This window comes from Rhodococcus sp. IC4_135 (assembly GCF_011602025.1).
Taxonomy (GTDB): Bacteria; Actinomycetota; Actinomycetes; order Mycobacteriales; family Mycobacteriaceae; genus Rhodococcus_F; species Rhodococcus_F baikonurensis.
The window spans coordinates 1-115,343 of record NZ_JAAOLG010000017.1 but is presented as its reverse complement, the minus strand read 5'-3'; the positions used below and the strand labels follow the sequence as shown (position 1 = coordinate 115,343).

At 62.6% G+C, this 115,343-nt stretch carries 97 protein-coding genes, 1 tRNA gene and 1 riboswitch (1 of these 99 running past the window's edge); of the genes, 29 read left to right on the top strand and 69 right to left on the bottom strand.

All coding sequences use genetic code 11. From position 1 onward, the window contains the following. The 9 genes from argF to G8767_RS24875 form a co-directional block, all read right to left on the bottom strand. Window positions 1-462, bottom strand: the start of a protein-coding gene (gene argF, locus G8767_RS24915; protein WP_095973315.1) for an ornithine carbamoyltransferase. The gene continues 489 nt to the left of window position 1, outside the view; the window shows 462 of its 951 coding nt (coding positions 1-462); its start codon is at window positions 460-462; its stop codon lies beyond the left edge, outside the window. After that, window positions 459-1,658: an acetylornithine transaminase gene (locus G8767_RS24910; protein ID WP_095973316.1), complete on the bottom strand. Its 1,200-nt coding sequence runs from the start codon at window positions 1,656-1,658 to the stop codon at window positions 459-461. Before G8767_RS24910 ends, argF begins: the two co-directional genes overlap by 4 nt. Beyond that, window positions 1,655-2,578: an acetylglutamate kinase gene (argB, locus tag G8767_RS24905; RefSeq protein WP_166812416.1), complete on the bottom strand. Its 924-nt coding sequence runs from the start codon at window positions 2,576-2,578 to the stop codon at window positions 1,655-1,657. Before argB ends, G8767_RS24910 begins: the two co-directional genes overlap by 4 nt. Then, window positions 2,575-3,825: a bifunctional glutamate N-acetyltransferase/amino-acid acetyltransferase ArgJ gene (gene argJ / locus G8767_RS24900; protein WP_166812450.1), complete on the bottom strand. Its 1,251-nt coding sequence runs from the start codon at window positions 3,823-3,825 to the stop codon at window positions 2,575-2,577. Before argJ ends, argB begins: the two co-directional genes overlap by 4 nt. 20 nt (window positions 3,826-3,845) lie before the next feature. Next, window positions 3,846-4,916, bottom strand: coding sequence for an N-acetyl-gamma-glutamyl-phosphate reductase (gene argC, locus G8767_RS24895; RefSeq protein ID WP_124569790.1), 1,071 nt, complete (start codon window positions 4,914-4,916; stop codon window positions 3,846-3,848). 38 nt (window positions 4,917-4,954) lie between these two features. Further along, window positions 4,955-5,473 (bottom strand): hypothetical protein, encoded by a 519-nt coding sequence (locus tag G8767_RS24890; RefSeq protein WP_240952743.1) that lies wholly within the window; start codon window positions 5,471-5,473, stop codon window positions 4,955-4,957. Window positions 5,474-5,537: 64 nt separating this feature from the next. Continuing rightward, window positions 5,538-6,473: an SDR family oxidoreductase gene (locus G8767_RS24885; RefSeq protein WP_095973320.1), complete on the bottom strand. Its 936-nt coding sequence runs from the start codon at window positions 6,471-6,473 to the stop codon at window positions 5,538-5,540. Continuing rightward, window positions 6,470-7,381, bottom strand: coding sequence for a bile acid:sodium symporter family protein (locus G8767_RS24880; RefSeq protein WP_095973321.1), 912 nt, complete (start codon window positions 7,379-7,381; stop codon window positions 6,470-6,472). The genes G8767_RS24885 and G8767_RS24880 overlap by 4 nt, the downstream gene beginning before the upstream one ends. Further along, window positions 7,381-8,700 (bottom strand): NAD(P)/FAD-dependent oxidoreductase, encoded by a 1,320-nt coding sequence (locus tag G8767_RS24875; RefSeq protein ID WP_166812414.1) that lies wholly within the window; start codon window positions 8,698-8,700, stop codon window positions 7,381-7,383. Before G8767_RS24875 ends, G8767_RS24880 begins: the two co-directional genes overlap by 1 nt. Before the next feature lie 56 nt (window positions 8,701-8,756). Here G8767_RS24875 and G8767_RS24870 point away from each other — a divergent pair, with 56 nt between their 5' ends. Next, window positions 8,757-9,821: an Lrp/AsnC family transcriptional regulator gene (locus G8767_RS24870; RefSeq protein ID WP_166812412.1), complete on the top strand. Its 1,065-nt coding sequence runs from the start codon at window positions 8,757-8,759 to the stop codon at window positions 9,819-9,821. 57 nt (window positions 9,822-9,878) lie between these two features. On the opposite strand, the gene pheT is transcribed toward G8767_RS24870, so the two are convergent. From pheT to infC, 6 genes are all read right to left on the bottom strand, one after another. Further along, window positions 9,879-12,365: a phenylalanine--tRNA ligase subunit beta gene (pheT, locus tag G8767_RS24865; RefSeq protein WP_166812410.1), complete on the bottom strand. Its 2,487-nt coding sequence runs from the start codon at window positions 12,363-12,365 to the stop codon at window positions 9,879-9,881. 60 nt (window positions 12,366-12,425) lie between these two features. Then, entirely contained in the window at window positions 12,426-13,496 is a 1,071-nt protein-coding gene (gene pheS / locus G8767_RS24860; RefSeq protein ID WP_003944109.1) for a phenylalanine--tRNA ligase subunit alpha, read from the bottom strand. A gap of 173 nt (window positions 13,497-13,669) precedes the next feature. After that, window positions 13,670-14,500: an RNA methyltransferase gene (locus G8767_RS24855; protein WP_166812408.1), complete on the bottom strand. Its 831-nt coding sequence runs from the start codon at window positions 14,498-14,500 to the stop codon at window positions 13,670-13,672. A gap of 23 nt (window positions 14,501-14,523) precedes the next feature. Continuing rightward, the gene (gene rplT / locus G8767_RS24850) at window positions 14,524-14,913 is read right to left on the bottom strand and encodes a 50S ribosomal protein L20 (RefSeq protein WP_003944011.1); all 390 of its coding nucleotides are present in this window, start codon (window positions 14,911-14,913) and stop codon (window positions 14,524-14,526) included. A gap of 63 nt (window positions 14,914-14,976) precedes the next feature. Then, window positions 14,977-15,171, bottom strand: a complete 195-nt coding sequence (gene rpmI, locus G8767_RS24845; protein WP_003944043.1) for a 50S ribosomal protein L35 — start codon at window positions 15,169-15,171, stop codon at window positions 14,977-14,979. Between the two features lie 43 nt (window positions 15,172-15,214). After that, a complete protein-coding gene (gene infC / locus G8767_RS24840) occupies window positions 15,215-15,907 on the bottom strand; it encodes a translation initiation factor IF-3 (protein WP_003944008.1) in 693 nt (230 codons plus the stop codon). A gap of 369 nt (window positions 15,908-16,276) precedes the next feature. Here infC and G8767_RS24835 point away from each other — a divergent pair, with 369 nt between their 5' ends. Then, on the top strand, window positions 16,277-16,645 hold the full coding sequence (locus G8767_RS24835) for a DUF1844 domain-containing protein (protein WP_166812406.1): 369 nt from the start codon (window positions 16,277-16,279) through the stop codon (window positions 16,643-16,645). Window position 16,646: 1 nt separating this feature from the next. Beyond that, window positions 16,647-17,063 (top strand): DUF1801 domain-containing protein, encoded by a 417-nt coding sequence (locus tag G8767_RS24830; RefSeq protein ID WP_166812404.1) that lies wholly within the window; start codon window positions 16,647-16,649, stop codon window positions 17,061-17,063. A gap of 5 nt (window positions 17,064-17,068) precedes the next feature. On the opposite strand, the gene G8767_RS24825 is transcribed toward G8767_RS24830, so the two are convergent. Further along, window positions 17,069-17,773: a WYL domain-containing protein gene (locus G8767_RS24825; RefSeq protein ID WP_166812402.1), complete on the bottom strand. Its 705-nt coding sequence runs from the start codon at window positions 17,771-17,773 to the stop codon at window positions 17,069-17,071. Between the two features lie 86 nt (window positions 17,774-17,859). Here G8767_RS24825 and G8767_RS24820 point away from each other — a divergent pair, with 86 nt between their 5' ends. Then, entirely contained in the window at window positions 17,860-18,567 is a 708-nt protein-coding gene (locus G8767_RS24820) for an alpha/beta hydrolase (protein WP_166812400.1), read from the top strand. A 71-nt stretch (window positions 18,568-18,638) separates the two neighbouring features. Here the strand turns inward: G8767_RS24820 and uvrA are convergent, their stop codons facing one another. Next, complete coding sequence (gene uvrA, locus G8767_RS24815) at window positions 18,639-21,599, bottom strand: excinuclease ABC subunit UvrA (RefSeq protein WP_200318120.1); 2,961 nt, start codon at window positions 21,597-21,599, stop codon at window positions 18,639-18,641. A gap of 174 nt (window positions 21,600-21,773) precedes the next feature. On the opposite strand from uvrA, the gene G8767_RS24810 reads away from it, so the two are divergent. Then, window positions 21,774-22,460, top strand: coding sequence for an MBL fold metallo-hydrolase (locus G8767_RS24810; protein ID WP_166812396.1), 687 nt, complete (start codon window positions 21,774-21,776; stop codon window positions 22,458-22,460). 28 nt (window positions 22,461-22,488) lie between these two features. Here G8767_RS24810 and G8767_RS24805 read toward each other — a convergent pair whose 3' ends face one another. Next, the gene (locus tag G8767_RS24805; protein WP_346843034.1) at window positions 22,489-23,088 is read right to left on the bottom strand and encodes a DUF2716 domain-containing protein; all 600 of its coding nucleotides are present in this window, start codon (window positions 23,086-23,088) and stop codon (window positions 22,489-22,491) included. Between the two features lie 245 nt (window positions 23,089-23,333). Here G8767_RS24805 and G8767_RS24800 point away from each other — a divergent pair, with 245 nt between their 5' ends. The 3 genes from G8767_RS24800 to G8767_RS24790 all read left to right on the top strand — a co-directional run bounded on the left by G8767_RS24800 (window position 23,334) and on the right by G8767_RS24790 (window position 27,226). Next, the gene (locus G8767_RS24800) at window positions 23,334-24,266 is read left to right on the top strand and encodes a DoxX family protein (protein WP_166812394.1); all 933 of its coding nucleotides are present in this window, start codon (window positions 23,334-23,336) and stop codon (window positions 24,264-24,266) included. Window positions 24,267-24,398: 132 nt separating this feature from the next. Beyond that, the gene (locus G8767_RS24795) at window positions 24,399-26,681 is read left to right on the top strand and encodes an ATP-binding domain-containing protein (RefSeq protein WP_095973334.1); all 2,283 of its coding nucleotides are present in this window, start codon (window positions 24,399-24,401) and stop codon (window positions 26,679-26,681) included. A gap of 83 nt (window positions 26,682-26,764) precedes the next feature. Then, window positions 26,765-27,226, top strand: coding sequence for a DUF732 domain-containing protein (locus G8767_RS24790; protein ID WP_166812392.1), 462 nt, complete (start codon window positions 26,765-26,767; stop codon window positions 27,224-27,226). A 1-nt stretch (window position 27,227) separates the two neighbouring features. On the opposite strand, the gene G8767_RS24785 is transcribed toward G8767_RS24790, so the two are convergent. The 3 genes from G8767_RS24785 to uvrB form a co-directional block, all read right to left on the bottom strand. Then, complete coding sequence (locus G8767_RS24785) at window positions 27,228-27,680, bottom strand: universal stress protein (RefSeq protein ID WP_003944055.1); 453 nt, start codon at window positions 27,678-27,680, stop codon at window positions 27,228-27,230. A 188-nt stretch (window positions 27,681-27,868) separates the two neighbouring features. Continuing rightward, window positions 27,869-28,744 carry a hypothetical protein gene (locus G8767_RS24780; RefSeq protein WP_095973336.1) on the bottom strand — a complete coding sequence of 292 codons (876 nt, stop codon included), beginning with the start codon at window positions 28,742-28,744 and terminating at the stop codon, window positions 27,869-27,871. Between the two features lie 45 nt (window positions 28,745-28,789). Continuing rightward, a complete protein-coding gene (uvrB, locus tag G8767_RS24775) occupies window positions 28,790-30,952 on the bottom strand; it encodes an excinuclease ABC subunit UvrB (RefSeq protein ID WP_124569807.1) in 2,163 nt (720 codons plus the stop codon). A gap of 86 nt (window positions 30,953-31,038) precedes the next feature. Between uvrB and G8767_RS24770 the strand changes: the two genes are divergently transcribed. Further along, entirely contained in the window at window positions 31,039-31,557 is a 519-nt protein-coding gene (locus G8767_RS24770; RefSeq protein WP_166812390.1) for a DUF402 domain-containing protein, read from the top strand. A gap of 4 nt (window positions 31,558-31,561) precedes the next feature. Here the strand turns inward: G8767_RS24770 and coaE are convergent, their stop codons facing one another. Next, window positions 31,562-32,776 (bottom strand): dephospho-CoA kinase, encoded by a 1,215-nt coding sequence (gene coaE / locus G8767_RS24765; RefSeq protein ID WP_124569809.1) that lies wholly within the window; start codon window positions 32,774-32,776, stop codon window positions 31,562-31,564. 159 nt (window positions 32,777-32,935) lie between these two features. Between coaE and G8767_RS24760 the strand changes: the two genes are divergently transcribed. Next, window positions 32,936-33,151, top strand: coding sequence for a hypothetical protein (locus G8767_RS24760; RefSeq protein ID WP_003944056.1), 216 nt, complete (start codon window positions 32,936-32,938; stop codon window positions 33,149-33,151). Between the two features lie 175 nt (window positions 33,152-33,326). Here G8767_RS24760 and rpsA read toward each other — a convergent pair whose 3' ends face one another. Continuing rightward, window positions 33,327-34,814 carry a 30S ribosomal protein S1 gene (gene rpsA / locus G8767_RS24755; RefSeq protein ID WP_019748632.1) on the bottom strand — a complete coding sequence of 496 codons (1,488 nt, stop codon included), beginning with the start codon at window positions 34,812-34,814 and terminating at the stop codon, window positions 33,327-33,329. 337 nt (window positions 34,815-35,151) lie between these two features. On the opposite strand from rpsA, the gene G8767_RS24750 reads away from it, so the two are divergent. After that, complete coding sequence (locus tag G8767_RS24750; protein ID WP_166812388.1) at window positions 35,152-35,997, top strand: class I SAM-dependent methyltransferase; 846 nt, start codon at window positions 35,152-35,154, stop codon at window positions 35,995-35,997. 3 nt (window positions 35,998-36,000) lie between these two features. Here G8767_RS24750 and G8767_RS24745 read toward each other — a convergent pair whose 3' ends face one another. The 4 genes from G8767_RS24745 to G8767_RS24730 form a co-directional block, all read right to left on the bottom strand. Then, window positions 36,001-36,762 carry an amino acid ABC transporter ATP-binding protein gene (locus tag G8767_RS24745; RefSeq protein ID WP_277346907.1) on the bottom strand — a complete coding sequence of 254 codons (762 nt, stop codon included), beginning with the start codon at window positions 36,760-36,762 and terminating at the stop codon, window positions 36,001-36,003. After that, on the bottom strand, window positions 36,759-37,715 hold the full coding sequence (locus G8767_RS24740; protein WP_166812387.1) for an amino acid ABC transporter permease: 957 nt from the start codon (window positions 37,713-37,715) through the stop codon (window positions 36,759-36,761). The genes G8767_RS24745 and G8767_RS24740 overlap by 4 nt, the downstream gene beginning before the upstream one ends. Then, window positions 37,715-38,587 (bottom strand): ABC transporter substrate-binding protein, encoded by an 873-nt coding sequence (locus tag G8767_RS24735; protein WP_166812442.1) that lies wholly within the window; start codon window positions 38,585-38,587, stop codon window positions 37,715-37,717. The genes G8767_RS24740 and G8767_RS24735 overlap by 1 nt, the downstream gene beginning before the upstream one ends. A 206-nt stretch (window positions 38,588-38,793) precedes the next feature. Beyond that, on the bottom strand, window positions 38,794-39,891 hold the full coding sequence (locus G8767_RS24730) for an isocitrate/isopropylmalate family dehydrogenase (RefSeq protein WP_124569811.1): 1,098 nt from the start codon (window positions 39,889-39,891) through the stop codon (window positions 38,794-38,796). On the opposite strand from G8767_RS24730, the gene G8767_RS24725 reads away from it, so the two are divergent. After that, on the top strand, window positions 39,857-40,432 hold the full coding sequence (locus tag G8767_RS24725) for a 2'-5' RNA ligase family protein (protein ID WP_206029736.1): 576 nt from the start codon (window positions 39,857-39,859) through the stop codon (window positions 40,430-40,432). The two genes, G8767_RS24730 and G8767_RS24725, sit on opposite strands and share 35 nt — an antisense overlap. Here the strand turns inward: G8767_RS24725 and G8767_RS24720 are convergent. Further along, window positions 40,377-41,306, bottom strand: a complete 930-nt coding sequence (locus tag G8767_RS24720; RefSeq protein WP_166812385.1) for a DMT family transporter — start codon at window positions 41,304-41,306, stop codon at window positions 40,377-40,379. The two genes, G8767_RS24725 and G8767_RS24720, sit on opposite strands and share 56 nt — an antisense overlap. Before the next feature lie 213 nt (window positions 41,307-41,519). Between G8767_RS24720 and G8767_RS24715 the strand changes: the two genes are divergently transcribed. Further along, window positions 41,520-42,515, top strand: a complete 996-nt coding sequence (locus G8767_RS24715; protein WP_166812383.1) for a helix-turn-helix domain-containing protein — start codon at window positions 41,520-41,522, stop codon at window positions 42,513-42,515. A 74-nt stretch (window positions 42,516-42,589) separates the two neighbouring features. Next, complete coding sequence (gene trxA / locus G8767_RS24710) at window positions 42,590-42,961, top strand: thioredoxin (protein WP_003944106.1); 372 nt, start codon at window positions 42,590-42,592, stop codon at window positions 42,959-42,961. A gap of 75 nt (window positions 42,962-43,036) precedes the next feature. Here trxA and polA read toward each other — a convergent pair whose 3' ends face one another. Beyond that, window positions 43,037-45,784 (bottom strand): DNA polymerase I, encoded by a 2,748-nt coding sequence (gene polA / locus G8767_RS24705; RefSeq protein WP_095973345.1) that lies wholly within the window; start codon window positions 45,782-45,784, stop codon window positions 43,037-43,039. 303 nt (window positions 45,785-46,087) lie between these two features. Between polA and G8767_RS24700 the strand changes: the two genes are divergently transcribed. From G8767_RS24700 to G8767_RS24685, 4 genes are read left to right on the top strand one after another with little or no spacing between them, the layout of a single operon-like run. Continuing rightward, window positions 46,088-47,374 carry a branched-chain amino acid ABC transporter permease gene (locus G8767_RS24700; RefSeq protein ID WP_206029749.1) on the top strand — a complete coding sequence of 429 codons (1,287 nt, stop codon included), beginning with the start codon at window positions 46,088-46,090 and terminating at the stop codon, window positions 47,372-47,374. Window positions 47,375-47,379: 5 nt separating this feature from the next. Then, window positions 47,380-48,369 (top strand): branched-chain amino acid ABC transporter permease, encoded by a 990-nt coding sequence (locus G8767_RS24695; RefSeq protein WP_003944088.1) that lies wholly within the window; start codon window positions 47,380-47,382, stop codon window positions 48,367-48,369. After that, on the top strand, window positions 48,362-49,390 hold the full coding sequence (locus G8767_RS24690; RefSeq protein ID WP_166812381.1) for an ABC transporter ATP-binding protein: 1,029 nt from the start codon (window positions 48,362-48,364) through the stop codon (window positions 49,388-49,390). Before G8767_RS24695 ends, G8767_RS24690 begins: the two co-directional genes overlap by 8 nt. Then, on the top strand, window positions 49,387-50,193 hold the full coding sequence (locus G8767_RS24685; RefSeq protein WP_166812379.1) for an ABC transporter ATP-binding protein: 807 nt from the start codon (window positions 49,387-49,389) through the stop codon (window positions 50,191-50,193). Before G8767_RS24690 ends, G8767_RS24685 begins: the two co-directional genes overlap by 4 nt. A gap of 71 nt (window positions 50,194-50,264) precedes the next feature. On the opposite strand, the gene G8767_RS24680 is transcribed toward G8767_RS24685, so the two are convergent. After that, window positions 50,265-51,596 carry an ABC transporter substrate-binding protein gene (locus G8767_RS24680; RefSeq protein ID WP_003944031.1) on the bottom strand — a complete coding sequence of 444 codons (1,332 nt, stop codon included), beginning with the start codon at window positions 51,594-51,596 and terminating at the stop codon, window positions 50,265-50,267. A gap of 216 nt (window positions 51,597-51,812) precedes the next feature. After that, entirely contained in the window at window positions 51,813-52,430 is a 618-nt protein-coding gene (locus G8767_RS24675) for an ANTAR domain-containing response regulator (protein ID WP_003944029.1), read from the bottom strand. Window positions 52,431-52,537: 107 nt separating this feature from the next. Between G8767_RS24675 and G8767_RS24670 the strand changes: the two genes are divergently transcribed. Continuing rightward, window positions 52,538-52,614, top strand: a tRNA-Leu gene (locus G8767_RS24670). A gap of 73 nt (window positions 52,615-52,687) precedes the next feature. Continuing rightward, entirely contained in the window at window positions 52,688-53,338 is a 651-nt protein-coding gene (locus tag G8767_RS24665) for a hypothetical protein (RefSeq protein WP_166812377.1), read from the top strand. A 164-nt stretch (window positions 53,339-53,502) separates the two neighbouring features. Here the strand turns inward: G8767_RS24665 and G8767_RS24660 are convergent, their stop codons facing one another. Beyond that, window positions 53,503-54,414 (bottom strand): tetrahydrofolate dehydrogenase/cyclohydrolase catalytic domain-containing protein, encoded by a 912-nt coding sequence (locus G8767_RS24660; protein ID WP_166812436.1) that lies wholly within the window; start codon window positions 54,412-54,414, stop codon window positions 53,503-53,505. 37 nt (window positions 54,415-54,451) lie between these two features. Continuing rightward, a riboswitch (ZMP/ZTP riboswitch) is annotated at window positions 54,452-54,532 on the bottom strand. Between the two features lie 174 nt (window positions 54,533-54,706). Here G8767_RS24660 and G8767_RS24655 point away from each other — a divergent pair. Continuing rightward, entirely contained in the window at window positions 54,707-55,210 is a 504-nt protein-coding gene (locus G8767_RS24655) for an SRPBCC domain-containing protein (RefSeq protein ID WP_003944006.1), read from the top strand. Window positions 55,211-55,243: 33 nt separating this feature from the next. Here G8767_RS24655 and G8767_RS24650 read toward each other — a convergent pair whose 3' ends face one another. The 12 genes from G8767_RS24650 to G8767_RS24595 form a co-directional block, all read right to left on the bottom strand. Continuing rightward, window positions 55,244-56,125, bottom strand: a complete 882-nt coding sequence (locus G8767_RS24650; RefSeq protein WP_166812375.1) for an acyl-CoA thioesterase II — start codon at window positions 56,123-56,125, stop codon at window positions 55,244-55,246. Beyond that, window positions 56,126-57,544: a pyruvate kinase gene (gene pyk / locus G8767_RS24645; RefSeq protein WP_003944038.1), complete on the bottom strand. Its 1,419-nt coding sequence runs from the start codon at window positions 57,542-57,544 to the stop codon at window positions 56,126-56,128. Window positions 57,545-57,626: 82 nt separating this feature from the next. Beyond that, window positions 57,627-59,129 (bottom strand): glutamate synthase subunit beta, encoded by a 1,503-nt coding sequence (locus tag G8767_RS24640; protein ID WP_166812373.1) that lies wholly within the window; start codon window positions 59,127-59,129, stop codon window positions 57,627-57,629. Further along, on the bottom strand, window positions 59,122-63,600 hold the full coding sequence (gene gltB / locus G8767_RS24635) for a glutamate synthase large subunit (RefSeq protein ID WP_166812370.1): 4,479 nt from the start codon (window positions 63,598-63,600) through the stop codon (window positions 59,122-59,124). The genes G8767_RS24640 and gltB overlap by 8 nt, the downstream gene beginning before the upstream one ends. Before the next feature lie 132 nt (window positions 63,601-63,732). Then, window positions 63,733-64,641, bottom strand: a complete 909-nt coding sequence (locus tag G8767_RS24630; protein WP_166812434.1) for a TM2 domain-containing protein — start codon at window positions 64,639-64,641, stop codon at window positions 63,733-63,735. Window positions 64,642-64,770: 129 nt separating this feature from the next. Beyond that, a complete protein-coding gene (locus G8767_RS24625; protein ID WP_124569821.1) occupies window positions 64,771-65,196 on the bottom strand; it encodes a TM2 domain-containing protein in 426 nt (141 codons plus the stop codon). Beyond that, window positions 65,193-66,296, bottom strand: coding sequence for a prolipoprotein diacylglyceryl transferase (gene lgt / locus G8767_RS24620; RefSeq protein WP_346843033.1), 1,104 nt, complete (start codon window positions 66,294-66,296; stop codon window positions 65,193-65,195). The genes G8767_RS24625 and lgt overlap by 4 nt, the downstream gene beginning before the upstream one ends. Beyond that, window positions 66,293-67,096 (bottom strand): tryptophan synthase subunit alpha, encoded by an 804-nt coding sequence (trpA, locus tag G8767_RS24615; protein ID WP_003944010.1) that lies wholly within the window; start codon window positions 67,094-67,096, stop codon window positions 66,293-66,295. Before trpA ends, lgt begins: the two co-directional genes overlap by 4 nt. Further along, the gene (gene trpB / locus G8767_RS24610) at window positions 67,093-68,442 is read right to left on the bottom strand and encodes a tryptophan synthase subunit beta (protein WP_124569822.1); all 1,350 of its coding nucleotides are present in this window, start codon (window positions 68,440-68,442) and stop codon (window positions 67,093-67,095) included. Before trpB ends, trpA begins: the two co-directional genes overlap by 4 nt. Before the next feature lie 74 nt (window positions 68,443-68,516). Further along, window positions 68,517-69,326: an indole-3-glycerol phosphate synthase TrpC gene (trpC, locus tag G8767_RS24605; RefSeq protein ID WP_003944016.1), complete on the bottom strand. Its 810-nt coding sequence runs from the start codon at window positions 69,324-69,326 to the stop codon at window positions 68,517-68,519. Window positions 69,327-69,451: 125 nt separating this feature from the next. Continuing rightward, window positions 69,452-70,099: a TIGR02234 family membrane protein gene (locus tag G8767_RS24600; protein ID WP_301179041.1), complete on the bottom strand. Its 648-nt coding sequence runs from the start codon at window positions 70,097-70,099 to the stop codon at window positions 69,452-69,454. 56 nt (window positions 70,100-70,155) lie between these two features. After that, window positions 70,156-71,742: an anthranilate synthase component I gene (locus G8767_RS24595; RefSeq protein WP_095973277.1), complete on the bottom strand. Its 1,587-nt coding sequence runs from the start codon at window positions 71,740-71,742 to the stop codon at window positions 70,156-70,158. A 57-nt stretch (window positions 71,743-71,799) separates the two neighbouring features. On the opposite strand from G8767_RS24595, the gene G8767_RS24590 reads away from it, so the two are divergent. After that, entirely contained in the window at window positions 71,800-72,258 is a 459-nt protein-coding gene (locus tag G8767_RS24590) for a peroxiredoxin (RefSeq protein ID WP_020907928.1), read from the top strand. A gap of 21 nt (window positions 72,259-72,279) precedes the next feature. Here G8767_RS24590 and G8767_RS24585 read toward each other — a convergent pair whose 3' ends face one another. Next, on the bottom strand, window positions 72,280-73,062 hold the full coding sequence (locus tag G8767_RS24585; protein WP_166812368.1) for a class III extradiol ring-cleavage dioxygenase: 783 nt from the start codon (window positions 73,060-73,062) through the stop codon (window positions 72,280-72,282). 175 nt (window positions 73,063-73,237) lie between these two features. Here G8767_RS24585 and G8767_RS24580 point away from each other — a divergent pair, with 175 nt between their 5' ends. Beyond that, a complete protein-coding gene (locus G8767_RS24580; RefSeq protein WP_030536759.1) occupies window positions 73,238-73,747 on the top strand; it encodes a MarR family transcriptional regulator in 510 nt (169 codons plus the stop codon). A gap of 25 nt (window positions 73,748-73,772) precedes the next feature. Here the strand turns inward: G8767_RS24580 and G8767_RS24575 are convergent, their stop codons facing one another. Beyond that, entirely contained in the window at window positions 73,773-75,311 is a 1,539-nt protein-coding gene (locus tag G8767_RS24575; RefSeq protein ID WP_166812366.1) for an FAD-binding protein, read from the bottom strand. 198 nt (window positions 75,312-75,509) lie between these two features. Here G8767_RS24575 and G8767_RS24570 point away from each other — a divergent pair, with 198 nt between their 5' ends. Beyond that, window positions 75,510-76,100, top strand: a complete 591-nt coding sequence (locus G8767_RS24570) for a TetR family transcriptional regulator (protein ID WP_166812364.1) — start codon at window positions 75,510-75,512, stop codon at window positions 76,098-76,100. Here G8767_RS24570 and G8767_RS24565 read toward each other — a convergent pair. The 20 genes from G8767_RS24565 to G8767_RS24470 form a co-directional block, all read right to left on the bottom strand. After that, window positions 76,097-76,564 (bottom strand): hypothetical protein, encoded by a 468-nt coding sequence (locus tag G8767_RS24565; RefSeq protein ID WP_124569827.1) that lies wholly within the window; start codon window positions 76,562-76,564, stop codon window positions 76,097-76,099. The two genes, G8767_RS24570 and G8767_RS24565, sit on opposite strands and share 4 nt — an antisense overlap. Beyond that, window positions 76,561-77,097 (bottom strand): hypothetical protein, encoded by a 537-nt coding sequence (locus tag G8767_RS24560; RefSeq protein ID WP_234036745.1) that lies wholly within the window; start codon window positions 77,095-77,097, stop codon window positions 76,561-76,563. The genes G8767_RS24565 and G8767_RS24560 overlap by 4 nt, the downstream gene beginning before the upstream one ends. Continuing rightward, window positions 77,064-78,383 (bottom strand): MlaD family protein, encoded by a 1,320-nt coding sequence (locus G8767_RS24555; RefSeq protein WP_166812362.1) that lies wholly within the window; start codon window positions 78,381-78,383, stop codon window positions 77,064-77,066. Before G8767_RS24555 ends, G8767_RS24560 begins: the two co-directional genes overlap by 34 nt. Continuing rightward, window positions 78,380-79,513 (bottom strand): MCE family protein, encoded by a 1,134-nt coding sequence (locus tag G8767_RS24550; RefSeq protein WP_206029735.1) that lies wholly within the window; start codon window positions 79,511-79,513, stop codon window positions 78,380-78,382. The genes G8767_RS24555 and G8767_RS24550 overlap by 4 nt, the downstream gene beginning before the upstream one ends. Next, window positions 79,510-80,772 (bottom strand): MCE family protein, encoded by a 1,263-nt coding sequence (locus G8767_RS24545; protein ID WP_166812428.1) that lies wholly within the window; start codon window positions 80,770-80,772, stop codon window positions 79,510-79,512. The genes G8767_RS24550 and G8767_RS24545 overlap by 4 nt, the downstream gene beginning before the upstream one ends. Then, window positions 80,772-81,794, bottom strand: a complete 1,023-nt coding sequence (locus G8767_RS24540) for an MCE family protein (RefSeq protein ID WP_234036747.1) — start codon at window positions 81,792-81,794, stop codon at window positions 80,772-80,774. The genes G8767_RS24545 and G8767_RS24540 overlap by 1 nt, the downstream gene beginning before the upstream one ends. Beyond that, window positions 81,791-82,813, bottom strand: a complete 1,023-nt coding sequence (locus G8767_RS24535; RefSeq protein WP_166812360.1) for an MlaD family protein — start codon at window positions 82,811-82,813, stop codon at window positions 81,791-81,793. The genes G8767_RS24540 and G8767_RS24535 overlap by 4 nt, the downstream gene beginning before the upstream one ends. Next, on the bottom strand, window positions 82,810-83,979 hold the full coding sequence (locus G8767_RS24530; protein ID WP_166812358.1) for an MCE family protein: 1,170 nt from the start codon (window positions 83,977-83,979) through the stop codon (window positions 82,810-82,812). The genes G8767_RS24535 and G8767_RS24530 overlap by 4 nt, the downstream gene beginning before the upstream one ends. 9 nt (window positions 83,980-83,988) lie before the next feature. Then, on the bottom strand, window positions 83,989-84,861 hold the full coding sequence (locus tag G8767_RS24525; protein ID WP_003944051.1) for an ABC transporter permease: 873 nt from the start codon (window positions 84,859-84,861) through the stop codon (window positions 83,989-83,991). Then, complete coding sequence (locus G8767_RS24520) at window positions 84,858-85,571, bottom strand: ABC transporter permease (RefSeq protein ID WP_085989611.1); 714 nt, start codon at window positions 85,569-85,571, stop codon at window positions 84,858-84,860. Before G8767_RS24520 ends, G8767_RS24525 begins: the two co-directional genes overlap by 4 nt. A 61-nt stretch (window positions 85,572-85,632) precedes the next feature. Then, complete coding sequence (locus tag G8767_RS24515) at window positions 85,633-86,886, bottom strand: cytochrome P450 (RefSeq protein WP_166812354.1); 1,254 nt, start codon at window positions 86,884-86,886, stop codon at window positions 85,633-85,635. Window positions 86,887-86,939: 53 nt separating this feature from the next. Then, window positions 86,940-88,577 carry an acyl-CoA synthetase gene (locus G8767_RS24510; RefSeq protein WP_166812352.1) on the bottom strand — a complete coding sequence of 546 codons (1,638 nt, stop codon included), beginning with the start codon at window positions 88,575-88,577 and terminating at the stop codon, window positions 86,940-86,942. A gap of 26 nt (window positions 88,578-88,603) precedes the next feature. Next, on the bottom strand, window positions 88,604-89,851 hold the full coding sequence (locus G8767_RS24505) for a hypothetical protein (RefSeq protein ID WP_166812350.1): 1,248 nt from the start codon (window positions 89,849-89,851) through the stop codon (window positions 88,604-88,606). 5 nt (window positions 89,852-89,856) lie between these two features. After that, window positions 89,857-90,408: a nuclear transport factor 2 family protein gene (locus G8767_RS24500; protein WP_166812348.1), complete on the bottom strand. Its 552-nt coding sequence runs from the start codon at window positions 90,406-90,408 to the stop codon at window positions 89,857-89,859. A 58-nt stretch (window positions 90,409-90,466) separates the two neighbouring features. Continuing rightward, window positions 90,467-90,658: a ferredoxin gene (locus G8767_RS24495; RefSeq protein WP_095973305.1), complete on the bottom strand. Its 192-nt coding sequence runs from the start codon at window positions 90,656-90,658 to the stop codon at window positions 90,467-90,469. A 2-nt stretch (window positions 90,659-90,660) separates the two neighbouring features. After that, window positions 90,661-92,055 carry a cytochrome P450 gene (locus G8767_RS24490; protein WP_124569836.1) on the bottom strand — a complete coding sequence of 465 codons (1,395 nt, stop codon included), beginning with the start codon at window positions 92,053-92,055 and terminating at the stop codon, window positions 90,661-90,663. Then, on the bottom strand, window positions 92,052-92,858 hold the full coding sequence (locus G8767_RS24485) for an SDR family oxidoreductase (protein ID WP_095973289.1): 807 nt from the start codon (window positions 92,856-92,858) through the stop codon (window positions 92,052-92,054). The genes G8767_RS24490 and G8767_RS24485 overlap by 4 nt, the downstream gene beginning before the upstream one ends. Continuing rightward, entirely contained in the window at window positions 92,858-94,063 is a 1,206-nt protein-coding gene (locus tag G8767_RS24480; RefSeq protein ID WP_019748682.1) for a cytochrome P450, read from the bottom strand. Before G8767_RS24480 ends, G8767_RS24485 begins: the two co-directional genes overlap by 1 nt. Then, the gene (locus G8767_RS24475; RefSeq protein WP_095973308.1) at window positions 94,060-94,626 is read right to left on the bottom strand and encodes a TetR/AcrR family transcriptional regulator; all 567 of its coding nucleotides are present in this window, start codon (window positions 94,624-94,626) and stop codon (window positions 94,060-94,062) included. The genes G8767_RS24480 and G8767_RS24475 overlap by 4 nt, the downstream gene beginning before the upstream one ends. A gap of 136 nt (window positions 94,627-94,762) precedes the next feature. Then, window positions 94,763-95,620, bottom strand: coding sequence for a mycofactocin-coupled SDR family oxidoreductase (locus tag G8767_RS24470; RefSeq protein WP_095973291.1), 858 nt, complete (start codon window positions 95,618-95,620; stop codon window positions 94,763-94,765). A gap of 201 nt (window positions 95,621-95,821) precedes the next feature. Between G8767_RS24470 and G8767_RS24465 the strand changes: the two genes are divergently transcribed. The 5 genes from G8767_RS24465 (at window position 95,822) to G8767_RS24445 (ending at window position 101,038) form a co-directional block, all read left to right on the top strand. Beyond that, window positions 95,822-97,288, top strand: coding sequence for an aldehyde dehydrogenase (locus tag G8767_RS24465; protein WP_166812346.1), 1,467 nt, complete (start codon window positions 95,822-95,824; stop codon window positions 97,286-97,288). 47 nt (window positions 97,289-97,335) lie between these two features. Continuing rightward, entirely contained in the window at window positions 97,336-98,085 is a 750-nt protein-coding gene (locus G8767_RS24460) for an SDR family oxidoreductase (RefSeq protein WP_166812343.1), read from the top strand. After that, window positions 98,082-99,026 (top strand): NAD(P)-dependent oxidoreductase, encoded by a 945-nt coding sequence (locus G8767_RS24455; protein WP_166812341.1) that lies wholly within the window; start codon window positions 98,082-98,084, stop codon window positions 99,024-99,026. Before G8767_RS24460 ends, G8767_RS24455 begins: the two co-directional genes overlap by 4 nt. Next, window positions 99,023-99,484, top strand: coding sequence for a carboxymuconolactone decarboxylase family protein (locus tag G8767_RS24450; protein ID WP_095973295.1), 462 nt, complete (start codon window positions 99,023-99,025; stop codon window positions 99,482-99,484). Before G8767_RS24455 ends, G8767_RS24450 begins: the two co-directional genes overlap by 4 nt. A gap of 87 nt (window positions 99,485-99,571) precedes the next feature. Further along, on the top strand, window positions 99,572-101,038 hold the full coding sequence (locus G8767_RS24445) for an FAD-dependent oxidoreductase (protein WP_166812339.1): 1,467 nt from the start codon (window positions 99,572-99,574) through the stop codon (window positions 101,036-101,038). 10 nt (window positions 101,039-101,048) lie between these two features. On the opposite strand, the gene G8767_RS24440 is transcribed toward G8767_RS24445, so the two are convergent. The 3 genes from G8767_RS24440 to G8767_RS24430 form a co-directional block, all read right to left on the bottom strand. Beyond that, complete coding sequence (locus G8767_RS24440; protein WP_166812337.1) at window positions 101,049-101,870, bottom strand: GNAT family N-acetyltransferase; 822 nt, start codon at window positions 101,868-101,870, stop codon at window positions 101,049-101,051. A 102-nt stretch (window positions 101,871-101,972) separates the two neighbouring features. Continuing rightward, complete coding sequence (locus G8767_RS24435) at window positions 101,973-102,995, bottom strand: alpha/beta hydrolase family protein (RefSeq protein WP_166812335.1); 1,023 nt, start codon at window positions 102,993-102,995, stop codon at window positions 101,973-101,975. Between the two features lie 86 nt (window positions 102,996-103,081). Beyond that, window positions 103,082-115,343, bottom strand: a 12,262-nt coding sequence (locus G8767_RS24430; RefSeq protein WP_166812333.1) for a non-ribosomal peptide synthetase, incomplete at its 5' end; no start/stop codon positions are given.

The window sequence follows — 115,343 nt, the reverse complement described above, 5'->3', positions numbered from 1 at the left end:
GAGCTTCAATCCCTTGAGCTCACCCTTCTGCTCGATCAGCGTTTGCAGATCGGCCAGAACCTGACAGGGATGAAATTCGTCGGACAACGCATTGACGATGGGAATCGTTGCACCCGTTGCCATTTGCTCCAAGCGCTTCTGGCCGAACGTGCGCCACACGACGGCGTCGACATAACGGGAGAGTACGCGTCCGGTGTCCGCCAACGTCTCTTCACGACCGAGTTGGGTACTGCGCCCGTCGACGACGACAGCGTGGCCGCCCATCTGCGCAATGCCCATCTCGAACGAGAAACGTGTACGCGTCGAGTTCTTCTCGAAGATGACGCCGACTCCGCGAGGACCCTCGAGTGGACGCCGAGCGAACGGGTCCTTCTTGAGAATCGCAGCGAGTTCCAGAACTTCGGCCTGCTGCGCCGGAGTCAGATCGTCGTCCCTGAGAAAGTGTTTCACCACGGTAGTCACTTCTCCCCCGGCTGGTCAGCCGATAGTGCACTGTCGAAGATGGCAGGTAGTGCTGCCACGAAGGTTTCGGCCTGCTCATCGGTAAGGATGAGCGGCGGCGCCAACCGGATCACTCCGGGTTGCGCTGCATTCACAAGGTACCCGGCTTCGCGCGCGGCATTTTCCACCGCGGGCGCCACGTCCTCGGTCAGCACGACACCCAGCAACAGTCCTGATCCCCGTACGTAGTCGACCAACGGATGGCCCAGATCTTCGATGCCCGCCGAGATCGATTTACCCAAGCTGTCGGCGCGTGAGATCAGGTCTTCCGCTGCAATGGTTTTCAGCACGGCAAGCGCCGCCGCAGCGCACACCGGGTTGCCACCGAACGTCGTACCGTGCTTGCCCGGTCCGAACAACTCTGCCGTTGCCCCGGTCGCGATGCAGGCGCCGATCGGCATTCCGCCGCCGAGTCCCTTCGCGAGAGTGATGACGTCCGGGACGATGCCGACTGCCTGATGTGCGTAGAACCAGCCGGTCCGGCCGATGCCGGTCTGCACTTCGTCGAGCACGAGAAGTGCACCGCGCTCGGCGGTGATCCGCCGAGCCTCGACGAGGTATCCCTCGGGTGGCACCACGACGCCGCCCTCACCCATGATCGGTTCGAGGAACACAGCGGCGGTGTCGGAATCGACGGCCTGCTCGAGTGCCTCGACATCGCCGTACGGCACGAACTCGACACCGGCGGGCATCGGCTCGAACGGCGCCCGCTTGGCCGGCTGACCCGTCAGCGCGAGTGCCCCCATCGTGCGACCGTGGAAGGAGCCTTCGGCCGCGATGATCTTCTTCCGGCCGGTGGCACGAGCGAGCTTGAAGGCAGCCTCGTTCGCCTCGGTACCGGAATTGCAGAAGAAGGCGCGCCCGCTCACGTTGCCGAGATGAGCGAGCAGCTGCTCCGCCAACTCGACGACCGGCTCGCTGGCGTACAGGTTGGAAACATGGCCGAGTGTCGACAACTGAGTAGTGACGGCTTCGACGACGGCCGGATGTCCGTGTCCGAGGATGTTGACGGCGATTCCAGCCAGGAAGTCGACGTACTGCTTGCCGTCGGCATCGGTGAGTACAGCGCCGTCACCGCGGACGAGAGCAACCCGGGGTACGCCGTAATTGTTCATCAGCGAAGCGGACCACCGCTGCTGCAGATCGATCGTGCTCATGAGGTAGCTCCCTGCTGGGGACCGGCGACCGAGGAACCCGGCACGACCATCGTGCCGATTCCTTCACCGGTGAAAAGTTCGAGTAGGACTGAATGTTCGAGCCGGCCGTCGATCACGTGCGCCGACGGCACACCTCCGCGCACCGCGCGAAGGCAGGCCTCCATCTTGGGCACCATGCCGGCATCGAGACTCGGCAACAACTGGGCAAGGGCGTCGGTGTCGATCTCGGTGGCCAGCGAGGATCGGTCCGGCCAATCGGTGTACAGACCTTCGACGTCGGTGAGGACAACGAGCTTCTCGGCACCGATCGCCTCGGCCAGTGCGGCAGCAGCGGTATCGGCGTTGATGTTGTGGACGACACCGTCGGCGTCGGGTGCGATGGTCGAGACCACCGGAATACGTCCTGCCGCAATGAGATCGAGGACCGCATCCGGGTTCACGGTGGTGACGTCTCCGACAAGACCGATGTCGGTCTGCTCCCCCTCGACCGCAACAGTGCGTCGAGTAGCGGTGAACAGGTGCGCATCTTCACCGGAGATGCCGACCGCGTACGGGCCGTGCGCGTTGATCAGGCCCACGAGTTCACGGCCGACCTGACCGAAGAGCACCATCCGCACGACGTCCATCACCTCGGGCGTCGTCACACGGAAACCACCGCGGAACTCACCCTTCATGCCAAGGCGTGCCAGCATCGCGTTGATCTGCGGGCCACCGCCGTGCACGACGACGGGATGGATACCGACAGTCCGCAGAAACGCCATGTCGGCGGCAAATGCCGTTTTCAGCTTCTCGTCGATCATGGCGTTTCCGCCGTATTTGACCACGACGACCTTGTCTCGGAATCTCTGCAGCCACGGCAACGCGTCGGCGAGGACATGCGCTTTCTGATGCTCGCTGATCACGGGATACGTCTCGGTCATGACGAGTACGCCGAGTTCTCTTCGACGTAGGCGTGCGAGAGGTCGGTGGTGCGAATGCTCACGGATTCGTTGCCGATTCCCAGATCGATGTCGAGTTCGATGTCGATCCCGCTCAGGTCCACCTCACGTGCTCCCGGAGCACCGACGCCGTCGATGCAGACGGGACTCCCGTTGAAGGACACACTGATTCGATCGGGATCGAGCTCGATGGGAGCGATACCCACTGCTGCGAGAACGCGGCCCCAGTTGGGATCGGATCCGAAAAGCGCTGTCTTGACCAGGCTGTCGCGGGCGATGGTCCGGGCGCCGATCAGCGCGTCGGACTCGGATGCTGCACCGCGCACCGTCACCTTGACCCGCTTGGTGACGCCCTCGGCGTCTGCCATCAACTGATCGGCGAGATCGTCACACACGGCCAGTACTGCGGCGTTGAGTTCGTCCTGGGTCGGAGTGACACCGCTGGCGCCGGACGCCAACAGCAGCACCGTGTCGTTGGTCGACGTGGCGCCGTCGACATCGAGGCGATCGAAGCTCAGGTGAGTAGCGGCGCGCAGAGCGGTATCGAGCTGCTCGGCCGTTGCGACAGCATCTGTCGTGACGACACACAGCATCGTGGCCAGCGCAGGCGCAAGCATGCCCGCGCCCTTGGCCATTCCGCCTACGTTCCACTTGTTGGCGTGGTGCAGCGACGCCTGCTTCGGAACAGTGTCGGTGGTCATGATCGCGTATGCCGCGTCGGTGCCGCCGGAGATTCCGCCGGCAAGCTCGTGGACCACCTCGGTGACACCGGGGATGAGCTTGTCCATGGGCAAGCGGTCGCCGATGAGTCCGGTCGAACAGACTGCGACCTCGATCGCGCCCGTCTCGGTTCCCCAATTGCTCAGTGCCGACGCAACTTCCTCGGCAGTCTTGTGTGCGTCCTGGAATCCGCCCGCGCCGGTACATGCGTTTGCGCCGCCCGAGTTGAGCACGACCGCGCGCAGCTTGCCCGTCTTCAAAACCTGCTGCGACCACAGCACCGGAGCGGCCTTGACCTTGTTCAGAGTGAAGACGCCGGCAGCAGCCAGATCGGGTCCCTCGTTGAGCACCAAAGCGAGGTCCGACTTGCCGCTCTTCTTGATACCGGCAGCAATTCCGGCACCGCGGAATCCGGCAGGTGCGGTGACGCCCTGTGTGCGGAGCAGACGTCCCCCGGCGACGTGAACCACGTCTGCAACGGTCGCGTCAGGCTCGGTTGCGTTGTCGATCTGCTGCGGATTGTCGGTGCTCACGGAGCTACTCCCACGGTAGAGAGACCTGCGGTCTCGGGTAGGCCAAGGGCAAGGTTCATCGATTGCACAGCGCCACCGGCGGTGCCCTTGGTGAGATTGTCGATTGCCGAGATGACAACGAGCTGACCGGCGTCGGCGTCCACGGTGACCCCGATCTGCACGGCGTTGGATCCGATCACGGCGCCGGTCTGCGGGAAGACGCCGGCAGGCAGCACATGAATGAACGGCTCGTCGTTGTATGCCTTCTCGTAGATTTCGCGTGCCTGCTCTTCGGTCGCGGTGGTGGCTGCCGTGCAGGTCGCAAGGATGCCGCGCGGCATGGGCGCGAGGACCGGAGTGAAGGAGACACTGATGTCCTTGCCGCCTGCGGCCGAGAGATTCTGAATGATCTCAGGGGTGTGGCGATGGACGCCGCCGACGCCGTACGCGCGGACGGAGCCCATGACCTCGGAACCCAGCAGATCAGCCTTCGGTGCCCGGCCGGCGCCCGAAGTGCCACTGACCGCAACCACGTTCACGTGTGAGTCCACGATCCCCGCGGCAACGGCGGGGGCCAGCGCGAGGCTCGCTGCCGTCGGATAGCAGCCCGGAACGGCGATGCGGGTGGCGCCTACCAATTTCTCACGGGCACCGGGCAACTCAGGAAGACCGTAGGGCCAGGTGCCGGCATGAGCGCTCTTGTAGTACTTCTCCCAGGCTGCGGAATCCTGCAGCCGGAAGTCCGCGCCGCAGTCGATGATGACCGTCGATTCGGGTAGCAGCTTGGCGTACTGAGCCGAATTTCCGTGTGGGAGACCGAGGAAGACGACGTCGTGACCCGAGAGGATTTCGACAGTGGTCTCTTCGAGTACCCGCGACGAGAGAGGGAGCAAGTGCGGGTGATGCTCACCGAGCGTCGAACCGGCGTTGCCACCGGCGGTCAGCGAACCGATAACCAGACTGCCGTCGGCATAGGAGGGGTGCCCGAGAAGCAGACGCAGAACCTCACCACCGGCGTACCCACTGGCGCCGGCAACGGCGACTCTGATCGGCTTGCGTGCGTGCTCGGTCGTACCACCTTCAGTCATGTCAAACAGTATGCATCATTGTGCATCGGAATGCATAATTACTTACCCATGGATCGCCGGATCTCCTCGAGCTTGGCTTTTGCTGCCTTCTGGCGCTCGTCCCACTGCTCGTTGACCGTTTTCCCGGCGGGACTCTCGTGTGCCAATTCGGCCGAACCTGTGGAAGTACCGAAGCGTCCCTCTATCTTCTCCCGAACACGGTCGAAAGTGGGGACTCCCCCTTCGGTGTAGTCGGGTTCGGGAATTCTCGGATCAGTCGCAAGTACCACCGGGACGTCGATGATCTCGTCGACCTCCACAACGGTATCGGGCAGTTCGACTTCTTCTGCGTCGGTGATCGTGTCCTCGTCCGCGTCCTCTACACGGTTCGGCTCGAGGCTCGCGGCAGCAATGTCCACCACGGAAAGAAGGACCGACAGGCTCGGACGACGCTCGACCACTGCGCGGACCACCGCGAGGAAGTCCTTGTCGTCGAGTGCACTCGCAGCTTCGACTACCTGGCGCACGGACCCGTCATGTTCGGCCCCATCATGTGCGGACCCATCAATTCGTGACACTGTCAGTCCCTTCTCGAAACTCCGACGGACAACTCCGATCCTTCCACGACCGTCCGTCGAAGGGTCAGCGTGAGGCGAGGTAAGCGGCAAACGCGTCCTCGCTCGAATATTCGGGGACGTATCCGAACTGTTCCTTGAGCCGCCGATTGTCGAGAACGGGTCGGTACTGGAGAAATCCGACCCGCTCCGGACCGTGCTCCGTTACGCCCAATCGCCGTCCGACGCGTAGAACGCCTCGCAACAACCATGCAGGAAGCGTCACCGTTCTCTTTCCCATCCGGTAAGCCAACTCGTCGATTGTCAACGCACCGTCGCCCGCGACATTGAAGATGCCAACCTGGTTTCCGGTCACAGCCTCCGCGAAAGCGCCCGCGACATCGGTGTGCCAGACGAACACGAAGGGGCTGTCGCTCCCGGCTACCTTGAGCAGCTTGCGGCGATCGAACAACGCGGTGATCTGATTGTCGACGCTCTCACCCAAGATCGTGCCGATCCGGAAGACAACTTGTTCCAACTCCGGGTATTCGACGCGATATTCGGCGAGCATCTCTTCGACCAGGCGTTTGTGCCGACTGTAAGTGAATTCGTCGTTGCCTCGGACAGGTACGTCTTCGGTGATCCACGGTGGGTTGTCGGAGTAGTAGCCGTACGCCGCTCCCGACGAAGACACGACGATCCGTCCAACCCCGTGTTCGACGCAGGCCGCGAGCACGTTTCGTGTCCCGTCGACATCGACGCGGTACTCCTGCTCGGCTGTCGTGTTCTTTCCGGGATTCACGATGGACGCAAGATGGATCACGACGTTCGGTCGGTACTCACCGAACACCCTCCCCAATTCTGCGGGGTCGCAGACGTCCGCTCGAACGCGGTGGACGCGATCGTCCGGCGTTGCCTTGACCGTGAGGTCGGCACAGACGACGGAGACGCCCTGTGCGATCAGTGCGTCGATGACAGCGGTACCCAGGAACCCGTTCCCGCCCGTTACGAGTGCGACGGTCATGCCGGTACCGCCTTTCGGGCGCGTCGCTTGGACCAGATCGTGGCCAGAGCCAACCCGGCGATGATGTCCCAGATCCCCCACCAGCCGGCCACGACGGCCATGCCACCGAGCCCGTCGAAGAACGTGAACACCAGACCGAGCCCCAGTCCGGCATTGCGGATGCCGACCTCGAACGAGACTGCGCGACGGCTGTATTCGTTCAACCCGGTGACGGCGCCGCAGAAGTATCCCAGCGCGAGGGCAACCGAGTCGTGCAAGAAGACCGCGAGCAGTACCACCCCGATGTAGTCGACGAAGTACGACGCATTCCCCGACACTCCCGCGACGATGAAGATCAACAACGCCACCAACGAACCGTTTTTCACCCACGGCTGCGCTTTCGCGGCGATCTCCGGGAACTTTCGCGCCGTCCAGATGCCGAGAACGAACGGCACTCCGATGATCAGGGCGATCTGCGCGACCATCTCGAGTGCATTCAGATCGACGGACTGCAACAGAGCGTCGGTCTCCGGGCGTCGACTCCCCCAGAACGCGAGATTGAGCGGCATGAGGAATATTGCGAGGACGTTCGACACCGCCGTCATGGACACCGAAAGCGCGACGTCGCCGCCCGCCCGGTGAGTCAGGACGTTCGAGATGTTCCCTGGCGGGCAGCACGCCACCAGGATCATGCCGAGTGCTACCGACGGAGCCGGCGAGAGAATCAGCGTCAGGAGAAATGTCACTGCCGGCAAAAGCAGGAACTGGGCAGCGATACCTACCGCCATCGCCTTGGGTTTGGTGAGCGCACGACGAAAGTCGTCGACCGAGGTGTCGAGGGCGATCCCCAGCATGATCGCGGCAAGCACCACGTTGAGGATCATCAACGACCCCGGGTTGAAATTGAGAACCACGTCGTCGATCGGCATCACTGCCCTCCCTTCGCCAGAGCAGTGTCGAGCAGTCCGATGTGTCGCGTGATCGCTGATCGGTAGGCGTCCTTGTTCACGTAGTAGGCCATTCGTCCCAGCTTCAGGTACTTGTATCCCCCGGACAGATCGGGAGGAGGACCCGCCGCCGCGACCGAGAATTCCTGCGCCGCGGCAGGGGCTTCGGTACGTGCGGTGATCAATTTGGCCACCAACTCGGCCTGCTCGAAACGGCCCTGCCACCCGAGCCCGGAGGCTTCCACCATCCCGAGTACGAAGAGATTGTCGTGGCGCCGACTCGCGAGGTTGAGGAACAGGTCAGGGGCAGCGCCCGACCAGCCCAACTCGTCACGCTCGATGAAGGGGTAGTCGAGGTGATACCCCGTGGCGCACAGAACGAGGTCGTACGCGGCGGACGAACCGTCGACAAAATGAACCGTCCTGCCGTCGAACCGGTCGATGTCGCCGCGCACGTGAACATCACCGTGCCCGAGGTGGTGCAGGATCAACGAGTTCACTACCGGGTGTGATTCGTAGATCTTGTAGTCCGGTGCCGGAAATCCGAACCGCACCGGATCTCCCGTGAACTGCTTGAGCACCATTGTGTCGACGCGTTGTTTGATCCACGGCGGCAACGGCTTTCCCTGATTCAAGGTGTCCGAAGGCCGGCCGAACAGATACTTGGGAACAAAGTAGTAGCCTCGCCGAACGCTCAGGTCGACGGATTCGGCGTGATGGACGGCGTCCACTGCGATGTCGCATCCACTGTTGCCCGCTCCGATGACCAGCACCCTCTTGCCGCGGAAGATCTCGGGGCTGCGGTACTGGCTCGTATGCATCAAAGTGCCGGTGTACTCGCCCTGAAACGTCGGCATATTCGGCTTCGACAGCGTTCCGTTCGCGATGATCACGCCTCGGTACCGCGCGACTGTCGTCTCACCGCTGCGACTGCGCGTGGTGACCTGCCACAGCGAATCGACGGGCGAGACGTCGACGACAGTAGTACCGAAGGTGAAGTGCCTGCGAAGATCGTGGGTGTCAGCGTAGTCACGGAAATATTCGGCCAGTTCGACGTGGCTCGGGTAGTCGGCGACGGAATCTGCCATCGGGAACTCCGCGAACGCGGTAGTGGTCTTCGACGAAATGAGGTGCGCCGACTCGTAGACGGTGCTGTGCGGATTGTCGATGTCCCAGAGCCCACCGACGTTGTCGTGGCTCTCGAAGCCGTCGAACGCTATGCCGGCCCGATCGAGGTTTCGCGCGCCGGCCAATCCAGACGGGCCCGCTCCGATCAGCGCGTACTTGTCCTCTGTCATCATCCGTCGAGCGTCGCAGATAGTTCGAATCTTGCAGCGATGTGCCGGATAATGACGTTATGAGCGCACTCGATGCCGACAACGATCGCGGGATAGATGAAATCGATCTGAGGATAATCAATGCGCTACAGCTCGCACCGCGATCCACGTGGCTTTCGTTGGCCGGCCCACTCGAACTCGACGCCGCGACTCTCGCCCGGCGTTGGAATCGACTGTCCGAATCGTCGTTGGCCTGGGTCACGGTCACTCCGGGGCCACAGGTGCTGGCCGGCATCGTCACAGCGATCATCGAAATCGATTGCTCCCCTGCACTTCTCGATGCCATCTCGTCACATCTGACTGGGTTGGCCCACGCCGTGACCATCGAAGCGTCAACGGGTAGAGCCGATCTGCTCGTCACGGCCGGTACTGCGGACTTGGCGTCGATGGCGCGCTTCATCTCCGAAGAGGTCGCAACGATCGACGGCGTACTGGGGACACGAACCTCGATCATCACACGCTGGTTCACCGAAGGTGGGCGATGGAGACTCAATGCGTTGGCACCGTCCGAGAAGGGTGTGCTGACCACCAGCGAAAACCGTAGTGCCGTACGCGCTCGGCCGACCGGGATTTCCGAACAGGATCGCAAGGTTCTGACCATGCTCGCCTACGACGGGCGCACTCCCATGAAGGACCTGGCCGACGCGATCGGTATAAGTTCGGCTGCGTGCAAACGCCAGATCGACCGGCTCACGTCTTCGGGGTTGGTGGCGCTGCGGTGTGAATTCGCGCGGCCACTGGCCGGACTTCCCGTTCTCGCCACCCTGTGGTGCCGCGTCGAACCCGAACTGCTCGATACAGCGGGCCGAGTGCTGAGTCGGGCTCCGGAAGTTCGGAACTGCTTCGCCGTGGTCGGCGCCGACAACCTGGTGGTTCAGTTGTGGCTGCATTCTCCTGCAGAACTCGATGCCTTCGAAATTCGCCTGCGCCAAGAATTCCCAGGCCTGCACGTCGGTGAACGGTCGATCGTTCTCTACCTACGCAAGCTACTCGGTCACGTGCTCGACCAGAACGGACGCAAGACGTCGACGATCGCCCCGGACGTGTGGTTGCCGAGCCGCATCGACTCGCCGGGACACCGATAAACCACAGAGCCCACGACCACCAGCAGTGGTCGTGGGCTCTCTGATCAACTGAAAAAATCAGCCACGCATCTGCGCACCGACGGCCTTCGAGGCAGCCTCGACCGCTGCGTCGCGAGCCGCGCTTGCCTCGTCCTCGGTCAACGTGCGATCGACACCACGGAATCGCAAGGCGAACGCCAGGGACTTGCGGCCTTCACCGACCTGTTCGCCCTCGAAGACGTCGAACAGCCGAATGTCTTCGAGAAGTTCGCCGCCGCCGGAACGCAAAGCTTCCTGCACCTTCGCTGCGGGAATGTCACGATCGACAACAACCGCAACGTCCTGGAGCACCGCGGGGAACGGCGAAATGCGCGGCGCGGGCAGGTTCTCGACCAACGGCAAAGCGTCGAGGTCGATTTCCAGTGCGCAGGTGCGCGCGGGCAGTCCGGCACGCTCGAGAACAGCCGGATGCAGTTCACCCGCATGACCGACTACGTTGCCGTCAACGACAACCTCGGCACAGCGGCCGGGATGCCACGGCAGGTACTGCGCCGCACGCAGTTCGACCTCGACGCCTGCTGCAGCTGCAATAACCCGCACTGCTGCAAAAGTGTCCGAAGCCTCGGCCGGACGGCCAGGACCCCAGGGGCCGCTCGGCTCACGCAAACCACTCAACACTGCAGCGATGTGAACGGGCTGAGCCGGCAACGACGCAATCAGGTTCGCGATCTGCTCGTCCGTCGGACGGCGATCCACCGGCAATGCATCAACCGGCTTGGTGTCGGGTCCCGGCAACACAACCTGCGCAATGCCGTACAGCGACAGGTCACGCTGACCGCGAGAAGCGTTACGAGCCAGGATTTCCAGCAGACCCGGAAGCAGCGTCGTCGCCAACTCCGGACGATCGGCTTCGAGTGGGTTGAGCACCTTACTGGTGTTGCGGCGCGGATCGTCCGCGTCCAAGCCCCAGACGTCGAAGACGTTGGTGGGCAGGAACACCGGAGGAAGAACCTCGACGTAACCGGCGTGAGCCACAGCCTTCGAGACCGTGCGCTTGCGCCGCTGCGACGGAGTCAATCCGCGACCGGCCGGAGCCGCGGGGAGCACCGACGGGATCTGTTCGAGACCTTCGAGGCGAAGAACTTCCTCGACGAGGTCTGCGGGCTGCACCAGGTCCGGACGCCACGACGGCGGCGTCGCGACCAACTGGCCGTGTCCCTCTTCGCTGACGCCGACCTCGACGTTGCACCCGACCTGGGTGAGGCGGCGAGCAGCGGTGCCGTTCGGGTAGGTGACTCCGGCGACACGGTCGGGCAGGTCGATATCCATACGAATGGCAGCGCGAGGGGCGACTTCGCCCACGTCGGTCAGGACCGGCTCGATCCGTCCGCCGGCAATCTCGACCAGCAGAGCTGCGGCGCGATCGACCGCTGCGAGCGGAATCGCCGGATCGACGATGCGCTCGAAGCGCTTGCTCGCCTCACTCGGCAGCTTGTGTCGGCGCGCCGTCTTGAAGACTGCGAGCGGGTCCCACGTAGCTCCTTCGAGCAGGATGTCCGTCGTAGCCGTTCCCACCTCGGTGGTGGCGCCGCCCATGACGGCAGCCAGCGAGATGACTCCGGAATCGTCGGCGATGACAACGTCTTCGGGATCAAGCGTGCGTTCGACGTCGTCGAGCGTCGTCAACTTCTCCCCCGCCTTGGCCCGACGGACCACCAGCTCGCCTTGCACCGCGGTCGCATCGAACGCGTGTAGAGGCTGACCGAGTTCGAGCATCACGTAGTTGGTGACGTCGACGGCCGGCGAGATCGGGCGAACACCCGAGAGCAGAAGTCGACGCTGCAGCCACCACGGGCTCACTGCCTGCGGATCAATACCCGTGATCTTCCGCATCACGAAACGCGAAGCCTTGGACTCCGGTTCGAGGCGCACCGGCCAGGCTTCACCCTCAGCCGGGTGCGCGGGAACCGAAGCGGGATCGGCGTATTCGAGATCGAAGCCGCACGCGAGCTCTCGCGTGAGACCACGGACCGAGAAGCAGTAGCCACGGTCCGGGGTGATGTTCAGTTCGATGATCGTGTCACCGAGACCGAGCAACTCGTTGCCGTCTGCGCCGGGTTCGGCGGTACCGGGCTCGAGCACCAAGATGCCCGAATGGTCTTTGCCGATACCGAGTTCCGAGACGGAGCAGATCATGCCGTCGGACACCTGGCCGTACGTCTTGCGAGTGGCGATTTCGAATCCGCCAGGCAGCACCGCGCCAGGCAGCGCAACGACGACGAGGTCACCCTCGTTGAAATTGCGGGCGCCACAGACGATGCCGCGAGTCTCGGGTTCGCCGACCTCGACCTGGCAAAAGCGGATCGGCTTCTTGAACTCGGTCAGTTCGGTGATGGAGACGACCTTGCCGACGACCAACGGGCCGTCGATCGCCTCGAGTGTGTCGAGTTCCTCGACTTCGAGTCCCACCCGGACGAACCCGGCGTCCAGCTCTTCCGGGGTCACCTCCCAGTCCGGAGTTGCCCGCTGCAGGATCTCGGTCAGCCAGGATTGCGCTACTCGCACGTCTGCTCAGCTCTCTCGTTTGTCGATAAGTCTTTGTGAAGGTTCCGCGGACCGGATCGGTCAGCCTGCGACACCGAAGGGCAGCGTGAAACGCACGTCACCTTCGACGATGTCACGCATGTCCGGGATGCCGTTGCGGAACTGCAGGGTCCGCTCGAGGCCCATGCCGAATGCGAAACCCGAGTACTCGTCGGGATCGATACCGCTGGCGCGCAGAACGTTCGGGTTGACCATGCCGCAGCCGCCCCACTCGACCCAGCCTGCGCCGCCCTTCTTGTTCGCGAACCAGACGTCGACCTCGGCCGACGGTTCCGTGAACGGGAAGTAGTTGGGGCGCATACGGGTACGCGTCTCGGGGCCGAAAAGGGCACGAGCGAACGCATCGAGAGTTCCGCGCAAGTTGGCCATCGTCAGACCCTTGTCGACGGCCAGGCCTTCGACCTGTGAGAAGACAGGAGTGTGCGTCGCATCGAGTTCATCGGTGCGGAACGTGCGGCCGGGGCACACCACGTAGATCGGCACCTCACGCGAGAGCATCGTGCGGACCTGCACCGGTGAGGTGTGGGTACGCAGCACCTGGCGGGAGTTCTCGGGTGCCAGGTGGAAGGTGTCCTGCATCGTGCGTGCAGGGTGGTCCGGCAAGAAGTTGAGCGCGTCGAAGTTGAAGTGCTCGGTCTCCACCTCCGGCCCCTCGGCAACTTCCCAACCCATGGCGACGAATACGTCGGCTACCTGCTCGGAAATCAGGCTGATCGGATGACGCGCCCCGACGGGGTGGCGATCGGAAGGCAGAGTGACGTCGATTGCCTCGGCAACCAACACCGCAGCGTCACGCTCGGCGAGGAGGACCTCACGACGAGCGTCGTACGCGTTGTTGATCCGAGTGCGGAAGATGTTGACGCGCTTGCCGGCGTCCGCCTTTTCCTTGCCCGGAAGGCTGCCGAGTCCCCGGCGAGCGAGGGCGATCGGGGACTTGTCCCCCAGGTGCTCCACCTTGACGTGCGCCAGCGCGTCCAGGTCAGCGGCGTCCGCGAGCGCCTTCTCGGCGTTCTCAGCCGCAGCGGTCAACGCCTCTTCGGTGAGTACACTCGCGTCGACCTCCGGCGGTGTCGCGCCCTCATTTTTGGCCACGGCTGTGACGCTCCTGTCGCTTCTCGGTTTACTTCTCGTACTGCTTACTTCTTGTACTGCGAATTACTTCTCGTACTGCGAGCGAGCATTCGAGCTCACTCGAGCATTGTCTCTGCTCTTGTATTGTCTCAGGCTTCCGCAAATGGGATTCCGTGAGGTCTTCGCGTGCGTTTTCAGCCGTGATCGGTGGCGCGATTTTGCACTCGTGCGCTTGCGTACAGGCAAATCGCCGCCGCTGTCGCGAGGTTCAGGCTTTCGGCGCGGCCATGGATCGGAATCCGCACCCGATGATCGGCCTGGGCGGCGATCGCCGGATCGAGACCGTGAGCTTCGTTACCGAACAGCCAGGCCGTCGGCTTGCTCAGCAACTCGTCGGCCTCGTCGAGGTCGACTTCACCGTCAGCTGCGGTCGCGAGGATTTGAATGCCGGCGGCGCGAATCTGCTCGATCACCGACACCGTGTCTCGATCGCGGACGACCGGGAGGTGAAAGAGGCTGCCCGCCGACGAACGAACGACCTTGCCGTTGTGTGGATCGACACTGTCACCAGCGAGGATTGCCGCATCTGCGCCCACTGCATCGGCGATGCGAATGACGGTGCCGGCATTGCCTGGTTCGTTGACCTCGACCGGCACCGCGAGCAAGCGGGTGTCCTGGTGGACGGCTGCGCTCAGCGGAACATCCAGCAGATCGCTGACGGCAACGAGGCCGGGCGGCGTGACGGTATCGCTCAGAGCTTTGATTGCTCGATCGGTGACAAGAGAAACACGAACTCCAGCGGTCAGCGCCCGATCGATGACGTGCTGATAACGCTCGGCCGCGTCCTCTGTGTAGAAGAGATCGTGTACCGGGCCGGTCTCGCCGTTCGAGAGTGCACCGTTCAACAGTTCGGTGACCGAGTTCTCGCCCTCGACGAGGAAACGTCCTGCTTTGCGTCGTTCTGCTGTGCGCAGGAGCTTGACAGCAGAAACGACCCGCGGAGTCCGCTCGGTGAGCGGGTCCACGGGCCGTTGCTGTGATGCGTGAATCAGGCTGCTTCTCCGGCAGGAGCGTTCACGTCGGCCGGCAGAGCGGCCTTCGCGAGTGCGACCAGGCCGGCAAAGGCCTCGGCATCGGAGACAGCGAGCTCAGCCAGGATCTTGCGGTCGACGTCGACCTCTGCCAGACGCAGGCCCTGGATGAGGCGGTTGTACGTGATGTCGTTTGCGCGAGCTGCAGCGTTGATACGCGTGATCCACAGCTTGCGGAACTCGCCCTTGCGCGCACGACGGTCGCGGTACGCGTAGGTGAGCGAGTGGAGCTGCTGCTCCTTGGCCTTGGTGTACAGACGCGAACGCTGTCCACGGTAGCCGCTGGATGCAGCAAGAATTGAACGACGCTTCTTCTGGGCGTTGACCGCCCTCTTTACGCGTGCCACTTGAAAAATCCTGTCAATCTAGGGGCTGAAAGTACGACCCCGGGTGGTCAGTAAGGGGGCGACTCAGATGCCGAGCATGCGCTTGATGCGCGGAGCGTCGTCAGGGCTGACAACAGCGACACCGTCGAGACGACGGGTAACCCTGCTGGACTTGTGCTCGAGAAGGTGGCGACGGCCGGCCTTCTGGCGCATGAGCTTTCCGCTGCCGGACACCTTGAATCGCTTCGAGGCGCCGCTGTGGCTCTTCATCTTGGGCATGGAGTCCTCAGTTCTTGTTACGTGGTGGATCTTGGGAAATCGACTAGCTGGCCGGAGCCTCGGGAGCGGCATCGCCGGTCGCCGGTGCTTCCGGAGCTGCTTCACTGGAAGCCGGTGCGGCCGGAGCCGGACGCGGAGCAGCCTGAGCCACTGGCGCCTGAGCGCTCTCCTGCGCCTTGACGCGAGTCTTGGCGCCCTTGTGCGGTGCCAGGACCATCGTCATGTTTCGGCCGTCCTGCTTTGCCGAGGTTTCGACGAATCCGAGATCTGCGACGTCTGCTCCCAGACGCTGCAGAAGGCGGTAGCCGAGTTCGGGGCGTGACTGCTCACGTCCGCGGAACATGATCGTGACCTTGACCTTGGAACCGGCTTCGAGGAAGCGAACGACGTTGCGCTTCTTGGTCTCGTAGTCGTGGTCGTCGATCTTGGGTCGGAGCTTCTGCTCCTTGATGACCGTCAGCTGCTGGTTCTTACGTGACTCACGTGCCTTCTGTGCAGCCTCGTACTTGAACTTGCCGTAGTCCATGATCTTGCAGACCGGTGGACGGGCATCAGGAGCTACCTCGACCAGGTCGAGGTCGGCCTCAAGGGCCAAGCGGAGTGCATCTTCAACACGCACGATGCCTACCTGTTCGCCGCCAGGTCCGACCAAACGAACCTCGGGAACGCGGATACGATCGTTGATGCGGGTCTCAGTGCTGATGGGGCCTCCTAGGTTGAACGGTGCGGTCTTCATGACCGCACGCAGCCCGTACCGCCCGCACCCCAACAAAAAAGCCCCGCTGTGATGATTGCTCATCCGCGGGGCCCGATGTCGACCGATCACATAAGATCCAGCTCACGCCGAAACCTATCTCCTCGACTGAGCGAGGAACCTGACGAAGAAGGATCTTCGTAATCAGGTGACCGGAACCACTGAACTGCAGTTTTACCTGCCGCGCAGAGGTGGGAGTCGGACTCCACTTGCTGCCCCCGAACAAGTCGGAGGCGGTCGTTGCAACAAGACTAACAGGTCACCGGAGATGAATGAAATCGGCGCCGCTCCCCCCGTTGCCGGGAGAGGCCCGATTCAACACCGTCACGGCCTGATGGAATCCTTACATCCATGAGTGAGAACTTCGAGACAGATCAGAACACCGACGGCGCGAATCCCGACGTCCGCGAACTCTCCGAAGTTCCCGCGGTCGAGGTCATCAGCCGCGCCGCAGTGATGCTGATGAGTTCGGCTGCCGAAAAACTCGGCCTCTCCGACGCCGACCCGTCTTCCAGCCCTTACCTGGACCTCGACGAAGCTCGTCGAGTCATCACCGCGCTTGCCGGACTGGTGACTGCGTCGGTCGAATACCTCGGCCCCCACGCCGGACCCATCCGCGAAGGCCTCCAAGCCTTACAGCGCGCATTCCGTGAGGCCTCCTCGCACCCGGACGAGCCAGGAAAGGGACCGGGCGAGAAGTTCACCGGTCCGGTCTACTGAGTTGGCAACCGCCAACAAGACACAACCGACGCCCGAGGACGTCGACGCATTCATTTCACGCGTCGACGACCGCAAGCGTGCCGACAGCGTCGAGTTGATCTCTTTGTTGTCGGCCGCGACCGGCGAGCCTGCTGTCATGTGGGGTTCGAGCATCATCGGATTCGGGGCACGGCACTACCGGTATGCGAGTGGCCACGAGGGTGACACCCCGCTGATCGGGTTCTCCCCCAGGGCCACCGCACTCACGTTGTACCTGTCGCTGAACTTCGACGACTACACCGACACACTCGCGCGCCTCGGCAAGCACAAGGTCGGCAAAGGTTGCCTCTACGTCAAACGGCTGAGCGACGTCGACATGGCCGCTCTGACCGAACTGATCACGGATTCCGTTGCCGCAGCCCGCAACATGATCGACTGAACCACTCACCTTCCATGCGCAACAGGCCGAGCGTCTTCGGGCGGTTGTCCGAAGACGGTCGAATCCCGTGGTGTGAAGTGGTCGTTCGTCAGCGTGGCCCGGCGCATCCGATCGAGTCGAAACCAACGCACGGCGTCGCGCTGGCGACACCAGCCGATAAGAAACCACTGCCCACGGTCCTGCGCCAGAATGTGCGGCTCAACTGCCCGCACCGTCTCCGAACCTTCCCCATCGACGTAGTGCAACGACACGACGCGACTCTGTTCGAGACCCTGCTCTACCGCCTGCCGGTTCCTGCGCGAATCCGTCAGAGCCCCGCTGTCGCCGCGAATCCACACGCGACCACCGAGTTCGGCGACCTTGCGACGACTCTCCTCGTCCATCACGTCGAGCAGTTTCGCCAGAGCTGCTCGTCCATCAGGCGCAAACGGAGCGTCGCCGGCTGCCGTCAAGGCCAACGCGATCGAAACCGCTTGCGGAACAGTGAAATTCACCGGCGGTAGAGTGGCACGGCCTACGAGTCGGTATCCACCCCCGGGACCTGAGCGCGCCTCGATCGCCGCACCCGCCATCATCAGCGTCTCGATATCCCTCTTGATCGTCCGGGTGGTGACACCGAATTCCTCGGACAATCGGGAGCACGTAGTTCCTCGATCGCCCTGTCGCCGAAGTTCCTCGACGAGAGCATGCAATCTCGCAGCTCGATTCACACTTACAAGTGTCTCAGATTCCGATACCAAACGGTGACATAATCAGTGACACTCTGTTGTCACCAACCCGACTGCACTGTGAACACATGAAAACTCACATCGTTCTTGTTCCCGGATTCTGGCTCGGTTCATGGGCTTGGGATGCAGTTCTCCCCCACCTCGAGCGTCCCGATACCCGCGTGACCAGCCTGACACTGCCCGGGCTCGACGCCGTAGACACAGATCGATCAGCGGTCACCTTCGACGCCCACGTCCGTGCAGTCGTCGACGCCATATCGGCCTCCGACGAGCGCACGGTCTTGGTCGTACACAGCGGCGCCGGCCCGGTGGGATACGCGGTCACCGATCGCATCCCGGATCGCGTCGCTCGGATCGTCTACGCCGACTCGGGCCCCATGCCCGACGGCGCGGCGCTGCGACCGGATCTGGCTGCTGATGTCGTCGAGATACCGCTCCCGACGTGGGCGGAACTCGAAGCAGACGGCAGCAGCCTCGAGGGACTCGACGAGAAAGCTCTCGCGGCGTTCCGCGCCAATGCGGTCCCCGAACCGGCCGGGCCCGCGCGTGAGCCGATCGTCCTGACGAACGAAAAGCGCTACCAGGTGCCGTCGACCGTAGTTTGCAGCACGTTCCCCTCCGCAGTGATCGCCCAGATGGCCGACGGGGGTCATCCGATGGCCGCCGAATTGGCGAAACTCCCCGTGACGTATGTCGACCTCCCGACCGGCCATTGGCCGATGTGGTCGCGCCCCGAAGAGCTCGCCCAGGTAATCCTCGAGGCCACCGCCTCCTGACCGAGAGAGCAATGATGCCGGGTCGATTCCGACCCGGCATCACTGCCCGACTTCCACGTGCTCACGTACTACTAGCGCACAGAAGCGGCTTTCTTCCGTGGTGCCGCCTTTTTCGCTGCAACTGCCTTCGTCGCACGTTTCTTGGTAATCGGCTTCGCCTTGGCCGGAGCGTGCTGCGCGGTGAGGACCTCACTGAGGAACTTGCCCGTGTAGCTCTCGGGGACCGCGGCAACGTCTTCCGGAGTACCTTGCGCCACAACGGTTCCGCCGCCGGATCCACCTTCGGGTCCCATGTCGACGACCCAGTCGGATGTCTTGATCACGTCGAGGTTGTGCTCGATCACGATCACGCTGTTGCCCTTGTCGACCAGACCGTTGATCACGATCAGGAGCTTGCGGATGTCCTCGAAATGCAGACCCGTGGTGGGCTCGTCGAGGATGTACACGGTGCGACCGGTCGACCGCTTCTGCAATTCGGCGGCCAGCTTGACGCGCTGCGCCTCACCACCGGACAGGGTCGGAGCCGGCTGACCCAGTCGGACGTAGCCCAGTCCGACGTCGACCAGAGTCTTGAGGTACCGGTGAATAGAGGTGACCGGCTGGAAGAACTCGGCAGCTTCCTCGATCGGCATGTCGAGAACCTCGGCGATCGACTTGCCCTTGTAGTGAACCTCGAGCGTTTCGCGGTTGTACCGAGCGCCGTGGCACACCTCGCAGGGCACATACACGTCCGGCAGGAAGTTCATCTCGATCTTCAGCGTTCCGTCGCCGGAGCACGCCTCGCAGCGTCCACCCTTGACGTTGAACGAGAATCGGCCGGGCTGGTATCCGCGGACTTTCGCTTCGGTGGTGGCCGCGAACAGGGTGCGGATCTTGTCGAACACACCGGTGTACGTGGCCGCATTCGATCGTGGAGTCCGGCCGATCGGAGACTGATCGACCTGCACGAGCTTGTCCAGCTGATCTAGACCGTTGATTCGTGTGTGACGCCCGGGCACCTGGCGTGCACCGTTGAGTTTGTTTGCCATGACGGTCGCGAGAATGTCGTTGACCAACGTCGACTTGCCCGAACCGGAGACACCGGTGACCGCAGTGAGCACACCCAGCGGGAAACTCACGTCGATGCCGTCGAGATTGTGCTCGCGAGCTCCGACGACCGTGACCTGGCGTTTGCGGTCCACCGGTCGGCGAATGGCCGGGACCTCGATGAAGTTACGACCGGACAGGTAGGCGCCGGTCAGAGATTCTTCGCACGTCAGCAGTTCTTCGTACGGTCCGCTGTGGACGACCTTGCCGCCGTGCTCGCCGGCGTACGGTCCGATGTCGACCACCCAGTCCGATGTCCGGATCGTGTCTTCGTCATGTTCGACGACGATCAGCGTGTTGCCGAGGTCACGCAGGCGCGTCAGGGTTTCGATGAGTCGCCGGTTGTCACGCTGGTGCAGGCCGATGGACGGCTCGTCGAGTACGTACAACACGCCGACGAGTCCGGAGCCGATCTGCGTTGCCAAGCGGATTCGCTGGGCCTCGCCACCGGACAACGTGCCCGCGGCACGCGAGAGGGAAAGGTATTCCAGGCCGACGTCGAGCAGGAAGCCGAGTCGCGCCTGAACTTCCTTGAGGACCTGACCCGCGATTGCCTCCTCGCGTGAGCCGAGAGTGAGGCTGTTCAGGAAGTCCGCGCAATCGGAGATCGACAGTTCGCAGACCTCTGCGATGGACTTACTGCCGAAGTCTCCCGCCGCGATAGTTACCGACAAGATTTCCGGGCGCAGGCGCGCCCCACCACACGCGGGGCACGGAGTGTCGCGCATGTACCCGTCGTAGCGTTCCTTCATCTGATCGGATTCGGTCTGCTCGAGGCGGCGATGAAGGAAGGGCATCACACCTTCGAACTCCGCGTAGTAAGAACGGGTACGGCCGTACCGATTCTTGTACCGGACGTGCACCTGCTCCTCACTGCCTTCGAGGATCGCTTTGCGGGCCTTCGCCGGCAACTTGTTCCACGGCGTCTTCATGTCGAAACCGAGGATGTCGCCGAGGCCGGACAGCAGGCGTCCGAAGTACTCGGAACTCTGGCCCATCGACCACGGTGCGATTGCTCCGTCTTCGAGGCTCAGATCAGGGTCCGGGACCACCAGATCCGGGTCGACCTCCTTGCGGATACCGAGGCCGGTGCATTCCGGGCAGGCGCCGTAGGGCGAGTTGAAGGAGAACGAGCGCGGTTCGAGATCGTCGATCGCGAGCGCGTGGCCATTCGGGCAGGCCAGCTTCTCGGAGAAACGACGCTCACGATCAGGTGCATTTTCTTCACGGTCGACGAAGTCGAGGACCACGATGCCTTCTGCCAATCGAAGTGCGGTCTCGACCGAGTCGGTCAGGCGCTGCTTCGAGCTCGCCTTGACCTGCAATCGGTCGACCACTACTTCGATGTCGTGCTTTTCCTGCTTCTTGAGCTTCGGCGGATCGGCCAGCGAATGGACGACGCCGTCGACGCGCACGCGCGAGTAGCCCTGGGTGTTGAGCTGATCGAAGAGATCGACGAACTCGCCCTTACGAGTACGGACCACCGGTGCGAGGACCTGGAACTTGATGCCCTCTTCCATCTCGAGCACCTGGTCGACGATCTGCTGCGGCGTCTGACGTGCGATCTTCTCACCACACACCGGGCAGTGTGCTGAACCTGCGCGGGCGTAGAGGAGTCGGAGGTAGTCGTACACCTCGGTGATGGTGCCCACCGTCGAACGGGGGTTGCGGTTGGTCGACTTCTGGTCGATGGACACCGCCGGCGACAATCCCTCGATGAAATCGACATCCGGCTTGTCCATCTGACCGAGGAACTGACGCGCGTACGCCGAGAGTGACTCGACGTAACGGCGCTGCCCTTCGGCGAAGATCGTGTCGAACGCGAGGCTGGACTTGCCGGAGCCGGACAACCCGGTGAAGACGATCAGGCTGTCTCGCGGGAGGTCGAGATCGACTCCTCGCAGATTGTGCTCACGCGCACCCCGCACGATCAGGCGATCCGCCACACCAATTCCCTTCATTGTCAATCATCTGGGGCCGTCACCCCGGAGAAGGCTCGAGTGGCCTTGCAACCGCGAGTCCTCGAGCGATCGTCATCGTAGGCCGAGCCACCGACACGTTTGTCTCACCGAGCGAGCCCATCGCTCTACCTGCCCCTATTCGAAGGTAGCCTGCGATTCATGACGAATCAGCCCATCGTGATCGACGACTCCTACACCGGACAGGTCTCCCCCGATTCTGCCCCTCAGCGGCGCACAGTCGACGGTGCCGTCATCACGAAGATGTCGGTCGGCCCCATGGACAACAACACGTACCTCGTCGTCTGTTCCACGACCGGGAAATCTCTCCTGATCGATGCGGCCAACGAGGCCGAGAAGATCATTGCGCTCATCGAACAGGAAGCACCTGTTTTCGATTCCATCGTCACCACCCACCAGCACGGCGATCACTGGTTGGCCTTGCAGGACGTCCACGCCGCCACGAAGGTGCCCACCGCCGCGCACCCCCTCGACGCCGAGGTCCTGCCCGTCACCCCGGACGTTCTCCTCGAAGACGGCGACAAGGTGACCGTTGGCAACCTGAGCCTCGACGTCATTCACCTGTCCGGCCACACGCCCGGTTCCATTGCGTTGGCTCTGACCGAACCGAACGGGCAGGTTCACCTCTTCACCGGCGACTCACTCTTCCCCGGCGGCGTAGGCAAGACCGCCGACCCCGAGAAGTTCACTTCCCTGCTCGACGATGTGGAAAACAAGCTGTTCGGAAGGTACGACGACGCGACTGTCGTCTACCCCGGGCACGGCAAGGACACGACGCTGGGTACCGAGCGCCCGCACTTGGCGGAATGGCGCGAGCGCGGTTGGTGACGTTCCGCTCGCTCCGTACTGGACCCTGCTAGCCGACTTCCTGACTATCGACCTGTTCATCGTCGACCTGGTCACCGTCGACCTGTTCACCGTCGACGCGAAGTCGCGGAAGCCAGGTCGACAGAGTCCGGCCGAGTCCTTCGACCATCCGTTCCCCGAACACACACAGCGTGCGTTCCCACGGATGGCCGAAGGTCCCTTCCGTGAAGTCGTCACGACTGAATATGTAGTAGTCGCCGTTCGGATAGATCGGGACACGCCACTCCGCCAACTCTTTCGCGGCAGCATGCGCCTCCGCGTCGAAGGTGTAGCCCGGATGCTGCCAATCCAGAACGACAAAGTTGGGATCGTCGTTCCAAACGGTGACAAAACAGCGCAACGCTTCGGCGTTTATCGCATCCACGCGAGCAGCCCACGCCCCTGGAGTCGCAGCTGGCGCCGCACCCAAATCGAAGACCACGGACGGGACGGGCTCGGCGATGGCGGGCCAAGATCGTGCGTCGATGCCGGGCGTGAACCCAAAGCGCGCACGAAAGATCGCCCAGTTTCTCTCGTTCTCCTCATCCGACAGCTGTCCCCAGCCGGCAGGAAGGGTCGAGCCGAAGTTCTGAGTCATCTTGGTGGTCACAACACCATCGTGCTCGAACGGTGCGCATTGTGTGACACCTTCGAACACGCCGTATGCGGATACGCGGTAACGGATACTTCAGAACGGTGTGTCGGGATCCGTGGCGAAGTCATCGACCCAGTACAGCGGGCGTTGGCAGTCATTGATCGGTCAACCGCGAGAGGCGCCGCGGCTTCGATGAAACGGACCAATTCCTTGTGAGATCGCTAGGGTGGAAAACGAACCTACATCGGGAGGCTTGAAACATGCTGGTACGTCGAATTGCTCGTCCACTGCTTTCCACGATCTTCATCGCCGGGGGAATCGATGCTTTGCGCAACCCTGCTCAGCGAGCAGCCAAAGCGTCACCGCTGATCGACAAATCCGTCGAGACGCTGCCAGGAGCAGTGACGCAGAAGGTGCCTGCTGATCCGGAAACACTCGTCAAGATCAACGCCGCTGTCCAGATCGGCGGCGGTGCCCTGCTGGCCACCGGCAAGGCGCCGCGGCTCGCGTCGTTGGTGCTCGCGGGAAGTCTGGTACCGACCACGCTTGCCGGTCACGACTTCTGGAACGAGACCGATCCGTCACTGCGCGCGATGCAGCGCACCAACTTCATCAAGAACGTCAGCTTGCTCGGCGGACTGATGATCGCCTCCGTCGACACCGAGGGCAAGCCGTCGCTCGGCTGGCGTGGCCGCCGCGCCGCGAAGAAGGCCCAGGCGTCTATCGCCGCGGCACTTCCGTTGGTCGCATCGCAGACCGATCACACCAGCGATCGCGTCGAGCATGCTTTGTCGGTGGCGTCCGAACGCGGTTCCGAACTTGCCGAAACCGCCAAGGCTCACGGCTCGGACTGGCTCGAACTTGCCAAGGAGCGCAGCTCCGAGTTCGCGGAGATCGCGAGCAAGCGTGCCGCGGAATTCGGAGAGGTCGCCAAAGAACGCGGCCCGGACATCCTCGAAGTCGCGCAGAAGCGCGGCTCCGAACTGGCCGAGACCGCTCGCGAGCGCAGCGCCGAACTGGCAGAGCTGGCGAGCAAGCGCAGCTCCGAGTTCGCCGAACTCGCGCTCGAAAAGAGCAACGAGTGGGCCGAAACCGCGTCGGAACAGACCGAGGTGCTGGGTAAGCGTGCCCGAAAGCGCGCCGAGAAGGCGCTCGAAAAGGCTCGCGCCAAGAAGGACGAATTGACGCACTGAGTGCTTCGAAAAATACGGTCAGGCCACCTTCGGGTGGCCTGACCTGTATCTATGCGGCAGTTCATCTGGGGGAACTAGACTGTCTTGGCGCTTTTGCAGCGCGTGAATTTCTCATCAAGCCTAGGAGATCCTTTGCCCGACGCGGACCCGTCACTGACCGAGCAAGAGCTCGAGCAGCAGTACGTGACGATGTTGTACTCCCGTCTCGACGATCTTCGAAAGTATGCCCAAACTCGCTTGAGCACGGTCCTCCTCGAGACCGGCGGCACCCCGCAAGCACGCAGTGAACGCGAATCCTTCAACGCCATGTACACCGAGGATCTCGCCAAGTACGACGCAGCCGAAAACGGAATGTGCTTCGGTCGCATCGACTTCGACGACGAGCGACGCTACGTCGGCCGTCTCGGAATCCTGGACACCGACAACGACTACGAAACGCTGCTCCTCGACTGGCGTGCCCCGATGGCGCGCCCGTTCTATCTGGCGACGCCCGCGGCGCCTGAGGGTGTGAAGCGGCGACGCCATATCCGCAGTCGGAGCCGCACGGTCACCGGCATCAACGACGAATATCTGGACCTCGACGCGGCCCGCGCCGCGGGCGTGGTCACCGAAGCCGGTGGCGTCGCCGGTGAGAGCGCACTCCTGGATGCTCTGAACGCAGCGCGTACGGGCCAGATGAACGACATCGTCGAGACCATCCAGAGTGAGCAGGATGCCATCATCCGCTCCGAGCACAAAAGCGTTCTGGTGGTCCAAGGCGGTCCGGGTACCGGCAAAACCGCAGTCGCCCTTCACCGTGCCGCATTCTTGCTCTACACCTATCGTCAGCAACTGGCCAAGGCCGGTGTTCTCATCATCGGGCCCAACGCGACGTTCCTCGACTACATCAGCCAGGTCCTTCCTTCACTCGGTGAGACCGGAGTTCTGCTCTCGACGATCGGGGACCTGTACCCCGGAGTGCGTGCAACTCGTACGGATTCCCTCGCCGCCGGTGAGATCAAGGGTTCCCTCGCGATCCTCGACGTCCTCAAGAATGCCGTCCGGGATCGGCAAGAAGTTCCGTCGAAGCCGATCACCCTTCGATTCGACACGTACGACTTGAAGCTCGATCGCAAGACCGTCACGAAGGCGCGCGGTCGTGCTCGGTCGTCGCGTCGCCCACACAACCTGGCGCGCCCGATCTTCGTAGCAGCAGTCATCGAGGCGTTGGCACTGCAGATGGCCGAACTCATCGGTGGAAACCTCGTCGACGGCGGGTCACTCCTCAGTCGGGACGACATCGCCGACATTCGCGACGAGATGCGTGAGGACCCGGACATCATGTCCGCCATCGCAAAGCTGTGGCCCGAATTGTCGCCTCAGCAAATCCTCGCCGAACTGTGGACGTCTCCGGCCAGGTTGGCCAAGGCAGCGCCGCAACTCGACGACGCCCAACGCGACGAGCTTCTACAGAGCGTCGGACCAGGCTTCAGTGCGGCCGACGCTCCCCTGCTCGACGAACTTGCCGAGATTCTCGGCGTCGACGACGCCGCCGAACGCGAACGCGCACAACGTGAATGGCGCGCGCAGATCGCCGACGCCCAGGGCGCTCTCGACATCCTCACCGGCTCTGCACCCCAGGATCTCGAGGACGAGATGGATCCCGAGATCTTGATGGCGTACGACTTGATCGACGCCAGCCAACTCGCCCAGCGCCACGATCAAGGCCAGCGCCAGACCACGGCAGAACGCGCTGCCGGCGACCGGACATGGACCTACGGTCACGTGATCGTCGACGAAGCCCAAGAGCTCTCCGAAATGGCGTGGCGAATGCTGATGCGGCGCATACCTAATCGCTGGATGACGTTGGTCGGCGATACAGCCCAGACCGGAGATCCCGCGGGAACCTCGTCCTGGCAGAAGATCCTCGAGCCTTACGTCGCCAAGCGCTGGAAGCTCACCGAACTGACCGTCAACTACCGAACTCCCTCGGAGATCATGGATGTCGCTCACCGTGTGCTCGAAGAGATCGACCCGGAGCAATCCGTGCCCCGGTCGGTACGCGACAGCGGATTTGCGCCGTGGGCGCTCAAGACCACTGCCGAAGAATTGGAATCGACCGTGCGCCGTTGCATCGAGTCCGAGTCGCATCCCGGTATTACCGCAGTGATCGCCGGTTCCGAGGTCGTTGCCGACCTGGCGGGTCTTGCGAGTGAGACTGTAAGCGTCCTGTCGGTCAAGGACGTCAAGGGACTCGAGTTCGACACCGTGTTGATCGTCGAACCCGCCGACATTCTCGACGAGTCACCACGCGGAATGAACGACCTCTACGTCGCGTTGACCCGAGCTACCCAGAGGCTCGGCATCATTCACGTCGAGTCGCTCCCCGCGGTTCTCGACGGCGTCGAGGCAGCAGAGTTGGCCTTCGATTCGTGAGCCGCACGGAGTAGGTTCGTGCGTGACACCACGAATGGCGGTGTCACCCCAATTTGTGTCGACTACTGAAGGAATGACCCCTCGTGCTTGGCCTGCCCGCAAGTTCCGCCGCACCCATCCGCAAGATCGCTCGCGTGGTGATCGGTGTCGGGATGCTCGCGGCGGTGACAGCCGGCTGTTCGGAGGATGACTCGAGTTCGACGGCTGCTGCCGGCAGCGACGACATCGCTGCTGTTGCTGCCGCACCGACCGAAGAACCGGTAGACGAGGCCGAACGCCTGCGGGCGGCGCTCGCGTCTACCGGGGTGAAGCCCGCCTTTTCCGACGACATGTTGCAGGCGCTCGGTGACGGCGTCTGCCAGCAGCTCGCGGCCGGCACGGATCGAGAGATGATCATCGCGAATCTGCGGACGGTATCGCTGAACGGAGCAAGCGAACCGATGGTCACCACCGGAAACGGCTCGGCCGCATCGACAACACTGCCCAGCGCCGATCAGCTGGCTGAAGTGTTCGTCGATGCGGCCGAGGCCGACTACTGCCGGTAGGTCAGCGAACGGTGTGCACGATCAGAACGTCGGACGTCGCCTTGCGCGCCGCATCGGAAGGCACCGACCCGAGTAGACGCCCGGTCAACGTGTTCAATCCGCGATTTCCGACGACCAGCAAGTCGCCCTTCACCTCGTCGAGCAAAGCGAGAAGCGATTCGACGGGGGCGCCGACAACGGCGCGCTCGACGACATCCTTTGCCCCCTGGGCGTGTGCGCGCTCACGGGCCGTCCGAAGGATCTCGTACGTCGGAGCGGAACCGGTGACCTGATAGGCCTCGTTACCCAATGCGTCAGCAGCAGCGCTCACGTCCTTGGGGTCGGCCGGGTAGTACGCACAAGCGATGACAAGCTGAGCGTCCGAGCCACTGGCAATGGCGGCAGCTCTGTCGACTGCCTTCAGTGACGACTCGGAGCCATCGGTTCCTACGACAACGGTCCGGTAGGCACTCATTCATTCCTCCATGGTTACGGGACGGACGGTACGGCCGGCACCGAGCGCAACGATGTTGCACCCGCTCGACAACCGCTGCGCTGACATTAGCGGGATTGTGCCGCGGATAGTGTTATTTGCAGTACACGCCACAAGCCCACAGTGAATGTGATTCTTCGTCACAGACACATTGGTTCGGTGGTGACCACTCAGCGAAGTTTGCCGAAGCGGGGCCCGAACAGCGCCGCCGGAAAAACTTCCTGCTCGACCAAGGCGGCACGCCACGGCGTCGCCAATTCCAGCAACCGCTTGGCACCCTCCTCACCCAGCGCTTCCCACGGAGCCAGAGCGAGGTCGTCCGTCAGGTCTTCGACGACGTCACGCAAGTCCTGCCCGTCCTCGGTAAGCGCACCGGATGAACGATCCAGCAGTTCGCGGTCCTTCAAACTCTCGACGGCCTCGTCCCACTGTTCCTGCGACCATCCGCGGCGAGTCTGCGCGAACTTACGCTGAAACCCGATTCCCGTCGCGGTGTGCGTGATCAACGCGTCCAGGCCGTTCAATCCCGCGGTCTGAAGGGCCGCAATGTGGCCGTCACCGCGATACTCACGCAGCAGTGTCAGCGCGTGCCAGAAACGCAGATGAGGTTCAGCCGGCCAGTCGAGCGACGCCCAACCCGCGTACAGGGGGCGGCCATCCACTCCAGGAATGTTCTGGGCAGCGATCGACACCAGTTCGGCAGCCTCGGCCATGTCCGCCGATCCTGTCACGTCTGCACCGAACAGGCGGACGTACGCCGCGTCGATTGCCCGATACCGCGCGGCGACAACCTCTGTGGGCCTTGCCAATTCCCAGGCACGTGGGATGACACTGGCAATCAATTCAGGATTGAAGTTGAAAAAGGTAGCGGTGACGACAGTCGCGGGTGGAGCGCCGAGCGGCGCTGACCGCCCTGCGAAGTACACCATCCGGCCGGGCTCCAACCCGACGCCGACAAGTTCCTTTTCCGTCTCCGGGACGAAGTACGCCAAGGAATGGAGAAGTTCTAGCGTCCGCGCGGTCTTGCCTGCAGTCTGTGCATCCATACCTCAAACCGTAGCGGTCGAGAGCACGAACGCACGCGAGGCGACCTACTTGAGACCCGCGGCGTCCATCCCTCGAAGCTCCTTCTTCAAATCCGAGATTTCGTCTCGCAATCGCCCAGCCAACTCGAACTGAAGGTCGCGTGCAGCGTTCATCATCTGATCGGTGAGTTCCTTGACCAGATCTGCCAATTCGGCGCGAGGCATCGATTTGGTGTCGCGCCCCTCGTACACACCGGCACTGACCGCACGACCGGCCTCACCCTGCGCACGCCGACCACGCGTCGCGTTGCGACCCGAACCACCGACGTCCACGGACGCAGCAGTGTCTTCTGCCTCCTCGTACACCTGATCGAGAATGTCCGCGATCTTCTTGCGTAGAGGTTGTGGGTCGACGCCCATCTTTTCGTTGTAGGCGACCTGCTTCTCGCGTCGTCGCTCGGTTTCCTCGATGGCTTGCGCCATGGACGCGGTGATCTTGTCCGCATACATGTGCACTTGACCGGACACATTTCGAGCCGCTCGACCGATCGTCTGAATGAGACTGGTGGAGCTACGCAGGAAGCCTTCCTTGTCGGCATCGAGAATCGCGACCAATGACACCTCGGGAAGGTCGAGTCCCTCACGAAGGAGGTTGATGCCGACCAGCACGTCGTACTCCCCCAGGCGAAGCTGTCGAAGCAACTCGACTCGTCGGAGCGTATCGATATCCGAGTGAAGGTAGCGGACGCGAATACCGAGTTCGAGAAGGTAATCGGTCAGGTCTTCCGACATCTTCTTGGTCAACGTCGTGACCAGCACACGCTCGTCACGTTCCGCTCGCTCGCGGATTTCGTGAACGAGATCGTCGATCTGTCCCTTGGTCGGTTTGACGATGACCTCGGGATCGATCAATCCGGTCGGGCGAATCACCTGCTCGACGAACTCACCGCCTGACTGGCCCAGCTCGTACTTACCGGGTGTCGCCGACAAGTAGACGGTCTGACCGATCCGCTGACTGAATTCTTCCCAGGTTAGAGGGCGGTTGTCAGTTGCCGACGGCAACCGGAATCCGAACTCGACCAGGTTGCGCTTGCGCGACATATCGCCCTCGTACATGGCGCCGATCTGCGGAACGGTCACGTGCGACTCGTCGATGACCAGAAGGAAATCTTCGGGGAAATAGTCGATCAGAGTTGCGGGGGCAGTTCCAGGACCACGGCCGTCGATGTGCCGCGAGTAGTTCTCGATGCCGGAGCAGAATCCGACCTGTTTGATCATCTCGAGGTCGTACTGCGTTCGCATGCGCAGACGCTGAGCTTCGAGGAGCTTGCCCTTGCCTTCGAGTTCGGCGAGTCGCTCTTCGAGTTCCGCCTCGATGTCCTTGGCCGCACGCTCCATGCGTTCAGGGCCGGCGACGTAGTGCGTCGCCGGGAAGATGCGGACCGTATCGACCTGGCGAACGATGTCACCGGTCAGTGGATGGAGGTAGTACAGCGCCTCGATCTCGTCGCCGAAGAATTCGATGCGAACTGCCAACTCTTCGTACGACGGAATGATCTCGACCGTGTCGCCGCGCACGCGGAACGAACCTCGTGTGAACGCCATGTCGTTGCGGTTGTACTGGACATCGACGAGCAGGCGCAGGAACGCATCGCGTGGTACCTCGACACCGACGTCGAGCTGAATCGAGCGATCGAGATACGACTGCGGAGTACCGAGGCCGTAGATGCACGAGACCGAGGCCACCACGACCACATCCCGTCGTGACAGAAGGCTGGACGTTGCCGAGTGACGGAGCCGCTCGACATCGTCGTTGATGGACGAATCCTTCTCGATGTAGGTGTCCGTCTGGGCGATGTACGCCTCGGGTTGGTAGTAGTCGTAGTACGAGACGAAGTACTCGACCGCGTTGTTGGGGAGCATTTCCCGCAACTCGTTCGCGAGCTGAGCCGCCAAGGTCTTGTTCGGGGCCATCACCAGAGCCGGGCGTTGCAGCTTTTCGATCAACCACGCAGTCGTGGCCGACTTACCGGTACCGGTCGCCCCAAGGAGGACAACGTCCTTCTCCCCCTCGTTGATCCGTTTTTCCAGTTCGGCGATGGCCGCCGGCTGATCGCCGGCCGGTTCGTACGGGCTGACGACCTCGAAGCGCGCGTCTGAGCGCTCGATGTCACCAACCGGCCGGAACTCGGAATGCGCGACCACGGGATGTTCGGAAGCAAACGCCATGAAACCAGGGTAAGCGCACCCACCGACACAATGCCTGCTCGTCCGCGTTCAGCCGAAAACGCAGTTCGGCGGTAGGTTCATCGATCATGAGCGAGGAACGTCCCCACATTCACCGACCGAAGGTCGAAACCTTCGACATCGCAGCTCGCACCAACGTCGATCCCAAGGGTTTCGTTCGCCCGGTCGAGCACTACCGCGAGAAACCGTGGGGGCTGTACATGGCGCGCCACGCCGACCATCCCCAGTTTCACTACCTGGAGTCCTGGATCATCCCCGAACTCGGAATTCGAGCATCGATACTCCACTTCACACCCGAGCACGTCCGTGACTGGGACTTCTACGTCGACATCGGCGAATTCACCCGCGGCGAGCATGTGTGGACCTCAGAGGACCATTACCTCGACCTGGTCGTGCAGACCGGACACAGCATCGAATTACTTGACGTCGACGAACTTCTCGAGGCGAACACCGCCGGGATTCTCGACCTGAAGACCTCGGAACGCGCAATGTTGAATGCCGCGCGGGCAATCGACGGCATCGCCGCCCACGGTCACCACCTCGACGCCTGGCTGGGCGCGTTGGGAATGCCGGTCACGTGGCGCTGAGCGGTCAGAGCGACCAGCCTGATTTCTCGGCCCACTCCCACGCCCGGTGGAAGGCGGCGTCGAACCACGGGGTCTTGACTCCCAGGTAGGCGTCGATCGCCGAGGCGTAGTCGTCGATGCCTGCGGCACTCTCGGCTGCCTTGACCTTGAGTTCGGCGTACTCGGCACGCGCCGACGGATCGGCGCGAAGCCAGTCGCGGAAGAGGATCGCGAACTGCTGACCGGGCCAACCGTCCACCCGAATATGGATGTTCGCGCGACGCCCTGGATCGGCACTGCCGTGAATCCGCTTTGCCCACACCGCCGGATCGGTCTCGCCGCCGAGGTACGACGGTTTCGGGTCGTCGGCGACGATGTGCTCGATCCGGGGGAACCCGGCAGCCGCCAGATCTTCCGCGAGGTCGTCGGCAACACCGAGGTGCTCGACGGTGATCTGAATGTCGATCACGTCCTTGGCATCGAGACCCGGCACTGCGGTCGACCCGATGTGATCGATACGGAGCGCGCGGTCACCGGAAGCCAGCGACAACCGGCCGATGATTCGTTCGGCCTGTGCCGGCCACGACGGGTCGGCTGGAGTCAGCTCCGGCAGTGCGCGTACTACCGTGCCCTCGCGGAGGTTCTTCTCGAAAGGTACAAGTCGATTCGCCCACAGATCGCGGACCACGTCGTCGAGTGAACCCGGCTCTCCGCTGTTGTCGAGCCACACGTCGGCAACAGCACGACGCTGATCGTCGTTTGCCTGCGCTGCGATTCGCGCACGAGCGTCGGACTCCGGCATGCCGCGCGAGCCCACCAAACGTCGAACTCGTTCCTCCTCGTCGACGTAGACGATGACGACCAGATTGAATGCCGGCGCCATCGAACCCTCGACCAACAGCGGAATGTCTTGAACGAGCACTGCATCGGACGGCGCAGACGAGATCTGCTCCATCGTCCGCGTACCGATCAACGGGTGGAGGATGCCGTTGAGAGTGCCGCGCGATGTGTCGTCGGCAAACGCCAACGAGGCCAGCGCAGGTCTGTTGAGGCTGCCGTCCTCGGACAGAATCCCGTCGCCGAATGCATCGACCAGAGCGGCAAGGCCAGGAGTGCCGGGCTCGACCACTTCTCGGGCGATCAGGTCGGCATCGACGATGACGGCTCCCAGTTCGCTGAGGATTTTCGACACTGTCGACTTACCGGCTCCGATGCCTCCAGTGAGGCCTACTCTCAACACACTCGACAGTCTCTCATCTCCGCGCCCGAGAGATCGAGACACGCCTACCGATCGAACACGCCGGGGCATTCGAGGCTCAAATACCACAATTTCGGTGACTGTGCGGTTATGTTCTAGCGAACGCACCTGTACCTGCACCTTCTCGAGAAAGTGGACGCCATGCGAGCAGATCGCGACCATCACGGTCAGCACCGCCTCGGAATGCCGAACGGCGTGCACTGCATAGAGTTTCCCGAAGTTGCTTTTGCCCTGGCAGAGCACCGTCGTACGTGGTTCACGATGCTCGTGAGCCAAGGCCGACACAGCTTCGCGTCGATGCGTAAGCGCACAGCCGAAGCGACCGCCACCTACTGGGTGCCTGCTCCCGCAAACTGAGTTCTCTTCACGAAGTACAAAATGACCGGCAACCCTTCGGTGCCGGTCATTTTTGTGTTCACTCACTGAATTCTTTGTGTGCAAGTGACACTTGACAGAGAAAAGAACCCCGCCCCTGCACGTGCAGGGGCGGGGTTCTTCACAGATCTCGCTTGATCAGATCAAGCGGTAATCCTTATGCGTTGCCCGACAGCTTCTCGCGAAGTGCGGCGAGCTGTGCATCGCTGGCGAGCGATCCGCCAGCGGACTCTGCCGGAGCGGAGCCGGCAGCAGCCGGAGCCTCAGCATCATCTGCAGCAGCCGTCTCCGAGGAGTAGCCGGCAGCAGCGGTGGCAGCCTCAGCGGCCTCGTCTGCAGCGGTCTTCTCCATCTGAGTGGTGTGCATCTTGTGGCGACGCTCAGCCTCGGCGTAGCGGTTCTCCCACTCTTCACGCTGCTTGTCGAAGCCCTCGAGCCATTCGTTGGTCTCGGGATCGAAGCCCTCGGGGAAGATGTAGTTGCCCTGCTCGTCGTACGAGTCGGCCATGCCGTACTTGGACGGATCGAACTCGGCGTTGTAATCCTCGTTGGCCTGCTTCAGCGACAGCGAGATACGACGACGCTCGAGGTCGATGTCGATGACCTTGACGAGGGCATCGTCGCCGACGCCGACAACCTGGTCCGGAACCTCGACGTGGCGCTCAGCGAGCTCCGAGATGTGAACGAGGCCTTCGATTCCCTCTTCGACGCGCACGAATGCACCGAACGGAACCAGCTTCGTGACCTTGCCGGGCACGATCTGGCCGATGGCGTGCGTGCGGGCGAACTGACGCCACGGGTCTTCCTGCGTTGCCTTGAGCGACAGGGAGACGCGCTCGCGGTCCAGGTCGACGTCGAGAACCTCGACGGTGACCTCGGTGCCGACCTCGACAACCTCGGACGGGTGATCGATGTGCTTCCAAGACAGCTCGGAAACGTGAACCAGACCGTCTACGCCGCCCAGGTCCACGAATGCACCGAAGTTGACGATGGAGGACACGACGCCCTTGCGGACCTGGCCCTTCTGGAGCTGGTGCAGGAATTCGCTGCGAACCTCGGACTGAGTCTGCTCGAGCCATGCACGGCGCGACAGGACCACGTTGTTGCGGTTCTTGTCGAGCTCGATGATCTTGGCCTCGATCTCCTTGCCGACGTACGGCTGGAGGTCGCGGACGCGACGCATTTCGACGAGCGAAGCGGGGAGGAAGCCACGAAGACCGATGTCAAGGATGAGGCCGCCCTTGACGACCTCGATGACGGTGCCCTTGACGGCCTCGTCCTTCTCCTTGAGCTCCTCGATGGTGCCCCAGGCACGCTCGTACTGAGCGCGCTTCTTCGACAGGATCAGTCGACCTTCTTTGTCCTCCTTGGTGAGGACGAGAGCCTCGACCGCATCTCCCACGGAGACGACCTCGTTGGGGTCGACGTCGTGCTTGATGGAGAGCTCACGAGAAGGGATGACGCCTTCGGTCTTGTAACCGATGTCGAGCAGAACCTCGTCGCGGTCGACCTTGACGATGGTTCCTTCGACGATGTCACCATCGTTGAAGTACTTGATCGTGGCATCGATGGCGGCGAGGAAGTCCTCGGCGGAGCCAATGTCGTTAATGGCAACCTGCGGCGAGGTGACGGTTGTGGAGGGCATATGTTGAATTGCTCCGGACGAGTTGTGGTCGGTTGATGGATTTTGTCGGACGAGATGCGCAACTGTGGCGTACAAATGTTGGAAGTACTTTGTGAAGTACTTGATCGAAGTACCCAGCTGCATCAATTACGAACAACCGAATACCGGATCACATTCCACACCGCGGAAGCGCACCGCGAGCTCTCTCGGTCCGACTGATTCCGAGACCTTGGTAAAGATCTCGTATAGACAATCGGTCGGATGACAGACACTCGCGTGAGTAAGACTACGCGTCGGCTATCTTGCCGGGCAAACCCGGGTACCCTGCGCCCGCGTCACCCGTTCTACTGTGTTGTTCATGTCTGACGAGCGCCATGCCGCCGCCAATTCCATTCTCGGTACCAGCGGCGTCGGCCGGGTCCGTGTCGATTCGAGTGCCAGCGACCGCGCCAGCCGTGCGTGGTGGGACGCCGACGCCGACGATTACCACCGAACCCACGGCGAGTTTCTGGGCGTGAACAGCGCCGAAGGTGAATTCGTCTGGTGCCCCGAAGGACTGCACGAGGGCGATCACCACCTGCTCGGCGACATAGTCGACAAAGACATATTGGAAGTGGGTTGCGGCTCGGCGCCGTGCGCCCGATGGCTCGCCGGACACGGTGCTCGGGCCGTCGGTCTCGACATCTCGATGGGGATGCTCGCCCGCGGGCAGGACGCGATGAATGCCGGCGGACCGGCAGTCCCGTTGATTCAGGCGAGTGCGGAACTCCTGCCGTTCGCCGACGAGAGTTTCGACATCGCCTGCTCGGCGTTCGGTGCTGTGCCGTTCGTGGCCGATTCGCAGCAGGTGATGAACGAAGTCGCCCGGGTTCTGCGTCCCGGCGGATCGTGGGTCTTTGCCGTCAACCATCCGATCCGATGGATCTTCCCCGACGATCCCGGGCCAAAGGGCTTGACCGCGACCCTCCCCTACTTCGACCGCACCCCGTACGTCGAGGTCGACGACAACGGAGTCCCCACCTACGTCGAGCATCACCGCACCATCGGCGACCGGGTTCGGGAGATCGTCGCGGCCGGACTCCAGGTCCGCGACATCATCGAGCCCGAATGGCCGGAGTGGTTGGACCGCGAATGGGGACAGTGGAGTCCCCTGCGCGGCCAACTCTTTCCGGGAACTGCAATTTTCAGCGCCGTCAAACCCTGACGGCTACAGCAGCTTCGACAGGAACGCCTTGGTCCGATCGTGCTGCGGATTGGCCAGGAGTTCTCGCGGCTCGCCTGCCTCGACCACAACTCCCCCGTCCATGAACACCAACTGGTCTGCGACCTCGCGGGCGAAAGCCATCTCGTGGGTGACGACCACCATCGTCATGCCTTCTTTGGCCAACTGCTTCATCACGGTGAGAACTTCACCGACGAGTTCGGGGTCGAGCGCGGACGTCGGCTCGTCGAACAGCATGAGCTTCGGGTCCATCGCGAGAGCGCGAGCGATGGCAACTCTTTGCTGCTGACCGCCCGACAACTGGGCCGGGTAGGCGTTGGCTTTGGCGCTCAACCCGACCTGATCGAGGAGATCCTTCGCGCGTTCGACGGCCTTCTTCTTACTGACGCGCTTGACCTGCGTCGGCGCTTCGATGATGTTCTCGAGAGCGGTGCGGTGCGGGAACAGATTGAAGTGCTGAAACACCATCCCGATGTCGCGGCGTTGTTTGGCCGCTGCTCGTGGGTGCAGTTCGTACAGTTTGCCGTTCTTCTCCGAGTAGCCCACCAGGTCGCCGTCGACGTACAGTCGGCCGGCGTTGACCTGCTCGAGGTGATTGATGCAGCGCAAGAACGTCGACTTGCCCGAACCGGACGGCCCGACGAGGCACAGGACCTGGCCGGGGTCGATCTCGAGCGAGATCCCTTTCAGGACCTCCAATGCGCCGAAGTTCTTACAAACTCGGTCTGCTTTCACCATCGGTGTCATTTGCGTTCTCCTCCGGGGGTATCCGGAAGCGTTTCCACTACCGTAGCTTTGCCTTGAGCGTCGGCGAGTGCCTGAAGTTGGCGCGTGGTCAGCACACGTGAAGCGCCCTTCGAGTAATGCCGCTCGACGTAGTACTGCCCGATCATGAGCACGCTGGTGATTGCGAGATACCACGTAGCTGCGACCATCAACAACGGAATCGGCTCGAAGTTCGCGCCCGATATGTCACGCGCGCGGCCGTACAGCTCGTAGCTGTAAGGGACCGCCGTCACCAGCGATGTCGTCTTGAGCATGCTGATCACTTCGTTGCCGGTCGGCGGGATAATCACGCGCATTGCCTGCGGCAGCACCGTTCGACGCATCGTCTGACTCCACGTCATACCCAATGCAACAGATGCTTCGGTCTGGCCCTCGTTGACCGAACTCACGCCGGCACGGACGATCTCGGCCATGTAGGCGGCCTCGTTCAATGCCAAACCGATCACCGCAAACAGAAACGCTGCCTGCAAGTCCTGGAGATTGATGTGCGCGAACTGATGCACGAAGGGGATGCCGAGATCGATGCTCTTGTAGATCGACGGAAACAAGCCCCAGAAGACCAACTGGACGTACACCGGGGTGCCGCGAAAGATCCACAGATAACCCCAGGCAGCGGCGCGAAGCACCGGATTGGGAGAGAGTCGCATCACTGCCAGAATCACGCCGAGGACGATTGCGATCACCATTGCCAGCACCGTGAGCTGGATCGTTGTCCACGCACCTGCGGAAATACGTTTGTCGAACAAGTACTGACCGTAAGTCCCCCACGCAAATGCTTCGTTGGTCGCCGCGCCGTAAACGAAGAGTCCGAAGAGGACCACGACGACCACCGCGGCGATCCAACGACCAGGCCTACGTAGTGGGATCGCCTTGATCGGCACCGGATCGCCGGTCTCAGTTGTTGTCATGTTCATCAGCTCTCCGCGCCGTTGATCTTGGATACTTCGATGACGCCGGCCTCGACACTCCAGGTCTGCGCGATCTGTTGATAGACGCCGTTGTCGATCAGATACTGCATTGCCTGCTGCAGGGCGGGTCCAAGGGCGGAACCCTTCACGATCGGCCAGCCGTAAGGCGCCGAATCAAAGGGTTCTCCCGCAGCTTCCATCCGGCCCTTGCTCCGTTTGATCGCATAGCCGGTCACTGGCGAATCAGCGGACAGCGCGTCGACTCGACCGAGAATGAGCGCGTTGGCCGCGTCGTCCTGGCTGTCGTACTTGATCTTGTCGATCGGGGGCTTGCCCTCGGCCACGCATGCCTCGCTCTTGGCAGGCACCTCGTCGATGTCCTCGGTGGTCGTGGTCTGCACCGCCACTCGCAGCCCGCATGCGTTGTTCGGATCGACTGGCTTGTCCGGCCGTTGCGCCCACTGGATACCCGCGCTGTAGTACGTGACGAAGTCGACCGTCTTCTCGCGCTCCTTGGAGTCGGTGAACGAGGACATGCCGAGGTCGTAACTTCCAGACTGGATAGCGGGGATGATCTTGTCGAAGTCGGCTTGGTTGAAGACAGCTTCGACCCCGAGCACGGCGGCAACGGCATTCATCAGGTCGACGTCGAAACCGACGATCTTGCCATTCTCGTCTTTGAATTCGTTTGGGGCGTACGGAATGTTGACGCCGACCTGCAGCTTGCCCGAATCCGTGACCTTGGGCGGCAGAAGTGCGGCGATCTCGGGCACCTTCTGGATATCGAGCGGCGGTCCTTCGGGAACGAGACCCTCGTTGTTGGTGACACATCCGCCGCACAGTGCGACGATCAAGCCCACCAACAGGACTCGCACCACGTTGGCGCGCAAACGCCCGCCGCTGCTCGAGCCATAACTCACGCCACGAGGCCTTGGTGCCCGTGCGTTTTCATCGACCACGACTCTGCTCTCCACTCGTCGATCGCCGCACTTGCAACGTCCATCCGAAATTCAGTCGAACGGTAGGTTACGGCAGGAGTTCCACCGTCGCCGACTTCGCAAGATTCCGGCCTGTCGTACAAGAATCAGCGACGCAGAGTGTGTGCGTACACGACTTCGGAAAATTCGCTGGTCGATGCCAAACCGCCGAGGTCGGCGGTCGCGATGCCCGACGCGATGGTCGTGCGAACGGCATCTGAAATCCGGCGTGCTGCCGCAGACAACAACCGATCTCCCCGTGCATCACCGAGCCAGTCGAGCATCATCGCGCTGGAGAGGAACAGTGCCGTCGGGTTCGCCCGGTTCTTCCCGGCGATGTCGGGTGCTGCACCATGCGCAGCCTGAGCCATGACCTGTGTCTCGGAAGCGTTGATCGACGGCGCGGTTCCGAGTGAACCGGACAGCTCGCCCGCCAGATCGGACAGAATGTCGCCGAACATGTTTTCGGTCACCACGACATCGAAGTCGCCGCCGCGCCGAACCAGGTGCGCCGCCATCGCGTCGACGTGCTCGTCGTCGACGACCACGTGTGGGAACTCTGCGGCGACGGTTCTGCAGGCGTCGCGGAAGAGGCCGGTGGTCAGCGTGAGGACGTTCGCCTTGTGGACGATCGTGACGTGACTGCGACGACGCGACGCCAACGTGAAGGCAGTGCGTGCGATCCGTTCACACGCAGCGCGGGTGAACACACCGACGGCCAGCGCGATGTCGGGCGTCGGCATGAATTCGCCGCTGCCGACCGCCATGTTCCGATCCGCGTACAACCCCTCGGTGTTCTCGCGGACGATCACAAGATCCATGTCGGGGACCATCGCCTTGACGCCGGGGAACGCTGCTGCCGGTCGGATGTTCGCGAACAACTCGAACTTCTTCCGGATGACGCCGCCGGGGGTGAGTTGTCCGCGAAACCTCTCGGGATACGACGCGCTGTCATGGGGTCCGAGGATCCAGCCCTGCAGCTGCCCCAACGCATCGATAGTCTCGTCGGGAATCGGCGTGCCATGAGTGTCGATGGCTGTACTCCCGAGCGGAAGCTCGACCCACTCGACGGGAGGAGCATGAACCGATGACAGCGCCGCATCCACGATCTGCCGTGTCGCCGGGACGATTTCGTGGCCGATTCCGTCGCCGTGCATGAGTCCCAGCCGCATGGCCGGAGTACCGATTGCGCTCGCACCTGTCATCAGGCAATCATTGCTCACCATGGTCCAGTCGGTGGAATTGCTCCTCGATCCGGCGAGCGAGGCGGCAGTCCGAGCACAATGGCAGCTTCTCGCCGACGCCGGACTACCAAGTCAGGCGTCCCATCACGGCCCGTCCAACCGCCCGCACATAACGCTGTTCGTCGCCCGCGAGATCCCCGCGGAGATCGACGAACAGTTGAAACGGCGCTTCTCGGCCCCGGACTTCGAAGTCCGACTCGGCGGCTACGTCGTGTTCGGCGGCAAGCAGATGGTCTTGGCGCGCTCGGTCATTCCTTCGCGCGCACTCCTTCACCTGCACCGGGAAATAGCCGAAGCCACAGCTGGCTCGACGGCACTTCCCGCCCACGTCGAGCCCGGCGGGTGGACGCCGCATGTAACGCTCGCCCGACGCGTCGAACCTGCACGTCTGGGCGAAGCCATCGGCTTGGTCGGTACCGACGTGATTCTCGGGCACAGCGGCGCGATCAGGCGCTGGGACGGTGAACGGAAGACGGAATGGTTACTGACGCCGCCGCTGTGACAGAGCGGGTTGCACGTCGGGTCACCAGGATTCCCGCGATCACCGCCAGTGCACCAACAGGCTGATTCCAGCCAACGCTTTCGTCCAACACGATTGCGCCGAGCGCGACGCCCACCACTGGGCTGAGGTAAGTGACGGTGGATGCCGCTGTCGGCCCCCACCCGCGAACGACGTTGGTGTTCCAGATGAATGCGAGTCCGGTCCCCAGTGCGCCCAGCGCGATCATCGACAGGACAACTGCCGGCGTCAGGTGCATCGGCGCGCTTGCGACGATCGGAGAGGCCAGAACCATCACGAAAGCGCCGATACTGATCTGCATAAGCGCGACCGCACGAGTGTCGACACCGAGCGGAAGCACGAAACGTCTGAGGTAGACAAACGAAATGCCGTACGACGCAGTCGCTCCCAGGCAAGCGACCTGAGCACTCACACTTCCGGCGACGCCGAGATTCCACGGCGCCAACACGATCAGCACTCCTCCGAATCCGAGAAGCAACCCCAGCGACGTGTATCGCGTCAGCGTTTCCCCCGGCAGGAAGGCAAGGGAGACAGCCATTGTCATCAGCGGCGTGGTGGCGTTGTAGATGCTCGCGAGCCCCGAGGACATGTTCTGCTCCGCCCAACTGAACAGCAGCCATGGCACGATGCATTGCGTCGCTGCGAGAAGCGCCATGTGCTTCCAGACGCGAAATTCCCGCGGTAGGCCGATCCGGCTGACCGCTGACACGAGAATCAGCGCGAACGCACCGAAGACCAAGCGCCACAGAACCACCTGCGTGAAGGACAGACCTTCGAGCCCGATCTTCATGAAGAGGAAACTGGCTCCCCACACCAGCGCAGCTGCGGTGTATTGAATGGCCAGACTTGCCCTCAAAGGGTGAAGTCTCCATGCGGACTGACATCGTGACGAGTGTCGGGTGTGCGTCCGGCAAGAGCTAGTACGTTCAGGACCAGTAGGACCAGGAGGCTGACGACGATGATTGCCATGTGTACAGCCTGACGGAATGTCCGACACAGCAATAGTGGCAGAAAAGCCAGACTTGGACGATTTTCTGCCACTTCGCCCTTTTTCTGTCACACTCGAAAGATGCTCGCGAAAGTGGTGGTCCCACTGATGCCGATGACCGAGGCGTTCGAACTCGGTGTGGCATGTGAAGTATTCGGCTTCGACCGATCCGACGACGGCCTCCCGACTTACGACTTCTCTCTGATCGCCGCTGTTCCGGGCCCGATCCGAACGCGCTTCGGCTACACCATCGATGTTCCGTACAACCTCGATTCCCTCGACGACGCCGATCTCATCGTCGTTTCCGCCGGCGGAACCTACGACGCAGGCGACGCCTACATGTGTTCACCGAGTCCCGACTCGAGTGTCGATCCCCTGTTGGTCAAACTGCGTGAGGCTGTAGCCCGCGGCGCCAAGGTGGCCAGCCTGTGCACCGGAGCGTTCGTCCTCGGGGCGGCAGGACTCCTGGACGGCAAGCGATGCACGACGCATTGGCGTCACGCAGAAAGGCTGGCGCAGACGTATCCGGAAGCCAAGGTCGATCCGGACGTGCTGTACGTGGACGAGGATCCGGTGTTCACCAGCGCAGGCACCGCGGCTGGAATCGACTTGTGCCTGCACATCGTGCGGAAGGAACAGGGTTCTCGCGTGGCCAACGGCATCGCGAGAAGGATGGTGGTGCCACCCCACCGCGACGGTGGGCAGGCCCAGTACGTCGCCACTCCCCTCACTTCGACGCCGAGTGCAACCCTTGCCCCACTCCTCGATTGGATGACGGAGAATCTCACCCTCGATCTCACTGTCGGTATGGTCGCGGCCCGAGCGAACATGTCCGCTCGCACGTTTGCCCGCCGTTTCCAAGCGGAAACGGGAACGACTCCCGCCCGATGGCTCAGTGATCAACGGGTACTGGCCGCCCAGCAACTCCTGGAGAATTCGGATCTCTCCGTCGATGTCATCGCAGAACGCGTCGGTTTCGGCGGCGGCGCCGTGCTTCGCCAGCACTTCATCCGGCTTCGCTGCACCACGCCCCAGGCCTACCGCCGGACGTTTCGGGCGACCGAGAACGCAAGCTGAAATCGGCTCAGGGAAGAATCAGCGGTTCCGGGGCGTTGCACACACCAACAGCCCGCACAATGGAAAGGACCCCTGTGGCCACCCAGACACTCACCCAGCAGAACTTCGACGAAACGATCAACGGCAGCGACGTCGTCCTCGTGGACTTCTGGGCCTCCTGGTGCGGCCCGTGCCGCCAGTTCGCGCCGACGTTCGAAGCCTCTTCGGAGAAGCACGCCGACGTCGTTCACGCAAAGGTCGACACCGAGGCCGAGCAGGGAATCGCTGCAGCCGCCAACATCCGCTCGATCCCCACGATCATGGCCTTCCGCGAAGGCGTACTCGTGTTCAACCAGGCCGGCGCTCTTCCCGCCGCTCAGCTCGAAGAGCTCGTCACTCAGGTCAAGGCACTCGACATGGACGAGGTCCGCAAGCAGATCGCAGAGCAGACCGCTTCAGCTGAATAGTGAAAAAGAGCGCGCTCTGAATCGAATTCGATTCGGAGCGCGCTCTTTTCGTGGAGAGACTGTCTTGAAGCCGAGTCAGTGAGCCGCGCTGTCCCAGCTTCGACCCGTACCCACCGAAACATCCAGGGGTACCGACAACTCGATGGCTGTGGCCATCTTGTCCTTGACCAGTGCGGTGACTTCCTCCAACTCGGAGGCGACCACTTCGAGCACCAATTCGTCGTGCACCTGCAACAGCATGCGCGACTTCAATCCGGCGTCGGCGAGAGCCTTCTGAACATTGATCATCGCAACCTTGATGATGTCGGCTGCGGTGCCCTGGATCGGCGCATTCAGGGCAGCACGTTCGGCCACCTCACGACGCTGACGGTTGTCGCTGTTGAGGTCCGGCAGGTAGCGACGACGACCGTAGAGCGTCGAGGTGTAACCGTCCTTACGTGCCTGCTCGACCACCGCGTGGAGGTAATCCCGCACGCCGCCGAAGCGAGCGAAGTACGCATCCATCTGCTGCTTCGCTTCTTCGGTCGAAATCTTCAGCTGCGACGCCAAACCGTAGGCACTCAGCCCGTACGCCAGACCGTAAGACATCGCCTTGACCCGGCGCCGCAGTTCAGGTGTTACTTCTTCGATCGGTACCCCGAATGCGCGCGAGCCGACAAAGCTGTGCAGGTCCTCACCGGTGTTGAATGCCTCGATCAGTCCCTCGTCGCCTGACACGTGCGCCATGATGCGCATTTCGATCTGGCTGTAGTCGGCAGTGAGCAGAACGTCGAAACCCTGCCCGACTACGAATCCGTCGCGAATCTCGCGTCCCGCGTCGTTTCGCACCGGGATGTTCTGCAAGTTCGGATCGGTCGACGACAGACGCCCGGTTGCGGCAACCGTCTGGTTGAACGTCGTGTGGATGCGCCCGTCTTCGGCCACGGCCTTGAGAAGACCGTCGACGGTCACCTTCATACGCGTCGCATCACGGTGCGCGAGAAGGTGTTCGAGGAACGGGTGTCCTGTCTTGTCGAACAGACCTTGCAACGCCTCGGCGTCGGTGGTGTAGCCCGTCTTCGTCTTCTTGGTCTTGGGCATGTCCAGTTCTTCGAACAAGACCACCTGCAACTGCTTGGGCGAACCCAGGTTGATCTGCTTGTCGATCACCTCGTACGCGGAATTGGCGGCGTCGGCGACCTGGGAGGCGAAACGGCTCTGAAGATCATGCAGATGCGCGCTGTCGACGGCGATGCCGGTGGCCTCGATCTGGGCGAGCTCGATCGTCAACGGCAGTTCCATGTCGGAGAGCAGCGACTTGGACTCGATCGACTCCAACTCGGTGTCCAGCGCAGCTGCCAAGTCGAGAACGGCCTGAGCGCTGAGCATCGCGGTCTCAGCCGCTTCGGCATCGAGCTGTTCGGTGTCGTCGAGCAGTGAAAGCTGTTCCTGGCCGGATGTTTCGGCGCGAAGTTCGCGCTTGAGGTAGCGGAGCGAGAGGTCGTCGAGGTTGAAGCTGCGCTGACCCGGCCGGACGAGGTATGCGGCCAGAGCGGTGTCGCTGGTCAGTCCACCGAGCGTCCAACCCCGCCCACGCAGAGCGTGGATCGCCCATTTGGCTTCGTGCAGGGCCTTCGGCTGCGATGGGTCGGCGAGCCAATCACCGAGAGCTGCTTCGTCTTCCGGCGTTGCCGTCGATGCCGCGATGTATGCACATTCACCGTCCGAGGCCGCGATCGCGAGCGCAGTGACGTCGCCGGCAAACGGAGTTCTGGTTCCGAGCACCGTCACGCCGTGACGCTCACCGGTTCGCGCGTGGGCGTCGAGCCACGCGGCAACCGCACCCGGGGCGAGTGCGTCGCCGCTGACCTCGAACCCTTCCTCTGCTTCGGGCTCGGACGACGACAGGGTGGCGAACAGCCGATCGCGGAGAACCTTGAACTCGAGATCGTCGAACAACGCATGAATCTTCTCGCGGTCCCACGGAGCCAACACCAACTGCTCAGGCGTGTACGGCAACGGAACGTCGCGAACCATCTCGGTGAGCTGACGGTTGAGCAGGACGTTCGCGAGGTTCTCGCGTAGTGAGTCCCCCACCTTGCCGCGAACCTTGTCCACGTTGTCGACCAGTCCCTGCAGGTCGCCGTACTCACGGATCCACTTGGTTGCGGTCTTCTCGCCGACGCCGGGGATGCCGGGGAGGTTGTCACTCGGGTCGCCGCGCAGGGCAGCAAAATCCGGATACTGCGACGGGCTGAGGCTGTACTTCTCCTCTACCGCAGTCGGCGTGAATCGGGTGAGCTCCGAGACGCCCTTCTTCGGGTAGAGCACAGTGACGTTGTCGGTCACCAACTGCAGCGAGTCGCGGTCACCGGTCACGACGAGAACCCGGTATCCGAGTGCCTCCGCCTGCGTGGTCAACGTGGCGATCACGTCGTCGGCTTCGAAACCTTCCTCGGCCATGACCGGGATGCCCAGCGCGCCGAGAACGTCCTTGGTGATGTCGATCTGGCCCTTGAATTCGTCCGGAGCCTTCGCGCGCTGTGCCTTGTACTCGGGGAACAGGTCGGCGCGAAACGTCTGACGCGACACGTCGAAGGCCGCGGCCAAGTGGGTGGGCTGCTCGTCACGAAGAAGATTGATCAACATCGACGTGAAGCCGTACACCGCGTTGGTGGCCTGACCACTGTGTGTCTTGAAGTTCTCTGCGGGCAGCGCGTAGAAGGCGCGGAACGCCAACGAATGCCCGTCGAGAAGCATCAAGAGAGGGCGATCGTCCGCCTTGCCGGTGGTGCCGGCTGGAGCGGTGGACGTGCTGGACCGAGTTGTGGTTGCGGGGCTCACGGTTCATCAGTCTAGGGATCGCGACCGACATCGACGCCTTCGCCGTTGTTTATGCAGGAACAGACGCAAGAATCGGACAATTGATGCAGCCATTGCCCTTCGATACGGAACCGAAACATCCCGGAAATCTCAGAACCCCATCTGAAGCGAACGGAGCCGTTAGAGTCCGGAAATCGCAGCAACGGAACAATCCCTCTGCTGCGCGGCACCTTTGTCCAGACGCGCTATTCCCGACCCGCTCGGAGGACGTACGTGGCCCCACCCGTAGTGAAACGGCAGACCCTCGCGACACTCAGCCGACTACTGGCCTTTGCATTACTGACGTTCTTCGCATTACTCAGCCTGGCCGGAACTGCTTCGGCTCAGGAACCGACCACTTCCCCTGCACCGCCGACAGCACCGGTTCCCGACAACGCTGTCCCCGTCAGCGGCAATCTCAACAACGGCGGCACACGCCTCGCAGGCGTCACCGTGCGTGCACTCGATTCTTCCGGCACCGAAGTCGCCGCCGGAGAATCGGCATCCAACGGCCGTTGGGAGCTGGCCGTGGCACCGGGCACCTACACCTTCGAGATCGTTGCCGACTCACTCCCCGACGGGGTCAGTGTGCAAGCCGCTGTCGAACGCGAGGTGGTGGCCGGCCGCGCGAACACCGTGATCTTCTCGTTCGGCGAGGTACGTACCGCCTCGAATGTCAGCTTCGGCGAGAAGCTGATTCGCACGACGGTCGACGGCCTGCGGTTCGGCCTCGTGATCGCGATCGCCGGAGTGGGTTTGAGCCTGATCTACGGCACCACGGGCCTGACCAACTTCGCTCACGGCGAGATGGTGACGTTGGGAGCCGTCGCTGCGTGGGTGATCAACACGTCCTTCGGCGTTCCGCTGATTCCGGCCACGATCCTCGCGATCTTGGTCGGCATCGGTATCGGCCTGCTGACCAACGGGATCGTCTGGAAACCACTGCGCAAGCGCAAGACCGGGTTGATCGCACAATTGGTGGTCTCGATCGGTCTCGCGATTTCCCTGCGCTACTTGATCCTGATCTTCTTCTCCGACCGCGCCGAACCGTTCGACGACTACCAGGGCCAGGTCGAGAAGAACTGGGGCCCGATCGCACTGACCGACGCCAACGCGATAGTCATGATCGTCAGTCTGGTCGTCCTGGTCGGCGTCGCCCTTCTCCTGCAGAAAACTCGGATCGGAAAGGCCATGCGCGCTGTCTCCGACAATCGTGACCTCGCCGCGTCCTCGGGAATCAACGTCGAACGCGTGATCATGTTCGTCTGGGGTCTCGGCGGCGGATTGGCCGCCCTCGGCGGTGTGCTGTTCGGTATCTCCGAACTCGGCGGACGCGTCCAGTGGGAAATGGGCTTCAAACTCTTGCTGCTCATGTTCGCCGGAATCACCCTCGGTGGTCTGGGAACCGCGTACGGGGCGCTACTCGGCTGCGTCATCGTCGGACTTCTGGTCCAACTCTCCACGCTCATCATCAACCCCGACCTCAAATACATCGGCGGACTTCTCGTCTTGATCGTGATCCTCGTGGTTCGCCCCCAGGGCATCCTCGGATCCAGACAAAGGATCGGGTGACGAATATGGACATCATGGGAGCTTTCCAGGTTTCCTTCGCCCAGTTGATCGGGCCGTCGGCAATCTTCTACGCACTGCTGGCAATCGGGCTGAACCTGCACTTCGGCTACGCCGGACTGCTCAACTTCGGTCAGATCGGTTTCGCCCTCCTGGGCGGCTACGGCGTCGGCATCATGACCGTGACCTACGACCAGCCGTTGTGGCTCGGCATCCTCGTCGGACTCACCGCAGCCGGTCTCCTCGCACTCGTGCTCGGTATCCCGACGCTGCGTCTGCGCGCCGACTATCTCGCCATCGTCACCATCGCCGCGTCGGAGATCCTGCGTCTGATCTTCCGCTCGACCGCGTCGGATTCGGTGACCGGTTCCACCAACGGCCTGTTCGGTTTCGCAGACCCGTTCACCGCACTGAGCCCCTTCGACTCGGCCAAGCAGTACTCGTTTCTCGGCGTGAAGTTCTACGGAGACGACCTCTGGTCGATGGTCGTGGGATGGACCCTCGTGTTGATCTTGTGCGGATTCGTCTACCTGTTGACGCACAGTCCGTGGGGGCGTGTCCTCAAGGCGGTGCGTGAAGACGAGGACGCAGCGCGATCGTTGGGCAAGAACGTCTTCGTGTACAAGATGCAGGCGCTGGTTCTCGGCGGCGTGATCGGTGGTCTGGCCGGTGTGTTCAACGCCCTGCAGACCAAGTCCATCAACCCGGACTTCTACTCGACCGCGCAGACGTTCTTCGCGTTCGGCGCGCTGATTCTGGGCGGGGCGGCAACGGTATTCGGCCCGGTGGTCGGCGCAATGTTGTTCTGGTTCCTTCTCGCAATCCCTGATGCATTGTTGCGTCAGGCGATCTCCGGCGAAAATCCGCTGCTTTCACTGACGGAACAGCAAGTCGGAGCCACCAGGTATGTCCTGCTCGGGTTGATGATCGCTCTCCTGATGGTCTTCAGACCGCAGGGAATACTGGGTAACAAGCGGGAGGTGCAACTCAATGCTTGACGCCGATACCAGAGCACAGATCTTTGCCGACGTTCCTCACCTTCCCGGGTCGGCGAAACCCGACCCGGTATTGGTCGCTGACCACGTCTCGCGGACGTTCGGCGGTCTCAAGGCTGTCGACGTCGATCACCTCGAGATTCAACGCGGGTGCATCACGGGTCTGATCGGCCCCAACGGTGCTGGAAAAACGACGCTCTTCAACCTCCTCACCGGATTCGACCGGCCGGACACCGGTACGTGGTCGATGGACGGTCAATCGCTGGGCCGCATGTATCCCCACCAGGTAGCCAGGAAAGGAGTGGTACGGACGTTCCAGTTGACCAAGGCGCTCTCCAAACTCACGGTGCTGGACAACGTACGACTGGGTGCCACCGGCCAACGAGGTGAACGCATCTTCGCTTCTCTCGTCCCGTGGATCTGGAAAGGGCAGGAACGCGAGATCACCGAACGCGCCAACGAACTCCTCGCACGATTCAAACTCGACACCAAGGCAGACGACCTCGCCGGTTCACTCTCCGGTGGGCAGCGCAAACTGCTCGAAATGGCTCGCGCACTCATGACCTCTCCCTCGGTGGTGATGCTCGACGAACCGATGGCCGGGGTCAATCCTGCTCTGACGCAAAGCCTGCTCGGACACATCAAGTCACTGCGCGACGACGGAATGACGGTCGTGTTCGTCGAGCACGACATGGACGTGATCCGAGACATCAGCGATTGGGTGGTGGTCATGGCACAGGGCAGCGTCATCGCCGAATCCACCCCGGACGAGCTCTCGTCCAACACTGCCGTCGTCGACGCATATCTGGGCAGCCACCATGACCAGGCCCTCGAGTTCGACGACAACGGAAATCCGATGGGCGAGACGGCCGTTCTGGCCGCCGCTCTGGCTGAAGCCGAGGTCGAAACCCTCGAAACAGGTGGGGATCTGTCGGAGCCCGACATCGACAACCTTCCGGCCGATCTCGCCGCTGCGCTGGAATCGAGTCCCGAGGAACCGCGCGGAAGGCACGAGAAGCCATGAGCGAGAACCAAGCACGTTCACTCACGCCTGCAGAATTCGCCGCGACTGCCGAGGAGCATCAGAGACTGTCGGCCGGTGCCCTGCTCCGCGCCGACAGCCTCGTCGCGGGCTACATTCCGGGCGTCAACATCCTGCGTGAATGCAACTTCTTCCTGAAGGAAGGAGAAATCGTCGGGATCATCGGACCGAACGGCGCAGGCAAATCGACACTCCTGAAATCACTGTTCGGACTGATACCGGTACGCGAAGGGTCGGTCACCCTCCGCGAGGACAACATCACATCTGCGCCCGCCCATGTCCTCGTCCAGAAGGGAGTCGGGTACGTCCCTCAGACGCAGAACGTCTTTCAGACTTTGACTATCGAAGAAAACCTAGAAATGGGGATTTATCTGCGACCCAAGGCATTCGCGGAACGATTCGCCTTCGTGAGTGAACTGTTCCCGCTGCTGAGTGAACGACGAAAGGTGAAGGCCGGTGCACTCTCCGGTGGTGAACGTCAGATGGTCGCCATGGGCCGGGCCCTGATGATGGATCCGTCGGTTCTGCTCCTCGACGAACCGTCCGCGGGTCTGTCCCCGATGTTCCAGGACGAGGTGTTCATCCGCTGCAAGAAGATCAATGCTGCGGGTGTCTCGGTCATCATGGTCGAGCAGAACGCGCGCCGCTGCCTTCAGATCTGCGACCGCGGCTACGTACTCGATCAGGGTAAGAACGCGTACACCGACACCGGCGCCAATCTGATGAACGACCCCAAGGTTATCGAGTTGTACCTGGGAACGCTCGCCGGAAGCAAAGAGAAGTAGGAAGGACACGAGAACGGGCCAGGGTCTGGCGACCCTGGCCCGTTCTCGTCGACTGCTTACTTGCACACCACTTACTTGCCCACGACCACGAATCCTTCTGTGGTCAGCGTGTTCTCAGGGCCGAACTTGAGCTTTCCGTACGAACCGATGGACGGTTCTCCCGAATCGTTGAAGTCCAACTCACCGGTGATGCCGTCGTAGTCGATGTCGGTTCCCGCCTTCACCAACGGCAGGCACTCGACATAGGACGTGCACTTGGTGCCACCTTCGGTGACGCTGTTGATGTTGGCTGCGATGTCGGTACCGGCCGTCGACTTCGCCTGCTCGGCAGCGAGCGCTGAGATCACCACCGCGTCGTACGACTCTCCGGCGTAGTTGAAGTCGATCAGGGAGGGGTTCACAGCCTTCAGACGATCCTGGAAGGCAGCTCCGACGTCCGTCAGGGGCGTAGTTCCCTGCATCGTGTCGAGCAACGGCTTCGCCACGGATTCGCCCAGCGCGTTACCCATGTTGCCGTCCACGCCGTACATCGCCATTCCGTCCGACGGACCGATGCCCACTTCGTGCATGCGCGTGATGATCTTCGCCGACTCTTCGAAGCCCACCAATGCCACTGCATCCGGATTGAAGTTCTTGACCTGATCGACTTCGGAGTTGAACGACTGTGCGTTCGGGTCGTAGATGATCTTCTCGATCTGATCGGACGGGACACCCGAATCGATCAGATTCTTTTCGATGTTGTCCGCCAGACCCGTCCCGTACGGGTCGTTGAGGGCCATGATCGCTACGCGCTGACCACCATCGTCCGAAATGAGCTGTGCGACGGCCTGAGCCTGCAGTACGTCCGTCGGAGCGGTGCGGAAGTACATGCCCTTGTCGGGGTAGCAAACGAATTGGTCCGAGGTGTTGGCGGGCGAGAACATCACGACGCCTGCGCTGGCGATCTTGTCGATCACCTTGAGCGAGACCGACGACGACGCGGCGCCGACGATGACCTGAGTGCCTGCAGCCAATTCGCGGTCGACGGTGGTGTTGGCGGTGTCCGTTGTGGTGTCACCCGAATCGCCGGGAATCAGCTGGACCGGTTGGCCGAGAACGCCTCCGGCTGCGTTGACGTCGTTGACTCCCAGCTGGGTGCCCGCGACCATCGGCGGCCCGAGAAACGACAAGCTGCCGGTGTCGGGAAGAAGCGTGCCGATGCGCAGTGCTTCCGTGGACGGGGTGGCGCCGGCCTTGGCCTGCTCCGGGGTGCAATCGGTCGTGACGGATGTCGTCGCGGCAGAAGCGCCGGACGTAGAGCCACTCGAAGACGAGTCATCCGACTTGTCCGAGCTACAGCCTGCAAGTGCCAGTGATGCCGCGCCGAGAACTGCAGCAGTACGCACAAGTGTTCGTCTAGCCATCCCACGCTCCTAAGATCAGCCGGTGCTCGCGCCACCCGAACTGGCGCTCGCTGTGGGATCAGACGCTAGACCTTGGAACCGTTTCGCGATCCGTCAAGAAAGCCCTGTGACCTGACTGTTATCTGAAGGCGCACAGTGTTTACACGGCTGTAGCGCTGCGCGAGGTTTCGAACGTCGACGCAGCTGCTCGATACAGCCGGGTTCCGGACACTTCGCTCAAGCGTCCGGTTCACCGCCCAGGGTTTCCAGCACGACCTGTGCGACGGCCTTCATCGTGGAACGCCTGTCCATCGCCGCGCGCTGGATCCACTTGAACGCCTCGGGTTCGGTGAGCGCTTGGCGAACCATCAGAACACTCTTGGCACGCTCGATCAGCTTGCGTGCTTCGAGCCGGTCGGACAGATCGGCGACCTCACGCTCGAGCGCCGTCACCTCTCGGAAACGACTGACCGCCAATTCGACGGCGGGAACGAGGTCACTGATGGAGAACGGCTTGACCAAGTAAGCCATGGCGCCGGCATCGCGCGCGCGCTCCACCAACTCGCGCTGACTGAACGCTGTGAGAATGACAACAGGAGCGATGCGTTTGGCGGCAATCTCCGAAGCGGCGTCGATGCCGTCTCTCCTGGGCATCTTCACGTCCATGATGACCAGATCAGGCTTGAGCGACTCGGCCAACTCCACCGCGACCTGCCCGTCGCCGGCCTCACCGACGACGTCGTAGCCCTCTTCGCGAAGCATCTCGACCAGATCCATGCGGATCAACGCCTCGTCTTCAGCGACGACAACACGACGGGGTGCGAGCTGATTGCCTTGCGGCTGCGGCGAATTCATGGCCACCATCCTCCTCCATCGAACCGCCCCGACACGAGACGCGAACGATTAGAGGGTACCGGTGTTTGACATTGAAATCGCATCTTCTAATGTAGTCATCGCAACAAGCCCTCGTATCCCAATTGGCAGAGGAAACGGATTCAAAACCCGTCCAGTGTGAGTTCGAGTCTCACCGAGGGCACCACCTGCCGCAGCCGCCGTACCGCAAGGTTCGGCATTCGGCTGTACCCCAGATCAACCGCAGCTAGATTCGATCCATGAACGGTCGTCGGCTGATTGCTCTGCTCGGAGCAATCTTTATCTTCGTGCTGCTCTCCGGGTGTCAGACTGACGACCAATTCGACACCGCCCGCGAATCCAACACTGTCCGCGAATCCAACACTGCCGGCGAATCTTCCACCCAGACCGTCCTCGATGCTGCAACACAGACCGGCACCCTTCAGGTCGGATCCCCTCCGGTCGATGCCCCATCCACCGAGATCTCCATGCTTCCCCCGTTGCCGAACGACACGGAGATCCCTTCACCGAATCCGCGCGTCGAGGTGACCGAGATCGACGTGACCGATCACGATGGTTTCACTCGCATCACCTATCGCTTCGACGGAAGCGGATCTGTGTTCTGGAAAGCCGAATATGTCAGTGAAGCGATCCGAGCGGGTGACAGCACAGTCGTGGACGTCGGTAGTCGATCGATACTTCAGGTCGATCTGATGGGAGTCCAATCGGATTCCGTGCTCGACTCTGTATCGCACGAGGGCGCGAGTATCACGCGTATGGACAGTTCAGCGGTGAACAATACGATCCTGCAGTCGTTTGTCGGGACGGTCGACATCCGTCCGACGTACACGGTGTCGACATCCGATTCACCGTCCCGGTTGACGGTCGACATCCCCGCAGTCGACAACTGACATTGACTACCCAATTGTGCTTCCAGCGCAGGCATCCCGGCGCAGCCGTCGTCAACTGCCGTAATCCGGTTGTCGAGGGTCGGCTGAATCTCCGTCTCGAAACCGAGGTCTCACAATCGGTCCGAGGCGATTGTGGGACCGGTCCCACACGACTGTCATGATCCTCATGCCCGAACTGCTGCTGCCCGAACTGCTGCTGCCAGTGTTTGTTCCAGCAGGACGGCAACCGTCATGGGGCCGACGCCACCCGGCACCGGTGTGATCGCGCCGGCATGAGGGAGCGCGGCGACGTACTCCACGTCTCCGACGTTGCCCTCGTTGTACCCCGCATCGATCACCACTGCCCCAGGCTTGATCCACGCCCCTTTGATCAGTTCCGGAACGCCGACAGCGGCGATGACGACGTCTGCCGTACCGACGTGTGCGGCAAGGTCGACGGTTCGCGAATGGCAGTACGTCACTGTCGCGTCCCGACGCAGGAGCAGCATCCCCATCGGCAATCCGAGTATCGGGCTTCGGCCGACCACGACGGCATGCTTTCCGGCGAGTTCGACGCCTGTGGCGTCGAGCAGGCGCAGGATGCCACTCGGGGTACACGATTCGAATCCCCCACCGTTCAAGGCCATTGCCGCGAACGAAGCCGAGGTAACGCCGTCGACGTCCTTGTCGGCCGAGATCGCGTCGAACGCGACCCGCTCGTCGATATGGACCGGCACCGGATGCTGCAGCAGTATGCCGTCGACCACAGGATCATCCGACAACGCTCTCAGCACGTCGACGAGTTCTTCGGTGGTTGTACTCACCGGGAGTTCGACCGTCCGCGACGTCATTCCAACGGCGACAGACCGATTGGCCTTCATCCGCACATAGGCCTTCGACGCCGGGTCCGCTCCCACGATGACGGCGGCCAGGCAAGGAACGTGCCCCGTCTCATCACGAAACTGCCTGGTGCGCACCGACAAGTCCGCGAGCGCAGCATCGGCAATTGCGCGTCCGTCGATAACTCGAGCGGGCGCGTTCTGGCTGGGCAGATTTCCGGTAGACAGATTTCCGGTAGGCAGTTTTTCAGTAGACAGCTTTTCAGTAGACATGGATCCCCTTCACACAAGATGTGTGAAGCACCCAGGCGGTCGATGCCTCGCGATGTGCACTCCCCGGTGGTAATTCCCACCCGCGCCAGTCGTGCATGGTCAGCGTACCGCGCGTTTGTTTCACTGCCACGAAACGCATCCAGAACGCCGCTCTCAAAACGAGACAAATCGACAGTACCTATCAATAGGTAACGATCTGACCTGCAGTTATTCCATCCTAAGCAATTAGATGGCACGATGGGGGCAACCGCACGGGCACCAAGCATTGGAGGCACCGATGGACAACGGCAAGATCAACCTGACCTATGACGGTCGGGTGTCACTGAGCTTCCAATTGGCGATTCCGCACGCACCGGACAAGGTCTGGAAGGTCATAACGGAACGCGAGTACCTCGACGCCTGGTTCCCGGCGGACGTCGACTTCAATCTCACTCCAGGCGCGGATCTGCTGTTCAAGGTGACACCGGAACAAGTCGAGCGATTCGGACTGCCCGCAGATCATGTGACGCGCGGGACGGTCATCAGCGTCCACCCGCACCGAATTCTCGAATTCCTCTGGGACGCAGATACTCTGCATTGGGAACTGGCGCCGGACGGCACCGGCGGCTGTTGGCTGACCCTCACCCACACGATGGAAGACGAAGAGTCGGCGTACGCCCACGCCGCCGGTTGGCACGCGGGCTTGGAAGTTGTTGCGGCCCAGCTCGATGGACGCGAGGTCGACTGGTCTCCGTGGGACCGAGCCGACGAACTCTCACCGCAATATCGCAAGTCTGCTTGATTCTGGGCCCGAGTTCAGTCTCGGGCCCGCTTCTCATTCCCCTTTACGCGGGAAATGCCTGATCATTCCTTCTTGGACCACCGTCGCCAACAGCAGTCCTTCCACCGAGAAGTACCGTCCGGTTGCCAGACCGCGCGAACCTGCGGCGACCGGCGATTCGGTGGCGTACAGAACCCAGTCGGTGAACCGGAACGGGCGATGGAACCAGATCGAATGATTGACCGTCGCCGCGACGATACGATCATGACCCCAGGACAAACCATGAGTGGTCAGAATCGAATCGAGCACGGTGGTGTCGGACGAATATGCCAGCGTCGCAGCGTGAATGAGCGAATCGTCCGGCAGATCACCGTCGGGGCGCATCCACACCCGATTGTGGTTGAGTTTCTCGCCGGTGTCCTTGAGGATCCACGCCGGATCGTTGGCGTACCGCATGTCGATCGGCTTGAGCGCTGCACTGAAATGCGGCAGCTTCTCCTCGTACCCCACTAGATGATCGCCGATGGGAGGCAACGACTCCGGAAGTGGAACATCCGGAATCTCGACAGCATGGTCGAGCCCCTTGCCGGAGTCCTGAAATGCCGCGAGCATCACGAACAATTCGTTCTCACCCTGATAGGCCGTCACCTGGCGATTGGCGAATGCCCTCCCGTCGCGATGACGCTCCACCCGGTAGTCGATAGGCGCCTTGACATCTCCGCCCCGAATGAAGTGGGCGTTCACGGCATGGATGGGGCGATCACCATCGACGGTCCGTCCGGCGGCCATCAGTGCCTGAGACACCAACTGACCGCCGAACGTCCGCGAACCTACCTGCTTCGGGTGGTATCCACGGAACGCGTCTTCACCGATCTGCTCCAGATCCAACAGACCGAGGAGAGTACCGAGGTCGGCGGACGCGTTCGCGTGGGTCACTCAGTGGTCCTCTTCGCCGATGCGGTGGACGTGAATGAGGTTGGTGGAGCCGACAGTTCCCGGAGGGGACCCGGCAACGATCACCACGAGGTCGCCCTTGACGTACCGCCCGAGAGAGAGCAATGCACTGTCCACCTGACGCACCATCTCGTCGGTGGTGGCCACCGCATCGACCAGGAACGTCTCGGTTCCCCATGTCAGCGTCAGTTGACTGCGCACAGCGGGCAGCGGCGTGAAGGCGAGCAACGGCAGCGGCGTGTGCAGACGAGCCAGTCGACGCACCGTGTCACCGGACTGAGTGAACGCAACCAAGGCCTTGGCGTCGAGACGTTCGCCGATGTCGCGTGCGGCGTACGAGATGACACCGCGCTTGGTGCGCGGGACGTGGGTCAGCGGTGGGACACGGGTTGATTCGTTCTCGACGGCCTCGACGATGCGGGCCATGGTGCGAACGGTTTCCATGACGTACTTGCCCACCGAAGTCTCGCCCGAGAGCATGACTGCATCCGCGCCGTCGAGAACGGCGTTGGCGACATCGGACGCCTCTGCACGAGTCGGACGTGAGTTCTCGATCATCGATTCGAGCATCTGCGTGGCGACGATGACCGGCTTCGCGTTCTCACGAGCAATCTGGATTGCGCGCTTCTGAACGAGCGGGACCTGCTCGAGCGGCAACTCGACACCGAGGTCACCGCGGGCGACCATGACGGCGTCGAACGCGAGCACGATGGCTTCGAGATTGTCGATGGCCTCGGGCTTCTCGAGCTTCGCGATGACGGGAACGCGGCGCCCGACTCGATCCATGATGGCGTGAACCAATTCGACATCCGCGGGTGAGCGAACGAAGGACAGTGCAATGAAGTCGACGCCCAGCTTGAGCGCAAACTCGAGGTCGGCAATGTCCTTGCCCGACAGGGCTGGAACGGAGACGTTCATACCGGGCAGTGAGAGGCCCTTGTTGTTGCTGACCGGACCGCCTTCGGTGACCCGACAGACGACGTCGTTGCCGTCGATGGACGTGACGACCAGGCCGACCTTTCCGTCGTCGACCAGAAGTCGATCGCCGGCCTTGGCGTCGCGCGCCAATTCCTTGTACGTGGTGCCGACGCGATCGTGCGTTCCCTCGACGTCGTCGACGGTGATACGAACTTCTTCGCCGTTGGCCCAGGTGGTCCGCTCGTCCTTGAATCGGCCGAGGCGAATCTTGGGTCCCTGAAGGTCGGCGAGAACACCGACGGCCTTTCCGGTGGCGTCCGACGCGGCGCGGACGCGAATGTAGTTTTCTTCGTGATCGGCATGCTCGCCGTGGCTGAAGTTGAGGCGAGCCACGTCCATGCCGCTCTCCACGAGCTCACGGATGCGGTCGCCAGAAGCTGTCGCAGGTCCAAGTGTGCATACAATTTTTGTCCGTCGGTTCACGGCTCGAGCCTAGTCGCTACCCCACCGCACTTCTATCCGGCATTTGCGACCTGCGCTTTCTGTACTTACTCGATTCAGTTGTTCAGCTTACGAACAGCGGAAATGCCTTTGGATGAACTGGAGCGGGAAGCTCAGACTCGCCTGTGAGATACACGTCGACGGCACGTGCGGCCGACCGTCCTTCGGCAATCGCCCAGACGACGAGTGACGCCCCGCGATGCGCGTCGCCGCAGACGAATACACCAGGCGTCCGGGTCTGCCACCTGACATCACACTCGATTCGGCCGAGTGGATCGGTGCCGACATCAAGGTCGGTGAGCAGCGGGGCGGTTTCGACGCCCTCGAAACCGAGCGCGAGTAGGACCATCTCGCACGCCAGATCCGTCGTGTCGCCGGTCTCCACCAGGGTCCGTTGTCCGTTCGCCCCTCGTGACACGGCTACCGGAACCATCCGGATTGCACGGACCGCACCCTCGCCGTCGTCGAGAAATTCCTGCGCCGCCCATCGGAACCGTTTGTCACTGCCCTCCTCGTCTGCCGGCGAGGTGCGCAGGACCCGCGGCCACAGCGGCCATGGGTCGCGATCTCGATCGCGGCGTGCCGGAGGTGGGACGTGGTAATCCAATTCCGCCACCGAGAGGCCGCCCTGGCGATGCACGGTGCCGATGCAGTCGGCGGCCGTGTCACCGCCACCGATGATCACGACGTTCTTACCTCGTGCCGAGATGCTCGACGCGCCGTCCCCCTCGCATTCGCGGTTGGCCGCACGCAGGTACGTCATCGCACGGTGGATTCCGCGAAGTCCACGACCCGGTACGTCGGTGTCTCTGGCACGATCGGCCCCTACCGCCAGGACCACCGCCTCGAAATCCGTCAGCAGGTCGTGCGCGCTCACGTTCACTCCGACGGCGCAGTCGGTGACGAATCTGGTCCCTTCGGCGGTCAGTTGGTCCAGCCGCCGGTTGATCAAGGCCTTGGGCAACTTGAATTCCGGAATTCCGTAGCGAAGCAGTCCCCCGATCCGATCGCTCCGCTCGAACACCGTGACACTATGTCCGGCTCGTGTCAGTTGTTGAGCCGCAGCAAGTCCCGCCGGTCCCGAACCGACTACAGCGACACGATGTCCGCTGTGACCTACAGGTCCCTGCGGCCCCAACCAACCCGACTCCCAGGCGTTGTCGACGATTGCCTGTTCGATGCGCTTGATGGTGACGCCTCCCGACGTGTGCTCGTCGTCGAGTGCGAGAACGCACGCCGTTTCGCACGGAGCGGGGCACAGATGTCCGGTGAACTCGGGGAAATTGTTGGTGGAATGCAGATTCTCCGAAGCTTCGGACCACCGTCCACGCCGAACGAGGTCGTTCCATTCCGGGATGAGATTGCCGAGCGGACACCCGACGTCGGCCGAATGACAGTACGGCACAGCGCAGTCCATGCAGCGCGAGGCCTGTGAAGATACGCCTCGATTTCGCACGACGGGATCCAGCGACTCGTATACCGACGCCCAGTCGCCGACACGCACTTCGGTCGATCTGGTCGGTGTGCCGGATCGTTCCACATTGAGGAACCCGCGTGGGTCAGGCATGGGCCGGCTCCACCAGTTCGTTCTCTTCCACGACCTTTTGATAATCGACAGGTAAAACTTTGGTGAATCTCGGACTCTGGCCAACCCAGTCCTCGAGAAGTTCTGCCGCCACCGGCGAGCCGGTCGCAGCCACATGCTCGCCGAGAATTTCGACCAGCTGACTACAGTCTTCCGTCGAAGGCCGCTCCAGAACGACCATGTCGCAGTTGACCTTCTCTGCTTTCACGTCGAGTACGAAAGCAATTCCGCCGGACATTCCTGCAGCAAGGTTCCTACCAGTTGGGCCGATTATGACGACGCGGCCTCCGGTCATGTACTCACACGCATGGTCGCCGACGCCTTCCACCACAGCGACCGCGCCCGAGTTGCGCACCGCGAATCGTTCCCCGACACGCCCCCGGACATAGAGTGCACCGCTCGTAGCGCCGTACAGCAGAGTATTGCCGGCAATGACCTGCTCCTCGGCCACGAAGGGTGCATCCTCACTCGGCCGAATCACAATTCGTCCACCGGAGAGACCCTTCCCCACGTAATCGTTTGCATCGCCGACTACGACCAGCGAGATGCCGGGCGGCAGGAACGCACCGAGCGACTGGCCTGCCGTTCCGCTGAGCACGATGTCGATGGTGCCTTCGGGTAGCCCGCCAGCGCCGTAGCGTCTGGTCACCTCAGCGCCCAGCCTCGTTCCCACCGCCCGGTCCGTATTGTGTACTGGCAGTTCGATATGCACGGGTCGAGCGTCCTCGAGAGAGTTCGCGGCGAACTCGATCAGGGTGCCTTCGAGTTCGCTCGAAACAGGTACACACGGCTGGTAGGCCGTGCCGGCCGGCGCGGCCGGAACGCCGAAGATTGGTGAGAGGTCCAACGTCCGACTCTTCCAATGCGCCACCGCCGGAGACATTTCCAATACGTCTGCGTGCCCCAGCGCATCGTCGATACTTCGAAACCCCAGTTCTGCCAACAACCGTCGTACGTCGTCGGCGATGAAGCGAAAGAAGTTCTCGACGTACTCCGGCCGGCCCGTGAATCGCTCGCGCAGTTCGGGATTCTGCGTCGCTACTCCGACGGGGCAGGTGTCGAGGTGACATACCCGCATCATGACGCAGCCGGCCGCGATGAGTGGCGCCGTGGAAAACCCGTACTCCTGTGCCCCCAGCAACGCGGCGACGACGACGTCCCGCGCCGTGCGCAAACCCCCGTCACACTGGACGACGATCCGATCGCGTAACCCGTTGAGCACCAGAGTCTGCTGAGTTTCGGCCAGCCCGATCTCCCACGGCGTACCGGCGTGGTGGATGGACGAGAGCGCCGCCGCGCCCGTCCCCCCGTCATGACCGGAGATCAGCACCACGTCGGCGTGCGCTTTGGCCACACCAGCTGTAACAGTCCCGACTCCGACTGCGCTGACCAACTTCACGTGTATCCGCGCACGATCGTTTGCGCATCTGAGGTCGTAGATCAATTGGGCGAGATCCTCGATCGAATAGATGTCGTGGTGCGGGGGCGGAGAAATCAGCCCGACTCCAGGCGTCGAGTACCGGGTTTCCGCGATCCACGGGTACACCTTGGACCCCGGAAGCTGCCCTCCTTCACCGGGTTTGGCACCTTGGGCCATCTTGATCTGAATGTCGGTGGCATTGACCAGGTAATCGCTGGTCACCCCGAAGCGCCCACTCGCGACCTGCTTGACAGCGCTACGACGCTTGTCGTCACGCAACCGCTCCGGTGACTCTCCGCCCTCACCGGTGTTGGAACGTCCGCCGAGAGCATTCATCGCAACCGCCATCGTCTCGTGCGCCTCGGCAGAGAGGGAACCGTAGCTCATCGCGCCGGTGTTGAATCGAGCGAGAATCATCTCGACGGGTTCGACCTGATCGAGCGGAATCGGCGAACGAATCCCACGCCGAAATCGAAACAGCCCCCGAAGTGTTCCGCCCTGCGCACTCAGTCGATCGACTTCGTCGCTGTAGCGACGAAACATCTCACTTCGCCCTGTCCGGGTCGCATGCTGGAGAAAGAACACGGACTCGGGTGTGAACACATGCAATTCACCACCGCGGCGATACCGGAACTCTCCGCTGCTACTCAACTGCCGATGCTGCACCGCGCGATACGTGGCCGCGTGACGCATCAGAACTTCTCGCGCGACTTCGGTGATACCGATTCCGCCGATCCGGCTTCGTGTGTTGCAGAAGTACGTGTCGATCAAAGCCCGGCCCAAACCCACGGCCTCGAATACCTGAGCGCCGGTGTAGGAGTGAACCGTGGCTATGCCCATTTTCGACATCACCTTGAGCACTCCGGAATTCGTTGCTCTCAGATAGTTCTCCGATGCCGTCTTCGGATCTGTCCCGGGAAGCTCGCCTTGCTCGCTGAGTGCCTCCACGGATTCGAGAGCAAGATAGGGATGAACAGCCGCCGCACCGTATCCGATCAGGAGCGCGATGTGATGAAGTTCGCGGGCATCTCCTGATTCGACGACGAGTGACACCTTGGTCCGCAGGCCATGACGAACGAGATCGTGGTGCACGGCCGATACTGCGAGGAGCGACGGAATGGGAGCCTGGTCTGGGCCCGATCCACGGTCGGAGATCACGAGAATCTCGATACCGTCGACGGCGGCAGTTCGGGCAGACTCCCGAAGCCTCTCGATACCCTCGGCCAGACCGCCCCGAACATCGAACAGTCCCGGTAGGACAAAGCATGTCGGAGTTCGAGGGCCGTGGAGTTCGGTGATCTTCTTCATGACCACCGGCCCGATCACCGGCTTGTGCAGAACGATCCTCCGACACGAGCGGGCAGATGCTTCGAACAAGTTCTGCTCGGTACCGAGCGTGGTTGCGAGAGTCGTGACAACCTGCTCGCGAATCGCATCCAATGGCGGGTTCGTCACCTGCGCGAAGAGCTGGACGAAATAGTCGTACAACAGCTTCGGCCGATCCGAGAGAACAGCCAGGGGTGTGTCGACACCCATCGATCCCAACGGCTCCGATCCTGAGCGAGCCATTGGAAGGAGAACTTCCTGCAAGTCCTCTGCCTGGTATCCGAAGAGCAGTTGCCTCTGCAACAGCGGAGCCGGATCGCCTCGGGCAGGTCCAGACACGGGGATCTCCTCGAGATCGACCAATCCTCCGTCGACCCAGCCCCGGTAGGGTGCTGTGCTCGCGAGTTCGGATTTGATCTCCGCATCGGAAACGATGCCACGGCGAGCGGTGTCGACGAGGAACATGCGTCCCGGTTCGAGGCGCCCCTTCTCCAATACCTCGGAAGTCGGAGCGTCGAACACACCGCTCTCACTGGCCAGCACGATACGGCCGTTCTTCATCCGCCACCACCGCCCTGGGCGAAGACCGTTGCGATCCAACACCGCCCCGACGACGGTGCCATCGCTGAAAGTCACGGACGCCGGACCGTCCCACGGTTCCATCAGGCAAGCATGAAATTGGTAGAAGGCCCTCATCTCGTCCGGCATCGAAGAATCGTTCTCCCAGGCACCGGGAATCATCATCGCGATGGCGTGCTGCATGCTGCGGCCCCCGAGGGACAAGAGCTCGAGCACTTCGTCTAACGACGCCGAGTCGGATCCGCCCGGGGTGCAGATCGGAAACAGGCGAGCGATGTCCCCATGGAGCAGTGCGCTTCGCAGCATCGGCTCGCGAGCGCGCATCCAATTCCTGTTTCCCACAATCGTGTTGATCTCGCCGTTGTGAGCGATGCAGCGATACGGCTGTGCGAGTGGCCACGAGGGAAATGTGTTCGTGGAGTATCTACTGTGCACGACGGCCAAGGCAGTTCGCATCCTGCCGTCACGGAGGTCGGTGAAGTATCCGGGCAACTGCGCCGGCGTGAGCATGCCTTTGTACACGATCGTTCGAGCTGACAACGAGGGGAAATACACCGCGGCCCCGTCCTGGTCGATCCGTTCGACTTGCCTCCTGAGCGCAAACACTCGTCGGTCCAAGGCAATTCCGCCCACACTGCGCTCTCGTGGCTCGGCGCACGTCACAAAACACTGGCTGATGTACGGAGCACACTGCGCGGCAACGGTTCCGACGCAGTCGCTCTCGACCGGCACCTCTCGCCACCCGATAATCCGCAGTCCTTCTTCCGCTGCGTACCGGTCTATCCGGACCAGCGCGCAGTCACGTGCTTCCTGATCCACCGGAAGAAAGCAGTTTCCGGCTGCGTAGGTGTTCTCACCCATCGCATTGGGTGGTGGAAGCTCGAACTCGGTCACCGCGTCGAATAACTCCGTCGGCAGCTGAATCAGGATCCCCGCGCCGTCACCGCTGTTGGATTCGCGCCCGGCTGCGCCACGGTGGGTGAGATTTCCCAGGACCGCGATTGCCTCGTCGACAATGGAATGCGCGCGGCGTCCAGAGGTGTCTGCTACCAGGGCTACACCACATGAATCGGTTTCCTGATCGGGGTCGTACAGGCCTCGAGGATCAGGTATTCGAGAAAACGGCACTCGGCGACCTCCACGCGGACATGCAGCCGACGTGCGCCAGTTTATCAGCACATAACCGCAGGTCGCGAGAGAAAACTGTGACCCCCTGACACCGGGGCATCAGGGGGTCACAGTTTCCGAAAGTCGTTTCGATCAGCTACGCAGTGGCCGACCTTGGCCATCACGCACGCTACCCGTCAACATCATGATTCCGTCGATGAAGGCCCAGATCCAGATCGCTGGGACGACCACAATTCCCACGACCAGAAACAGAAGAATGTAGCCGAGGAAGATTCCGAGGAGCTGGAGCAGTCCGATAGTCGTGCTGCCGATGTACAACCGGCCGATGCCGCAGATACCTATGAATCCGAGAAGAATCTGCAACAGGCCAGCGGTGGTCTTCGATTTGTCCGAGAACGGTTCACCCGTCAGCGGATCACGGCCGTACGGTGCGGACGGGTCGACCAGGCCGTAGCCAGGCTGAGGATAACCCTGACCTTGCGGGTAGCCCTGAGGCTGACCGTAACTTGGCTGCGAATATCCAGGCTGGGGGTAGCCCTGCGGCTGACCGTAGTTCTGGCTTCCCTGCGGCGGAGCGGCGGGGTAGTCCTGCGGCGGAGCCGCGTAGGGATTCGGAGTCTGATCTGCCGGCGCCCCGTAGACGGGACCGTCCGTCGAGGATTGGGTAGAACCCGAGTAGTCCGGCGCCGGATAGTTCTGGGCCACGTAGCTTTCCTGCGACGTGTACGGCGCCGTGGGGTGATTCGGGGTGGAATCAGAACCCGCGGTGGGAAAAGCTGTGGTGGATTCGGTTCCGGTCGGCGGCGGGTAGATGGGGTGGTTTCCCCAGCCCGGACCGTTTCCGACTCCCGAATACGTGTCCCAGCCCGGGCCCGTGCCGGTGGTCTCCGTCGACGGCGTCTTTTCCGTGGGCGCCGAGGTTTCCGTCAACGACGCATCCGCCGTCGCGTCGTAGTCGAATGGCGACCCGAACTGCGGTGGAACCGGCGACTGCGATCCTGACGAGTCCCCCGACTCGGAAGGTTCCGGATTCTTGTTCAAGTTAGGCAACGTACTTTCCTTCGATTCGACGACGGTACGTAATAGCTTTTGTTATCGGGCCGCGCGAAGGATTTCGACCTTCGCGTGGCCGGACCCCCACACATCTGTTTGCGCGTTCATCCTCGCGGTTCATCCCCGTAACGGCCGACGAACACCGTCCCGTGCATTGCCCGAAAGTATCACGATGCCGTCGACGAACGCCCAGATCCAGATTCCGATGGCGAACGGAATCCCGATCAGGAACGCCGACATGAACAGCGCGAAGAACATGCCGAGCAGTTGGCACAATCCGATGCCGACACTTCCGATGTAGAGGCGCCCGACTCCACAGATTCCGAAGAAGCCCAGCAAGATCTGCAACAGTCCAGCGGTGGCCTTCGACTTGTCGGAATACGGTTCCCCGGTTACCGGGTGCCGACCGTACGGGGCATAGGGATCACCGAACCCGTACATCGACGCAGCAGGTAGAGGCTGCTGATAGCCGTACGGATTGGGCGCGCCGTAGACCGGTCCCTGATCGTCGGGGAATCCCCCTTGCGAATAGGGACCTGTCACGGCTTGTCTTTCTTCGACAGCTTCACCGCGTCCGACGACTCGTCCGACGCTGCCGTGGAGTCGCTTGCCTCACTGGCATCGGATCCAGTGACATCGGATCCAGCGGCATCGGATTCAGCGGCCTTCGCTTCGGATGCTTTTGCGTCGGTGACTTTCGCCTCGGCCTTCGCCGAATCAGTGTCGGTGCCTTGCGCTGCGACTGCTGCTTCACCGGCAGCTACCGCAGCGACGTAGTTCTTCGACTTCAAATCAGCCGGATCCTCACGGCCCTTCTTCGCCAGGAAGAAGTAGGCCAGTGCGGCGAAGAACACGATCCCCGAGGTGAATGTGTTGACTCGAATGCCGGCGATCTCGTAGGCGAAATCGTCACGCATCAGTTCGACGACGAACCGGCCCAGGCAATAGCCCGCGACGTACAGAGCAAACAGGCGTCCGTGGCCGATCTTGAATCGGCGGTCGACGAGGACCAGCAGGATCACGATCAAGACGTTCCACACAGCTTCGTAGAGGAACGTCGGGTGAACGACCCGAATGACTTCTCCGTTGGAGACACCAGCCAGTTGATCGAGTTGGCCGGAAGAGTTCACCCGTTCGAAGATCTCGAGGCCCCATGGGACGGTGGTCTCGCGACCGTACAACTCCTGGTTGAAGTAGTTGCCGATACGACCGATGGCCTGTGCGAGCAAGATTCCGGGCGCAATCGCGTCACCTAGCGCGGACACCGGAATGCCGCGTCGACGGCAGCCGATCCACGCACCGATGCCGCCGAGGAACACTGCTCCCCAGATTCCGAGGCCTCCCTGCCACACCTTGAGTGCGTCGAGAGGCTGCCCGTTCTCGCCGAAATAGGCGGGCCAGTCGGTCAATACGTGGTAGAGCCTGCCACCGATCAGACCGAAGGGAACAGCCCAGATCGCGATGTCGAGAACAGTCCCCTTCTCACCGCCGCGGGCCACCCAACGACGATCTCCCCACACGATCGCGACGATGATGCCGAGGATGATGAAGAGCGCGTAGGCGCGCAGCGCTACCGGTCCGACGTACCAGACGCCTTGGGGCGGGCTGGGGATATAGGCCAGCAGGTCCACAGTTGAGGTCACGACGCCACGGTAGCCGAGCGGACGCCCTCGGCGAGTTCTTCGGTGAGCGAGCGAACCGCTCCCAAGCCGTTCTCGACCGCGGAGACCAGAGCCGAGCCGACGATGACGGCATCGGCGTATGCCGCGATTTCGGCAGCCTGTGCGCCGGACCGAACACCCAATCCGACGCCGACGGGAATGTCGGAATGCGCGCGGATTCGTGCGGTCAGTTCCGGAGCCATCGAGGACACGGCGTCGCGAGCGCCGGTGACGCCCATCGTCGAGGCCGCGTAGATGAATCCACTACTCGCGTCGAGCGTCATCGCGAGTCGTTCTTCCGTCGAGGACGGCGCGACAAGGAAGATCCGGTCGAGGTGGTGCTCCTCGGATGCTTCCATCCAGGCGCCTGCTTCTTCCGGAATGAGGTTGGGGGTGATGAGTCCGAGCCCACCGGCAGAGGCGAGGTCTCGTGCAAACTTGTCGACGCCGTACTGCAGTACCGGGTTCCAGTAGGTCATCACGACGGCCTTGCCGCCGACCGAACTGATCTGCTCGATCACGGTGAAGATGTCGCGCAGTCGAACGCCGTTGGTGAGTGCGGTTTCGGCTGCACGCTGGATTGTCGGACCGTCCATGACGGGATCGGAATACGCGACACCGACCTCGATGATGTCGCAGCCACCGTCGACCATCGCCTTGAACACGTCGATCGATTCGGGAACGGTCGGATAACCGGCCGGCAGGTAACCGACGAGGGCGGCACGCTTGTCAGCCTTGCACGCTGCAAAGGTGGGTGCGAGGCGTGATGGTCGTTCGCTCACTTGTCCGAGCCTTCCGTGTTGTCGTTCTGGTCTGCTGCGTCATCCGGAACGGTTGCCTGACCCGAGGCGCCGTCGAAGAGACCGAACCAGCTTGCGGCGGTGTCCATGTCCTTGTCACCGCGACCGGAGAGATTGACGACGATGATCGCGCCCTCTCCGAGTTCCTTGCCCAGTCGGAGTGCGCCGGCGACGGCGTGGGCGGATTCGATGGCCGGGATGATGCCTTCGCGGCGCGAGAGCAGCAGAAGCGCATCCATCGCTTCGCTGTCGGTGACGGGCTCGTAGGTGGCGCGCCCGATGTCGCTCAGGTAAGCGTGCTCGGGCCCGACGCCCGGGTAGTCCAGACCGGCAGAGATCGAATGCGATTCGATGGTCTGACCGTCTTCGTCCTGGAGCAGGTAGGAGTAGGCACCTTGGAATGCGCCTGGGGTACCGCCGGCGAACGTTGCTGCATGCCTTCCGGTTTCGACGCCGTCGCCGGCTGCTTCGTAGCCGACCAGACGGACCGACAGATCGTCGATGAACGGGTGGAAGATTCCGATCGCATTGGAGCCGCCACCGACGCACGCTGTGACTGCATCGGGCAGTCGGCCGGTCAACGCCTGAATCTGCGCGCGAGTTTCGAGGCCGACCACGCGCTGGAAATCGCGCACGATCGTCGGGAAGGGGTGCGGGCCTGCCGCGGTACCGAAGCAGTAATAGGTGTTGTCCGCGTGGGAAACCCAGTCGCGCAAGGCTTCGTTGATCGCGTCCTTGAGCGTGCGCGAACCTGTTTCGACGGAGACCACCTCCGCGCCGAGAAGGCGCATGCGGGCGACGTTCAGTGCTTGACGTTCGGTGTCGACAGCACCCATGTAGATGACGCACTCGAGACCGAGCAGTGCACAGGCGGTGGCCGATGCCACACCGTGCTGGCCCGCTCCGGTCTCGGCGATGATGCGGGTCTTGCCCATCCGCTTTGCCAGCAGAACCTGACCGAGAACGTTGTTGATCTTGTGAGAACCGGTGTGGTTCAGATCTTCACGCTTGAGGATGATGCGCGCGCCGCCGGCGAACTCGCTCATTCGCGTTGCCTCGAAAATCGGCGACGGACGCCCGGTGTAATCGCGCTGCAAGCGATCGAGTTCGTTCAAGAACGAGTCGTCCGCGCGAGCCTTTTCGTACTCCGCAGTGACTTCCTCGATAACCGCCATGAGTGCTTCAGGCACATGCCGTCCGCCATAGACGCCGAAATGGCCTCCGGCGTCGGGATCGTGAGAGCGCTCGGTGAGTCCCGCGCTGGCCGGCGGCAGATTGCCGCCCTTGAATAGTGCACCGGAGCCTGGTTCCTGAGTACGTGAAGTCACCCCACCAGTCTGCCCCAAGGGTGTCGCTGGTCACCGCCCGGGTGCATCAAAGCACGCCGGGCGGGTGAAGCGATTTATCGCGACGGTTTGGGGCAGGACGGGTGTGCGCCTGCATTGACCAGATCTGCGACGGCCTTGCGAGGGTCGCCGCTGGTCACGAGGCCTTCACCGACGAGCACTGCGTCGGCGCCCGCCCCGGCGTACGCCAACAGATCGGCGGTTCCGCGAACACCGGACTCGGCGATCTTGATCGTCTCGGTCGGCAAACCGGGAGCGATGCGACCGAAGGTGTTCTTGTCCACCTCGAGAGTCTTGAGATTGCGGGCGTTCACACCGATAACCTTGGCGCCGGCTTCGAGCGCGCGGTTGGCTTCTTCTTCCGTGTGCACCTCGACGAGGGCAGTCATTCCCAGAGATTCGGTGCGATCGATGAGCGAGGCGAGGGCCTGCTGTTCGAGTGCGGCAACGATCAGCAAGATGACGTCGGCGCCGTGAGCGCGAGCCTCGTGAATCTGGTACGGCCCCACGATGAAGTCCTTGCGCAGCACCGGAATGGTGACCGCTTTACGGACTGCGTCGAGGTCGGCCAACGAGCCGTGAAAACGGCGCTCTTCGGTGAGGACACTGATGATGCGTGCGCCACCGGCTTGGTACGCCGCGGCAAGCTCTGCGGGATCGGCAATGTCGGCCAGCGCACCCTTTGACGGGCTCGCGCGCTTGACCTCGGCGATGACGCCGATGCTCGATTCCAGAAGTGCTGCTGCAGCATCGAGTGCAGGCGGTGCAGCGGCCGCAGCAGCCTTGACTGCAGCGAAGTCGAGTACGGCTTCGCGGGCGGCGACATCAGCGCGCACCCCGTCGAGAATCGAGTCGAGTACGGTCATCGTGGCCCGAATCCTTTCTGGGCAAGAGCCCGATGTGAGATACGTCATCAGGGTGGTCTCAGCCTAGTGGGACGAAATTTTGCTACTCCGTCGGGGTACCCACGCAGGTGAGGGTTCAGTCTTACTCAGTGGGACGACCCCGGTTTCGCACCGTCGCCTCCCCCGACTCCGTCGTCTCCGTCGGCCACTGTCGGGTCCTCTCCGGCGTCGAGCGCATCCCACAACATCCGTTGTGTCACAGGCTCGTCCGACGCGGGTTTGTCTCCCTGACCGAGCTTGGCTGCGGCTTCGCGGCGCGCGGCGGGGTTGTCGTACTTCGACGACAACCCGCCTCGCACTGGAGGTTTGCGCATCAGAAGTACTGCTGCGCCGAGCGCCGCCACCGCTCCGACCAACGCGAGCAAGGCAGGCAGCACCGATACAGTCGTCGAGAGATCTTCCGGGTGACCGGACAACTCGGCCAACTCCACCGCTCGGTCCGCAGAGGCTCCGGACACCAACAACTGCACCGCCGGAACCGCTACCGCGATGGCGACGAGTGCAACCAACAGTCCGACTACCCGAAGTGCCCAACCTCGCACCGCAAACGACGCCGCGATCGCCGCGAGAAGCGCGAGCGCGAGCGGAGTCATCGCCGCCGCCCAGGTGCTGCCGTCGAGATCCGTCGTCCGCTCCAGCGTCTTGCCGTCGCTCGAGGTCAGATGAACCCACGTCATTCGTGAGCTGCCCCACAACGCTGCTGCCGACAACGCAAGCAAAAGCGTTCTCGGCACGGCGGTGCCACGAGAAGCGCTTGTAGGCTGCTCCGCTGCAATCGACTCGTTCTCACTCACAGATCGTCACCTCCGATGGTGCGCAGGGTGTGCGCCGACGCGATGGCGCTCAGTACTGCCATCGCCTTGTTGCGGGCCTCGGTGTCCTCGTAGACCGGGTCCGAGTCGGCGACGACGCCGGCACCCGCTTGGACATATCCGATCCCGTCCTTGATCAATGCTGTTCGGATCGCGATCGCGGTGTCGGCGTCGCCGGCGAAGTCGAGGTAGCCGACGATGCCGCCGTAGATACCTCGCCTGGTGGGCTCGAGTTCTTCGATCAACTGCATCGCACGCACCTTGGGTGCCCCTGACAGCGTTCCGGCGGGGAAGCACGCCGTGACCGCGTCGAGAGCGTGCTTTCCCTCGGCCAGATGACCGGTGACGGTCGATACGAGATGCATCACGTGGCTGTACCGCTCGATGTGCCGGTAGTCGTGCACCTTCACCGTGCCCGGGCGACAGACACGCCCCAGATCGTTTCGCCCCAGATCGACGAGCATGAGGTGCTCGGAGTTCTCCTTCTCGTCGGCGAGGAGATCCTTTTCGAGCAGGATGTCGTCCTCCTCTGTGGCACCGCGCCATCTGGTTCCCGCGATCGGGTGTGTTGTCGCTACGCCCTCGGCGACGGTGACCAGCGCCTCAGGGCTCGATCCGACGATCGAAAACGCGGTCTCGCCATCACCGTTCGGCACGTTGAGCAGGTACATGTACGGGCTGGGGTTCGACGCGCGGAGCATTCGGTACACGTCGATCGGCGCTGCAGTGCAATCGATCTCGAATCTCTGCGAGAGGACAACCTGGAATGCCTCGCCCGCTTCGATGTCGCCGATCAACTTTTCGACGTCGACACCGAAACTCTCGGTGGTGCGCTGACGGCGGTAGTTCGGAGTCGCTTTCGAGAATGTCGACACCGTCGATTTCGCGGGCGCCGCAAGAGCGCGAGTCATCGCGTCCAACCTGGCGACTGCGTCGTCGTACGCCGTGTCGACACGCTCGTCGGTGCCGTCCCAGTTGACCGCGTTGGCGATGAGGGTGATCGCCCCTTCGTGGTGATCTACTGCGGCGATGTCGGCAGCAAGCAGCATGACCATCTCGGGTATCTGCAGGTCGTCGACCGCCGAATCACCCAATCGCTCGAGGCGTCGCACCGCGTCGTAGCCGAGGAATCCGACCATCCCGCCCGTCAACGGGGGTAGGTCGGGCAGCCGCTCCGAACGAAGTAGCTCCAAGGTGGCACCGAGCGCGTCGATCGGATCGCCTCCGGCCGGAGCACCGGCCGGAACATTGCCGTACCAAGCTGCCTCTCCGTCCACGACGGTCAGTGCAGCCGGACTCCCGACGCCGATGAACGACCACCGCGACCACGAACGACCGTTCTCGGCCGACTCGAGCAAGAAGGTGCCGGGACGATTGCCGGCCAACTTCTCGTACGCCGAGAGCGGAGTTTCGGAGTCCGCCAACACTTTCCGAGTGACGGGAACGACCCGGTGCTCGGCCGCGAGAGCTCGGAACTGCTCCCGAGTGGTGGTGGAATCGGACGCGTCACCGACGATCGCGGTGTCGGACGACCGTGCGGACATGGAGGTGGGCTCGCCGTGCATGACTCCATCATCCCAGGCTCCCCCACGCGGTCGTCGTGCGCGGGTAACCTCGGCCGAATGAAACCAGGCCAACTCGCTCCCGATTTCTCGCTGCCCGACCAGGACGGGACTCCGCGCTCGCTGACGAGCCTGCTCGCGAACGGACCCTTGGTCCTCTTCTTCTACCCGGCAGCCTCGACGCCGGTGTGCACCGCCGAGGCGTGCCACTTCCGTGATCTGGGCAGCGAATTCGCCGCGGTGGGCGCTTCGCGGGCGGGTATCAGCACCGATACGGTCGAAGCTCAGTCCACCTTTGCCACCGCACAATCCTTCGACTACCCCCTACTCGCAGACACCGACGGCAAGGTAGCCGAACAGTTCGGCGTCAAGCGCGGACTCCTGGGCAAGTTGGCTCCGGTCAAACGCTCGACCTTCGTGATCGACACCGACCGCACCGTTCTCAAAGTCATCTCGAGTGAGCTACGCGCCAACACCCACGGCGACCAGGCACTCGAGTTCCTTCGCAATCGAAGCTGACTTTCCTGGGGACCTGATTCCCTAGGCGACCTGAATCGAGCGCTTCGCAAGCCCCATCCAGAATCCGTCGATCACCTGGGTGGGCACCTGTTCCAGATCGGACGACGCACCGAGCGTGACGAACAACGGGGCGAAGTGTTCGATGGTCGGATGCGCGTACGGCATCCCGGGAGCTTGGGCGCGGAAGTCGATCAACGAATCGACGTCACCGGCAGCGAACCTCTCCCCTGCCCACGCGTCGAATTCCGCCGACCATCCCGGGGCCTGCGCTTCCGGTGACGGATCGCGCAGGAACGGTAACCCGTGCGTGGTGAATCCGGATCCCACGATCAGTACGCCTTGCTCACGGAGTGGCCGTAGGCGCTCTCCGAGATGGAGCAAACGCTCGGGATCGAGAGTGGGCAGCGAAATTTGCAGTACCGGGATGTCTGCGTCCGGGTACATCACCGTGAGCGGCACGTAGGCACCATGATCCAGGCCTCGATTCGGCTGCTGAACCACTCGTTCGTTGTCCGGCATCAACGCGGCAACCTGGGCGGCGAGTTCCGGAGCGCCGGGAGAGTTGTACTTCGCGCGGTAGAACCTCTCGGGAAAACCACCGAAGTCGTAGATGAGCGGGGTGCCCGTGGTCGTCGAACCGATCGTCAGCGGCGCCGATTCCCAGTGCGCCGAGACGACGAGGATTGCCGTCGGGCGCGGAAGATCGCCGGCCCACGCCCCCAACTGGTCGACCCACAACGCGCTGTCCACCAGCGGCGGAGCACCGTGGCTGAGATACAGCGCAGGCATGGTTGCGGTGGACATACGGACTCCTCGGGATAGACATTCGTCATTAAGTTGAAGGTTCAACCTAATATAGAACTCAACACTTGCGTCCCGCAACTATTCCCCGCAATATTCTTCTGGACATGCGTCTGAGACGCTGTACACCAGCACGCTCCGCGCACGAAGAATGCTCGACCCGAAGGAGAAGTCACCGATGAGTGAACCGACCGCGCAGCCCGACGCGCAGTCTCAGACAAAGTGGCTCACAGCCGAGCAGCAGGAAGCCTGGCTGACACTGATCGCTCTCGTGACTCGATTGCCTGCCGCCCTCGACACTCAACTGCAACGCGATTCGGCACTCACCCACTTCGAGTACTTCGTCCTAGCCGCACTCTCGGACGCCCCCGACCACAAGCTCCAGTTGTCGGTACTTGCCCAGCGAGCGAACGCGTCCCTGTCCCGCCTGTCGCACGTCATCACGAAGATGGAGAAAGCCGGCTGGGTGAAACGGGAAGTCATTCGCGGCAGCCGCGGCTCCAACGCAGTGCTCACCGACGAAGGAATGGCAAAGGTCGTCGCGGCCGCGCCGCCGCACGTCGCCTCGGTTCAAGGTCTCCTCTTCGAGGGCCTCGACGATCGACAGGTCGCCCAGCTTTCGTCGTTGGGTACGGCAATGCTCACCCAACTGGACAAGGGAATCGCCGCCGGACTCGGCAAGGCCTGACGCTTCCCGACACGAGCGGGCTGACTTACGACAGCGGCTTCGTGAGGTGGAGTGCAGCCAAGTGGCTGAACAACATGCTCGCTCCGATCGGATTTCCACCGCCGGGGTACGTTGCCCCGCTGGCCGCTGCCATCGTGTTCCCCGCAGCGTACAACCCGGCAATCGCCGTACCGTCGGCTTTGAGTACCCTCGCGGTCGCGTCGGTGCGTAGACCACCTTTGGTCCCGAGGTCGGAGATTCCGAAAGCAGCAGCGTGAAACGGACCTTGGTCGATCGGTACGAGCGGCGAAGCCCCCTCCGAGAAGGCGCGGTCGTATGCAGTGTCTCCTCGGCCGAAGTCCGCGTCGACGCCGGTCGCCGCAGACGCGTTGAATCGCTTCACGGTCTCCACCAGTTCCGCTGCGGGGACATCGATCTGGGCGGCGAGGTCTTCGAGCGTCTGCGCACTCTTCCACAATCCCGCATCCACGTATTGCTTCGTCTGCGCCATAGGCACATTGGGTGCCTTCACCGGTGGCACTGCGCCTTCTCTGTTGTCGTAGATCATCCAGTACGGCGTGGTTACTTTCCCTGCCCGCATGTGTTCGATGACGGAGCGACCCAAGCGGTCGTACGGCGCAGACTCGTTGACGAACCGGCGACCCTTGTCGTCCACGAAGATTCCGCCGGTGAACCACAGCGCAAACGCAGAGCGGCCATCTGGATGGGTCAGCCCGGGCGACCACCAGGCCTCCCCCATGAGGTCGGTGTCGGCGCCCACGGCGATGGCCGCCTGGTGAGCCTTACCGAGGTTGCCGGGGCAGCCCATCGTGTCGAGAGCAGAACCAGGGACACCGAATTCGGCCCGCAGGGTCTCGTTCTGTTCGAATCCGCCGGCGGCCAGGATCACTCCTCTGTGGGCTCGGATCATTCGACGCCGACCACCTTGCTCGACGACAGCGCCGACGACCCGTCCGTCCTCGACAACCAATTCTTCGAGTGCGGTGTTCAGGTGCATGGCGGCATTCGGGTATGTCGAAAGTGCCAGCATGAATCGGCCGATCAACGACTGCCCACCGACGAGGTACGCCGGCAACTCTTCTCCCAACCGCTCCGTCGCGAGCGGCGATCGAAGTGAATCACGAAGCACACCAAGCCTCGTCGCGTTCATCGGTTTGGGAACGATGTGTCGACCGCTCGCGCGAGCCTTGGGTTTTTCCCCGAAGTAGTCGGGCCATGGCAGTATCTGGAACTCGAAATTCGAGTCCTCTTCGAGATAGTCGATCAACCCGGCGCCGCCCCGAACGTATGCCTCCTGAACGTCGGCGGGCGTCCGATCACCCACCACCGAACGGTAGTACTCCAGCGCATCGTCGATGGTGTCGTCGTCCCCGGAACGGCGAAGAACGGCGTTGCACGGGAACCACATTCCGCCGCCGCCCGAGTACGCCGTTGTTCCGCCGTACTTGTCGGTCGCTTCGATCACAATGACGTCGAGACCTTCGCGGGCCGCCGTGTACGCGCCGGCGAGTCCGCCGCCCGAGCCCACAGCGAGTACGTCGCATGTCTCGTCCCACTTCGTCATAATCAGCCTCTCCGATCCTGGGCACATTTTCCGAACGTGTTCTAGAAATCGTTCTAACACATGGACTTAGCGATCGCGGGGGATCGAAATTCTGTCCCACCGAGCGGGAGCGAGAGAGGACACCGAGCGGGAGCGACATTGAGAATGTGATAGCGCATACTTTGCTCGCTCGGGTCCGATCCCGTAGTGTCTGGACACATGTCTGGTAAGACCAAGTTCGAGTCCACGCGTCGACGGCTCACACAGCAGCAAGCCGAAACCGTCGATCGATTGACCGCGGCAGCGATCACGGTCCTGCGCGACAAAGGGTTTGCCGATCTGACTGTGCGGATGGTGGCAGCGGAAGCGGGTGTCGCCGCGGCCACGGCATACACCTATTTTTCGTCCAAGAGTCACCTTGTGGCAGAACTGTTCTGGCGCCGACTCGACGCGGTACCTCACGAGCCCTCCCCGGAGGCGGAACGGGAAGCGCAGGTCTGCTCGGTCCTTCGTAGCGTCGCACTGCTCGTTTCCGACGAACCGGAGCTGGCGGCGGCCGTGACCACGGCGATGATGGGCAACGATCCCGACGTCGAACATCTTCGGGGACGCATCGGCAAGAACATCCGGGAGCGGCTCATCGAGGCACTGGGGCCGTCGTACGATGCCGACGTACTCGAAGCACTCGAAATCTCCTGGTCCGGGGCGCTTGTCCGAGCCGGCATGGGATACGAGTCCTATTCGCAGATCGCAGACCGGCTCGAAGTCACTGCCAGGCTGATCATGGCGGGCCGCGAGAACCTTCACTAGACGGGGATCATGGCACTCACCAGCCATGTTCCGTCGACTCGGTCGAGTGTCACCTCGACTCGGCTCGACGTCGACGCTGGTGCCGGCCGCGCGATACTCGTCGTGATCTGATCGACGAACATGAGCAATTCTGCGCGGTCTGCAGCCACGGAGCGCACGCCGACGTCGACTACCCGCGCCTTGGTGCTGATTCCCTGCTCCTTCGATTGGGGTGCAACCGTTTTCGATCCGAATTCGGCGAAGCTGTCCTGAAACGTTCCGCTTGCGCCCTCGGCAGCACGTGCAAGGTCGTCGTCGACCGTGTCGCTGTTGTAGCTCAAGAGATTCTCGACGAGCATCGGCGCCACACCGATCACCTCTACACGTGCGGTGTCAGCGGCTGCCGAACGGTGATGACTCCAGAGCAGAGTCCCACCGACTCCCACCAAGATCAGCGCCGCACACACCAAGACCACGCGCTTCACGGGACGAACTCCACACTCGACATCAGCACCCGCCCGTCGACCTCCTCGACACCGATGCGCAGACGGTAGGTTCGCGCCGAAGATTCTCCCGCTGAATTGCCGACCTGGGCCGAGGCTGCGATCAGTACCACTCCCGAGGTACCGGATTCCGATGCCAGGGCTGCGGTGTCGACACGACCATCGGAATCGACGGCGAAATCGCGGATCGATGCGACGAACGCAGATTCACCGGACTTCAGTTCGTCTGCAAAAGTTCCCGTAGTCAGCGACTTCAGCGTCGCGAGATCCTCGTCGAGCGTGGCAGAGTGGACGTCGATCAGGGCAAGGGTTCCTGCGACCGCACCGGCGACGAACTCTTGACGCTGGGACTCTCGGGCGCGGTCCGATCGAACTGCCAGACAGCCGAAGACGACGACGACGCTCAGAGCCGCGAGTGCAATCCAGGCCAGGGCGGTGAGAACACCGGGTTTGCCTCGTACCGGATCCAGCACCTCGCCCCTCAGCGATTCGTCGGCGTCAGCAACTGTTGCCACGGCTCGCCCTCCCCCGGACCGGAGGCGGCCGGAGCCAACTCCGTGTGTTGATAGTCGACTCCGTCAGGCCCGGTGTACAACTCGCCGGGCGCATTGGTCCCCGACGGCACGTACGCCTCGGGGCTCCGGCAGATCTCCGGGCTCGGTGCTCGTTTGCCCGGTACCTCCATGCAGGGAATGTTCCGGGATCCACGAACTGCGAAGATCGAGTTCTGTGGAACTTTGCAGTACAGGTCGGCCGGGGTGTCCGGAACACTCATCTGGGTCGGGTCTCGTCGCTGATCGGCCGGAAGGTAACCGGTCGAGCACGCTGCAGGATCTTGCGCCTGGAGGTGGAAGTTGACGTTCGCGGCACCGTCCACCTGCCCGCGTTGTACGACGGTTTCCTGTGCCGCGACCAATGGCGGCAAGATGACGAGCACCTGCTCCAAGCCGGCGTTGTACGTCAAAGCCACCTGAGCGGTGCTCGTGAAATTGGCAAGCAGCACAGGCAAAGTGGGTTTGAGGCCTTGAAACAGCAGGTCGGCTTCGGTCGCGAAGCCCGGTCCGGTTTCGAGGATATTGCGCACGGCGCCGTCGGCGATCTCCAACTGTCCACTGAGTTGAGCGACACTGGACGCCCACTGGCGAATCTGGTCGCCCGTCACCACCTGTGTCTGCAGGAGCGGATCCAACTGCTGTACGAGCGTCGTTGCCGGTGTCGTGGCAGCGGACATCTGATCGACGAACGAAGTGGTCGAATCCAGCAGACGAGCCAGGTCCTCTCCCCTGCCTCCGAACGCCGCCGCGGACTCGTCGATCACCGATCGCAACTTATCCTGCGGTACGGATGCGAGCATCGCCTGCGCCTGATCGAGGACCGGTCCGATCTCGGTCGGGATCGTGACACCGTCGGGGCCGATCACGTCTCCGTCGGACAGAAAAGGGCCGTCCGCGGTGCTCGGTTGCATGTCGACATATTGCTCGCCGATGGCCGACACACTTCGCACCGCTACTGTGAGCCCGCTGGAGGGAACGGGAACCGCGCTCTCCAAGGATAATTCGGCGCGTACCACTCCCGGAGACAGACGCACCGACCTGACCTGACCGATGGTGTCGCCGCGGTAGGTCACGTTCGCGTTTCGATAGAGGCCACCGGCGTCAGGCAGTTCGAGTGTCACCGTATAGCGCCCGATGCCGAGCACGGTGGGAACTCGCAGATACGAGATCGCCGCCGCGCTCATGCCTATTACCGCCAGGATCGCGAAGATCGTCAATTGCCTTCGCACCAATGTCGTGAGGATCATCGTCCACCGCCCTGGCCGGCCGGCCCTGCGCCAAGTGGGGCGATCCGCCCTGCGCCAAGTGGGGCGATCAACGGATCGACCAGAATCCCGTTCTCCACCGGGGTTTGCGGCGCCCCGAACGGAGTACCGAAGCCGAGGCCCGACTGGAGGCGATTACTCGTGAGGTCGATCAGCGCCCAGAGATTGGTGTAGTCGCCGCGCATTCCGTCGTCGATGGTCGTCTGCGGGAAGGGGAAGGTACTCAGATTGCCCAAATTGTTGATCAGGTCCGGTCCGGTTTCGACCACCTTCTGCAGCGTCGATTCCAAGGCGCTCAAATTGGCTTTCACATCGTCGCGGGTCCGGTCGACCAGATCGGTCCCGACGTCCCCGAACCTGCCGACCGCATCGAGGGCGGTGGTCAGGTCGACGCGTTGGGCGCTCAGTTCCGCCAAGGCCGGATCAAGGGTCTCCAACGCCTCACCGAGAACGTCTCGCTGAGCCGTGATCTCGCCGGCGAACACGTCGAGATTCTCCATGGTCGTGACCATCGCCTCGCGTTGACGGTCGAGTGTCTCGGTCACGGTGTCCATCTGGCTCAGCAGGTCGCGCGCCGCATCGGTCCGTCCGCCGAGAGCAGTGTTCAGTTCCGTGGTGATGCTGTGAATCTGGGCCAGCCCACCGCCGTTGAGCACCAAGGACAGTGCCGTCAACGCTTCCTCGGTGGTGGGATAGACACTGGCCGATGCAAGGGGAATCACGGATCCCTCCGACAACCGCCCTTCCGGCGCCACCTCGGTGGGCGGCGCGAGCGCGACGTGTTTGGATCCGAGCAGACTGGTTTGGCCGATCTTGGCAGTCGCGTTGGCGGGCAGCGACACCGAGCCGTCGAGCGCAACCGTCACCCGTGCGTGCCAGTTGTCGGTCTCGATCGCACTGATACTTCCGACTGTCACGTCGTTGACCATGACCGGGGAGTTGGGGCTGATCGACGTGACGTCCGGCATCTCGATCACGACCGAGAAACTTCCCTCACCGCGGCCGGCCGCGCCCGGCAGCGACACCGAATTCAGCCCGCTCCATTGACAACCCGTCAGAACGAGCACAGCGCTCGCCGCCACACACACTGTTCCCCACCGGCGGCCAGTCATCGTGATCCTGTCGACGGCATGAGCAAGCCGGTCAGATCAGACGCCACCGGTACCGTCGGAAAACTCAAGGCGCCCGTCGGTTCCAGATCAGGCTCGCTGTACACCAGTTGGTCCGGAAGAGCGCCGAGCGCCCGGGTCGGGTTGATGCTCAGGTCCGGGTAGTTGGCCTTGATCGTGTTGAGCAACGGGCCGAGGTATTCGATGCACAAATCCGCGCCCTTCTTCGAGGTGTCGTTGGCCAGGCCGGCGATTCCGCCGCAGATCAAGTCGATCGGGTTGCCGACGTTCTGGAATGCGGGCACACCCACCATCGCTCCTTGGGCCGGCCGGTAGACGTTGTAGTAGTTCGACAACGCTGTCGGAGCCAGATGCAGTACCTTCTCGAGACCTGCGCGCTTGTCGACCAATACCTGGGACACATCTGCCAACTTCGCGATCTGCTCCGTCAAGCCGGTTCGGTTCTGTTCGACAAACCGCTGTACGTCGACGACGGCGGCGTCCAGATCGGCGAGAGCCGGAGCCAATTGCGTCCGGCTCTCGGCGAGCACACTCGAGACATGTGCCAGCCGTGCTTGGAACTGAACGATCTGTTCGTCGCTTGCCGCGAGCGCCGTCGTGAAGGTCTGCAGGCCGCGGATGGTGCCGAACAGATCGGCTCCGCCTTCGTCGAGTGTGCTCATAGCCTCCGAGAGTTCGGTCACCGAGCGCCCCAGCGCTTCCCCGTTGCCCGCCAGTGCGGATCCGGCACCGTCGAGGAAGTTGGCGGCGGGACCGCGATCGTCCCCGTCGGGACCCAAAGCATCGGCGGCGCGGCCCAACTGTTCCTTGATCTGGTCCCACTCGACCGGGACCGCCGTTCGGTCGAGCCCGATCTCCGCACCGTCATTCAGTGCGTCGGCGCCGTCCGTCACCGCCGGCGTCAACTGCACGAAGCGGGCCGAGACCAGTGACTGGGCAACGATCACCGCTTTCGCGTCCTCGGCGACGGGAACCTCGCGCGCCAATTTCAGTTCGACGCGCATTCGATCTCCCTGTGGGGCGATCTCGGTGACGCGGCCGACGTCGACCCCCACGACACGAACGTCGTCACCGACATACAGGCCGGTCGTCGAGGTGAAGTAGGCCGTCACGTTGTAGTAGCGCAGATGTTGCACCGCAAGGTATCCCGACACGACGACGATCGCCGCGCCGACGACGCTTCCACCGACCACGCCGATTCGACGCCAGTTCACCGGTTTGCGAACTCGTAAGGCACCCATCATCGAACCTCCGGAATCGGTAGCGGCGCAGGTGGTAGCCCGAACATCGCGTTGATCAACGGTTGGGTGTATTGCGCCGGTACCAGGTTCTGGACGTAGGCGTAATAGAAGGGACCGCTGGCCACGGTGTCGCCGAGCGTGCCCACGTACGTACCGAGACCGTCGATTCCCTGAGAAAGGTTGTCCTTGTTGTTCTGCAGAATGCCGACAACCGTGTCGAGTTTGCCGAGGACCGGTTGCAATTGCGCCTCGTTGTCGTGGACGAGTCCACTCAGCTGGGTCGACAATGCCGAAATGTTCGTGATCACTTCCCCAAGCGCCGCCTGTCGCCGATCCAGTTCTCCCAACAACGCGTTGCCGTCGACGAGTAGCGCGTTGACCTGTGGTCCACGCTCGGCCAACGTCCCGGCGACGTCGTTTGCATCGGACAGCAAGGTGCGCAACATGTCGTCCCGCCGATTGACGCTGTCGGAGATCCGTGCGACGCCGTCCAGTGCCGGCCTCAGGCTCGGCGCACTGCCGGACATCACCTGTCCCACTGCGTCGAGCGATTCGGAGAGCTGGTCGAGATCGATGTCCTCGACCGTCGTGGTGAGGTCACCGAGAACGTCGGGGAGCGAGTAGGCCGATCTTGTTCGCTCGACCGGGATCTCGCTGCCGACCGCGATCCTTCCCGGACCGTCGAGATCGAGTGAAACAGCTCGCTTGCCGAGCAACGACATCGTGGTGACCGCGGCCGACGTGCTTTCTCCCAAACCGATCGAGCCTTCCAGTGTGAAGTCCACGCGCGCGAGTCCGTGCTCGACCTCGATCCGGTCCACCGTTCCGATCTTCACTCCGGCGGCATTGACTTCGTCTCCCGGCGCGAGACCGCTGGCGTCGGCGAACACCGCGCTGTACCCGACACCCGATTTCAGGAACTGCAGATTCTGATACTGGAGCGATGCCAATACGACGGCGGCCGTGACGACCAATCCCACGACCCCCACGCGTACGGCCTGGCTCTGTGCCATCTCTCTCATCGTGGTGCGCACCTTCCGGTCGTCTGATCCACCAGGTCGACAGTGAGCGGCGTACCGTCGGCACCGTCGACCTTCAGTGCGATTCCGCACAGATAGAAGTTGAAGAACGACCCGTACGAGCCGACTCGGATCAGCTGCTTGTAGTTCGAGGGCATGGACGCGAGAATCCGATCGAGCTCACTTTGTTGCTCGATCAGCGGATTCAGGCTTGCGTCCAGCTTCGACAGGTTTCCCGCGACGTCCGGGCGAACTCCGGCGAGGAGATCGGCGAAGGTGCCTGATGCGGTGTTCACGCTCTCGACGGCAGTCCCGATCATCTCCCTGTCCGCCGCGAGCCCGCTGACCAGCTGTTGTAGGTGATCGAGAGTGTCGCTGAACTGACCACCGCGGCTGCGCAATTCACTGAGCACACCGTCGAGGTTGCCGATCACTCGACCGATCAGTTGGTCGCGGTCTGCGAGAGTGTTCGTGATCGATCCGGTGTGCGCCAGCACCGATGCCACAGTTCCGGACTGGCCTTGAAACACCTCGAGCAAGGACATCGACAACGCGTTGACCTGCTCCGGGTCCAGGGCTTGAAACAGCGGCTTGAAACCACCGAGTAGCGCATCGAGGTCGAGTGCCGGCGCGGTGCGATCGACGGGAATGCTCTCGCCCTGTGGCTGCGGTTCCGCGATCCCCGGATCGTCGAGCAGTTCGAGGTATCGATTACCCACCAGATCCTGATATCGAACAGCGGCTCTGGTCGATACAGTCACGGTGTCACCCGTATCCACACTGAAACTCACGTGGGCACGGTGATTCCCACCGAATTCGACGGAGCCGACAGAACCGACCGGCACACCCGCGATGCGCACCTTGTCGCCCGCTCTGAGCCCGGAGGCGTTGACGAACTCCGCCGAGTACGACCTCGCGTCGCCACCTCGCATCTGGCCGAACACGAGGATCAGCCCGGCGTTGACGAGGATCATCACCAGAACAAAAACTCCGAACTTGACGATGTACCCACGAACTTTCATCGGATCTCCGTCCCGAACAGATAGCTCATCAGATCCGGGACCGTGTTCATCGGTTGCCCACCATTCGGCTGACGCTCGGGCGCAAACGGATTCACCCCGGTATCGGTCACCAGGTACGGAGCATTGACGTTCGGGTCGCGCAGTGGAAGACCCATACACTGCGGGCCACCTGTTGCCGCGACCTTCGGGAGGTCGTCGGGATATCGGTACGGTTCGGTCCCGGCGATCAGACCGATCGACATCTTGATGCCTGGTTGTCCGTTGTAGGCGCCGTCGCCGATCTTCTTGCTCTCCTGCAGTCCGTGGAACATGCAGGGAATCACCGGGGAATACTCCTCCAGTAATGCGGTGGTCGGCCGCAGTAACGACAGAACGGTGTCGATGCCGTCGGCGTTGGCTCCCAGTACATCTTCTCCGGTGCGGGCGACCCCGATCACGTTGAGCAAGAGGAGATCAAGATTCTGCTGCTCGTCGAGCACAGTGGTTCCCGTCGTCGTGAGCGAGTCGAGGGTGTCCAGCAAGTCGAGAACAGCGTCGCGGTAGGTCTGCGTGACGGCTGGCAAATCAGTCAACACATGATCGAGAGCCTCACGTGCAGTGTTGAATTCGAGCAAGGAGGAATCTGCTTGTTCGAGTGCGACCCCGAGCCGTTCGCCGCGTCCTTGCAGAGCAGTCGAGAGGGCACCCAATGTCGAATCGAGCTTGCCCGGGTCCACCGTCCGGAGCACGGTGGTGAGTTTCTCGAACACCGTGTTCAGCTCGACAGTCACCCGGGATACGTCGATCGTCGCCCCGGCGGCAAGTCGCGCGCTGCTCGGTTGCTCCGGCGAGGACAAGCTGACGAATTTCGCGCCGAAAGCCGTGTTCGACGTGATCGCCACATCCACGTTTGACGGAATCGATTCGAGCGCTTCGGGATCGATCGACAACGACAGTTGTGCGGTAGCGTCGTCAGTCGGCGTGATGGACTCCACCGAGCCCACGGTCACCCCGGCCATCTTCACCCGCGCGCCCGGATCCATCACGAGCCCCGCGCGCTCCGCGATCACCGTGATCGGGACGCGAGCGACAAACACCTGGTTGAAAGACGCGACCGACAAAGCGATGACCCCGACGATCGCCGCAGCCAAGCCCAGAGCAGCCAACTTGTAGCCGTATCTGTGCACGCAGTCCCCCTAACCGGACAGATTGAAGTTGCCGGAACCGCCGTAGAGCGCGAGTGAGACGAGCAGGGTCACCGCCACGACGCAGATCAGCGAGAGCCGAACCCCGCGGCCCACTGCAGTTCCCACGCCCGACGGTCCCCCGGACGCGTTGTATCCGTAGTACGTGTGGATCAGCATCACCAGTAGTGCCATCACGAGCACTTGAACGAAGGACCATGCGACGTCGACCGGATCGAGGAACGTCGTGAAGTAGTGGTCGTAAAGACCGGAGGACTGACCGAACAGCACGACCGTGGTGAATCGTCCGGCCAGAAATGATCCCACGAGCGCCAGTGAGTACAGCGGCAAGATCGCGATCATCCCTGCGGTGACGCGGGTGCTGACGACGTACGGGACCGAACTGATCGCCATCGATTCGAGGGCGTCGATTTCCTCACTGATGCGCATGGCACCGATCTGCGCGGTCGAACCTGCGCCGATCGTGGCCGACAGGCCGATTCCCGCGATGACCGGCGCAGCGATACGAACGTTGATGAAGGCGGAGAAGAATCCGGTGAGCGCTTCGACTCCGATATTTCCCAGTGAGCTGAAACCTTGGATCGCAATGGTGCCGCCCGAGGCGAGAGTCAGAAATCCTACGACCGCAACCGTGCCGCCGATCACTGCCAAAGCTCCGGTGCCCATGCTGATCTCGGCTACCAGCCTCAACACTTCTTTCGGGTGTTTGCGAATTGCCCACGGGATGTGAGCGATGGCGCGCGCGAAGAAGACAGCTTGTCGCCCGACATCGTCGATCGAGCGTGACGTTCGAGCCACCCGCGCCCGCGTGCGTCCGAACTTGCCGATTTGTGCCAGCGAATCCGACAGCGTCACCTCGATCACCCCGCCGTCAATCGGATGCCGACCGCGGTGACGATGGTGTTGACGACGAACAACGCCATGAAGGCGTACACCACCGTTTCGTTGACGGCCTCCCCCACACCTTTCGGCCCACCCCGTACCGACAGTCCGCGATAGCAGGCCACCAATCCGGCCAGCATCCCGAACAGTGCAGCTTTGACCATCGACAACGCCACCTCGGGCAGGCCGGTCAGCAACGTGATTCCCTCGACGAACGCGCCGGGGTTGACGCCCTGGAGAAACACCGAGAAGGCATAGCCGCCGGCGATGCCGATGACGCAGACGAGTCCGTTGAGTAGAAGAGCCACCACGGTCGAGGCGACCACACGCGGAATCACCAACCGATTGATCGGATCGATCCCGAGCACCTCCATGGCGTCGATCTCTTCACGAATCGTTCTCGATCCCAGATCGGCGGCGATCGCTGTCGCGCCCGCACCTGCCACGATCAGCACCGTCACCACCGGACCGACCTGAGTCACGGCACCGAGCGCGGCCCCGGCGCCGCTGAGGTCGGCGGCACCGATCTCGCGGAGAAGGATGTTGAGGGTGAAACTCACCAGGACCGTGAACGGCACGGCTACCAACACGGTCGGCACGATCGACACCCGGGCGATCATCCAACTCTGCTCGAGAAACTCCTGCACCTGAAAGCGGGTGCGGAACAAGCCCACTGCGACATCGGCGCCCATCCCGTAGAACTGGCCGAGTTCGCGCATCGGGCCCGCAAGTGCAACTCTTCCGCTGTACACGTCAATGCCCCGAAGGACATGACGTGGAGTTGCCGTAGTCGACCTTGAATTCCTTGATCCCGTTGAGCCAACCGGACGAGAGCCGGCTCGGATCGCCGAGCTTGCTGATGTCGGGCATGTGATCGGCGATCTTGCCGAAGATCAGATCGACCTCCATTCTGGCCAGGTTGGCGCCGACACAGTAGTGCGGTCCGGTTCCTCCGAACGCGAGGTGCGGGTTCGGATCTCGGGTGATGTCGAAGACGTCGGGGTTCTCGAAGACGGTTTCGTCGAAGTTCGCCGAGCCGTAGAGCAGTACGACACGCTGCCCCTTCGCAATCGCAGTACCGGCAATCTGTGTGTCCACCACTGCTGTTCGTTGCATCGACGTGAGTGGCGAAGCCCAGCGGATGATCTCGTCCGCGGCGGTGCGCGGACGCTCACGCTTGTACAGCTCCCACTGATCCGGATGCTCGAGAAATGCCATCATGCCGAGTGTCGTGGCGTTGCGTGTCGTTTCGTTGCCCGCGACAGCCAACATGATGACGAAGAAACCGAACTGTTCCGGGGTGAGTTTCTGTCCGTCGATGTCGGCATGCACCAAGCGCGAGATGATGTCGTCGAGCGGCTCCTCCCGTCTCGCCTCGGCCAATTGATAGGCGTAGCCCAAGATCTGCGCCGACGCCATCCGAGACTCGCCGGCGAGCGACTCGTCGTCGTATCCCGTCATCTGATTCGACCAGTCGTACAGCTGACGGCGCCCGTCCTGCGGTACACCGATCAGCTCCGAAATCGCCTGCATCGGTAACTCGCTGGCGACCTGGCTGACAAAATCACCGCTACCTTCCGCGACGGCAGCCGCCGCTATGTCTTCTGCCCGCGCTTCCAGCCCGGCCCGCATCGCTTCCACCGACCGCGGAGTGAACAAGCGCGCCACCAACTTGCGCAGCTGTGTGTGCTCAGGGGCGTCCTTGTTGATGAGGACGTGTTTTGTCGCCTCCAACTCCTCCGCCGAGATGTTGTCTTCATGCCGCGGAATGCAGCCGTTGACGTTGCTCGAGAACTCCTCGCTGCGCAACGAGACGTCGCGGACGTCTGCGTGGCGGGAGACGACCCAACAACCACCGTCGTGAAATCCGCCGGTACCCGGTTCCTGGGCGTTCCACCAGACCGGAGCGCATCGTCGTAGTTCGGCGAACTCGGCAAGCGGGACGCGCTCGCCGTACAGATGCGGGTCGGTCACGTCGAACCCGTCGGGAAGGTCGATCTCAGGCATTGCAGATGCTCCTTTACGGATGGGTGCCGGGTGCCGGGTGTTGCGTGTGAGCGCTAGTCGATCCGGTGGACCGGGTCGCTGTTCTGTGAGAACTCCTTGGCCCAGCGGTAGTCCGGCTTGCCGCTCGGCGCTCGAACGACCTCGTCGGCGATCCAGAAGGAACGCGGAATCTTGTAGCCGGCAAGCTGACTGCGGGTGTGTTTTTCAATGGAATCGAAATCCGGTTCCACACCATCGCGGACGCGGAGCACCGCCGCCACCCGATTGCCCCACCGCTCGTCGGCAATACCGATCACTGTTGCGTCGTAGATGTCGGGATGGGCCTTCACCACTGCTTCGACCTCTTCCACGAAGACTTTCTCACCGCCGGTGTTGACCACCATGTTTCCCCGGCCGAGGAGAGTGACCGAGCCGTCGTCCTCTATCCGCGCTCGGTCTCCGGTCACGACTGCTCGCGCGCCGTTCACCTCTCGGAATATCTCGACCGACTTCACCGGATCGTTGTAGTAGCCGAGTGGGACGTTGCCGAGTTTCGCCAACCATCCTTCGGCGCCCGAACCCGGCTCCAACACACGGTTGTCGTCGTCGACGACGACCGTGAATCTGTTGGCGCCCACCTTGGGTCCTCCACGCTGCTCGAGCCCTTTGGTTGCGAATCCGATTCCGCCGAAGCCTGTTTCGGACGATCCGACCGAATCGGAGATCATCAGATTCGGAAAGACGTCGAAGAACGCGTCTTTGACCGATCCGGAGAAGAGCGCAGCGCCGGAGGCGAGTACAGCCAGGCTCGACGCATCCGGTTGCAATTCGTGATGGGCTTCGACCAGTGGGCGGCCCATGGCGTCGCCGGTGATGACCATGACCTGCGGCCGATATTCGGCAACGACCTTCCAGACTTGTGCCGCATCGAATTTCGGTTCGAAGATGACGGTGTTTCCGGAGAACAGAGCGTTGAACGTCGGCATCAGAGCCGAGGTGTGGATCAGCGGTGGAAGCATGCACCACCGCATCGGTTCGGCTGCCGCGGCGCCACCGCGCGACTGCTGGTACTCGTCCGCGATCGGCTCACCCGAGTAGAAGTCGTAACCGCCGGCCAGCACGCGCCAGATGTCTTCCTGCCGCCAGACGACACCTTTAGGTCGTCCGGTTGTTCCGCCGGTGTAGAGAACGTAGACGTCGTCGCCGGAACGCTCGGGAAATGCATGTTCACCTGCGCGAAGCGGGGATTGGTTGCCGAGCGCATCGGCGTACGCCACTGCCGCCGGAATCGACGGTTCGTTCCCGAGAGCGAGTTCGTCCGGCACCTCGATCACGTACTTGACCCGCGGGGCCGACACCAAGGCACCGGCAACCCGCTCAGCGAAACCACGATGGAAAACCAACGCCTCGAGATCCGCGTTCTCGTACAGGTAGACCAATTCGTCGCTCGTGTAGCGGTAGTTCACCGTGATGGGAACGCCGCGGATCTTGAACGCCGCGAGGACAGCAACCATCGCCTCGATCGAGTTGTGCAGCTGAATACCGATGTGCGAACCGACACCTAACCCGACTGACTGGAAGTAATGCGCCAATCGGTTGGCCCGCTCGTCCAGCTCACGGTATGTCACCTCCTCGCCGGAAACGATCAGTGCGAGGCGATCGGGCATCGCATCGACGGAATGCTCGAACAGGTCTGCGAACGTGTAGGCCATAGGTTGAGTCCTTCGGTTTCGGCCGGTCAGACGACGAACAGAGGCAAGGGAATTCCGCGATCTTCGAATACGAAGGCCGCGCCGGTACTGACCTTCGTAATGGCGACTTCGACGCATTCCGGAGCAGGAGCTTCGGTGATGTCGACGGCCAGAAGGAGCCCCGCGGCATCTTCGGCCACCACTCTCACGGTGAAATGCGGATTCACGCCGCGGACCAAAGCCTGGAGGGGATCGAGGTGCTCGCTGCCGAGCAAGGTCGGCCAACCGCCGTCGCGGTCGACCAGAGCGTCTCGCGAGATCCACAGCTCCAGAGCACCGCCGTCCGGTCGGATCTCGCTCTCCACATACTGCTTCGGATTCAGCAAGGGGTGTACGGACAGGACCAATGCCAACGATTCCAGAGTCGAAGGAAGCCCGAGCGCATCTCGAATACGCTGTGCCGCAACTCCCGCGATTCCGGTCAATTGCTTTCGCGTGATCTCGCGCGCCTTGTCTTCGTCGGCACGGCGGCGAACCGCTGCCAGAAAGCCCAACGCCAACAGATGATGCTGCACGCAGATCTCCTCTGCGATACGAACCAAGGCTGATCGCGAGAAGTCGGAAAACCTCAGGTCCGACAACAACGGACCCGAGTAGTCCGCCCGACCGTCTCCACCGTGATCGATCGGGCTCAGCTCGACCGTCACCGCGGCGGTGCGTCCGATCTGCTCGGTGTGCGCGGTCATCACGGGAGGCGTGTGCGACGAGTCGATAGAAACGGTCCAGGCGCAGTGCGGATGTCGGTCCGCGGGCCTGCGCGGTGGTCGGTGAATCGGACGGATCTGGGCGTGCGGGTTGGTCGCGATGGCCGTCGCATCGAAAGTCGGATCCTCGATGTCGTGACACATCGAGGTCACGAACTCATCCCCCAACGGCTCGACGTCCATGAGCGCCCCGCAATGATCGAGCCAGAATTCACCGTGCAGCGGATCGTCGACCCGGTATCGAAAGTCCATGAACTGTGGCGGAGCACCGATGTCGAGTTGTAGCCCTTTGAAGATCGTCACGACGTCGTCGCCCTCGTATCCGAGGGCCTTCTGCATGCGGCGGGTGTACCAGGGGCTGGCCGATTCCCACTCCTCGACGGCCACCTGCGCCATACCCTCGCGTCCGAACTCGACGATCAGATGCGCCATGCCCGAGCGATCGATCAGCTGCCCACACAGGAGCAACTCGGGCACCAACACGGCAAGGTCGCGCTGCGAGAGTGTCTCGAAGGAATCGCGCACGGTCATCGGACTCACCACAGCGGGACCGGCGCGGTGCCCACCGGATACCAGCCCGGTAGCGGGTCGCCCGAGATCGATCGCTGGATCCGGCCCTGCATCCCCTTCGAGAGAGCATTGTTGCCGATCATCTCCATGAACAACGCCGACACGTTCCCGAAGTCGAAGAAGTCACGCTGCCAAGACCATTGGAAGTCCCCGCCGTAGCGGAACCAACTGCCGCCGATACCGTAGACGGAGTAGTTGCTACCGTCCTCGCGCTTGGCGTCGGAAATCTGCTTCCACAAGCCGATCACGTTTCCGCTACGTTCGTCGATCACAAACTCTTGATACGGATACTCCCAGCCTTCGAGGCCCTTCATCTCGAGACCGAGCGCGACTTCACGAATCTCCTCGCGCCCCACCGCCATGAAATCCTGCTTGGGACCGTAGTTCCACCCGTACGTGGCGTCCTCGGTGTACATGTCCGCCAACGGTTTCCAATCACCGGCGGCTTCGGCCTTCTTGTTCGCCTCGATCCAGCGTTGGACCATCTCGTCGAGCTCTGCGCGGTCGAAACCCGTCATCTGAACTTCCTCCCTCGAGCACATGAATTCGCTGACATCAATCGACAATCCGCTGCAATCAGTCGACAATCCTCAGGGCGCCGGTCGGGCAGTACCTGACCGCCATCTCGGCTTCGCCGCGGAGCGACTCGGGTGGGTCCGGGTCCAGAAGACTGACCTTCCCCCGCTTCGGGACGACAAAGATCTCCGGCGCCTCGAGCTCGCACGCCGCATGGCCCTGGCACAGGTCGAGGTCGACTTCGACGTGCATGATCACCCCTCACGCCCGGGACGTGTTCGGCGCCGGTACCTCACCGCGCACGGCTGCTGCAACTGGACGACCATCTTGCTGTGGTCGTTTCGGTAGGACTCCGACGGCTGCGTCATCTCGAACTCGAAGTCCCGCAGCAGGATCGAGAAGATCGCCTTGAGCTGCATCTGAGCGAACGCGGCGCCGACACAGCGATGCCGGCCGGCTCCGAACGGAATCCACGTCCAGCGGTTGACGATGTCCTCTTGATTCGGGTCGATGTACCTCCCGGGATCGAAGGTGTCCGGTCGCGGGAAGTCCTCGGCGATTCGATTGGAGATCGCGGGTGTCGCCGCGACAAGATGGCCTTCTCGGATCTCGAAGCCGCCCACTTCGAAATCTCCACGTGCCACCCGCAACAGGATGATCAACGGCGGATGCAGTCGAAGGGTTTCCTTGACCACAGCCTCGAGAACCGGAATCTGGCGCAGGGCGTGAAAACTGATGTCGGCGCCGTCGGAGTACAGATTGTCGAGTTCGTCGACGACGTCCGTCATGGTGTCGGGATGCCGCAACATCTCGATCAGCGACCACGCTGCCGTGCCGGAAGTCGTGTGGTGGCCGGCGAACATCATCGAGATGAAGATGCCGGTGATCTCGTCGGCACTGAACCGGAGGTCGCCGTTCTCGTCCTTGACCGACACCAACACGTCCAGCATGTCGCGGTCCTCCTTGCCCTGCGGAGGATTCGCGATGCGGCCGTTCATGATGTCCTGTACCAGAGCGACCAACGCCAACCGTGCCTCGTCGCGACGGCGGAAACTCTCGATCGGCGCGTACGGATCCACGAAAGCCAATGCATCGGTTCCCTGTTCGAGCTCGTGATACAGCTTGGCGAAACTGTCGTCCAGTTCGTCGCGGAACTTCTTGCCGATCAGGCACGCCGACGAGGTGTAGATGGTCAGCTCGGCGAAGAAGTCGAGCAGATCGATCTCGCCTTCGTCTCCCCACTGCGCGACCATCGCCTCGACCTCGCGGCCGATCGTGGCGGCGTGCCCACGCATCTGTTCGCCGCGCAGAGCCGAGTTGTGGAGCATCTCCTTTCGCCGCTCCGGACTGGCATCGAAAACGACGCCTTCACCGAAGATCGGCTTCATGAAGGGGTATGCAGCTTGTTGGTCGAGATCCTCGTCGGTGGAACGGAAGAAGAACTCGTTTGCCTCGGCTCCGGACAGCAAGATCACAGTGCGATCGGCAAGTTGAAAGGCGCCGACGTCACCGCATTCTTCGCGCACCCGGCGCATGAGCGCTATCGGGTCGGTTCTCAGTTCCTCGAGATGCCCGTGCGGGAGATCCCCGCCGGACACCCGCGGCGGCTCGGGCAGTGTTCGCGACGTCTCCTGCACTCCGTGCGTCATGTCGTCTCCTGTGAGTTCGCAGTGGGAAGTTTGTCCAGTGGTGCCTCGGGCTGAACTTCGACGAGCACGATGTGTGCTCCTCGCGGCGCCGACACGACGGCGACGATGGCATTCGCGATGTCCGAGGCGCGCAGAAAGTAACCGTGTCGGGCGAACCCCCACTTACTCCACGATTCCCCGACCGGTCCGATGATCTCCGGCGTCGTGTCCATTCCCATGCCGGTCAGTGTCGGCCCGGGTCGCACGATCGACGCGCGAATGCCGGTTCCCTCGAGCTCCATTCGCATCTGGCGCCCCATTGCTTCGAGCCCGGCCTTGGCTGCGTCGTAAGCACCCATGAGTGGACGCTGGCGCTCGGCACAATCCGAGCCGATCAGTACGAAGTCACCGCGCTGCCGTTGTCTCATACCGGGGAGTACGCGATGCGCCAATCGCTGCGCACCAACGAGGTGGACTTGGATCTGCCGCAGAAACGCCTCGGGATCCATCTCGTCCGCAGCCCCGAATTCGAGATCACCGGCCCCGGAGATCACGATTTCGGCGGGACCATGCACTGCCTCTGCGGCCGAGACGAATCCGTCGACCGAATCACCGTCCGTGACGTCGAGGAAGTGGGCGAACGCTTCACCACCATTGCTGCGGATCTTCTCGGCGATGGCTTCGCATTCGGTGACTCGACGCGCACCGAGCGCAACCGGATGCCCGAGTTCGGCCAAGGCATACGCGGTGGCAGTGCCGATTCCCGACGACGCACCACTGATCAGTGCCGGCCGGCGAACCGGATTGGGTTCGAAACGAGGCATCAGCGCACCTGCACTTTCACCGGCAGGGCCGCAAAGCCCCGGACGTTTGTCGAATGAACACGCTCGATTCCGGACTCGTCGACTTCGTAGTCGCTGACCCGACGCCCGAACTCCGCCAGGGCGATCTTGGCTTCGAGCTTGGCAAGGTGGGCACCCAGACAGAAGTGCACGCCGCCACCGAAACTCGCGAGTTTTCCCGACGAACTCCGGCCGATCTGGAAGCTGTCGGCATCCTCGAAGACGTCGGCGTCTCGGTTGGCCGATCCGATCAGGAGCAGAACCTTCTCCCCCGCCGGAATGGTGCGCCCGTGGTACTCGAGGTCGACGACCGAAGTCCGAGCCACGATCTGGCTCGACGTGTCGTAGCGAAGAGTCTCTTCCACCCATTCCGAGGCTCGTTCGGGATCGTCGAGAACCGGTGTGATCTGCTCCCGATGGTGCGAACCCCAGTACAGCGCGTTTCCGAGAAGCTTGGTCGTGGTCTCGTTTCCGGCCACGACCATCAGAAACATGAATCCGAGGATCTCCTGGTCCGAGAGTTTGTCTCCGTCGATCTCGGCGTCGAGCAAGGCCGAGGTCAGGTCGTCCGTCCGCGATCGGCGCCGCTGCGCGATCATCTCCTTGTAGTAGCCCATCAAACTGATCGAAGCCTCGACCGCAGGTTGCGGCACGTCGAGAACACCTGCCTCTCGATGCACCACCAGGTCCGCCTTGCGCCGCAGTTCGGCTCGGTCGGGTTCGGGGACACCCATGAGTTCGGAGATGACGTCCATCGGCAGCTTTCCCGCCACCTCCGTAATCCAGTCGAACTCCCCCGCGCCCAGCGCAGGTACCAGATGTTGCTTCGTGAGTTCGAGTATCCGACCGTCGAGCTCCGCGACCCGCCGCGGTGTGAATCCGCGAGAAACCAACTGGCGCAACCGCATATGGCGAGGATCGTCCATCGCGAGAAACGACATCACATAGTGCGCGTGTGGACCGTAGGCTGCGGGGTCGAGCGATACCCCGTTTGCGCTCGAGAGACGCTTGTTGTCCTTGAATCCGTCGACCACGTCCGCATATCGCGACAACGCCCAAAAGCCCACGTCCGGATTGTGATACAGCGGTGATTCCTCGCGCAGACGCTTGTACGTCGGATACGGATCGTCGTGAAAGTGGTAGTCGTACGGATTGAAGACCACCGGATCGATCAAAGCTTCTGTCATGATTTCTCCAGGATCAGTAGAGCTGAGGCCTCGAGGCGTCCAGCGATTTGCGCGTAGGTTCCGTAGCCGATCCCTGCGCGCAGAAGCGCCCCGGCATACAGCATTTCGAGCGCTTCCAACACTTCAGGCTCGCCGTCAGGATCCAACGCCGAGGCGAGTCGTTGATGGATCTCGAGTCCGATCCGGCCGCGAAGATGTTCCACTTCCGGATCGGAGCCGAGCAGTGCATTGGTCACGGCGGCCGATACCTCCGGTTCGTCCGCGAGAAGCAGCGCGATATTTCGAAGTACAGAGAGCACGTGCGCGGTGCGATCCAACCCTGAGCCGTCAGGCGCCGACGAGTTCTGAAGTCTTCGCCAGAAGACCTCTGCGACCAGATGCTCCTTGGACGCGAAATACGTGTAGGCGGTCGCAGTTCCTACACCCGCTTCGGCCGCAACCGAACGGACAGTCAGTCCGGAAAACTCTTGTTCGCGTAGAACTTTCACTGTCGCTTCGGCAAGCCTGGCGACAGTTTCCGCTTGTTTGCCCGTGAGGCGCCTGCGAGTGGATTCGTAGACAATCGATCCCCCGCTACTTGAATCGCCCCGTTTGCTGGACACGTGCCTGGACGTTACTACAGCGCCCTGTCCAGGGCAACGAAATGGGGAAACTTCGAAAATTCACCACGAACAGGCAGGCGTGACGCGAAAAGTTCTACTACAGACCGATCTTCATCCCGGCACCAGCGTCCACGCGCAATTGCTGGCCGGTGACGAATCGCGACTCGTCCGACGACAAGTACACGACCGCATGCGAGATGTCCGCGGGCTCGACCCACGGGGTCGGCATCGCCTGCATGAAGGGGAACGTCACTGCCGCATCCTCGGCGGTCGGATTCTCGAGGTCGGGACGGAACGTCCGGTACATCGGCATGCTCTGCAACATGTCGGTGTTCACGTTGGTCGGATGGATCGCATTGACGCGAATGGAACTCGGCCCGAGGGTCAGTGCCAACGAACTGGTATAGGCCTGAATCAGCTTCTTGGCCAGGCCGTATCCGTCGCCGCCCGGACCCTGGAGCGCCTGCTGCCCGTTGAATCCGGTCTGCGGCACCAGACCGGCAACAGAGCCGATCGCGATGATCGAACCACCTTCGCCGAGGTAGTCCATCGATGCATGCACTGTGTTGACGACACCGAGAAAGTTCACATCGAACGCGTCGACGAAACCGGCAGTCGACACGTGCTTGCCGAGCGGACAGATACCGGCGTTCGCCACGACGACATGCAATCCGCCCAACTGCCCTACTGCCTCGGCAAGTGCTGTTTCGAGACCGGCGCGATCACGGACGTCGACACGCGCCGTCACCACCTGCTGCCCGGCCTCTTTCACCAGTCGAGCCGTTTCCTCCAGATCGGCTGGACTGGCGAGCGGATATTCGTTGCTGGCGATGTCTGCGCACAGATCGAAGGCGATGACGTGCGCGCCCTCCTGTGCGAGATGGACGGCGTGACTGCGCCCCTGACCTCGAGCAGCACCGGTCACCAGCACCACTTTTCCGTCAACTCTGTTCATTTCGACCTCTCTCCCGTGGATGTGAAGGCGTGGTTGTGAATGTGCGGTGAACCGTAGCGGCGCCACACCAGGCACGAGGCGATTTTCACCGAAGTAGATCCAGAGACCCTCTCGAAATCTCTTATGCCCCAAAAACCATTGCCTCAACCACGAGTGTGAACTAGAGTCCAGACACATGTCCAGAAAGAGAGGGTTTGCGTTATGACGCTTCGACCCGCAGACAGTTCTGCACTTCTCGTCGACGGAAAGCTGGTTCCCGGATCCGGTGGAACCTTCGAAGTTTTCAACCCGGCCACGGAGGAACTGATCGGCCGCGCTGCCGAAGGGACCGCAGCGGACATGGACGCGGCCATCGCCGCTGCGCGCCGTGCGTTCGACGACACCGAATGGGCACGCGATCACGGATTTCGCGCTCGCTGCCTACGCCAACTGTGCGACGCACTCCAGTCTCACATCGAGGAGCTGCGCGAGATCACCGTCGCCGAGGTGGGCGCACCCGTCATGCTGACGAGCGGTCCACAACTCGAAGGCCCGATCGAAGATCTTCGCTACTGGGCTGATCTGATCGAAACCTATTCCTGGGAACAAGATCTCGGGCACGCGTCACCGATGGGGATTCCGACTCATCGCCGACTGCTCAAGGAAGCGGTCGGCGTCGTCGGCGCAATCACACCGTGGAACTTTCCGCACCAGATCAATTTCGCGAAACTCGGTCCTGCCCTCGCGGCCGGCAACACCATCGTTCTCAAACCCGCGCCGGACACGCCCTGGTGCGCCGCGCTGGTCGCCAAGGTCATTGCCGAAGAAACCGAGATCCCGGCCGGCGTCGTCAACGTGGTGACGTCGACGGATCACTCTCTCGGCGCCCAGCTGTGCAGCGATCCGCGCGTCGATCTCGTGTCCTTCACCGGTTCCACCGCCACCGGACGCACGGTGATGGCCACGGCCGCGCAAACCCTCAAGAAGGTCTTCCTCGAACTCGGGGGCAAGTCCGCATTCATCGTCCTCGACGACGCGGACATCAAGGGTGCATGCTCGGTTGCCGCGTTCTCCGTCTGCGTTCATGCCGGTCAGGGATGCGCGCTCAGTACCAGACTTCTGGTGCCGCACGCTCGGTACGAAGATGCTCTGGCCGCGGCCTCCGCCGCGATGGCGGGTATCCGAGCCGGTGACCCCAGCGCGCGCGGAACGGTGTGCGGTCCGGTCATCTCGGCGCGCCAGCGCGCCAGGGTGGAGAGCTACCTCTCCCTCGCGGTCGAAGAGGGCGGCACGATCGTGACGGGTGGTGGCCGTCCAGACGATCACGAGCGCGGCTTCTTCGTCGAGCCCACTCTCGTTGCCGGGCTGGACAACTCGTCTCGCGTAGCGCAGGAGGAGATTTTCGGTCCCGTTCTCGTGATCATTCCGTACGACAGCGACGACGACGCAATCCGAATTGCCAACGACTCCCCCTACGGCCTGTCCGGCTCGGTATGGGGCACCGATCCCGATCGCGTCGCGCACGTCGTTGCCGGTGTCAGAACCGGAACGCTGAGCGTCAACGGCGGCGTCTGGTATTCGGCCGACGCACCGTTCGGCGGCTACAAGCAATCCGGGATCGGCCGCGAAATGGGCCTCGCGGGTTTCGAGGAATACCTCGAAACCAAGCTCGTCGCTTCACCTTCCTGACATTCCACATCCTCACCACAGGATCATCACCACGAAAGTAGGTCGACATGGGACGTTTCGACGGTCGCACCGCGATAGTCACCGGAGCAGCGCAGGGTATCGGAGAGGCGTATGCCCGGGCTCTGGCCGCGGAGGGGGCCAACGTGGTAGTCGCCGACCTCAATCGCGAACTCGGCGAAGCTGTCGCCAAGCAGATCACCGCAGACGGAGGACGAGCGGTCTTCAAGGACGTCGACGTTGCCGACGGAGAATCGACTGCGGCACTTGCCGACTTCACGATCGAGCAGTTCGGCAGCATCGAGCATCTGGTGAACAACGCTGCCATCTACGGCGGAATGAAGATCGACTCGCTGTTGACCGTCGACTGGGACTACTACCGAAAGTTCATGAGCGTCAACATGGACGGCGCGTTGCACGTGTGCCGGGCGGTCGTACCTCACATGCGGGAGAAGGGTGGCTCGATCGTCAACCAATCCTCCACGGCGGCGTGGCTGTACTCGAACTACTACGGACTCGCCAAAGCCGGAGTCAACAGCCTGACTCAACAACTCGCGACCGAACTCGGCTGGTCGAACATCCGGATCAACGCCATCGCTCCCGGTCCCATCGACACGGAGGCGACTCGAACCGTCACCCCCGGAAATATCGTCAAGGACATGGTCAAACGAATCCCGTTGCAGCGCATGGGTACGCCGGAGGATCTCGTCGGCATGTGCCTGTTCCTTCTCTCCGACGACGCAGGCTGGGTGACCGGGCAGATCTTCCACGTCGACGGCGGCCAGGTGTACCGATCATGACGGATTCGGCGCCCAAAGCCGGCCCTTCGAAACCCAGACTGGGGTACATCGGTTTGGGCAACATGGGTGCGCCCATGGCGACGCGCCTCCTGGACTGGCCGGGCGGACTGGTCGTGTGTGATGCCCGCGCAGAAGCCCTCGATCCGTTCACCAGTGCGGGCGCGAGTGGAGCATCGACGCCCGCCGACGTTGCAGCGCAGGCGAGAATCATCTCCGTCACGGTGCTCGACGACGCGCAGGTGCGCGAGGTTGTAGGCGGGCCGCACGGCATCCTGTCGACCGCACAGCCAGGCACTGTCGTCGCAATTCACTCCACCATCTCGGACACCACGGCGGTGGAACTCGCTGGTATCTGTCGACAGCGTGGCGTTCTGCTGGTCGACGCACCGATCAGTGGCGGCGCCGGCGGCGCAGCGCAGGGAAGGCTGGCCGTGATGATCGGCGGCTCCGACGAGGCGTTCGAGGCCGTCCGCGAGCCCTTCGGATCCTGGGCCGAACTGGTGGTTCATGCCGGCGACATCGGTGCGGGAACGCGAATGAAACTCGCACGCAACCTTCTTCACTTCATCTCGTTCACAGCCGCGACCGAAGCTGCGCGACTCGCCGAAGCAGCAGGACTCGATCTCCGCACGCTCGGAAAAGTCGTCAGACACACCGATGCGATCACCGGCGGCGCGGGCGCGATCATGCTCCGCGACACCACCGCGCCAGTCGCGGAGGACGACCCGTGGTTCTCGATACTGCGGCATGTTCGCAATCTCGGGGAGAAGGACCTGGCCTTGGCCATCGACCTCGGTGATCGGCTGGATCTCGACCTGCCGCTCGCGCACCTTGCGCTCGCCGGACTCGGTGCCGGTCTGGGCGTCGGGAATGACAGAGAAGACAGGCTCGCCGAGCCTTCACCGGCATCTACGGCGTCCACTACACGGGAGCACGCATGACCGAGACCACTCACACGACCGACACCAATGGAACGGGCGGAAGCCGCGTCTCCGAGACCCGCGCTCGCGGCGTAGCGAAGATGAACGAGGTGTACGGCTGGGAACTCCCCGCCGACGTTCCCGGCGACTTCTTCGCCGTGACCGCCGATCACCTCTTCGCCGACATCTGGACGCGGCCGGGCCTGTCGGTGCGCGATCGGAGACTGCTGCTGATTGGTGCCATCACAGCCCAGGGGCAGAGCGATGTGGCAAAGATCCAGATCAACGCTGCTCTTCACAACGAGGAGTTGACCGAGCAGCAATTCGAGGAGGCCGCGATCTTCCTGTGCCACTACGTCGGCTGGCCCCTGGCGACCGGCCTCAACAATGCGCTGATCGCCGTGAAGGCCGACAGACGTAAAGCCGCGCGCGCCAAGGAGAAGGCCGCGGCCGATTCCGCGAAAACGGACACCGACTGACTTTCGGTCGAGATACTGCAATCAGGGCATCGATCACACCTACCGATTCCCCCACCAACCAACCAGAAGAACGAAGGATCCGAATCCATGGCCGAGGCCAGCTCAATCCGTCCGCAGTCCGCCGCAAGCATCGAGCAGTGGCACTTCGAGGCTGACGTCGTCGTCGCCGGCTACGGCATTGCCGGAGTGAGTGCTTCGATCGAGGCGGCGCGAGCGGGCGCCGACGTGTTGGTGCTCGAGCGCACGAGCGGCTGGGGCGGCGCTGCGGCGCTGGCAGGCGGATTCATCTATCTGGGTGGCGGAACCCCGCTCCAACAGGCACTCGGGTTCGAGGACTCCCCTGCCAACATGAAATCGTTCATGATGGCCGCGCTCGGCCCCGGCGCCGACGAGGAGAAGATCACCGACTACTGCGAGGGCAGCGTCGAACACTACAACTGGCTCGTCGACAACGGCGTGCCGTTCAAGGAGAGTTTCTACGGCCAACCCGGGTGGGAAACGCCCTTCGACGACGGTCTCATGTATTCCGGCGGCGAGAACTCGGCACCGTTCAACACGATCGCGACACCGGCCCCTCGCGGACACGTTCCGCAGATGAGCGGCAAGCGTACCGGCGAGAAGGGCGGCGGCTTCATGTTGATGAAGCCGTTGATCGAGACGGCCGAAAGCCTCGGCGTACGAGCAGAATACGACATGCGAGTGCAGCGACTGGTCGTCGACGGCGATCGAGTAGTCGGCATCATCGCCAAGCAGTACGGCAAGGAAGTGGCGGTTCGAGCACGCACGGGTGTCGTGCTGGCGACGGGAAGCTTCGCCTACAACGAAGCGATGATCCAGTCGTACGCCCCACGGCTGATCGGGCGCCCCGGTGCGGCTATCGAAGAGCACGACGGCAAGGCGATCCAGATGGCCCAGGCTCTCGGGGCGGACCTCGCACACATGGACGCAACCGAGGTCGCGTTCTTCGGCGACCCCCAGTTGATGATCCGCGGCATTCTCGTCAACGGACGCGGCCAGCGCTACGTCAACGAGGACACGTACCCGGGGAGAATCGGTCAGGAGACGCTGTTGCGCAACGAGAATCAGGCCTACCTGATCATCGACGAAGCCTCCTACGAAGAGGGCTGCGCCGCCGACAGTTCCACACCGTTCTTCAGATTCCAGCCCAAGTGGGTGGCCGAGACCGTCGAGGAACTCGAATCCGACATGGGCCTGCCGGAAGGCACACTTCAGTCGACCGTCGAGGTCTACAATCGCCACGCCGCCCGTGGTGAAGACCCCGTCCTCGGCAAGAAGCAGGAGTGGGTCAAGCCGATCGGCTCACCCGTCGCTGCGCTCGACCTTCGCAACTTCACCGCAGGATTCACGCTCGGCGGTCTGCGCACGTCGATCAACTCGGAGGTCATGCACGTCTCCGGCGAACCGATCCCGGGTCTTTTTGCCGCTGGACGCTGCACTGCCGGTGTCTGCGCCGGCGGGTATGCCTCCGGAACGTCCCTCGGTGACGGCAGCTTCTACGGGCGACGCGCCGGAATCAGCGCTGCCAAGGGCTGAACAGCTCTTCTCAAAGTTCAGCGTCCTCGCTGCGACGTTCGAGGAACAACGTGTCACGCCACCTGCCACCGAGTTGAGCGATACGCGACCGAGTGCCGACGACTCGGAATCCGACGGCCTGATGCAAAGCGACGCTTGCCCGGTTCTCCGGGAAGATCGACGACTGCACCGTCCAGATCTCGCTGGCGTCGGCAGCTTGCACCTGTCGGCGAAGCAGCAGCTTGCCCACGCCGCGCCCGCGAGCGCCGCTACCGATGTAGATGGAGTTCTCGGCGACCCCGCGGTAGCAGTCTCGCGAGGACACCGGGCTCAGGCTCGCCCAGCCTTCGACGCGGCCGTCGATCTCCGCGACCCATCGATGATCAGGTAACCATTGCGCGTCGAGCTTCTCGGCGGACGGCACCGAGGTGGTGAACGTCGCGGTTCCGGTGTCGATTCCTTCGCGGTAGATCGAGCGCACGGCATCCCAGTCGTCGGATTCCATGCGGCGCAGCACCACGTCGTCGGGAAGAACTCCCAGTGTGTCTTTGACCGGACCACGCGCAGCCACGACGGCGGCGGCTGCCATCAGATCGGAGTATGCCGTTCCGGCAACACTGACAACCGAGGTGCCTTCGCGCACCGAAGCCTCGACGAAACCGACCTCGATCAAGGCCTCGAGGTGCGCACTCAGCGTCGACGGCTCGAGTGATGCGGCGTGTGCAATCGTGTCGACGTCGATCGGACCGCCGGCAGCAAGTCGGAGCACTCGCAGCCGCGTCGGATCACCCAGGCACGCGAACCGGCGCGCAAGTACATCGGTGTCGAGGGGCGCGAGTGTTTCTGAACTCATACCGCGACTATAACGCCGCTGACCTGCAGGTCGGGCGGCTAGGTTCGGCAAGAGCGCCCCGGAGTGAGAAACAACTCAGCCACCGATCCTCGGGTTCGCCGGCTAACGCGCACCGATCGACTCGGCAATCATCGACCACGAGTTGTGAAGATCGTCCTGCCAATAACCCCACGAGTGAGTACCCGTTGCCCGGAAGTCATACGTGGCGGGGATGCCCAGGGAGTCGAGCCGCTCGGCCAAACGCTGGGTGCATTGGTTCGTCCCCGCCTCGATCACTCCGCCGACGATCACCTGATTGGCCAGGACCCCGAGGTCGCCGTTGACCATCGGTCCGCCCAGATTCTCGTGTGGGCCGGGCAAGCCCGATCCGTTGCTGATGTAGAGGTCGACACCCCGCAATCTCTCGGCATTGACCACAGGGTCGTTGGCTACCCACCCCGGGCCACCAACCGGACCCCACATGTTGTCGACGTTGCCGCCGCGGAATCCGACCACGAATCTCACGTAGTCCTGACCGGGTTGAGTACTCGTCTCGGCGCACCCGCTGAAAGCGCCGACCGCGCGGTAAACCGTCGGCGCAGCCTCGGCCAGGCTCAGAACGGAGGTTCCCGCCATCGACAAGCCGGCGACCGCGTTCACACCCGTGGTGCCGAGCGTGGCGTCGACGATCGGCGGCAACTCCTGAGTGAGAAATGTGGTCCACTTGTTCAGTCCGAGAACAGGATCGGGCTTCTCCCAGTCGGTGTAATAACTGTAGGCACCGCCGATGGGGTTGACGACGTTGACGTTCTTGTCGCCGAAGAAGTCGACGACGTCTGTCCGTGTCTGCCACGTCGCCGTGTCCTCGCCGCCGCCGGCGCCGTTGAGTAGGTAGAGGGTCGGTCGGGGCGCACTTGTGTCTGCCGGCCGAATCACCTCGAGCGGAATCACTTTGTCCATTGCAGCCGAGTAGACGTACATAGTCAGCTGACGGGCGTTGATTTCCTCGACGTGATCGAGAGCTGAACCGTCTGAAGGCAACGTTCGAGCCTGATCAGCCGAGGCGAGCGCGGCTTCGCCGAACAATCCCGTCCAAGCGACGAGGGCGACGACCAGTATCGCCCGAGTACGTCCGATCCTTCTCATTGCCGCTCCTCGTGCTCGATTGCGGTGCCCGGCAACAGCTCGGTGGCGCTCGCTTCGCGGGCGTGCGGCTCGGTGGCTTGAAGGTGTCATGCCCGTTCGGAGTATCCGGAAAACATCGTGAGAAGCCGGGCCATCTCCGGTCCGATGACCGCCATGGCCGGGGCCTCGATCATCTCGTTGTGTCCGCAACGCACCGGCACCTCCACGATCCGTCCCGTCACGAGCGGACGCCATTCCTGTGGCGACCTTTCGCGCGCAATCGTGTCGTCTTTTCCGTCAGCCGGGAAGATCAGCAGGTCTCCCTGGTAGATCTGCGGAACGAACTGGTGGGTGATTCTCTGCGAAGTCTCATACCCGCGGGCAATCCGCTCGAGGTTCCGACCGTCGACTCCCGTTTCGGGCCCGAGCGTCCGGGCCACCACGGCCGCCGCCTCGTCGAAGGTCAGATCTCGGTCGGTCTCGACTTCGAGGCCGAGTCCCCGAAGTAGGTCTCGGACGTCGAGTTCGGCTGACGCAGGCGCATCCCCGTTGTCGGGGTAGCTGTCCATCATGGCCAGTGTGGCGACTTCGCGGTCGGACGATTGCAGTTCGACGGCCATGGCGTGCGCGATGACTCCACCGAGGGACCATCCGAGTAAGTCGTACGGCCCGTCTGGCGAAACGGCCTCCATCTCTTCCACGTAACGATGCGCCAACTGTTCGATCGACTGATAGTCACCGTCGTCGCTGAGTGCGGGTAGCTGAAATCCGTACACCGGTCTGTCCTCGGGCAGATACCGCACCAATCCGGCATACCCCCAGGACAGGCCGATACCAGGGTGCACACAGAACAGCGGTCGCCCACTTCCTTTCGTCCGCAGCGGAACTACCACGGCGAGAAGCTCTTCCATGCCGGCGTCCACGGTCGGCAAGTCGAGGCGTCGAGCGATTCCAGCGGGCGTCGGGTCGAGGAACATCCACTGAAGCGGAATTCTGCGTTGAAAACGGGAGTGCAGTGCGCTGACGATTCGGGTGGCTACCAGGGAGGACCCACCCAAGTCGAAGAAGCTGTCGGTAGTGCTCACCCGGTCGAGACCCAGAACCTCGACGAACGAGTCGACCACGGCGCGCTCGGTATCAGTGACCGGCTCGTGGAACTCGGCGGCAGCCGAACCGAATTCGGGTTCCGGTAGAGCCTTTCGGTCGAGCTTGCCCACCGGTGTCATCGGAATCCGCTCGAGAAGCACCACTGCCGACGGAACCATGTGGGAGGGTAGTCGGTCGGCTGCATACGCCCGTATCTCGTCGCTGTCCGTGGCGTCGGCAGCTGACACGCGCACGTACGACACCAGGACCGTCTCACCCGACGGTCCGACGTGGCCGATGGTGGCAGCGAAGCCCACGGCCGGATGATGCATGAGAACTGCATCGATTTCGCCGAGTTCGATCCGGAATCCGCGGACCTTGACCTGGAAGTCGCTTCGCCCGATGTATTCGAGTGTGTGATGTGCGCCCTCGCCGGACCCGACGATTTCGGCACTGTCGCTTTCGGCACTGGCACCGCCGGACTCATGCCAACGCACGACATCCCCGGTGCGGTACATTCGGCGCCCCGGAGACCCGTACACGCAAGCGACAAATCGTTCCGACGTGAGCGACGCCCGATTATGGTACCCACGTGCCATACCTGGGCCCATGATGTACAACTCCCCCGGCACACCGACCGGGACGGGCTGCAAACGCCCGTCCAGCACCAAGAAGCCGAAGCCCACTGCCGGTGAGCCGATGTTCACTCCCGCACCGGGTTTCATCGAATCGCTGACGCTTGCCTGCACGGTGGTTTCAGTCGGGCCGTAGCCGTTGTGCAGCCTCCGACCCGGCGCCCATTGCGCGACGACCTCCGGCGGGCAGGCCTCGCCCACCAGATCGAGAACACGGAGCGCCTCGAAACCGTTGGCACCCAACGCCGCCAGCGCGGTCGGTGTAATGGTGGCATGTGTGACCTGCTCCTGCCGGAAGACATCGGCCAATTCGGCGCCACCGAACACAGCAGGCGGAACGATCACCACTCGCGCCGACGCACTGAATGCCATCGTCAACTCGAAGATGGAAGCGTCGAAACTCGGCGAGGCCAACTGTGAAACATGAGAGTCGTGTGTGACCTCGAACCTCTCACGAGTTTCTGCCGTGAAGCTCGCCAAACCTCGATGAGTAATGTTCACTCCCTTGGGTTTCCCCGTAGAGCCCGAGGTGTAGATCAGGTAGGCCGGATGATCGAGGTTCAGTTCACCGGTTCGATCGTCATCGCTGATCGGTTTCGGCGACCGCGCGGCCACCCGCCGGGCGAAGTGTGGATCGTCGAGTTCCAGCCAGGGAACAACGTCGGGTAGGTGAGTTCGGCTGGACTGCACAGTCAAACCGAGCGAGGCTCGGCAATCGGCGAGCATGTATTCGACGCGCTCGCGCGGATAGGCCGGATCGACAGGCACAAAAGCCGCTCCGGCTTTGGTCACCGACCAGATCGCCACCACCGATTCGATCGAGCGAGGCATCCCCAGCGCCACGAACGTCTCCGGGCCCACACCCCGACCGCACAACTCCCGGGCAACACGATTCGACCACTCGTCCAGGTCGCGATAGCTGAGCTGCCGATTCTCCAGCGACAGGGCCACCGAGTCCGGATCGATCGCCACCGCGTCCGCCAACAACTCAGGCCACAGTTTCGGAGGTACTTCGGGGAGCCCACGCGCCGGCGTCAACGCGCGACGTTCACGATCGCCGAGTAGATCGATGTCACCGATCGGTACCTCCGGATTCCGGGTCACGGACTCGAGTACACGAACGAACATGTCGGCAAACCCGCTGACCGTGCCGGGGTCGAAGAGATCAGTGGCGAAGTCGACGGCTCCGCTCATTCCTCCCGGTGCACCGCGATCGTCGTACTCTTCGGCGAGCAGGAATTCCAGGTCTACCTTCACTACCTCGAGTTCGGGGTCGATCCCGCGGACTTCCAGTCCCGCCAGGTTCAGGATCGGCCGATCGTTGTTCTGGAATTCGAGGGACACCGAGGAAATCGGCGGATAAGCGCTCGACCGTTTCGGCCCGACCGCCTCCACTACCCGCTCGAAGGGAACGTCGGAATGAGCGAACGCGGCAAGGTCGACTTCGCGGCAATGCGCAACCAACTCCCGGAACGATCGAGCCGGATCCACCTGTGTGCGCAGTGCGAGCGTGCCGACGAACATGCCGACCAGATCATCGAGGGCACGATCTCCCCGGCCGGCGATCGGCGTTCCGATCACGATGTCGTCGGTGCTGCCCAAACGTGCCAGCAAGAGCGCGAGTGCTGCATGCACAGTCATGAATGCAGTGGACTCATGCTGCCTCGACACGTCCCGAATCCGGCGGTGAAGATCACGGCTGATCGAGAAGTGAATCCGCGAGCCGTGAAAACTCTGTTGTGTCGGCCGGTCTCGATCGAGGGGAAGTTCCAAGAGGTCGGGAGCGCCTGACAGTGCGCGTCGCCAGTAAGCCAACTGCTCGGTGATCACCGACCCCGGGTCGTCGGCTGAGCCCAGAATCTCACGTTGCCAGAGCGCAAAGTCGGCGTACTGGACTGGAAGCGGCGTCCACTGGGGTTCCCCGCCGTGCGCGTGGGCCTCGTATGCAATCATCACGTCTCGGGTCAGCGGAGACATCGAGAAGCCGTCAGCCGAAATGTGGTGCACCACTACGGCAAGTACGTGTTCGCACTCATTCATGGTGAACAACGATGCCCGCAGGGGAATTCGTGCGGCGACGTCGAAACCGGCCGAGACCATTCGGGCAAGCTCGTCACGGAGATGATGTTCGTCGGTCACCGATGTCTCGGCCAGTTGCGGCAGCGCGGCGCTCTCGGTGGGCACGATGTGCTGGACCGGTCCGTCGCCGCGGACCGGGAACATCGTTCGCAGCGATTCGTGGCGGGCGATGACATCGGACACCGCTGATCTCAACGCCGGCTTGTCGAGTTCACCGCTCAGCCGCACCACGAGCGGAATGTTGTACGCGGGAGAACTGGTGTCGAGTTGATTGACGAACCACATTCGCTGCTGGGCAAACGACAAGGGGATGTCGTCGGGTCGGGGGCGCGGTTCCAGTCGCTCCGACCGTTCGGCAACCGACTGGTCGATCACCGTGGCCAACTCGGCCACCGTCGGCGTCTCGAACAGGTCCCGCACTCCGACGGTGGCTCCGAGCACCGCCCGCAGCCTCGCCGCGACCGAAGTGGCGCTGAGAGAATTTCCCCCGAGCTCGAAGAAACTGATGTCGGTTCCGACTCGTTCCAGGCCGAGCACCTCTGCGAACTCGTCCGACACCGCCTGTTCGACCGGTCCGACCGGGGGCCGGAAATCCCCTGTGGTTGTGCCGATCTCAGGGCTGGGCAACGCCGAACGGTCGACTTTTCCGACAGCGGTCAACGGAATGTTCTCGAGCACCGTGAGAACGGCAGGCACCATGTGCGCAGGCAAGCGCCGGGCCACGGCGCGAATCAAGACCCCGGTGTCCAGTTGACCTGCCGTAGGCACGACGTACGACACGAGTCGGGTGTCTCCGGTAGGGCCGGAATCGGCAACCGTAACGGCAAATCCGACGTTGGGCTCCGCCGTCAGCACACTGTCGATCTCACCGAGTTCGACACGGAAGCCTCGGACCTTGACCTGGAAGTCGCTTCGCCCGACGTACTCGACACACATGTCCGGCGTCCATCGCACGATGTCGCCGGTGCGGTACATCCGCGTTCCCGGGTCAGCCGGGTTGGCGACAAAGCGTTCTGCCGTCAACCCCGACCTTCGGTGGTATCCCCGTGCCACGCCAGGTCCGGCCAGGTACAGCTCGCCGGGGACCCCGACGGGAACCGCTTGAAGTCGAGCGTCGAGCACCAGTTCGCTGACGCCCCTGACGGGTCCACCGATCGTGATCGGTTCCCCGGCGGCCATCGGCGGGCTGACGTTGGACATGATGGTTGCTTCGGTCGGTCCGTACGCGTTGTACAGGCGGCGGCCAGGTGCCCAGCGTGCGACGAGGTCGGGCGGGCACGCCTCGCCCCCGAATACGACGTCCGCAAGTTGTTCCAGCCCAGCCGGATCCACCGATGCCAGTGCCGCCGTGGTGATGAACGCGTGCGTGACGGCGTGCTCGGCCAGCAGTTGCGCCAGGTCCTCACCCCCGTAGATCCCGGGTGGAGCGATAACCATCGTCGCCCCGGCGCCGAACGCCTGCAGATATTCGAAGAGCGACCCGTCGAAACTCGGAGTGGAGAAGTGCAGCGTGCGTGATTGTGGAGTTGCGCCGTAGCGTTCGACCTGGTCTCGGGCGAAGTTGTCGAGCCCTCGCTGCGTGACCACGACACCCTTGGGCACGCCGGTCGACCCCGAGGTGTAGACGACGTAGGCGGCTGAATCCAAGCCGATCGGACGGAGTCGGTCGTTGTCGGTCAGTGGGCTCCCCGAGAATCCCTCGCACTTCTTCGTGAAGTGCGGATCGTCGAGAATCAGCCACTCCGCGATATCGGGCAGTCGATCTCGGTCAGCGGCGGTGGTCAATCCGAAGCCGACCTTCGAATCGATCAGCATGTGGTTTATCCGCTCGTCTGGATAATCGGGATCGATCGGCACGAATGCAGCGCCTGTCTTGGCGACGGCGAGTATCGCTACCACAGACGTGAGAGAACGTGGGACACCGACTGCGACGTAGTCCTCTGTTCCCAGACCTTGCGAGACAAGCACGCGAGCAATGCGATTGGAGAGGATGTCCAGCTCGCCGTAGGTCATGCTGCCGTCCGTCGATTCCACGGCCGACGCGTTCGGATCACGCTGGGCTGCCGCGTCGAAGATCTCCGGGAAAACACGCGACGACCCACCAGCCGTGCCACGGGCTGGTACCAACTCGGCACGTTCGGACGGGGCGAGCACCGACACCACTGCCACAGGGCGATCCGGCTGGACACACGCTTCTAGTACACGCCGCAGTCGTCCGGCGATCTCTTCGATGTCGGCGGCACCGAACACCTCGGGTAGGTACTCGAATTTCAGGCGGAGCCTGGTGTCGACCGATGCCACCAGGCTGAGCGGGTAGTGGGCAGCGTCCTTGGCTTGGACATCGGTGATCCGGATCCCCGCAGTATCGGTATCGGACGAAAGACCCTGACGGTCAACGGGATACGATTCGAAGACAGTCAACGTGTCGAAGCCGGTCTCCGGCCCGGTGGCTCCTTGGATCTCGGAAAGCCCGAGATAGTGGTGATCCGACAGCTCTGCTTGCTCGGCCTGGATCCGCGCGAGGAAGGTGCCGATACTTTCTCTCGGGCGCAGCGTGATTCGGACCGGAATTGTGTTGATGAACAGCCCGACCATGGTTTCGATCCCGGTCAGCTCGGGAGGTCGACCCGACACCGTCGCACCGAACACCACATCGTCTCTCCCGGTCAGTGCGGCGAGGACGATCCCCCACGATGCCTGAACAATTGTGTTGATCGTCAGTCCGAGTTCACGCGCCATCCCGCGAAGTGAGGCTGTGAATTCCTCGTTCAGATCGAACACCCACTCGGCCGCCATGGTGGAGAGTCGACGCGATCGAACCGCCGGAGCCAGCAGCGTCGGTCCTTCGACTCCGCGCAGCGTTCTCGCCCATACAGCTCTCGAGGCTTGCAGATCGCGGCGGCTCATCCAGGTCAGATAATCGCGATACGCGCGCGCGTGAGGCAAGGCCGCCACTTCACCGTCAGCGGCATAGAGCGTCGCCAATTCCCGGATCAGCAGTGGCATGGACCAGCCGTCCAGAAGGATGTGATGGTTGGTGAGCACCAGCGTGAACTTTTCGGAGGTGAGAGCGATCAGAGTGAATCTGATCAACGGCGCCCGCGCCATGTCGAACGGGCGCGCTCGGTCCTCGGCCAACGCTCGATCACGATCCTGATCTGTTGCACCAGTGAGGACGATTTCCTGCCACGGCGCTGCCACGTTGCTTCGGACCACCTGGACAGCACGGCCGTCCGGTCCGTGAAGGAAGGCGGTACGCAGGTTCTCATGCCTGCGGAGCAGCGCGTCGGCGGCGCGACGCAGGCGCTCCGAATCGACTGCGCCGGCAAGATCGAGAGCCACTTGTACGAGGTATGCGTCGACCGATCGTTCGGCAAGTTCGGCATGGAACAACAACCCCGCCTGCAATGGAGAGAGCGACCAGACGTCGGTCAGGTCGGGGCACCGACTTTCGAGGTCGTCGACCGCGTCCTGTCGAAGATCGACCAGGTCGAAGTCCGAGGGTGTGAATCCGCCGCCGTCCGCCGCGTACTCTCCGAGCCCGGCCAGTGCATCGAGCCACCACTGCGCCAGTTGCCGAACGTCGTCCGCACCCAGAATGTCCGGTGGGAACGTCCAGCTGGCAACGAGCTGCGGGCCGTCCTCGGGGTCACTGTTGTCGGTGTCACTGTTGTCGACGGTCATCACGTTGACCTCGAGAACGCCGGCGAGCGGAAGATCGACGGCCGCAACCGTCCGCAGGTCCTCGTCACGGATCGGTACCCATCCCGCTGAAGCGTCGGAGTCGGATCCACCGACGCGTCCGAGGTAGTTGAAACTGATCTGCGGCACGGGAAGTTGCGAAAGAGTGTGTGCCGTTTCGCGGTTCAGATAGCGCAGCAACCCGAAGCCGACGCCGCGGTCCGGCACCGCCCGGAGTTGTTCCTTGACGGCCTTGGCAGCGACGCCCGCGGCCGGGCCGCCGGCGAAGGCGTCGATCGGATCCACTCCGCTCAAATCGATCCGCACCGGGAAGATCGACGTGAACCATCCCACGGTGCGAGCAAGATCTGCCCCGGGAACCACCTGCTCCTCGCGTCCGTGACCCTCGAGACTGATCAACGTCTCCGGATTGTCGACCCCGCAGTCCATGCGCCAGCGGACCATCGCAAGAGCCAAAGCCGTCAACAAACCGTCCTCGACGCTCCCGTGAATCGCCTGCGGCACTGTCGTCGACACGACCTCGGTCAGTCCCGGGGGAACTCGTACTTCGATGTCAGTGGTGGCCGAGGCGGTGTCCCTCTTCGTCAGAGCGCGCACACCCAGCTTCGGATCGGGACCCTCGAGCACCTCTCGCCAGTAGTCGAGTTCAGCCACCCGATCCGGCTCGCGCGCGGCGTCGACAAGGCCACGTGCCCATCGACGCATCGACGTCCCGACCGGAGCCAGTGAAGGGTCGACGCCTGACTGCATCTGCGCACAAGCAAGTGCCAGATCGGGGATCAGGATTCGCCAGGAGACCCCATCCATCACGAGATGGTGAGCGACGAGGAGCAACCGTTTCTCGTCGTGTGCATCGGTGTCGAGCAAGACTGCCTGCACCATCACCCCGGCCGCCGGATCGAGCCGATCCAGAGCGGCCTCCAGTGCCGTCGAAACCGTCTGCGCCACAGCGCTGTCGACACGCATGCGATGCACGAGTGTCTGGGCCCGCACTGCACCTGGAGGCGCAACGTCCATCCGCCGAACGGAGTCTGGGGGCGACGACGCCCGCAGGCTCGACCGGAGTACGTCGTGATGGTCCACCACGACTTGGATGGCCCGCGTCAGCGTGCCCTCGTCGACCGCGGCAGGAATCGTGAGCAGAACAGATTGTGAGTACCGGCGAAAATCTCCACCACGATCAATCATCCACTTCATGATCGGCGTCAACTCGATCTCACCGACGCCGCCGCCTGGCAACTCGTCGAGCACAACGCGGTTGCCGGCCATTCCAGCCGTCTCGGCCAGCGCTGTCACGGTTTTGAGTTCGAACACCTCCCGCGGTGTGATCAGAACTCCGGCAGACTTGGCGCGCGTCACCAACTGGATGGACATGATCGAGTCACCGCCGAGAGTGAAGAACGAATCGTCGACCCCCACCTCGTCGAGTCCCAGAACTTCGGCGAACAGGTCCGCAAGGATGTTTTCCGTCTCGGAGGCGGGGCCACGGCTCACGGTTGCCTGTCGCCCGAAATCAGGTTCAGGCAACGCTTTCCGGTCGAGCTTCCCGTTCACCGTCAGCGGCATAACCTCGAGAACCGTCACGACAGCGGGGACCATGTGCGGCGCCAACCTCTGAGAGAGATACTCGAGCAACGCCGCCGGAGAGATGGTCGCACCGGGCTCCGGTACCACGTAGCCCACCAACCGGTCTCTGCGGGCCACCACCGCCGACTGAGACACGCCCACTCCGGAGAGCAGCGCAGCCTCCACCTCGCCGAGTTCGATTCGGTACCCCTTCACCTGCACCTGCAGATCGTTTCGTCCGAGGTACTCCAGCTGCCCGCTGTCGTTCCAGCGCCCCAGGTCACCGGACCGATACATACGCGCCCCACTGACCGTGAGGTCGGGAATGAACCGCGCGGAGGTCAGACCGAACCGGCCGAGGTATCCGCGTGAAACCTGATCGCCGGAGACATACAGTTCACCCACCACACCTGGCGGCACTGGATGCAGCCGCTGATCCAGCACGTACACACGCAACCCGGGCAACGCCTGCCCGATCACCGAAGCAGATCCTTCACGCGCCAGCTCACGATCGAGCGGTAGGTGGCTGACGTGCACGGTGGTCTCGGTGATGCCGTACATGTTGACCAGATCTGGTGACGAAGTCCCGCGGCGGGCGTACCAGCGCGTCACCTGTCCGAAGTCGAGGGCTTCTCCGCCGAAGATCACGTAGCGCAATGACAGAGCTCCACCCCCGGTAAGCCGTTCGGCTTCCGCCAATTGATAGAAGGCAGTGGGAGTTTGATTGAGCACCGTGACACGTTCGTGCCGTAGCAATTCGAGGAATGCCTCTGGTGAACGGGCCGTGAAGTAGTCGACCAGTACCAGTCGGCCACCGTGTGCGAGAGCACCCCACATTTCCCAGACCGAGAAGTCGAATGCCTCTGAATGGAACATCGTCCACACATCGCCGCTGTCGAAGCCGAAGAGCGCTCTGGCGTTTGCCAGCAACGTCACCACGTTGCGGTGAGAAACCTGCACACCCTTCGGGCGCCCGGTAGACCCCGAGGTGTAGATCACGTAGGCCACCGATTCGGGTCGGAGCGGTCGCAGCCGATCTCGGTCGGTCACCGGAAGCGGAGAAAACCTGTGCAGCGCAACGCGAATCGCCTGGTCGTCCACGGCAATCACTGGAATCTCGTTGTCTGCGACTGCGTCACTGTCTCGTATGTCGTCGCCGTCGGCCCGAGTGGTCAGCACGCACTTCGGCGCGGAGTCACGCAGCACGAAGTCCACCCGGTCGACCGGAGAGGTCAAGTCCACCGGTATGTATCCGCCGCCGGCCTTCACCACCGCCAGCAATGCCACCATCAGGTCGATCGAGCGGGCCATCGCGACTGCCACCAGGGTTTCCGGCATCACCCCCTGCGCCACCAATAGTCGAGCGAGGCGGTTTGCTCGCTCGTCGAGTTCGCGGTAGGTGACGGACAATCCGCCGCAGCGCAACGCCACCGCATCCCCGGACGTCCGCACCGTGCGATCGAAGAGATCCGACAAAGAATCCTCGTGTGTTCCGACGCCCGAGACCGAGGCCGAGCCCGAGGCCGAGGGCGCACCCAGCACCCCGCTGAGTTCGCCGGCCAGAAGTATGTCGATATCGCCGACGACCGCCGACGGGTTCTCGATCACGGCGCCGATCACTCTCTCGAAGCGCGCCGCGATGCGCGCCACCGACATCCGATCGAAAATATCTGTTGCATAACGGAAACCGGCGCTGATACCGGTGGGATCACCGTGCTCGTCGACGTGCTCCATCACACTCAGTTGCAGATCGAATTTTGCAACCGCGAGATCGACATCGAGCGAGCGAACCGTCAGTTCCGGCAATTCGAAGCGCAGTCCCGTATCGGTCTGGAATTCGAGGAGTACTTGAAAGAGAGGTGAATGTGCGGTGGAACGGTCGGGCGAGAGGTAATCCACCAACCTCTCGAAGGGAATGTCTGCATGGTCCAGTGCACCGAGATCGGTTGACCGCACCGCGGCCAACACCTCGGCAAAGGTTGCTCCGGAAGTGACAGGAGTGCGAAGCACGAGCGTGTTGACGAACATCCCGACCACATCGTCGAACACCGATGCACCGCGACCTGCGACCGGGGTCCCGATCACTACGTCGTCCGCCGTCGTGAGCCGTGCCAGCAGTACCGCGAGAGCCGCATGCATCACCATGAACAGGGACGAACCATTCTGGTGTGCAAGTTCGTTCAAAGCTCGATGGATCTCGGGCGAGAAGTCCATCGAAACCACCGCACCCTCGGCAGACCGTTTCAGCGTCCGCGGTCGATCGAGAGGGAGCGGCGAGACTTCCGGAATACCCGACAGCTTTGCTGTCCAATAATCGAATTCCTCCGAGGACGACGTTTCCGGACCAACTTCTGCGTCAAGGATCTCTCGCTGCCACAGGCTGTAGTCGGCATACTGGACGAGCAGTGGCGCCCAGTCCGGAATCTGCTCCTGAGCACGGGATGTATAGGCGCGCATCAGGTCACGTGCCAATGGTGCCATCGAGAAACCGTCCGCGGCGATGTGGTGAACAACGATCGCAAGAACATGCTGCTCCGGGCCGATTCGGAGTAGCCTCACGTGCAGCGGGAACTCTTCGGACACATCGAATCCGATGTCGAAGAACGCGTGCAAGTCCGTAAAAAGCCGCTCGCCGGGAATCGGCACGGGGTGGATTCGAGGAGCAGCGAGCGCTGGTTCGGCGATCACCTGGTAGGGCCCGTTCGCGGACGTCGGGAAGAGCGTTCGAAGGGATTCGTGCCGTTCCACCACATCACCCAGTGCGGCTTCGAGCGCACCCGAATCCAGGAACCCGTCCAATTGTAGTGCGACGGGGATGTTGTAGAGCGGAGACGACGTGTCGAACTGGTTGACGAACCACATACGCGTCTGTGAGAGCGATAGTGGAATATGTTCTGGCCGTGGCTTACCCGCGATTTCCGAAATCCTCGAACCTTCCAGCCCCGAACCTCGCAGCGCAGCTTCCAGTGGATCGATCGATGCCGCCAGATCAGCGACCACAGGAGTGTCGAACAGGGCCTTCACCCCCACGTTGGTGATCGATTCGGATCTGATGCGCGCTGCGACGCGAGTGGCGCTGAGCGAGTCTCCACCGAGTTCGAAGAAATTGTCATCCGCGCCCACCTGGTCGAGACCGAGTACCTCGGCGACGGCTCGGGCGACCAGAACTTCGGCTCGCGTGCTCGGCATCCGATAGCCCGCGGCTGTAAAAGTAGTGTCCGGGAGGGCTTTACGGTCCAACTTCCCATGCACCGTCACCGGAAACTCCCCCAACACCACCACCACCGACGGCACCATGAAC

Excerpts from the sequence above, each read along its gene's own strand:
- G8767_RS24515 (WP_166812354.1), bottom strand. The coding sequence starts at position 86,886 with ATGCCTGAGATCGACCTTCCCGACGGGTTCGACGTGACCGACCCGCAT.
- argC (WP_124569790.1), bottom strand. The coding sequence starts at position 4,916 with ATGACTGAAGGTGGTACGACCGAGCACGCACGCAAGCCGATCAGAGTC.
- G8767_RS24445 (WP_166812339.1), top strand. The coding sequence starts at position 99,572 with ATGGCCGAGGCCAGCTCAATCCGTCCGCAGTCCGCCGCAAGCATCGAG.
- G8767_RS24455 (WP_166812341.1), top strand. The coding sequence starts at position 98,082 with ATGACGGATTCGGCGCCCAAAGCCGGCCCTTCGAAACCCAGACTGGGG.
- G8767_RS24460 (WP_166812343.1), top strand. The coding sequence starts at position 97,336 with ATGGGACGTTTCGACGGTCGCACCGCGATAGTCACCGGAGCAGCGCAG.
- G8767_RS24730 (WP_124569811.1), bottom strand. The coding sequence starts at position 39,891 with ATGACAGGTGCGAGCGCAATCGGTACTCCGGCCATGCGGCTGGGACTC.
- G8767_RS24685 (WP_166812379.1), top strand. The coding sequence starts at position 49,387 with ATGAGCGAGAACCAAGCACGTTCACTCACGCCTGCAGAATTCGCCGCG.
- G8767_RS24580 (WP_030536759.1), top strand. The coding sequence starts at position 73,238 with ATGAGTGAACCGACCGCGCAGCCCGACGCGCAGTCTCAGACAAAGTGG.
- G8767_RS24690 (WP_166812381.1), top strand. The coding sequence starts at position 48,362 with ATGCTTGACGCCGATACCAGAGCACAGATCTTTGCCGACGTTCCTCAC.
- G8767_RS24500 (WP_166812348.1), bottom strand. The coding sequence starts at position 90,408 with ATGACGGGTTTCGACCGCGCAGAGCTCGACGAGATGGTCCAACGCTGG.
- G8767_RS24780 (WP_095973336.1), bottom strand. The coding sequence starts at position 28,744 with ATGGATGCACAGACTGCAGGCAAGACCGCGCGGACGCTAGAACTTCTC.
- G8767_RS24480 (WP_019748682.1), bottom strand. The coding sequence starts at position 94,063 with ATGACAGAAGCTTTGATCGATCCGGTGGTCTTCAATCCGTACGACTAC.
- rpsA (WP_019748632.1), bottom strand. The coding sequence starts at position 34,814 with ATGCCCTCCACAACCGTCACCTCGCCGCAGGTTGCCATTAACGACATT.
- G8767_RS24740 (WP_166812387.1), bottom strand. The coding sequence starts at position 37,715 with ATGAACATGACAACAACTGAGACCGGCGATCCGGTGCCGATCAAGGCG.
- G8767_RS24575 (WP_166812366.1), bottom strand. The coding sequence starts at position 75,311 with ATGACGAAGTGGGACGAGACATGCGACGTACTCGCTGTGGGCTCGGGC.
- G8767_RS24875 (WP_166812414.1), bottom strand. The coding sequence starts at position 8,700 with ATGATGACAGAGGACAAGTACGCGCTGATCGGAGCGGGCCCGTCTGGA.
- G8767_RS24590 (WP_020907928.1), top strand. The coding sequence starts at position 71,800 with ATGAAACCAGGCCAACTCGCTCCCGATTTCTCGCTGCCCGACCAGGAC.
- infC (WP_003944008.1), bottom strand. The coding sequence starts at position 15,907 with ATGAAGACCGCACCGTTCAACCTAGGAGGCCCCATCAGCACTGAGACC.
- uvrB (WP_124569807.1), bottom strand. The coding sequence starts at position 30,952 with ATGGCGTTTGCTTCCGAACATCCCGTGGTCGCGCATTCCGAGTTCCGG.
- G8767_RS24810 (WP_166812396.1), top strand. The coding sequence starts at position 21,774 with ATGACGAATCAGCCCATCGTGATCGACGACTCCTACACCGGACAGGTC.
- G8767_RS24835 (WP_166812406.1), top strand. The coding sequence starts at position 16,277 with ATGAGTGAGAACTTCGAGACAGATCAGAACACCGACGGCGCGAATCCC.
- G8767_RS24440 (WP_166812337.1), bottom strand. The coding sequence starts at position 101,870 with ATGAGTTCAGAAACACTCGCGCCCCTCGACACCGATGTACTTGCGCGC.
- G8767_RS24450 (WP_095973295.1), top strand. The coding sequence starts at position 99,023 with ATGACCGAGACCACTCACACGACCGACACCAATGGAACGGGCGGAAGC.
- G8767_RS24585 (WP_166812368.1), bottom strand. The coding sequence starts at position 73,062 with ATGTCCACCGCAACCATGCCTGCGCTGTATCTCAGCCACGGTGCTCCG.
- G8767_RS24490 (WP_124569836.1), bottom strand. The coding sequence starts at position 92,055 with ATGACGCACGGAGTGCAGGAGACGTCGCGAACACTGCCCGAGCCGCCG.
- G8767_RS24880 (WP_095973321.1), bottom strand. The coding sequence starts at position 7,381 with ATGCCGATCGACGACGTGGTTCTCAATTTCAACCCGGGGTCGTTGATG.
- G8767_RS24505 (WP_166812350.1), bottom strand. The coding sequence starts at position 89,851 with ATGACCGTGCGCGATTCCTTCGAGACACTCTCGCAGCGCGACCTTGCC.
- G8767_RS24675 (WP_003944029.1), bottom strand. The coding sequence starts at position 52,430 with ATGAATTCGCCGCAGCCGCAAGGCAATCAGCTCGCACCCCGTCGTGTT.
- G8767_RS24555 (WP_166812362.1), bottom strand. The coding sequence starts at position 78,383 with ATGATCCTCACGACATTGGTGCGAAGGCAATTGACGATCTTCGCGATC.
- G8767_RS24695 (WP_003944088.1), top strand. The coding sequence starts at position 47,380 with ATGGACATCATGGGAGCTTTCCAGGTTTCCTTCGCCCAGTTGATCGGG.
- G8767_RS24520 (WP_085989611.1), bottom strand. The coding sequence starts at position 85,571 with ATGGGCGCCGATGTCGCAGTGGGCTTGTTCCGCACCCGCTTTCAGGTG.
- G8767_RS24595 (WP_095973277.1), bottom strand. The coding sequence starts at position 71,742 with ATGCACGGCGAGCCCACCTCCATGTCCGCACGGTCGTCCGACACCGCG.
- G8767_RS24510 (WP_166812352.1), bottom strand. The coding sequence starts at position 88,577 with ATGGCCTACACGTTCGCAGACCTGTTCGAGCATTCCGTCGATGCGATG.
- G8767_RS24550 (WP_206029735.1), bottom strand. The coding sequence starts at position 79,513 with ATGACTGGCCGCCGGTGGGGAACAGTGTGTGTGGCGGCGAGCGCTGTG.
- G8767_RS24535 (WP_166812360.1), bottom strand. The coding sequence starts at position 82,813 with ATGAAAGTTCGTGGGTACATCGTCAAGTTCGGAGTTTTTGTTCTGGTG.
- G8767_RS24435 (WP_166812335.1), bottom strand. The coding sequence starts at position 102,995 with ATGAGAAGGATCGGACGTACTCGGGCGATACTGGTCGTCGCCCTCGTC.
- G8767_RS24770 (WP_166812390.1), top strand. The coding sequence starts at position 31,039 with ATGAGCGAGGAACGTCCCCACATTCACCGACCGAAGGTCGAAACCTTC.
- G8767_RS24750 (WP_166812388.1), top strand. The coding sequence starts at position 35,152 with ATGTCTGACGAGCGCCATGCCGCCGCCAATTCCATTCTCGGTACCAGC.
- G8767_RS24485 (WP_095973289.1), bottom strand. The coding sequence starts at position 92,858 with ATGCCTCGTTTCGAACCCAATCCGGTTCGCCGGCCGGCACTGATCAGT.
- G8767_RS24910 (WP_095973316.1), bottom strand. The coding sequence starts at position 1,658 with ATGAGCACGATCGATCTGCAGCAGCGGTGGTCCGCTTCGCTGATGAAC.
- G8767_RS24760 (WP_003944056.1), top strand. The coding sequence starts at position 32,936 with ATGCGAGCAGATCGCGACCATCACGGTCAGCACCGCCTCGGAATGCCG.
- G8767_RS24680 (WP_003944031.1), bottom strand. The coding sequence starts at position 51,596 with ATGGCTAGACGAACACTTGTGCGTACTGCTGCAGTTCTCGGCGCGGCA.
- G8767_RS24545 (WP_166812428.1), bottom strand. The coding sequence starts at position 80,772 with ATGGGTGCCTTACGAGTTCGCAAACCGGTGAACTGGCGTCGAATCGGC.
- G8767_RS24800 (WP_166812394.1), top strand. The coding sequence starts at position 23,334 with ATGCTGGTACGTCGAATTGCTCGTCCACTGCTTTCCACGATCTTCATC.
- G8767_RS24570 (WP_166812364.1), top strand. The coding sequence starts at position 75,510 with ATGTCTGGTAAGACCAAGTTCGAGTCCACGCGTCGACGGCTCACACAG.
- trpC (WP_003944016.1), bottom strand. The coding sequence starts at position 69,326 with ATGACCGTACTCGACTCGATTCTCGACGGGGTGCGCGCTGATGTCGCC.
- G8767_RS24885 (WP_095973320.1), bottom strand. The coding sequence starts at position 6,473 with ATGACCGTCGCACTCGTAACGGGCGGGAACGGGTTCCTGGGTACCGCT.
- G8767_RS24470 (WP_095973291.1), bottom strand. The coding sequence starts at position 95,620 with ATGAACAGAGTTGACGGAAAAGTGGTGCTGGTGACCGGTGCTGCTCGA.
- G8767_RS24870 (WP_166812412.1), top strand. The coding sequence starts at position 8,757 with ATGAGCGCACTCGATGCCGACAACGATCGCGGGATAGATGAAATCGAT.
- G8767_RS24715 (WP_166812383.1), top strand. The coding sequence starts at position 41,520 with ATGCTCGCGAAAGTGGTGGTCCCACTGATGCCGATGACCGAGGCGTTC.
- G8767_RS24540 (WP_234036747.1), bottom strand. The coding sequence starts at position 81,794 with ATGAGAGAGATGGCACAGAGCCAGGCCGTACGCGTGGGGGTCGTGGGA.
- G8767_RS24640 (WP_166812373.1), bottom strand. The coding sequence starts at position 59,129 with ATGCCTGACCCACGCGGGTTCCTCAATGTGGAACGATCCGGCACACCG.
- G8767_RS24465 (WP_166812346.1), top strand. The coding sequence starts at position 95,822 with ATGACGCTTCGACCCGCAGACAGTTCTGCACTTCTCGTCGACGGAAAG.
- G8767_RS24725 (WP_206029736.1), top strand. The coding sequence starts at position 39,857 with ATGGCCGGAGTACCGATTGCGCTCGCACCTGTCATCAGGCAATCATTG.
- rpmI (WP_003944043.1), bottom strand. The coding sequence starts at position 15,171 with ATGCCCAAGATGAAGAGCCACAGCGGCGCCTCGAAGCGATTCAAGGTG.
- G8767_RS24665 (WP_166812377.1), top strand. The coding sequence starts at position 52,688 with ATGAACGGTCGTCGGCTGATTGCTCTGCTCGGAGCAATCTTTATCTTC.
- G8767_RS24785 (WP_003944055.1), bottom strand. The coding sequence starts at position 27,680 with ATGAGTGCCTACCGGACCGTTGTCGTAGGAACCGATGGCTCCGAGTCG.
- G8767_RS24495 (WP_095973305.1), bottom strand. The coding sequence starts at position 90,658 with ATGCACGTCGAAGTCGACCTCGACCTGTGCCAGGGCCATGCGGCGTGC.
- G8767_RS24820 (WP_166812400.1), top strand. The coding sequence starts at position 17,860 with ATGAAAACTCACATCGTTCTTGTTCCCGGATTCTGGCTCGGTTCATGG.
- G8767_RS24655 (WP_003944006.1), top strand. The coding sequence starts at position 54,707 with ATGGACAACGGCAAGATCAACCTGACCTATGACGGTCGGGTGTCACTG.
- G8767_RS24745 (WP_277346907.1), bottom strand. The coding sequence starts at position 36,762 with ATGACACCGATGGTGAAAGCAGACCGAGTTTGTAAGAACTTCGGCGCA.
- argB (WP_166812416.1), bottom strand. The coding sequence starts at position 2,578 with ATGACCGAGACGTATCCCGTGATCAGCGAGCATCAGAAAGCGCATGTC.